This window comes from Microbacterium sp. K36, assembly GCF_004794355.1.
Classification (GTDB): domain Bacteria; phylum Actinomycetota; class Actinomycetes; order Actinomycetales; family Microbacteriaceae; genus Microbacterium; species Microbacterium paraoxydans_D.
The window spans coordinates 1-82,085 of record NZ_SSDN01000069.1 but is presented as its reverse complement, the minus strand read 5'-3'; the positions used below and the strand labels follow the sequence as shown (position 1 = coordinate 82,085).

General features: G+C 70.5%; 77 protein-coding genes and 1 tRNA gene. 25 read left to right on the top strand and 53 right to left on the bottom strand.

Annotated elements, in window-relative coordinates:
* From DW296_RS07900 to DW296_RS07850, 11 genes are all read right to left on the bottom strand, one after another.
* Positions 1-901, bottom strand: a 901-nt coding sequence (locus tag DW296_RS07900) for a hypothetical protein (protein ID WP_136051778.1), incomplete at its 3' end; no start/stop codon positions are given.
* Between the two features lie 116 nt (positions 902-1,017).
* Entirely contained in the window at positions 1,018-1,818 is an 801-nt protein-coding gene (locus DW296_RS07895) for an enoyl-CoA hydratase/isomerase family protein (RefSeq protein ID WP_136051777.1), read from the bottom strand.
* A gap of 45 nt (positions 1,819-1,863) precedes the next feature.
* Positions 1,864-2,355, bottom strand: a complete 492-nt coding sequence (locus DW296_RS07890; RefSeq protein ID WP_136051776.1) for an FBP domain-containing protein — start codon at positions 2,353-2,355, stop codon at positions 1,864-1,866.
* Between the two features lie 72 nt (positions 2,356-2,427).
* Positions 2,428-2,512 (bottom strand) — tRNA-Tyr (locus tag DW296_RS07885).
* 86 nt (positions 2,513-2,598) lie between these two features.
* On the bottom strand, positions 2,599-3,528 hold the full coding sequence (locus DW296_RS07880) for a PfkB family carbohydrate kinase (RefSeq protein WP_136051775.1): 930 nt from the start codon (positions 3,526-3,528) through the stop codon (positions 2,599-2,601).
* Between the two features lie 182 nt (positions 3,529-3,710).
* Positions 3,711-7,586 (bottom strand): DNA-directed RNA polymerase subunit beta', encoded by a 3,876-nt coding sequence (gene rpoC, locus DW296_RS07875; protein WP_136051774.1) that lies wholly within the window; start codon positions 7,584-7,586, stop codon positions 3,711-3,713.
* 89 nt (positions 7,587-7,675) lie between these two features.
* A complete protein-coding gene (rpoB, locus tag DW296_RS07870; RefSeq protein WP_136051773.1) occupies positions 7,676-11,179 on the bottom strand; it encodes a DNA-directed RNA polymerase subunit beta in 3,504 nt (1,167 codons plus the stop codon).
* A gap of 286 nt (positions 11,180-11,465) precedes the next feature.
* On the bottom strand, positions 11,466-13,250 hold the full coding sequence (locus tag DW296_RS07865; protein ID WP_136051772.1) for an ABC transporter ATP-binding protein: 1,785 nt from the start codon (positions 13,248-13,250) through the stop codon (positions 11,466-11,468).
* The gene (locus tag DW296_RS07860; protein ID WP_071327550.1) at positions 13,247-14,212 is read right to left on the bottom strand and encodes an ABC transporter permease; all 966 of its coding nucleotides are present in this window, start codon (positions 14,210-14,212) and stop codon (positions 13,247-13,249) included. Before DW296_RS07860 ends, DW296_RS07865 begins: the two co-directional genes overlap by 4 nt.
* Before the next feature lie 34 nt (positions 14,213-14,246).
* Positions 14,247-15,251 (bottom strand): ABC transporter permease, encoded by a 1,005-nt coding sequence (locus DW296_RS07855; protein ID WP_136051771.1) that lies wholly within the window; start codon positions 15,249-15,251, stop codon positions 14,247-14,249.
* 83 nt (positions 15,252-15,334) lie between these two features.
* Positions 15,335-17,008, bottom strand: coding sequence for an ABC transporter substrate-binding protein (locus DW296_RS07850; protein ID WP_071327551.1), 1,674 nt, complete (start codon positions 17,006-17,008; stop codon positions 15,335-15,337).
* Positions 17,009-17,175: 167 nt separating this feature from the next.
* Here DW296_RS07850 and DW296_RS07845 point away from each other — a divergent pair, with 167 nt between their 5' ends.
* Entirely contained in the window at positions 17,176-18,096 is a 921-nt protein-coding gene (locus DW296_RS07845) for a sugar kinase (RefSeq protein ID WP_136051770.1), read from the top strand.
* Between the two features lie 12 nt (positions 18,097-18,108).
* Here the strand turns inward: DW296_RS07845 and DW296_RS07840 are convergent, their stop codons facing one another.
* From DW296_RS07840 to DW296_RS07820, 5 genes are read right to left on the bottom strand one after another with little or no spacing between them, the layout of a single operon-like run.
* Positions 18,109-18,984: a MurR/RpiR family transcriptional regulator gene (locus tag DW296_RS07840; RefSeq protein ID WP_136051769.1), complete on the bottom strand. Its 876-nt coding sequence runs from the start codon at positions 18,982-18,984 to the stop codon at positions 18,109-18,111.
* A gap of 14 nt (positions 18,985-18,998) precedes the next feature.
* Positions 18,999-20,507, bottom strand: a complete 1,509-nt coding sequence (locus tag DW296_RS07835) for a glycoside hydrolase family 3 protein (protein WP_136051768.1) — start codon at positions 20,505-20,507, stop codon at positions 18,999-19,001.
* Positions 20,504-21,337, bottom strand: a complete 834-nt coding sequence (locus DW296_RS07830; RefSeq protein WP_025104419.1) for a carbohydrate ABC transporter permease — start codon at positions 21,335-21,337, stop codon at positions 20,504-20,506. Before DW296_RS07830 ends, DW296_RS07835 begins: the two co-directional genes overlap by 4 nt.
* The gene (locus DW296_RS07825) at positions 21,334-22,308 is read right to left on the bottom strand and encodes a carbohydrate ABC transporter permease (protein WP_025104420.1); all 975 of its coding nucleotides are present in this window, start codon (positions 22,306-22,308) and stop codon (positions 21,334-21,336) included. The genes DW296_RS07830 and DW296_RS07825 overlap by 4 nt, the downstream gene beginning before the upstream one ends.
* A 15-nt stretch (positions 22,309-22,323) precedes the next feature.
* Positions 22,324-23,613, bottom strand: coding sequence for a sugar ABC transporter substrate-binding protein (locus DW296_RS07820; protein WP_025104421.1), 1,290 nt, complete (start codon positions 23,611-23,613; stop codon positions 22,324-22,326).
* Positions 23,614-23,760: 147 nt separating this feature from the next.
* Here DW296_RS07820 and DW296_RS07815 point away from each other — a divergent pair, with 147 nt between their 5' ends.
* The 4 genes from DW296_RS07815 (at position 23,761) to DW296_RS07800 (ending at position 27,057) form a co-directional block, all read left to right on the top strand.
* Positions 23,761-25,026, top strand: coding sequence for an LCP family protein (locus tag DW296_RS07815; protein WP_136051767.1), 1,266 nt, complete (start codon positions 23,761-23,763; stop codon positions 25,024-25,026).
* Positions 25,027-25,055: 29 nt separating this feature from the next.
* The gene (locus DW296_RS07810) at positions 25,056-25,916 is read left to right on the top strand and encodes a spermidine synthase (RefSeq protein WP_136051766.1); all 861 of its coding nucleotides are present in this window, start codon (positions 25,056-25,058) and stop codon (positions 25,914-25,916) included.
* 81 nt (positions 25,917-25,997) lie between these two features.
* Positions 25,998-26,525: a hypothetical protein gene (locus DW296_RS07805; RefSeq protein ID WP_136051765.1), complete on the top strand. Its 528-nt coding sequence runs from the start codon at positions 25,998-26,000 to the stop codon at positions 26,523-26,525.
* 43 nt (positions 26,526-26,568) lie between these two features.
* The gene (locus DW296_RS07800; RefSeq protein WP_060922339.1) at positions 26,569-27,057 is read left to right on the top strand and encodes a SprT-like domain-containing protein; all 489 of its coding nucleotides are present in this window, start codon (positions 26,569-26,571) and stop codon (positions 27,055-27,057) included.
* 31 nt (positions 27,058-27,088) lie between these two features.
* Here the strand turns inward: DW296_RS07800 and DW296_RS07795 are convergent, their stop codons facing one another.
* The 11 genes from DW296_RS07795 to DW296_RS07745 all read right to left on the bottom strand — a co-directional run bounded on the left by DW296_RS07795 (position 27,089) and on the right by DW296_RS07745 (position 36,881).
* A complete protein-coding gene (locus DW296_RS07795; RefSeq protein ID WP_136051764.1) occupies positions 27,089-27,625 on the bottom strand; it encodes a DUF3054 domain-containing protein in 537 nt (178 codons plus the stop codon).
* 26 nt (positions 27,626-27,651) lie between these two features.
* Positions 27,652-28,311 carry a 2-phosphosulfolactate phosphatase gene (locus DW296_RS07790; protein WP_136051763.1) on the bottom strand — a complete coding sequence of 220 codons (660 nt, stop codon included), beginning with the start codon at positions 28,309-28,311 and terminating at the stop codon, positions 27,652-27,654.
* A gap of 18 nt (positions 28,312-28,329) precedes the next feature.
* Entirely contained in the window at positions 28,330-29,790 is a 1,461-nt protein-coding gene (locus DW296_RS07785) for an ABC transporter permease (protein WP_136051762.1), read from the bottom strand.
* A complete protein-coding gene (locus DW296_RS07780; protein ID WP_136051761.1) occupies positions 29,787-30,548 on the bottom strand; it encodes an ABC transporter ATP-binding protein in 762 nt (253 codons plus the stop codon). The genes DW296_RS07785 and DW296_RS07780 overlap by 4 nt, the downstream gene beginning before the upstream one ends.
* A 168-nt stretch (positions 30,549-30,716) precedes the next feature.
* Positions 30,717-31,352, bottom strand: a complete 636-nt coding sequence (locus tag DW296_RS07775; protein ID WP_025104430.1) for a response regulator — start codon at positions 31,350-31,352, stop codon at positions 30,717-30,719.
* A complete protein-coding gene (locus tag DW296_RS07770) occupies positions 31,349-32,530 on the bottom strand; it encodes a sensor histidine kinase (RefSeq protein WP_136051760.1) in 1,182 nt (393 codons plus the stop codon). Before DW296_RS07770 ends, DW296_RS07775 begins: the two co-directional genes overlap by 4 nt.
* Before the next feature lie 54 nt (positions 32,531-32,584).
* Positions 32,585-33,376: a class I SAM-dependent methyltransferase gene (locus tag DW296_RS07765; RefSeq protein WP_136051759.1), complete on the bottom strand. Its 792-nt coding sequence runs from the start codon at positions 33,374-33,376 to the stop codon at positions 32,585-32,587.
* Positions 33,377-33,481: 105 nt separating this feature from the next.
* A complete protein-coding gene (locus DW296_RS07760) occupies positions 33,482-34,633 on the bottom strand; it encodes an AMP-binding protein (RefSeq protein ID WP_136051758.1) in 1,152 nt (383 codons plus the stop codon).
* A gap of 25 nt (positions 34,634-34,658) precedes the next feature.
* Positions 34,659-35,579: a 1,4-dihydroxy-2-naphthoyl-CoA synthase gene (locus tag DW296_RS07755; protein WP_102208055.1), complete on the bottom strand. Its 921-nt coding sequence runs from the start codon at positions 35,577-35,579 to the stop codon at positions 34,659-34,661.
* A gap of 5 nt (positions 35,580-35,584) precedes the next feature.
* The gene (locus DW296_RS07750) at positions 35,585-36,547 is read right to left on the bottom strand and encodes a permease prefix domain 1-containing protein (RefSeq protein ID WP_136051757.1); all 963 of its coding nucleotides are present in this window, start codon (positions 36,545-36,547) and stop codon (positions 35,585-35,587) included.
* Position 36,548: 1 nt separating this feature from the next.
* Entirely contained in the window at positions 36,549-36,881 is a 333-nt protein-coding gene (locus DW296_RS07745) for a PadR family transcriptional regulator (RefSeq protein ID WP_136051756.1), read from the bottom strand.
* 90 nt (positions 36,882-36,971) lie between these two features.
* Here DW296_RS07745 and DW296_RS07740 point away from each other — a divergent pair, with 90 nt between their 5' ends.
* Complete coding sequence (locus DW296_RS07740) at positions 36,972-37,958, top strand: o-succinylbenzoate synthase (RefSeq protein WP_136051755.1); 987 nt, start codon at positions 36,972-36,974, stop codon at positions 37,956-37,958.
* Here DW296_RS07740 and DW296_RS07735 read toward each other — a convergent pair.
* Positions 37,955-38,581 carry a TetR/AcrR family transcriptional regulator gene (locus DW296_RS07735; RefSeq protein ID WP_136051754.1) on the bottom strand — a complete coding sequence of 209 codons (627 nt, stop codon included), beginning with the start codon at positions 38,579-38,581 and terminating at the stop codon, positions 37,955-37,957. The genes DW296_RS07740 and DW296_RS07735 overlap by 4 nt on opposite strands.
* A 129-nt stretch (positions 38,582-38,710) precedes the next feature.
* On the opposite strand from DW296_RS07735, the gene DW296_RS07730 reads away from it, so the two are divergent.
* From DW296_RS07730 to DW296_RS07720, 3 genes are all read left to right on the top strand, one after another.
* Positions 38,711-41,497, top strand: a complete 2,787-nt coding sequence (locus DW296_RS07730) for an MMPL family transporter (RefSeq protein ID WP_136051753.1) — start codon at positions 38,711-38,713, stop codon at positions 41,495-41,497.
* A complete protein-coding gene (locus tag DW296_RS07725) occupies positions 41,494-43,461 on the top strand; it encodes a YhgE/Pip domain-containing protein (protein WP_136051752.1) in 1,968 nt (655 codons plus the stop codon). Before DW296_RS07730 ends, DW296_RS07725 begins: the two co-directional genes overlap by 4 nt.
* 124 nt (positions 43,462-43,585) lie before the next feature.
* Complete coding sequence (locus tag DW296_RS07720; protein WP_240743033.1) at positions 43,586-44,176, top strand: 2'-5' RNA ligase family protein; 591 nt, start codon at positions 43,586-43,588, stop codon at positions 44,174-44,176.
* An 18-nt stretch (positions 44,177-44,194) separates the two neighbouring features.
* Here the strand turns inward: DW296_RS07720 and ccsB are convergent, their stop codons facing one another.
* The 5 genes from ccsB to DW296_RS07695 are packed head-to-tail and all read right to left on the bottom strand — an operon-like array spanning position 44,195 to position 48,877.
* On the bottom strand, positions 44,195-45,175 hold the full coding sequence (gene ccsB / locus DW296_RS07715) for a c-type cytochrome biogenesis protein CcsB (protein WP_025104442.1): 981 nt from the start codon (positions 45,173-45,175) through the stop codon (positions 44,195-44,197).
* Between the two features lie 9 nt (positions 45,176-45,184).
* The gene (resB, locus tag DW296_RS07710) at positions 45,185-46,966 is read right to left on the bottom strand and encodes a cytochrome c biogenesis protein ResB (RefSeq protein ID WP_136051751.1); all 1,782 of its coding nucleotides are present in this window, start codon (positions 46,964-46,966) and stop codon (positions 45,185-45,187) included.
* A 16-nt stretch (positions 46,967-46,982) separates the two neighbouring features.
* A complete protein-coding gene (locus tag DW296_RS07705) occupies positions 46,983-47,750 on the bottom strand; it encodes a cytochrome c biogenesis CcdA family protein (RefSeq protein WP_136051750.1) in 768 nt (255 codons plus the stop codon).
* Positions 47,751-47,766: 16 nt separating this feature from the next.
* Entirely contained in the window at positions 47,767-48,417 is a 651-nt protein-coding gene (locus DW296_RS07700; RefSeq protein ID WP_136051749.1) for a TlpA family protein disulfide reductase, read from the bottom strand.
* A 55-nt stretch (positions 48,418-48,472) separates the two neighbouring features.
* Positions 48,473-48,877 (bottom strand): MerR family transcriptional regulator, encoded by a 405-nt coding sequence (locus tag DW296_RS07695; RefSeq protein ID WP_060921714.1) that lies wholly within the window; start codon positions 48,875-48,877, stop codon positions 48,473-48,475.
* Positions 48,878-48,932: 55 nt separating this feature from the next.
* Here DW296_RS07695 and DW296_RS07690 point away from each other — a divergent pair, with 55 nt between their 5' ends.
* Complete coding sequence (locus DW296_RS07690; RefSeq protein WP_136051748.1) at positions 48,933-49,826, top strand: NAD(P)/FAD-dependent oxidoreductase; 894 nt, start codon at positions 48,933-48,935, stop codon at positions 49,824-49,826.
* 66 nt (positions 49,827-49,892) lie between these two features.
* Here DW296_RS07690 and DW296_RS07685 read toward each other — a convergent pair whose 3' ends face one another.
* Together DW296_RS07685 and DW296_RS07680 are read right to left on the bottom strand one after the other, a co-directional pair.
* Positions 49,893-50,534 carry a histidine phosphatase family protein gene (locus tag DW296_RS07685; protein ID WP_136051747.1) on the bottom strand — a complete coding sequence of 214 codons (642 nt, stop codon included), beginning with the start codon at positions 50,532-50,534 and terminating at the stop codon, positions 49,893-49,895.
* A 1-nt stretch (position 50,535) separates the two neighbouring features.
* A complete protein-coding gene (locus DW296_RS07680; RefSeq protein WP_136051746.1) occupies positions 50,536-50,925 on the bottom strand; it encodes a DUF5684 domain-containing protein in 390 nt (129 codons plus the stop codon).
* Positions 50,926-51,057: 132 nt separating this feature from the next.
* On the opposite strand from DW296_RS07680, the gene aspS reads away from it, so the two are divergent.
* A complete protein-coding gene (aspS, locus tag DW296_RS07675) occupies positions 51,058-52,836 on the top strand; it encodes an aspartate--tRNA ligase (protein ID WP_136051745.1) in 1,779 nt (592 codons plus the stop codon).
* A gap of 97 nt (positions 52,837-52,933) precedes the next feature.
* On the opposite strand, the gene DW296_RS07670 is transcribed toward aspS, so the two are convergent.
* On the bottom strand, positions 52,934-53,707 hold the full coding sequence (locus tag DW296_RS07670) for a sulfite exporter TauE/SafE family protein (RefSeq protein WP_136051782.1): 774 nt from the start codon (positions 53,705-53,707) through the stop codon (positions 52,934-52,936).
* Between the two features lie 105 nt (positions 53,708-53,812).
* Here DW296_RS07670 and DW296_RS07665 point away from each other — a divergent pair, with 105 nt between their 5' ends.
* The 5 genes from DW296_RS07665 (at position 53,813) to DW296_RS07645 (ending at position 58,414) form a co-directional block, all read left to right on the top strand.
* On the top strand, positions 53,813-54,328 hold the full coding sequence (locus DW296_RS07665; protein ID WP_136051744.1) for a GNAT family N-acetyltransferase: 516 nt from the start codon (positions 53,813-53,815) through the stop codon (positions 54,326-54,328).
* A gap of 135 nt (positions 54,329-54,463) precedes the next feature.
* Positions 54,464-55,603, top strand: a complete 1,140-nt coding sequence (locus DW296_RS07660; protein WP_136051743.1) for an ABC transporter substrate-binding protein — start codon at positions 54,464-54,466, stop codon at positions 55,601-55,603.
* Positions 55,600-56,538: an ABC transporter permease gene (locus DW296_RS07655; RefSeq protein ID WP_446724133.1), complete on the top strand. Its 939-nt coding sequence runs from the start codon at positions 55,600-55,602 to the stop codon at positions 56,536-56,538. Before DW296_RS07660 ends, DW296_RS07655 begins: the two co-directional genes overlap by 4 nt.
* A complete protein-coding gene (locus DW296_RS07650; protein ID WP_136051742.1) occupies positions 56,535-57,326 on the top strand; it encodes an ABC transporter permease in 792 nt (263 codons plus the stop codon). Before DW296_RS07655 ends, DW296_RS07650 begins: the two co-directional genes overlap by 4 nt.
* On the top strand, positions 57,323-58,414 hold the full coding sequence (locus DW296_RS07645) for an ABC transporter ATP-binding protein (RefSeq protein ID WP_136051741.1): 1,092 nt from the start codon (positions 57,323-57,325) through the stop codon (positions 58,412-58,414). Before DW296_RS07650 ends, DW296_RS07645 begins: the two co-directional genes overlap by 4 nt.
* Before the next feature lie 107 nt (positions 58,415-58,521).
* Here DW296_RS07645 and DW296_RS07640 read toward each other — a convergent pair whose 3' ends face one another.
* From DW296_RS07640 to DW296_RS07595, 10 genes are all read right to left on the bottom strand, one after another.
* Positions 58,522-59,277: an amino acid ABC transporter ATP-binding protein gene (locus DW296_RS07640; protein WP_025104457.1), complete on the bottom strand. Its 756-nt coding sequence runs from the start codon at positions 59,275-59,277 to the stop codon at positions 58,522-58,524.
* Positions 59,274-60,071 (bottom strand): amino acid ABC transporter permease, encoded by a 798-nt coding sequence (locus tag DW296_RS07635; protein WP_136051740.1) that lies wholly within the window; start codon positions 60,069-60,071, stop codon positions 59,274-59,276. Before DW296_RS07635 ends, DW296_RS07640 begins: the two co-directional genes overlap by 4 nt.
* 35 nt (positions 60,072-60,106) lie before the next feature.
* Positions 60,107-60,919, bottom strand: coding sequence for a basic amino acid ABC transporter substrate-binding protein (locus tag DW296_RS07630; protein WP_136051739.1), 813 nt, complete (start codon positions 60,917-60,919; stop codon positions 60,107-60,109).
* Between the two features lie 143 nt (positions 60,920-61,062).
* Positions 61,063-61,365: a Dabb family protein gene (locus DW296_RS07625; protein ID WP_025104460.1), complete on the bottom strand. Its 303-nt coding sequence runs from the start codon at positions 61,363-61,365 to the stop codon at positions 61,063-61,065.
* Positions 61,362-61,658 (bottom strand): glutaredoxin family protein, encoded by a 297-nt coding sequence (locus DW296_RS07620; protein WP_025104461.1) that lies wholly within the window; start codon positions 61,656-61,658, stop codon positions 61,362-61,364. The genes DW296_RS07625 and DW296_RS07620 overlap by 4 nt, the downstream gene beginning before the upstream one ends.
* Complete coding sequence (locus DW296_RS07615; protein WP_025104462.1) at positions 61,655-61,957, bottom strand: rhodanese-like domain-containing protein; 303 nt, start codon at positions 61,955-61,957, stop codon at positions 61,655-61,657. Before DW296_RS07615 ends, DW296_RS07620 begins: the two co-directional genes overlap by 4 nt.
* A gap of 79 nt (positions 61,958-62,036) precedes the next feature.
* Positions 62,037-62,135 carry a 30S ribosomal protein bS22 gene (locus DW296_RS07610; protein ID WP_003792170.1) on the bottom strand — a complete coding sequence of 33 codons (99 nt, stop codon included), beginning with the start codon at positions 62,133-62,135 and terminating at the stop codon, positions 62,037-62,039.
* Between the two features lie 113 nt (positions 62,136-62,248).
* Positions 62,249-62,440 carry a helix-turn-helix domain-containing protein gene (locus tag DW296_RS07605; protein WP_025104463.1) on the bottom strand — a complete coding sequence of 64 codons (192 nt, stop codon included), beginning with the start codon at positions 62,438-62,440 and terminating at the stop codon, positions 62,249-62,251.
* 75 nt (positions 62,441-62,515) lie between these two features.
* Complete coding sequence (locus DW296_RS07600) at positions 62,516-63,319, bottom strand: cyclase family protein (RefSeq protein WP_136051738.1); 804 nt, start codon at positions 63,317-63,319, stop codon at positions 62,516-62,518.
* A gap of 26 nt (positions 63,320-63,345) precedes the next feature.
* Positions 63,346-64,278, bottom strand: a complete 933-nt coding sequence (locus tag DW296_RS07595; RefSeq protein WP_136051737.1) for a TetR/AcrR family transcriptional regulator — start codon at positions 64,276-64,278, stop codon at positions 63,346-63,348.
* A 102-nt stretch (positions 64,279-64,380) separates the two neighbouring features.
* Between DW296_RS07595 and DW296_RS07590 the strand changes: the two genes are divergently transcribed.
* Entirely contained in the window at positions 64,381-65,283 is a 903-nt protein-coding gene (locus DW296_RS07590) for an ATP-binding cassette domain-containing protein (protein WP_205807898.1), read from the top strand.
* Positions 65,280-66,107, top strand: a complete 828-nt coding sequence (locus DW296_RS07585; protein WP_136051736.1) for an ABC transporter permease — start codon at positions 65,280-65,282, stop codon at positions 66,105-66,107. Before DW296_RS07590 ends, DW296_RS07585 begins: the two co-directional genes overlap by 4 nt.
* 182 nt (positions 66,108-66,289) lie before the next feature.
* On the opposite strand, the gene DW296_RS07580 is transcribed toward DW296_RS07585, so the two are convergent.
* Positions 66,290-66,706 (bottom strand): ArsR/SmtB family transcription factor, encoded by a 417-nt coding sequence (locus DW296_RS07580; protein ID WP_060921700.1) that lies wholly within the window; start codon positions 66,704-66,706, stop codon positions 66,290-66,292.
* Positions 66,707-66,810: 104 nt separating this feature from the next.
* On the opposite strand from DW296_RS07580, the gene DW296_RS07575 reads away from it, so the two are divergent.
* From DW296_RS07575 to DW296_RS07560, 4 genes are read left to right on the top strand one after another with little or no spacing between them, the layout of a single operon-like run.
* The gene (locus DW296_RS07575; RefSeq protein WP_025104469.1) at positions 66,811-68,241 is read left to right on the top strand and encodes a TrkH family potassium uptake protein; all 1,431 of its coding nucleotides are present in this window, start codon (positions 66,811-66,813) and stop codon (positions 68,239-68,241) included.
* On the top strand, positions 68,234-68,905 hold the full coding sequence (locus DW296_RS07570; protein WP_025104470.1) for a potassium channel family protein: 672 nt from the start codon (positions 68,234-68,236) through the stop codon (positions 68,903-68,905). The genes DW296_RS07575 and DW296_RS07570 overlap by 8 nt, the downstream gene beginning before the upstream one ends.
* A gap of 58 nt (positions 68,906-68,963) precedes the next feature.
* Positions 68,964-69,740, top strand: a complete 777-nt coding sequence (locus tag DW296_RS07565) for an ABC transporter ATP-binding protein (RefSeq protein ID WP_136051735.1) — start codon at positions 68,964-68,966, stop codon at positions 69,738-69,740.
* Positions 69,722-71,314 (top strand): hypothetical protein, encoded by a 1,593-nt coding sequence (locus tag DW296_RS07560; protein WP_136051734.1) that lies wholly within the window; start codon positions 69,722-69,724, stop codon positions 71,312-71,314. Before DW296_RS07565 ends, DW296_RS07560 begins: the two co-directional genes overlap by 19 nt.
* A 123-nt stretch (positions 71,315-71,437) precedes the next feature.
* On the opposite strand, the gene proC is transcribed toward DW296_RS07560, so the two are convergent.
* Positions 71,438-72,277: a pyrroline-5-carboxylate reductase gene (gene proC, locus DW296_RS07555; protein ID WP_136051733.1), complete on the bottom strand. Its 840-nt coding sequence runs from the start codon at positions 72,275-72,277 to the stop codon at positions 71,438-71,440.
* Between the two features lie 59 nt (positions 72,278-72,336).
* On the opposite strand from proC, the gene DW296_RS07550 reads away from it, so the two are divergent.
* Positions 72,337-73,308 carry a cation diffusion facilitator family transporter gene (locus DW296_RS07550; protein ID WP_136051732.1) on the top strand — a complete coding sequence of 324 codons (972 nt, stop codon included), beginning with the start codon at positions 72,337-72,339 and terminating at the stop codon, positions 73,306-73,308.
* Positions 73,309-73,312: 4 nt separating this feature from the next.
* Here DW296_RS07550 and DW296_RS07545 read toward each other — a convergent pair whose 3' ends face one another.
* Positions 73,313-73,768: a nucleoside deaminase gene (locus tag DW296_RS07545; RefSeq protein WP_136051731.1), complete on the bottom strand. Its 456-nt coding sequence runs from the start codon at positions 73,766-73,768 to the stop codon at positions 73,313-73,315.
* Between the two features lie 81 nt (positions 73,769-73,849).
* Between DW296_RS07545 and upp the strand changes: the two genes are divergently transcribed.
* Positions 73,850-74,482 (top strand): uracil phosphoribosyltransferase, encoded by a 633-nt coding sequence (gene upp, locus DW296_RS07540; protein ID WP_025104476.1) that lies wholly within the window; start codon positions 73,850-73,852, stop codon positions 74,480-74,482.
* Positions 74,483-74,506: 24 nt separating this feature from the next.
* On the opposite strand, the gene DW296_RS07535 is transcribed toward upp, so the two are convergent.
* From DW296_RS07535 to nadE, 3 genes are all read right to left on the bottom strand, one after another.
* Complete coding sequence (locus tag DW296_RS07535) at positions 74,507-75,310, bottom strand: GNAT family N-acetyltransferase (RefSeq protein ID WP_240743032.1); 804 nt, start codon at positions 75,308-75,310, stop codon at positions 74,507-74,509.
* Positions 75,307-78,789 (bottom strand): TM0106 family RecB-like putative nuclease, encoded by a 3,483-nt coding sequence (locus tag DW296_RS07530; protein WP_136051730.1) that lies wholly within the window; start codon positions 78,787-78,789, stop codon positions 75,307-75,309. Before DW296_RS07530 ends, DW296_RS07535 begins: the two co-directional genes overlap by 4 nt.
* An 86-nt stretch (positions 78,790-78,875) precedes the next feature.
* Positions 78,876-79,694 (bottom strand): ammonia-dependent NAD(+) synthetase, encoded by an 819-nt coding sequence (gene nadE / locus DW296_RS07525; RefSeq protein WP_136051729.1) that lies wholly within the window; start codon positions 79,692-79,694, stop codon positions 78,876-78,878.
* 108 nt (positions 79,695-79,802) lie between these two features.
* Here nadE and DW296_RS07520 point away from each other — a divergent pair, with 108 nt between their 5' ends.
* The gene (locus DW296_RS07520; protein ID WP_085603862.1) at positions 79,803-80,360 is read left to right on the top strand and encodes a phosphorylase family protein; all 558 of its coding nucleotides are present in this window, start codon (positions 79,803-79,805) and stop codon (positions 80,358-80,360) included.
* Between the two features lies 1 nt (position 80,361).
* Here the strand turns inward: DW296_RS07520 and DW296_RS07515 are convergent.
* Positions 80,362-82,085: SbcC/MukB-like Walker B domain-containing protein (locus tag DW296_RS07515; RefSeq protein ID WP_275092111.1), on the bottom strand; the 1,724-nt coding region annotated here is incomplete at its 5' end.

The following is an 82,085-nucleotide window of genomic DNA, read 5'->3' as shown; positions in this document are numbered from 1 at the left end:
GCTGGTCGGGCACGGGCGGCACGGGTCCCGGAGCGGGAGGTGCCGCGAAGTCAGGGAGGGCCGGAGCCGTCGGTGCGAGGGGCGGCGTCGCCACAGGGAACGCCGCGGCGGGCGCCTGGCCGAGCGCCTGTGGAGCCGCCGAGGGGTACCCCGTGTAATAGGCGTTCCAGTCCGGGCTCCCGTCCGGGAGGACAGGGAGCGGCGTGATCCCGTCGGCGTAGGTCGGCCAAGAAGGCGCGGAGACGACAGGCCGGGCGACAGGAGCCTTCTTCGGCGCGAACAGGGCGTTCAGCAGCGGGATGAGCGTGGTGCCGACGGCGACGAGGATCGTGAGAGCGACGACGATGCGCCAGTACAGCTCGGTGTAGTCGAAGGTGTTCGGGAACGCGAGGAAGAACACCAGCAGGGCGACGAGGGCGCCGAGGAAGACGATCGTCACGATGTGGATCACCTTCGTGAAGGTCGTGACATGGCGCTGCGCCGCACGGGTGAACAGCCGCACATGGAGCAGTGCGAGCTGCAGGATCCCGATCACGAGCAGCAGCTGGAAGAAGCGCTCGGCGCCGAAGTAGAGCCCGTCTTCCGGGAGCCAGATCTTCACGAGGCCGACGAGGAGCGCGATGACCCAGGTGACCATGCTCGCGAGCTGGAGCCAGTCCGGCCGGTTCGGCGCGAGGCCCGCCTCGAGGATGGCGATCCCGGCGAAGGCGGCGAGCAGGAGGATCGTGAGGAAGGCGCGACCGATGAGGCCGTTCTGATCACCGACCAGGACCCACACGACGCAGACCAGAGCCGCGGCGATGAGGGCGCCGATCGCGACCCACAGCGAGCCCCTGATGAGCAGCGACATGTTCTTCTTGTCGCCCTGCGGCTGCAGCCGGGCGGTGTCCGGATGGGACATGGGGATCCTCTCGTCGAGCGGCGATGCCTTCATCCTGCCACGCGCGGGGTCGCTTGTTCCGGCTTCCCTCGAGCGGGAAGGAAATCAGGGACCGACCGCGCTCTGGGGAGGAAGGGTCAACCGGCCTTCTTCGCGGAGGCCGCCGCGAAGGCCGCGACCCGCGCCTGTGCGTCCGGGGTCTCCAGAGCGGCGCCGATGGACCGCGCCTCCTCGCTCAGCTGCTCGGCGAAGGTGCGCTCCGGCTGCGACCGCACCAGCCGCTTGGCCTGCCCGTACGCGTCGGCGGCGCCGGCGAGCCAGAACCGCGCGATCTCCTCGGCCCGCGCACGGACCCGGTCGGCTTCCGTCCTGCCATCCTCGCCCTCCACGACCTCGGCCACCAGCCCCCAGTCGAGGGCCTCCGCGGCCGTGAGCAGCCGGTCCTGCAGCACGAGCTGGAGGGCACGGCGCTGGCCCACGGCCCGCGCGAGCTGGGCCGATACGGAGAGGTCGGGCGTGAGGCCGATGTTCGCGTACAGGCTCCCGAGCTGCGACCGCGAGCCCACCACCGCGTAGTCCGTGGCGAGCAGGATGCCGAGTCCGCCGCCGGCCGTCGTCCCGTGCGCCGCGGCGACCACGGGCACGCTCGACTCCGTGAGCGCGCGGATCCCGGTGTTGATGACCTCCGCCAGCGCGGCGATCTCCGCCCCGGACGACCCCATGGTCGTCGCCATGTCGATCACGTCGCCGCCCGCGCAGAACGCCGGTCCCGCCGCGTCGATGAGGATGGCCTGCACGTCGTCGCGCGACGTCGCCTCGACGGTCGCATCCCGCCAGGCGTACGCCAGGTCGGCGTTGAAGGCGTTGAGGCGGGTCGGACGGTTGAGCGTCAACCGCGCCATCCCCTCGTCGACGGCGAACAGGATGGCATCACTCATGGCTTCTCCTTCGAGCACAGGCGGATGGCTCCAGGCTAGTCGCGCTCAGGAGCCGTCCCAGACGCGCGCCACGAACCGTTCCATCCGTCGCCGGGTGCCGTCGAGCCGGAAGTCGACCTGCCCCGCCGCCCGGATCTCGTTCGGTGCGAGCGGATGCGCCAGGCGCACGTTCTCGTGGCAGGACAGATCGGCGCAGATGTAGGTGCCGACCGAGTCGCCGCGCTCCCCCGCCGCTCCCGTGCGCCGGGCGGCGAACAGCGCCACCTGGTTGCCCGGCTGCATCGTGTGGCAGATGTTGCACATGCCGGAGCGCCCGCGCCCTGGTTCCGACGCCCGCAGCACCACGCCGACCACCCGCCCCTCGTGCGGCATGAGGACGTAGCCGCGCTTGCCGGCACTCGGGTCACGCCAGGCGAAGAAGTCGAGGTAGTCCCAGTCCACGAGGAGGAAGTCGTGCGGCATCTCCATGACGCGCAGCTCGTCGGTGTCCGCGTTCACGAACGAGGCCCGGACGTCGGCTTCGGTGAGAGGTCGCATCGCACCAGTCTAGGAACTCGACGCGGAGGTGAGGCCGGGAACGGGAGAAGCCCCCGCGAGCGGGGGCTTCCGTGGTGGCGAGTGAGGGATTCGAACCCCCGAAGTCGAAGACGGCTGATTTACAGTCAGATCCCTTTGGCCACTTGGGTAACTCGCCAGAGCGCACCCGTCCGACTTGAACAGCCAACCGGGGGCACGAAGAACAATCATACCTGCCGGATGCGGGCGTGAGAAATCGAGGCGTCAGCTTCCGTACACGCCGCGGTCAGCGGCGGCCAGCGACTCCGGTGTGCGCAGCAGCCCGCCCTCGGCGCGGCAGGTCGCAGCGGCCACGTCCATCGCGCGCGTGAGCAGGGCCGACCATCCCTCGGCCGCCTTCGGGGCACCGTCCACCAGTCCGGCGGCGACGGCGGCCAGAGTCGCGTCTCCCGCTCCCACGGTATCGACCACGCGACCCGGCAGCGCCGAGATGGGGGCCGAAGCCGATCCGGCGTCCGACTCGAGCACGGCGCCGTCCGCTCCGGCCGTCGCGAGCACCGCCGTCACGCCAAGGCTCCGGAGCCGCGCCCGCAGGGCGTCGAGGTCGCCGTCGTAGAGCACGGCGGCATCGTCGGCGCCGACCTTCACCAGGTCCGCCCGCGCGGCCAGCCGCTCGAAGCCGCGGACGAACTCCTCGCGGTCCGACAGCATTCCGGTGCGCGGGTTCGGGTCGATCGCCAGCCGTGCGCCCTCCACCGCGGCGGCGAGGGCGTCGACTTCGGCCGGGACATCGAAGGGGAAGCAGCTCACCGCGACGATGTCCGCACCGGCGATGGCAGCCCGCGCCTCGTCCGAGTACCGGACGGTCCGCTCCTGGGCCGCGCGATTGAAGGCGTAGCTCGGCTCGCCGTTCGCGGCCCGGGTCACGACCGCCCGCGACGACCCGTGGGGCGCCGCGCTCGCGATCAGCCGCACGCCGTGATCGGCCAGGTACTCGCGGATGTGCGCCCCTGCGACGTCCTCTCCCACCATCGCGATGAGGGTCGTGGGGATGCCGAGCCGGCGCAGCCCGACCGCCACGTTCAGCGCTGCCCCGCCGACGAACTCACGGACGCCGCTGTCATCCCGGATCTCGTCGATCAGGGCGTCTCCGATGACGACGGCCGCGCCGCCGGGGGAAGTCTCAGTGGTCACTCGCCGACCCTACCGCGCCCGCCCCGGTCATAGCTTCGGAGATGACACCCGACACCCCGATGGATGAGGCCCACCGGCGGCGTGCCGCGCCGGATCTCCGAAGCTGTGCACACCCCGACCGCGCCGAGGGACGACGAAGGCCCCGGGGAGAACCCCGGGGCCTTCGCTCACTCACTCACACCTCAGTTGTAGGTACCGGGGGTGATGTCGTCCGTCGAGAACGCGTCGAAGTCGACGTAGCCGAAGTCGCCGTCCGCGTACGCGCCGTCGGATGCGAAGATCCGGTTCGGGTAGCGCTCGCTCTTGGCTTCCTCGGTGGCCTCGACCGTGACGTCGCGGTACTTCGAGAGACCGGTTCCGGCGGGGATGAGCTTTCCGATGATGACGTTCTCCTTGAGACCGACCAGCGGGTCGCGCTTGCCCTCCATGGCGGCCTGCGTGAGCACGCGGGTCGTCTCCTGGAAGGACGCAGCGGACAGCCACGACTCGGTCGCGAGCGACGCCTTCGTGATACCCATCAGCTCCGGGCGACCGGACGCGGGGCGCTTGCCCTCGGCCACGGCCTCGCGGTTGATCTGCTGGTAGCGCTTCAGATCGACCATCTCACCCGGCAGCAGGGTCGTGTCGGCGTGGTCGACGACGGTGACCTTGCGGAGCATCTGGCGGACGATGACCTCGATGTGCTTGTCGTGGATCGGCACACCCTGCGAGCGGTAGACGCCCTGGACACCGCCGACGAGGTACTTCTGCACCTCGCGGGCACCCATGACGCGCATGACCTCCTTGGGGTCGAGCGTGCCGACCTGCAGGGGCTGACCGACCGAGACGTGCTGGCCGTCCTCGACGAGGAGGGTGGCACGCTTCAGCACCGGGTAGACGACGGGCTCGTCGCCGTTGTCGGGCGTGAGGATGACCTTCTTGGCCTTCTCGGTCTCGTCGATCGTGATGCGGCCGTCGGCCTCCGCGATCGGCGATGCGCCCTTGGGGGTACGCGCCTCGAACAGCTCCTGCACGCGGGGCAGACCCTGCGTGATGTCATCCGCCGACGCCGAACCACCGGTGTGGAAGGTACGCATCGTCAGCTGGGTACCGGGCTCACCGATCGACTGGGCCGCGATGATGCCGACGGCCTCGCCGATGTCGACGGTCTTGCCGGTCGCGAGCGAACGGCCGTAGCACTGCGCGCACACACCGACGGCGGAGTCGCAGGTCAGGACCGAGCGGACCTTGATGGTCTCGACGCCCGCGGCGACCAGCTTGTCGATGAGCACGTCGCCCACGTCGTCGCCGGCCGCGGCCAGGACCTCGCCCGAGGCGTTGACCACGTCGGAGGCCAGCGTGCGGGCGAACACCGAGTTCTCGACGTTCGCGTCGCGCACCAGCTCACCCTGCGAGTTCGGAGCGGCGATCGGGAGCTCGAGGCCCTTCGACGTGCCGCAGTCCTCTTCGCGGATGATGACGTCCTGCGAGACGTCCACCAGACGACGGGTCAGGTAACCCGAGTCGGCGGTACGCAGAGCGGTGTCGGCCAGACCCTTACGGGTACCGTGCGTCGCGATGAAGTACTCCGCCACCGACAGACCCTCGCGGTACGAGGAGATGATCGGACGCGGGATGATCTCACCCTTGGGGTTGTTCACCAGACCACGCATACCGGCGATGTTCCGGATCTGCAGCCAGTTACCACGGGCGCCGGAGGACACCATGCGGTTGATGGTGTTGTCCTCCGGGAAGTGCGCCTTCATCGCGGCCTGCACCTCGTCGGTCGCCTCGGTCCAGATCTTGATGAGCTCCTGACGACGCTCGGCGTCGGTCGTGAGGCCCTTCTCGTACTGGGACTGGACCTTCGCGGCCTGCTTCTCGTAGCCCGCGACGATCTCCGCCTTGTTCGGCGGGGTGAGGATGTCGCTCAGCGCGACGGTCACACCCGAACGGGTCGCCCAGTAGAAACCGGCATCCTTGATGCGGTCCAGCGTGGCGGCCGTCTCGACCTTGGGGTACTCCTCGGCCAGCTTGTTGACGATCTGCGACAGCTTGCCCTTGTCGGCCTGCTCGCGGACGAACGGGTAGCCCTTCGGCAGCGCGTCGTTGAAGATCGCCTGACCCAGCGAAGCGTCGACCAGGCCGTGCTTCTCGTAGCCCTCGGGAGCCTCGCCCTCGAGGAAGGCCAGACCCGGGATGCGGATGCGGACCTTCGCCTGCAGGTCGAGCGTGCCCTCGTCGTACGCGAGCTGCGCCTCGCCGACGGAGCCGAACGCACGGCCCTCGCCCTTGGCGCCGGCCTTGACCGTCGTGAGGTGATGCAGACCGATGATCATGTCCTGCGAGGGCAGGGTCACCGGACGGCCGTCCGACGGCTTCAGGATGTTGTTCGACGCGAGCATGAGCACGCGGGCCTCGGCCTGAGCCTCGACCGACAGCGGCAGGTGGACAGCCATCTGGTCACCGTCGAAGTCGGCGTTGAACGCCGCGCAGACGAGCGGGTGCAGCTGGATGGCCTTGCCCTCGACGAGCTGCGGCTCGAACGCCTGGATGCCGAGACGGTGCAGGGTGGGTGCACGGTTCAGCAGCACCGGACGCTCGCGGATGATCTCCTCGAGCACGTCCCAGACCTCGGGACGGGTGCGCTCGACGGCACGCTTCGCGGCCTTGATGTTCTGCGAGTGACCGAGGTCGATCAGACGCTTGATGACGAACGGCTTGAAGAGCTCGAGCGCCATCTGCTTGGGCAGACCGCACTGGTGCAGCTTGAGCTGCGGGCCGACGACGATGACCGAACGGCCCGAGTAGTCGACGCGCTTGCCGAGCAGGTTCTGGCGGAAGCGACCCTGCTTTCCCTTGAGCATGTCGCTCAGGGACTTCAGGGCACGGTTGCCGGTACCCGTGACGGGGCGACCGCGGCGGCCGTTGTCGAACAGAGCGTCGACGGCCTCCTGCAGCATCCGCTTCTCGTTGTTGACGATGATCTCGGGGGCACCGAGGTCGATCAGGCGACGGAGACGGTTGTTGCGGTTGATCACGCGGCGGTACAGGTCGTTCAGGTCGGAGGTCGCGAAGCGGCCACCGTCGAGCTGGACCATCGGACGCAGCTCCGGCGGGATCACCGGGACGACGTCGAGCACCATCGCGGCCGGGCTCATGCCGGTCTCGAGGAACGAGTTGACGACCTTGAGGCGCTTGATCGCACGGATCTTGCGCTGGCCCTTGCCCTCCGAGATCTGCAGGTGCAGGCTCTCGGCCTCGGCGGCCAGGTCGAACGCGGCCAGGCGACGCTGGATCGCCTCGGCACCCATGTAGGCCTCGAAGTACTGGCCGAAGCGGTCCTGCAGCTCGTGGAAGACGTCGTCCTCCGGGCGCAGGGCACCGACCTCGAGCGTGCGGAAGTCCTCCCACACGCGCTCCAGCTTCAGGATCGCCTCGTCGGCACCCTTGCGGATGAGCGACATCTCCTTCTCGGCGGCGTCCTTGACCTTCTTCTTGGCGTCGGCCTTGGCACCCTCGGCCTCGAGGGCCGCGAGCTCCTCCTCCAGCTTCGCCAGGCGCTCCGCGATCTTGGAGTCGCGGCGGTCGCCGAGCGTCTTCAGCTCGAGACGGATGTTGTTCTCCTGGGTGCCCAGGTCGCGGTGGCGAGCGTCCTCGTCGACCGAGATGACCATGTACGCGGCGAAGTAGATGACCTTCTCGAGGTCCTTCGGCGCCATGTCCAGCAGGTAGCCGAGGCGCGAGGGCACGCCCTTGAAGTACCAGATGTGGGTGACGGGAGCGGCGAGCTCGATGTGACCCATGCGCTCGCGACGGACGGAGCTCTTGGTGACCTCCACGCCGCAGCGCTCGCAGACGATGCCCTTGAAGCGGACACGCTTGTACTTGCCGCAGGCGCACTCCCAGTCGCGGGACGGGCCGAAGATCTGCTCTCCGAAGAGACCGTCCTTCTCCGGCTTGAGGGTGCGGTAGTTGATGGTTTCGGGCTTCTTGACCTCGCCATAGGACCACGCGCGGATGTGGTCTGCGGTCGCCAGGCCGATGCGAAGCTCATCGAAGGTTGTGGACTCGAGCACTAGTTCTCCTGTGTCGGAAATTCTTTTTGAGAAGTCTGGGCTTCGACAGGCTCAGCCACCCAGAGATGGGTCCTGAGCCTGTCGAAGGATTAGATCTCGTCGATCGAGGCGGCCTCGAAGCGGCTGGAGATGTTGATACCGAGTTCCTCTGCGGCGCGGAACGCCTCGTCGTCGGTGTCGCGGAGGTTGACCAGCGTGCCGTCGGCCGAGAGGACCTCGACGTTCAGGCAGAGCGACTGCATCTCCTTCATGAGCACCTTGAACGACTCCGGGATGCCCGGCTCCTGGATGTTCTCGCCCTTGACGATCGCCTCGTACACCTTGACGCGGCCGAGGATGTCGTCGGACTTGATCGTGAGGAGCTCCTGGAGGGCGTACGCCGCACCGTAGGCCTCGAGGGCCCACACCTCCATCTCACCGAAGCGCTGTCCACCGAACTGCGCCTTACCACCGAGCGGCTGCTGGGTGATCATCGAGTACGGACCGGTGGAGCGGGCGTGGATCTTGTCGTCGACCAGGTGGTGGAGCTTCAGGATGTACATGTAGCCCACGGAGATCGGCGCCGGGAACGGCTCACCGGAGCGGCCGTCGAACAGCTGCGTCTTCCCGCTCGAGTCGATCAGACGGACGCCGTCGCGCGTCGGGAGCGTCGAGTCGAGGAGACCGGAGATCTCCTCCTCACTCGCACCGTCGAACACCGGGGTCGCGACCTTCGTGCCGGGAGCGGCCTCGAACGCCTCCTGCGGGAGCTTCCCAGCCCACTCCGGAGTGCCCTCGACCTTCCAGCCCTGCTTGGCGATCCACCCGAGGTGGGTCTCCAGCACCTGACCGAAGTTCATTCGTCCAGGGATGCCGAGCGGGTTCAGCACGATGTCGACCGGCGTGCCGTCCGAGAGGAACGGCATGTCCTCGATGGGGAGGATCTTCGCGATGACACCCTTGTTGCCGTGGCGGCCGGCGAGCTTGTCACCCTCGGTGATCTTGCGCTTCTGGGCGATGTAGACCACGACGCGGCGGTTCACGCCCGAGCCGAGCTCGTCGTCGCCGTCCTCGGCGTTGAACTCCTTGACCGCGATGATCGTGCCCTGCTCGCCGTGTGGCACCTTCAGGGACGTGTCGCGGACCTCGCGGCTCTTCTCGTTGAAGATCGCGCGGAGCAGGCGCTCCTCGGCCGACAGCTCGGTCTCGCCCTTCGGCGTGACCTTGCCGACGAGGATGTCGCCGGGGCGGACCTCGGCGCCGATGCGGATGATGCCGCGCTCGTCGAGGTCCTTCAGGAGCTCCGGGCTGACGTTGGGGAGGTCACGGGTGATCTCCTCCTTGCCGAGCTTGGTGTCGCGGGCGTCGACCTCGTACTCCTCGATGTGGATCGAGGAGAGGGTGTCGTCCTTCACCAGGTCCTGGCTCAGGATGATGGCGTCCTCGAAGTTGTAGCCCTCCCACGTCATGAACGCGACGAGGAGGTTCTTCCCGAGGGCCAGCTCACCGTTCTCGGTGGCGGGGCCATCGGCGATGACCTCTCCGACCTCGACGCGCTCACCGGCGTTGACGACGACCTTCTGGTTGTAGGAGGTGCCCTGGTTCGAGCGGTCGAACTTGCGCAGGTGGTACTCCTGCGTCCCGCCCTCGTCGAGCATGACCACGACGCGGTCCGCGGAAACCTCGGAGACGACGCCGGCCTTCTCGGCGGTGATCACGTCACCGGCGTCGATGGCGGTGTAGCCCTCCATACCGGTTCCGACGAGCGGCGAGTCGCTGCGCAGCAGCGGCACGGCCTGACGCTGCATGTTGGCGCCCATGAGCGCGCGCTGCGCGTCGTCGTGCTCGAGGAAGGGCACGAGCGAGGTGGCGACCGACACCATCTGGCGCGGCGAGACGTCGATGTAGCCGATCTCCTCCGGGAGGAAGAGGTCGACCTCACCGCTGCCGCCCTTGGGGCGCGCGAGCACGTGGCTCTCGCGGAAGCGACCCTTCGCATCGAGCGGCGCGTTGGCCTGCGCGATGTTGTAGTCGACCTCCTCGGAGGCGGTCAGGTAGTCGATCTGGTCGGTCACGACACCGTCGACGACCTTGCGGTACGGGGTCTCGATGAAGCCGAACGAGTTGATGCGCGCGAAGGTCGCGAGCGCACCGATCAGACCGATGTTCGGGCCTTCCGGGGTCTCGATCGGGCACATGCGGCCGTAGTGCGAGGGGTGGACGTCACGGACCTCGACGCCGGCACGGTCACGGCTCAGACCACCGGGGCCCAGGGCCGACAGACGACGCTTGTTGGTCAGACCCGCGAGCGGGTTGTTCTGGTCCATGAACTGCGACAGCTGCGAGGTTCCGAAGAACTCCTTGATCGCGGCGACGACGGGGCGCACGTTGATCAGGGTCTGCGGCGTGATGGCCTCGATGTCCTGCGTGGTCATGCGCTCGCGGACGACGCGCTCCATGCGGGACAGACCCGTGCGGACCTGGTTCTGGATCAGCTCGCCGACCGCGCGGATGCGACGGTTGCCGAAGTTGTCGATGTCGTCGGTCGCGAGACGGATCTCGGTCTTCTTGCCGCCGCGGATGCCCTCGAAGGTCTCCTCGGTGCCCGCGTGCAGACGCACGAGGTACTTGATCGTGGCGACGATGTCCTGCACCGTCAGCACCGACTCCGTCAGCGGGGTGTCGAGACCCAGCTTGTGGTTGATCTTGTACCGGCCGACCTTGGCGAGGTCGTAGCGCTTCGGGTTGAAGTAGAAGTTGTCGAGCAGCGCGCGGGCGGCCTCGGCGGCCACCTGCTCGCCCGGACGCAGCTTGCGGTAGATGTCGCGCAGCGCGTCTTCCTTGGTGACGATCGTGTCCTTCGCGAGCGTCTCCTCGATGGAGGTGTAGCCGGCGAACTCCGCGAGGATCTCCTCGCTGGTCATGCCCAGCGCCTTGAGGAAGACCGTGACCGACTGCTTGCGCTTGCGGTCGACGCGGACGCCGACCTGGTCGCGCTTGTCGATCTCGAACTCGAGCCAGGCACCACGGCTCGGGATGACGCGCGCCGAGACGATGTCCTTGTCACTCGTCTTGTCGGGGGTCTTGTCGAAGTAGACACCCGGCGAGCGCACGAGCTGCGAGACGACGACGCGCTCGGAGCCGTTGATGATGAACGTGCCCTTGTCGGTCTGCAGCGGGAAGTCGCCCATGAAGACCGTCTGGGTCTTGATCTCACCCGTGAGGTGGTTCATGAACTCGGCCTCGACGTAGAGCGGGGCCGCGTACGTCTTGCCACGCTCCTTGCACTCCTCGATGGAGTACTTCTCGGGCTCGAGGTACGGGTTCGTGAACGACAGCTGCATCGTCTCGCCGAGGTCCTCGATCGGGGAGATCTCCTCGAAGATCTCGCCCAGACCGCTGTTCTCGTTCACGTCGGTGCGACCGGCGGCCTTGGCCTCGGCCACGCGCGCCTTCCAGGCGTCGTTGCCGACCAGCCAACCGAAGGACTCGGTCTGCAGGGCGAGAAGGTCCGGGACCGTCAGCGTGTCGGAGATCTTGGCGAACGAGAGACGGGAAGCTCCGCGTCCGTTCTTGGTGGTGGTGGATGTGGATGCGTTGGGAGCAGCAGCCAAGGGAATAACCTCCGTGAGCCCCGCAGGGCTTCTCGATTCCTTTGTCGTCAGGTGGAGTGCGCTCAGAAGCTCACGAGATGCCGACCACCATATGAGGGCAGGGAGAAGCGAGCGCAACTACCAACTATAGACGCGATCTCGCGACATGGCAAGCGCAATCCTTGACCAATCTTCGATGCTGCGGTAATGGGACCGCCGAGACCCCGCTTCCGCGCCGAAACCCCGCCCTCGCCGAGGAGGCAGGGCGGGGTTTCGACGCGAAACCGGGGTCTCGGGTCAGGGACGGTCAGGAGGCGATGTTGAGCTCGTTGCCGGGGATCGAGGAGAGGAGGCGGCGCGTGTAGGGGTCACGGGGGTTCGTGAAGATCTCCTCCGACGACGCGGCCTCCACGAGCTTCCCGTCCTTCATCACGCACACGTAGTCGCTGATGAGCCGCACCACCGCGAGGTCGTGCGAGATGAACAGGTAGCTCAGCCCGTACTCGCGCTGCAGGTCGCCCAGCAGCCGCAGGATCTGGTCCTGCACGAGCACGTCGAGCGCCGACACGGGCTCGTCGCACACGATGAGGTCCGGCGACAGGGCCAGCGCCCGCGCGATCGCGACACGCTGCCGCTGACCGCCCGAGAGCTCGGACGGGTAGCGACGCAGCATGGACTGCGGCAGCGCCACATCGTCCAGGAGCTGCCGCACGCGCTTGCGCCGGTCCGCCCCGCTCCCCCGCTTGTAGAACTCCAGCGGCTCCGCGATCAGACGCTCGATCGTGAACATGGGGTTCAGGCTGGAGTACGGATCCTGGAAGATCGGCTGCACCCGCTGACGGAAGTCCTTCGTCTCCGCGCGGCTCAGCGTCGAGATGTCCTTGCCCTCGTAGCGGATGAGGCCGCTCGTGGGCTCGATCACCTTGAGCAGCATGCGCGCGGTCGTGGTCTTGCCCGATCCGGACTCCCCCACGATGGCGACGGTCTCCCCGCGCGGGATCGCGAGCGAGACGTCGTCGACGGCGACGAAGTCCTCGTGCTTGCCACGCACGGGGTACACCTTCGTGAGGTTCTCGATCTCGACGATGTTGCCCTTCGACGAGCTCAGGGACCCAGGGGCCGACGAGCTCAGGGACCCGGACTCCGACGAGCTCAGGGACCCGGACTCGCTGTGGGTCGCTGAGCCTGTCGAAGCGCCCGCCGAGCCTGTCGACGCGTCCCGCACGAAGGCCTCGGGGCGCAGCCGCGCCACCGCCACCGACGGCGCCGCCTTCACGAGCGACTGGGTGTACGGATGCTGCGGGTCCTCGAGGATCCGCCGCGCGGGGCCCTGCTCCACGACCTTGCCGCGGTGCATCACGATCACCCGCTCGGCCCGCTCGGCGGCGAGCCCGAGGTCGTGCGTGATGAGGAGCACGGCCGTGCCCAGCTCCCTCGTCATCTCCCCGATCTGGTCGAGGATGGTCTGCTGCACCGTCACGTCCAGGGCGCTGGTGGGCTCATCGGCGATGAGCAGCCGCGGCTTGCACGCCAGCCCGATGGCGATGAGCGCTCGCTGCCGCATGCCGCCGGAGAACTCGTGCGGGTACTGCTTGGCCCGACGCTCGGGATCCGGAAGACCGGCGGCGGTCAGCGCCTCGACGACCTTGGCCTGCACGTTCTGCCGGGTGGCGAGCCCGTGGGCGAGCAGCGTCTCGGCGACCTGGGTGCCGATCTTCGCGACCGGGTTGAGGTTGGACATGGGGTCCTGCGGCACGAGCCCGATGTCCCGTCCGCGGATCGATCGCAGCTCGCTCTCGGAGGCGCGGGAGATGTCCCGCCCGTCGAGCTTGATGCTGCCGGCGGCCACCTTCCCTCCGCCCGCGAGCAGCCCGATGATCGCCATCGCGGTGGTCGACTTGCCGGAACCGGACTCGCCGACGATCGCCACGGTCTCCCCCGGACGGATCTCGAGGTCGACGCCCTCGACGGCGTGCACGACGCCGTCCATGGTGGCGAAGTCCACCGCCAGGCCCTCGACCGACAGCAGGGGCTCGTCCGCCATGCCGTTCTCCTTCGCGGCGCGCACGGCGCCCTCGTCGCGGATGTTCATCGTGCCCTCGTCCTCGGGTCCATGGCCTCGCGCAGCGCCTCACCGAGCAGGGTGAAGCCGAGCGCGGTGACGGCGATGCAGATGCCGGGGAGGAACGCCAGCCACGGGGCGATCGCCAGCTCCGCCTGCGCGTACGTGAGCATGCGGCCCCACTCGGCCGTCGCGGGGCCGCCGCCGCCGAGGCCGAGGAACGACAGCGCCGCCGCATCGATCACGGCGGTCGCGAGGGTCAGGGTGCCCTGCACGATCACGGGCCCGATCGCGTTCGGGAGGACGTGCGACATCGTGATCCGGCCGCGGCCGAGACCGAGGGTCTGCGCCGAGAGCACGTAGTCGCTGGAGCGCTGCTGGAGCATGGACGCCCGCAGCAGGCGCGCGAAGATCGGCACCTGGGAGGCCCCGATGGCGATCATCACGGCGTACGGCGTCTGTCCGAGGATCGCGGCGATCGACACGGCCAGCAGGAGGTTCGGCACCGAGAGGATGATGTCGACGACGCGCATGATGACCGTGTCGACCCAGCCGCCGAACGTGCCGGCGAGGAGTCCGAGGATCATGCCGCCGACGAGGCCCATCGCGGTGGAGACGACGCCGATCAGCAGCGACGCCTGCGCGCCCCAGATGAGCTTCGACAGCACGTCGCCGCCGAACCGGTCCAGACCGAGCGGGAACTGCGGCAGCTCCCCCGGGCCGGGGATGTGCGTGGGCGTGATCTCCTTCGCCCCCGGAAGCGCGGTCTCGGGGTACGGAGCGAGGACCGGCGCGAGCACCGCGACGAGCAGGAAGAGGAGCACGATGACCGCGCCGATCCACGCCGTCGGATTGTGCCGGAGCCGACGGAAGACGTCGCGCCAGAAGCCGCCGCCGCCGTCCTTGAGGTCGGCCTGGGCGATCGCGACGGTGTCGATACTCCCGCCGCTCTCGGCGGACGGCCCCTGTGCGGGTGGGAGGGCGATGCTCATGCGAGCGCCTCCTTTCGGATGAGGGAGGAGGACATCACTGCACCCTCACTCTCGGGTCGATGAAGCTGTACGACACGTCCACGGCCAGGTTGATGAGGGCGTAGGCGATCGCGATGAAGATGATGAACCCCTGCAGCACCGGGAAGTCGCGCGTGAAGATGGCCCGCGCGAGGAACGACCCGATACCGGGGAAGGCGAAGACCGTCTCGGTGAGCACCGCCCCGGAGATGAGCAGTCCGGTCTGCAGGCCGATCGTCGTGATGACCGGCAGCATGGCGTTCCGGAGGATGAACCGGCTGCGCAGCGTCGCCGACCCCACGCCCTTCGCCCGCCCCGTGCGCACGTAGTCGGCGTTCTGCACCTCCAGCACGCTCGCCCTGGTGATGCGGACGATGATCGCGAGCGGGATGGTGCCGAGCGCGAGCGCCGGAAGGATCAGATGGAGGATCGCATCCCACGCGGCGTCGAACTCCCCCGTGATGATGCCGTCCCAGACATAGAAGCCGGTGGGATGGGTGGCATCGATCCGGGGATCCTGCCGGCCGTCCGAGGGCAGCCACCCCAGCTGCACGGCGAAGACGTACTTGAGGATGAAGGCCAGGAAGAAGACCGGGATCGTGATGCCGATGAGGCTCAGCACGACCGACGCGTGATCGGTGAACCTGCCGTGGCGACGGGCCGCCCAGTATCCGAGCGGGATGCCGACGCCGATCGCGAAGATGAGCGCCGCGACGCTCAGCTCGATCGTCGCGGGGAATCGGCGGAGGAACTCCTCCGTGACCGGCCGGTTGGTCTGGATGGACGTGCCGAAGTCGCCTTGCAGCAGCCGGGTGACCCAGATGAAGTACTGCTCGATGAGGGGCTTGTTGAAGCCGTAGAGCTCGTTGACCCTGGCGATGGCCTCCGGGGTGGCCTTCTCGCCGAGGAGGGCGACCGCGGGGCCGCCGGGGAGGGCCCTGACCCAGGCGAACAGCAGGATGCTGAGCCCGAACAGGGTGGGGATGAGGAACAGCAGTCGCCTGCCGATGGTGCGCAGCACAGAGTTCTCCGTCGATCAGAAGGTACGCCGTGCCCCGGTCCCGCGAGAGCGGAACCGGGGCTCGGCATATCAAATGGTCAGGCCTACTTCGTGAGGACGATGTCCGTGAAGACCTCGTCGTTCACCGGGCTGGCGGGGTAGCTCTCGACGCGCGGGTCGAAGGCGAGCGTCGGCGCGGGGTGCGCGAGCGGGACGCCGGGGATGAACTCCGCGACCATCTCGTTGATGTCCTCGTAGAGCGCCGTCTGGTCGTCGAGGTTGGAGACCCCGCGCGCCTCGGTCAGCGCCTGGAACAGCTCCGGGTTGTCGAAGCCCCACTCGGAGCTCTTCTGGCCGAAGAACACGCCGACGAAGTTGTCGGTGTCGTTGTAGTCGCCGGTCCAGCCGAGCAGGTGGATGCCGTGGTCGGAAGTGCCGGTGGTGCGGTCGAGGTACTCGACCCACTCCTCGGAGACCGGGGTGGTCTCCACGCCGACCTCGGAGAGCTGCGACGACAGGACGGTGTAGATCTGCTCGGGGTCCGGCATGTACGGACGCGAGACGTTGACCGGGTAGTTGAAGTCCAGCGCCAGCGGGTTCGCCTCGTCGTAGCCGGCCTCCGCGAGCAGCTCCTTGGCCTTCTCCGGGTCGTAGTCGTAGGTCGTGACCTCGTCGTTGTAGCCGTTGACCACCGGCGGGACGAACTGCGTCGCCTTCTCGGTGCCCTCGGGGAGGACCTGGCTGATCAGGGCGTCCTTGTCGATCGCGTAGGACAGCGCCTCACGCACCTTCGGGTCCTGCAGCTCCGGGATCGCCTGGTTGAAGGCGAGGTAGAGGATCGTGAACGGGGGACGCGACACCATGGTGAAGTCGTCCTCCTCCAGCGCCTTCGTGTCGGCGGGGCCCACGAGGTCGTAGCCGTCGATGGAACCCGACTCGAGCGCCTGGCGACGCGCCGTCGGGTCGTCGATGGTGCGGAAGATGATCTCGTCGATCTGGCCGGCCTCGCCCCAGTAGTCGTCGTAGGCCTTGAGCGTGACCTGCTCGCCCGGCGCCCACTCCTCGAACTGGTAGGGGCCCGTGCCGACCGGGTGGCCCATGGCGTACTCGGACAGCTGCGGCGCCTCGGCGGTGCCGCCGACCTCGTCCGCGCCGAACTCCTGCATCGCCGAGGGGCTCTGCATGCCGAAGGCCGGGAGCGACAGCGAGGCGATGAAGCCGGCGAACGGCTTATTCAGCTCGATCGTGACGGAGTTCTCGCCGTCGGGCGTGCAGGACTTGTAGACCGCATCCTCGGGGTTGGAGGCGTAGCCCTTGAAGAGCTTGTTGTAGTAGTAGCCGAAGGCCTCGGAGGCGGCGAGACCGGTCCAGTTGTACCAGCGGTCGAAGTTGGCGCAGACTGCCTCGGCGTTGAACGGGGTGCCGTCCTGGAAGGTCACGCCCTCCTTCAGCGCGAAGGTGTGGGACATGCCGTCCTCCGACGACTCCCACGACTCCGCCAGCAGCGGCGCCGGGTCGGCCGTGCCGGGCTCCGTGCCCACCAGACCCTCGAAGATCTGGCGCGAGACGCGGAAGGTCTCGCCGTCCTGCGCGAACGCCGGGTCGAGGCTCGCGGGATCGGACGAGGCGGCGAAGACGAACGTGCCGTCGACATCACCGGAACCCTCCGAACCGTTGTCCCCGCGCTCGCTGGCGACACATCCGGCGAGAGCGAGAGCGGCGATGGTCGCTCCGGTGATGACGGCGATTCCTCGCCGAGGCATGGCTGACTGGTGCATGGGTGTATGACCTTCCCTGTCGGGCGCTTCCTTGCGCGTCTCCGGGCATCGTCGCCGCGGAGACGGTGATTCCTCGAAGGTACCCAGCGGCCAGGCGGATGCCAAGAGTCCGATGTTGCGATCCGGTATCGACGCGGTGCCGCCCGTGATCCGGTAATGTCCAGAACGTGCCGGACACCACTCCCCGCGTCGTGTGCCTGGGCGAGGGCCTGGTCGCCCTCGTCGCCGCCACCGCCGGACCGCTCGAGACCTGCCGCACGTTCCACCGCTCCCTCGCCGGCGCCGAGTGGAACACCGCGATCGCGCTGGCCTCCGCGGGCATCCGCACCGCGGTCGTGTCCCGCGTCGGCGACGACGGCTTCGGACGCTTCCTCACCGCCGAGCTCCGTGCGCACGGCGTGGACGATCGGGCCGTCGAGGTCGACCCGGTCGCACCGACGGGGATCTACGTCAAGGAGCTCTCCCCGCGGGCGGACGGCGCCGTGGAGGGGACGATGCACTACTACCGTGCCGGGTCGGCCGCGGCGGCGCTGTCGCCGGCGTCACTGGAGTCGCCCGTGGCTGTGGACCTGCTCGCCGCGGCGGCCCTCGTGCACACCTCCGGCATCACGCCGGCACTCTCGCCCTCCGCACGCGCCGCCCAGGAGGCCCTGGTCGCGGCGCCGCGACCCGGCCGTCTCGTCAGCTTCGATCTGAACTGGCGCCCCGCGCTGTGGCGGGGCCGGGAGGACGAGGGACGCGCCGTCCTCAGCGATCTCGCCCACCGAGCCGACGTCCTGTTCTGCACCCGCCCCGACGCCGAGGCCGTGTTCGGCACGAGCGCACCGGACGAGCTGCGCACGATGTTCCCCGAGCCGCGGTACCTGGTCGTGACCGACCCCGCCGGCGCCGTGGCGTTCGACGGCGCGGACCGGGTGGGCAGCGAGGCTCTCGATGCACCGGTCGTGGAGACGATCGGCGCGGGCGACGCGTTCGCCGCCGGATTCCTCGCCGGCGTCCTCACCGGCCTGACGCTGCACGGGAGCCTGGCCCGCGCCCACCGCATCGCGACGCGCGCGATCGCCAGCACGCGCGACCACGTCGACTGATCCGGCGGCGGATCAGTCCGCGTGGCGGCCGTGACGCGGCGGCACCGCGTCGTGCGTGCGCTGCAACGACACTGCGACGTGCTCGCCCCGGTGCTGCACGATGCGCACGAACAGCACATCGATGAGCGCGAGCTGCGCGATCCGGCTCGACATGGCGGCCATCCGGAACGGCGACTCCTGGGCCTGGCTGAGGAGCACGACGTCGGCGAGGGCCGCGAGCGGGGAGTCCGCCGCGCTCGTCACAGCCACCGCGAGCGCCCCCGTGGCCCGGGCGACCTCCAGGGCGCGGACGGTCTCGGCCGTCTCGCCTCCGTGCGAGAAGGCGATCGCCACGTCCGCAGAGGAGCGCAGCGACGCCGCGGTGATCGCGAGATGCGGATCGGCCGAGTGGGTCACCGAGCAGCCGATCCGGGAGAGCTTGAGCTGGAGATCCTGCGCCGTCAGCGACGACGCCGCCTGCCCGAACAGGTCGATGTGCCGGGCGACGACCACCGCCCGCGCCACCCGGTCGAGGGAGTCCGCATCGAGGGCCCGAGCGGTCTTCTCGATCGCGTCGATCTCCTGCGCCGCGAGCTTCGCGGCGATCGCCGCCGGTCCGTCGTCCCGGTCGATCGCCGTGGAGTCGAGTCCGAACCGGGCCTGCTGCGCCTGGGCCAGGGTGACCGCCCGCGCGACGGCGACCCTCAGCTCCCGGTAGCCGCTGTAGCCGAGCGACTGCGCGAAGCGCGCGACGGTCGACAGCGAGGTCTGGCAGAGCTGCGCGAGGTCGTTAATCGCGAGGTCCACCACGAGGGTGGGGTCTCCGAGGATCCTCTCGGCGACGCGTCCCTCCGCCGCGCTGAGCTTGGGGAGGGAGCGCCGCACCACGGCCAGAACGTCGTCGTCCATGCGCTGATCCCGTCTCAACCGGCGGCGGTCGTCCTCTGTCGCGGCCGGAACCGGCCGAGGAGCGCGTCCCGCGCGGTCTGTGCACCGAGCCGGCTGGCGGCACCGACCTCGACGGTGGGCAGCGGCAGCGGCTCCTGTGCGGGAAGGCCGACGTTCACGACGACCGCACCCGGGTCCCGGAGCGCGGTCCGCTCGATCAGTGCGCGCTGCGCCGGCTCCGTATCCGGCCGGTCCACGAGGACGACTGTCGTGCCGGTCGCCGCGGCGACCTCGTCGATCACGGCATCCTGCTCGGCCACGGTCCGTGCGGCCACGTCGAGCCGCACCCGGATGCCGTCTCCCGCGAGCGCCTCCGCGACGTACGCGGCGGCGCTGTCCACCGCGAGCGTCGAGCGACGTCGGGCATCGATCACCGCCAGGGCCTCCGCGGCCTCGGGGACGTCGCCGGCGAGCGACACGGACCGACGGACGATCTCGGCGGCGTCGAACGCGGTGTCCTCCTCGTCCGGGGTCGCGCTCGCGCGCAACCGGGCGGCGAGGGTCGACACCCGTGCGGCGGCCTCCTCGACGCGCTCCCGGGAGAGCGAGCCGTCGCGTAGCGCGGCGACGATCCCGTCGCGGGCGGCGAGGAAGTCCCGGCGGTCCTGGTCGGGAAGGGCGGCCTCGCCGGGGTTGGTCGGGTTGCCGATGCACAGCAGGTCGGCACCGGCGGCGAGCGCGAGGGCGGCGCCCCCGCCGAGTCCGACGGTCTCGCGGATCGCGGCCATGTCCAGCGCGTCGGTGATGATGACGCCCCGGAAGCCCCACTCGCGCAGCATGCCGAGCACGCGCGGGTTGAGGGTGGCCGGCTGCGCGCCCCACGCGGGCACGACGATGTGCGCGGTCATGATCGCGTCCACCCCCGCCTCGACGGCGGCGCGGAACGGCTCGAGGTGCACGCGCTCGTACTCGGCCACGTCGAGGGCGATCTCGGGCAGGGCGTGGTGGGAGTCGAGGTGGGTGTCGCCGTGGCCGGGGAAGTGCTTGACGCACGCGGCCACCCCGCCGTCCTGGATGCCGTCGACCGTGGCGACGACGTGGCGGGTCACCAGCGCCTCCTCGGATCCGAACGAACGCACCCCGATCACGGGGTTGCGGGGATCGGTGTTGACGTCGGCCACCGGACCGAGCACCACGTTCGCGCCGACCGCGCGCACGCGGCGGGCGAGCTCCGCCCCGGTCCGCTCCGACGCGACGACGTCGTCGAGCGCGCCGAGCTGCGCGGCGCCGGGCAGGGTGGAGCCGCTCCCGGACTCCAGGCGCGTGACGCTGCCGCCCTCCTCGTCCACACCGATCAGGGCGTCCGGGTTCGCGTCCAGGATCTGCGCGCTCAGCGCGGGCAGTCCCTCGCCGACGTTCTGGCCGAAGTACACGACGCCGGCCAGGCCGTCGCGCAGCTCCTCCACGAGCCAGGCGGGGGCCGTGGTGCCGAGGAATCCGGGCCAGAGCACGCCGTTCGCGAGACGCTCGAGCTCGTCGGTCATCCCTTCACCGCCCCCGCGACCATGCCGGCGGAGAGCCGGCGCTGCACGATGACGAAGAAGATCATGACGGGCACGGTGATGATCGTCGAGGCGGCCATGATGCTGCCCCAGTCATTGGAGTACAGGCCGAAGAACGACTTGAGGCCGATCGAGACCGTGTACTGGTCGGTCTGCGCGCCGAGGATCGTCATGGCGAAGATGAACTCGTTCCACGCCGTGATGAAGCTGAAGATGCTCGTCGCGACGAGACCGGGCATCACGAGCGGCAGCAGGATCGAGCGGAACATCCGCCACCAGCTCGCGCCGTCGATGTAGGCGGCCTCCTCGAGCTCGACGGGGACGGCCGCGACGAAGCCGCGCAGCATCCAGATGCCGAACGCGAGCGACAGCGCCACGTAGACGACCATCAGGCCGATGATGCTGTTGAGCAGACCGAGGCTCTTCACCTGGAGGAACAGCGGGATGACCAGCGCCTCGAGCGGCACCATCTGCACCACGAGGATCATCATCAGCACCGTGGTGCGGAACTTGAACCGGAAGCGCGCGACGGCGACCGCCGCGAGCAGGCAGACGATGGCGCTGACGAGCACCGTGACGAGGGCCACGATCGCCGAGTTGCGCAGGTACGTGCCGAAGCCGCCCTCCGTGAGCACGAAGGCGAAGTTGTCCCACGTGAACTCCTGCGGGAGGAGCGACTGCCCGCCGCTGGACGCCTTGGCGTCGAACGCGCTGGAGACCATCCAGTAGACGGGGAACAGGGTGAAGACGAGGACGGCGGCGACGCCGATGCCGAGTCCGATACGTGACCGGAGCCTGGGGCGGGGGTTCACAGCTCGTCCTCCTTCATGAGGGAGCGGATGTAGACGATCGTGATGCCGATCAGGACGAGGGTCAGCAGCACCGCGAGCGCGGCGCCGAACCCGTAGCGGTTCTGACCGAACGACTCCACGTACGACCACACGCCGAGGTTGAGCACCTGACGGTTGCCGCCACTGCCGCCGGGCATGAGGTAGACCTGCGCGAAGACCTTGAAGTCCCAGATCGTCGACAGGATGATGACGACGGAGAAGACGGGCTTCAGCGTCGGGAAGATGATCTTCCAGAAGCGGCGCCACGCGCCGGCTCCGTCCAGCGCCGCCGCCTCGAGCATCTCCTTCGAGACGCCCAGGAGCCCGGCGAGCACGGTGATGGCCACGAACGGGAAGCCGTGGTGGACGACGTTCAGCAGCACGATCGCGTAGAACGACCACTGGTTGGTGAACCAGTTGACCTGGCCGTCGATGAGGCCGAGGTCCTGCAGGACGCTGTTGAAGATGCCGCGGTCGGCATCGAAGATGAAGGTCCAGACGTACGTGCCGGTCACGGCGGGCATCGCCCACGCGACCATGATGCAGCTGGAGACGATGGTGCGCCACACGGTTCCCAGGCGCGCCAGCAGCAGCGCGACGAGGGTTCCGAGTGCGACGGTGGTGAACACCGCGACGGCCGCGAAGCCGACCGTGTTGGGGAGCACCACCGTCCACAGGGTCGGATTGGTGAGCGCCTCGGCGTAGTTGGCCAGCCCGATCCAGTTGCTCTCACCGGTGTTGATCTCGCGCAGACCATAGTCCTGCAGCGAGTAGAGGAACACCTGCACGAGCGGCCAGAGCATGAGCCCCGCGAGGATGATCAGCCCGGGGGCGAGGAGGAGCCAGGGGCGGGCCGTGACGATCGAGAGACCCCGACGCTTCCGGCCGCCGGCCACGGAGGCGGAGGAGGGCTCCGCCTTCGTGGCCGGCAGTGGCGCTTGCACCATCGACATGGAAGGAATGGTTCCTTACTGGTTGAGCAGTTCGGTCATCTCGGCGGCGGCGTCCTTCGTCGCGGTCGCGACGTCCTTCTGCCCGCTGAGGATGGCCTGGATCATGGCGTTGGTGGTCTTCTTCGCCTGCACGGCGCCGAAGTTCGGCGTGACCGGGACGGACGCGCCGCCGTCGACCATCTGCTCGGCGAACGGAGCGACGAGCGGGTCGGTCGAGGCGAGAGCCTCCTCCATCGCGGACTGGACGCCCGGGAAGTAGCCGGTCTCGTCGGACCACTGCTCGGCGAACTCACCGGTGGTCATGAGCTTGACGAACTCCCACGCGAGGTCGGCGTTCTTCGTGGTGTTGAACACCGACAGGTGCGAGCCGCCGAGCACGGAGGGCGCGATGCCGCCGTCCTGGCCGGGGATCACGGCCGCGCCGATCTTGCCCTCGAGCTCGGGGTTGGCCTCGATGAGGGCGTTCGGCGTCCAGGAGCCGGAGAGCATCATCGCGACGTTGCCCTGCGTGAAGGCGTCCCGGAGGTCGGTCTCCTTCCACGTGGTCGCACCGGCCGACGAGAAGCCGTGCTCGGTGGCCAGGCCCGTGTAGAACTCGATGCCGGCCTGCGACTCGGCGCTGTCGAGCTCGCTGGTCCAGGTGTCGCCGTCCTTCGTGGCGATCTCGCCGCCGGCGCCCCAGACCCAGGGGTAGACCTGGAACTCGGCGTCACCCGCGACGGGGAAGGGCAGCATGTCGGGCTTCGCGGCCTTGATGGCCTCACCCGCGGCGACGATGTCGTCCCAGGTCTTCGGAGCCTCGAGACCGAGCTCCTCGAAGACGTCGGTGCGGTAGACGATGGAGCGGACACCGGCGTACCACGGCATGCCGTAGAGCTCGTCCTCGTAGGTGCCGGCGACGGCGAGGCCCTCGACGAGGTCGTCACGCAGGCCGTCCTCGGCGTCGACGTACTCGTCGAGCGGGAGGAGCGCGCCGGCGTCGGCGAACTCCGCGGTCCAGGTGGTCCCGGTCTCGGCGATGTCCGGGGTGGTGCCGCCGGCGATGGAGGTGACGAAGCGGTCGTGGGCGTCGGCCCACTGGATCTCCTCGATGGTGACCTTCGCGCCGGTCTCCTCCTCGAAGGCGTCCGAGACCTTGTCGTAGAACGCGGTCGCGTCGGGGTTGGTCCCCTTCATGATCCAGACCGTCAGCTCCTGGCCCTCGCCATTGGTCGAGCCGTTGTCGCCGCTGCCGCCGGCGCAGCCGGCCAGAGCGATCGTGGCAGCGGCGCCGAGCGCCACCGCCGGAAGAATGCGCTTGTGCATGGGGGGATCTCCTCTTTGAAAGTCCAGGTGTGCATCGGGTGCGTACCGGGGATAGGAAAAAGTATTCACGACTAACTAATTCCCTGCAAGTTCCTCCCAGAATCGTCACACCGCCGTAACATCAGGCCTCCGCGGTAGGCTCCCCGCATGCCCCGCCGAGGATCAGACGCCGACCGCCGCCCCCTTCCCCGGCACGCACCGCCGTCGACGCGCAGCCGGACCTCCCGGGTCCTGCGGGGCCTCGGGATCGGGCTCGCCGTCGTCCTCGTCTCGACCGTGGCGGTCGCGGGATTCCTCGTCTGGGATGTCTTCAACCGCGTGGGCGACGGGGCCGTCACCCTGGAGGGCGCCCCGCAGGTCGACCCGCCCACGCTCGGCGCGTATCCCGACGACAAGGCCTTCAGCATCCTCATCGTGGGGACGGACGAGTGCGGCCCGAAGGCGACGGCACTCTTCGACGAGCGCTGCGCCGAAGCCGACGGCCGGAGCCGCAACGACGTCAACCTCCTCGTGCACGTCTCGGCGGCGCCCCGGAACGTGACGGTCGTCTCCCTCCCCCGCGACCTAGGCGTCCCCGTTCCCGAGTGCACCCGCGAGGACGGCTCCGTCGCGTCCGCGATGGAGAAGGCATCGATGAACGCGCTGTTCGAGCACGCCGGGCTCTCCTGCATCGCGAAGACCGTGAGCGATATGGGCGACATCCCGGTGGAGTTCGCCGCCAAGATCAGCTTCGACGGCGTCATGGCCGTCACGGACGCGATCGGCGGCGTCGAGGTGTGCATCGCCGGCGACGGCATCCGCGATCGCCACACGGGCATCGACTGGCCGGCGGGCATGCGGACGGTCTCGGGCGTGGAGGCGCTCCAGTTCATCCGCACCCGGCACGGCGTGGGGGATGAGAGCGACCTCGCGCGCATCTCCAACCAGCAGCAGTACATGTCGCGGCTGGCCAGGAAGGTGCTCAGCGAGGACACTCTGACCGACATCCCCAAGGTGCTTCGACTGACGAACGCCATCGCCGACAACATCGATCCCAGCGACGAGCTCGCCGACCCGCTGCGCCTGGCCCAGCTCGCACTCGCCCTCAAAGATGTGAACTTCAGCGACTTCGTGTTCGTGCAGTACCCGAACGTCGTCGACCCGTTCGACGACGACAAGGTCGTGCCGGACGAGGAGGCCGCGGCAGCCCTGTGGGACGCGGTGCGCGCCGGCCGCCCCCTGGAGCTCACCGGCGACGTGACGACGCATCGCGGCGTGGAGCTGGTCACCCCCGCGCCCACGGCGCCGGAGACGCCGGAGACGGAATCCACTCCCGAGGCGAGCGCGACGCCGGACGCGCGCGCGACGCTCCCACCGGAGGTGTCGGGTCAGACCCTCGAGCAGGAGACCTGCGCGGTGGGCAACCAGCGCTGACACTGGTCCACGCGGCTAGGCTCGACGGCATGGGACGGACGCGATCACGGGACGCCGAGCACCCGCAGGCCCGCCTCGACCACGGCGGCCTCGCTCGCATCGTCCCGTCGGAGTTCACGAGCGGCTACGAGCTCGTCGTGGACGACACCCCGCAGTCGCACGTCGATCTCGACGACCCCACGCACCTGCACTTCGAGTACATCGTGCGGATGGGGGCGGTGATCGATCAGCTCCGCGACGGTCCGCTCACCGCGGTGCACCTCGGGGCCGGTGCCCTCACCATCCCCCGGTACATCGACGCGACCCGCCCCGGATCCCGGCAGCAGGTCATCGAGCTGGAGGCCCCGCTGGTGCAGCTCGTCCGTGAGCACCTCCCCCTGCCGAAGGGGGCGGCGATCCGCCTGCGGATCGGCGATGCGAGGGAGGGGGTCCGGAAGCTCCCGGGGGCGCTGGTCGGCACGTGCGACCTCGTCGTCTCGGATGTGTACTCGGGCGCGCAGACGCCCGCCCACCTCACGAGCGTGGAGTTCTACCGGGAGCTCGCCGCGCTGCTCGCCCCCGGCGGCGTCCTGCTCGTCAACGTCGCCGACGGTCCCGGTCTCGCGTTCGCCCGTCGACAGGCCGCGACCATCGCCGAGGTGCTCCCGGAGATCGGGATCCTCGCCGACACCCAGGTGCTCAAGGGCCGCCGCTTCGGCAACCTGGTGGTGGCGGCCTCCGCCGCCCCACTCCCGACGGAGTGGCTGCCCCGGATGCTCGCCGCGGGTCCGCATCCCGCGAAGATCGCCCAGGGGGACGAGGCCCGCGCCTTCCTCCAGGGCGCCCGGATCGTCACGGACGCCGACGCCGTCGCGTCCCCGCGACCCGATGCCTCGCTGTTCCTGCGCTGACGTGGCGCGCCGCCCCGAGGACCGCGGAAGCGGCAGGCAGACTGGACGGGGACAGGTGCGGGGACGCGCGGAAGGAGAGCAATGAGTTTGATCCGGGGATACGACCAGGAGAGCCTCCGCGAACGGGTCGATCTCGACGAGTGCGCCGCTCGCCTGGCCGAGATCGAGGAGCAGCGCAGCCTGCCCGCCCTGCTCGAGCGGGTCTGGCTGCTGAAGGTGCTGGGACGCCTCGACGACGCCCTCGCGCTCGCCGACGAAGCCGTGCGGCAGGCCCGGATGGCCGGCACCCGCAAGGACGTGCTCCGCGCCCGCGTGCTGCACGCGACGATCCTGCAGTATCGGGGCGCGCACGCCGCGGCCGAGCAGGAGCTGGCGACCTGCGCCGCGGAGGCGGAGGGGCAGCGCTGGCTGTCGATCGCCGCGTTCGCCTATCAGCACCACGGCAAGAACGCCTACGACGCCGAGGACTTCGAGACCGCACGGGAGAGCTTCAAGCAGTCGCTCTTCCTGCGGCGCGAGTCCGGCGCGGAGGACCGGGAGCTGGAGACCGTGCTCCTCGCCATCGAGGCCGTGGAGCGTCGTCGTCCGGCGCAGCTCGTCGCCGGCTGAGCCGATGCGCCCGAGTGTCCGCGGCATGCCTTAGCCTGAGCGCATGGCGGAACTTGACCGCGTGCGCGTCTGGGGCGAGGCACTGATCCGGTTGCATCTCGACGACAGCTGGTCGTTCGACTTCGACCATGCCAAGCGTCGCGCCGGCCAGTGCGACTACACGCGCAAGCGCATCACCGTATCGCGGTATCTCGCCGCCCGCTTCGAGGACGACGAGATCCATCAGGTGCTCCTGCACGAGGTGGCCCACGCCCTCGCCGGGCACCAGGCCGCCCACGGCCCCACCTGGAAGCGCGTGGCCCGCGACCTGGGCTATGTCGGCGGCACGACGCACCGCGGGGAGACCGCCGTCGAGCTCGCTCCGTGGGTGGGCCGCTGCCCTGCCGGTCACGTCACGTATCGACACCGCCGACCGAGTCGGGCCACGTCCTGCGCCCGGTGCTCCCGCACGTTCGATGCCCAGCATCTCTTCGCCTGGACGCGCCGCGAGATCACGACAGACGCCCGTCTCGCCGCGCAGGCCCCACGCTGAGGGCCGAGGGAGCGGGGTCGCCGCTCTCGCTTCAGACGGAGGAGCCGCCGGAGTGCGGCCGTTCCTCGGACCCGGAGGCGTCCTCCTCGGCAGGCGCGGTGTCCTCCGCGTCCGCGTCAGCGTCCGTCGGAGCAGGCTCTGCGGCTGCGTCCCGGTCCGCCGCGGAGTCGACAGGACCGGGGCGTCCTGTCTCGGTCTCGGTCTCGCGATGGCTGCGGCGTCGACGGACGAGCGCGGCGAGACCACGCCAGCCGAGCAGGAACACACCGAGCACGAGCGTCGCCACGATGATGAAGGGCACCTCCGCGGTGTCTCCGCTGAGCAGCCGCAGCAGCACGCCGCCGACGACCGTCACCGCCCAGACGACCGCACCCCAGGACAGCGACCACGGCCGACGCGGCCGCCCAGGGAGCAGCAGCGCGGCGGCGTGTCCCAGCAGCAGGGCCACGAGGAAGGGCCAGGCCGTGAGGAGGAACCCTGCCGGGTCCTCCTGGTGGGAGGCGCGGCCGATGGCGGCGAAGACGAGGACGAGGACGGCGTCGACGAGCAGAGCGGGGAGGAACCTCATTCCTCGACCCTACGCGGGTCGCGTGCTCACTCGAAGCGCGTGAACCGTCCGTCGCGCAGAACGGGGACGGCGTCCACCGCGTCCAGGACGGCGGCGTCCGCGGTGCTGGTCGGCACCAGTCCGGCGGCCCGCATCCGCTCGGTCGCCGAGACCCCGGCCTGCAGCTCGCGCCCGGAGCCCGTCGCGCCGATCAGGTGCTTCAGTGCACGACGCAACGCGCGGAACCCCTCCGCAGCCACGGCGGCGTCCGGGGCGGTGTGGTCGATGCCGAGATCGGTGAGCGCCGCCGCGATCGCTCCGGCCCCGAGCTGATCCTCCACGGCGACGCGCAGCTCCCCCGCGGCGTCGACCTCGCCGGCCGGGATCAGCGCCACCGAGGTGCGACCCTGGCGGCGTTCCTGCTCCACCTGCACGGCTCTGGCCACGGCACCGGCGTTGCGGATCGCGCCCAGCAGGACCGTGGCCCCGGTCGGGACGGCGGCTGCCACCGCCGCCCCGTTCCGCGACCATTCGAGGGCCCCGTCCAGTTCGACCTCCGCTCCCGCGGCCACCGCATCGGCGACCGTCGAGGAGAACCGGAGGACGTCGATCACCACGACGACGTCGGCCGGGGCGAGGCGGGCGAGCCCGGACACCCCCCAGTCGAGTCGGACCTGGTACGGGGACTGATCGAACGGCGACGGCATCCGTCCAGCCTAGAGCCGTCAGTCGGCGGCGAGCGCCTCGACAGGGGCCACCCTGGTCGCCAGCCGGGTCGGCGTCGCGGCGGCCACGAGCGTGAGCAGCGCGGTCGCGGCGACGATGATCACCACGGGAAGCCACGGCACCTGCGGGGCGACCAGCCCGGCGGGCGTGAACTCCGGAAGCACGGGCACGGAGCCGAGCAGCGACTGGGCCGCGATCCACCCGTACAGCACCCCGAGCACGAGACCGGTGAGGGTCGCCGCCACCGTGATGTGCGTCGCCTCCAGCAGCACCATGCGGCGCACCTGCCGGTTGGACAGACCGATCGAGCGCAGCAGTCCGAGCTCTCGGCGCCGCTGCACGACGCCGATGGTCAGGAGGTTGACGAGGCCGACGGCCGCGATCACGGCCGAGACGGCGACGAGCACCATCATGATGGCCGCGAAGGCGTCGTACGGCGCGAAGAACTCGGCCGGGATCTCCTCGGTCGTCTGGCTCGTCATGAGACGCTTCGACGACTCCAGCGCCACCGCGAACATCGTCACCAGCGTCACACCCATGACGACGCCGATGGCCATCCGCGACGACCGCTCCGGGTACCGCAGGGCGTTCTCGGCCGCGAGACGGGCTGTCGCGCTCGACCCGAACAGGCGCCCCACGAGCCGGAGCACCGGCGGCATGAACAGCACCGACCCCAGGGCGAGCCCGGTGAAGGAGAGGATGCCGCCGAAGAACGCGACCACGACACCGAGCGGCGTGACGAGTCCGAGGACGACGCCGCCGGCGAGCAGAGCCGCGCCGGAGATCAGCAGGACCCAGGCCCCGACATGGCGGCCCTTCCGCCCGGAGACCTCGTCACGGGTGCGCTCGACGGCACCGCCCAGAGCCTGCAGCGGCGTCACCGCGAGCACGCGACGCGAACCCACCCAGGCGGCCGCCCAGGTGGTGAGCGCGACGCCGACCGCCGGGAGGGCGAGAGCGGGCTGGGCGAGTGAGAAGGACGACGGCGAGGTGGCGACGAGCTGTCCGCCGAGCTGGACCGCCGCCGCGGAGAGGAGGAGTCCGGCGAGAAGGCCGAGCCCCGCGCCGAGGAGCCCGACGACGAGCCCCTGCCGACCGACCTCCGCCCGCTGCGCACGAGCCGTCGCCCCGATGAGACGCATCAGCGCGATCTGCCGGGTGCGGCCCGCGATGATCGTCGAGAACGTGTTCGCCGTGACGATCGCGGCCACGTACATCGCGACGGCGGTGAGCAGCACCGACAGGATCGCGACGACGACCGCGAGCGTGCCGCTGTCGCCGATGAACGGATCGGCCTGAAGCACAGCACCAATGTAGGCCGTGATCTCGACGAGAAAGACCCCGAACGCGGACGAGAGCGCGGCGACGAGGACGCTCGCGCCCATGCCGCGGTCGCGGAGCCAGGCCAGCCGGGGTCCGGTCGTCCGCGTCTCCGGGACGACCGTGGCGAGCGCGGTCATGCCGACACCTCCGCGGCGAGCATGTAGGCCGAGATCTGCTCCGCGGTCTGCCGCGGGTGATCCGCGACGATCCGGCCGTCGCCGAGGTAGAGCACCCGGTCGGCGTGGCTCGCCGCGATCGCGTCATGCGTGACCATCGCGATGGACTGGCCGTGCTCCCGGCTGGCGGACGCGAGCAGGCGCAGCACCTCCCGTCCGGTCTGGGAGTCGAGGTTGCCCGTGGGCTCGTCCGCGAACACGAGGTCGGGGGCGGTGGCGAGCGCCCTGGCGATGGCGACGCGCTGCTGCTGCCCTCCCGAGAGCTGATGCGGCCGGTGACCGAGGCGTTTGCCGAGGCCGAGCGTCTCGATGAGGCCGTCGATCCGTGCGCGCTCGATGGCGCTGGGGCGGCGGCCGTCGAGCTCGAACGGCAGCAGGATGTTGCCGAGGGCATCGAGCGTGGGGACGAGGTTGAACGCCTGGAAGATGAACCCGACGCGGCGGCGGCGCAGGATGGTCAGGTCGAGGTCGCCGAGGCCTGTGATCTCGGTGTCGCCGATCCACGCCCGTCCCTCGGTCGGGCTGTCGAGGCCGGCCATGATGTGCATGAGGGTGGATTTGCCGGATCCGGACGGACCCATGATGGCGGTGAACTGTCCGCGGCGGATGCCGACGCTCACGTCGTCGAGCGCGCGGACGGTCCCCTCGCCCGAACCGTAGGTCTTCTTCAGGTGCTGGACGCGGGCGGCGAGCCCGAGGTCGGTGGTCGTGATCTCCATGACGACGACGCTATTTCCGCACTCCCGCTCGTCGCGTCGCCCGCCGGGAGCATCCCGCTACATCGGGAGGATGATCCCGCGTCCTCCCGACCCACCCCTTTGCGTTCCTCCCACCCCTCTACGGACCGCCGCAAGGGGCCGGGTCGAACGGAAGGGGGTGGGTCGGCGTCAGGCGAGGCCGTGTTCGAACGCGAACACGACGAGCTGTACGCGGTCGCGGAGGGCGAGCTTCGTGAGGATGCGGCTGATGTGGGTCTTCACCGTGGCCTCGCTGAGGAACTCCCGCGCGGCGATCTCGGCGTTCGAGAGTCCCCGGGCGGCGAGCGCGAAGATCTCCCGCTCCCGCTCCGTCAACTCGGCGTACTGCGGCGGCACGGGCTTCGGAGCCTCGGCGAAGTGCTCGAACAGCTCGCGGGTCGCCGAGGCCGCGATCACGCTCGACCCCGCGTGCACGGTCCGGATCGCGGCGAGCAGGAACTCCGGATCGGCGTCCTTGAGGAGGAAGCCGCTCGCCCCCTGCCGGATCGCCCGCGCCGCCGCCTCGTCGAGGTCGAACGTGGTGAGCATGACGATGCGCGGGGGTTCCGGGCGGGACAGGATCTCCGCCGTCGCGGTCAGCCCGTCCATCACCGGCATCCGGATGTCCATGAGCACCACGTCCGGCCGGGTCGCGGCGACCACGTCGAGAGCCTCGCGCCCGTTGCCCGCCTCCCCCACGACCTCGAGGTCCGGCTGGGAGGCCACGAGCATGCGGATCCCGGCCCGGAACAGCGCCTGGTCGTCCACCAGCACGACTCTGATCACTGCGGGGCTCCGATCGGAAGGCTGCTCTGGACGACGAACTGCGCACCACGGCGCTCGGCTTGCAGACTACCGCCCACGAGCTGCGCCCGCTCGCGCATGCCGATGAGCCCGTGACCTCCGGGGGTCCCCGGCGTCGACTCGGGCGAGACGGTGTTGCGCACCTCGATGTCGACGCGATCCGGGAGCCACGCGAGATGCACGTCCACCGCGCCGTCGCCGTGGCGGATCGCGTTCGTCAGCGCCTCCTGAAGGATCCGGTAGACCGCGAGCTGGATGGCCCCCGGCGGCTCCCCCGGAGGCATGGGGTCGACCGTGACCCGCGGCTCGATGCCGGCCTGGCGCACCTGGGCGAACAGCGTCTCGAGATCGGCGAGGGTCGGCTGCGGACCGTCGCCCTGCCGATGACGGAGCTGGGTGAGGAGCATCCGCACGTCGCTCAGTGCTCCGCGGGCGGTCTGCGCGATCGTGCCGAGGGCCTCCGTCGCGATCTCCGGCTTCACGGCCGCGGCATAGCGGGCGCCGTCGGCCTGGGCGATGACGACCGCGAGTGAGTGGGCCACGACGTCATGCATGTCCCGCGCGATGCGCACCCGCTCCTGCTCCTCGGCGGCCAGGGCCTCGGCCTGCAGCTGCGCCGAACGCGTGCGCCGGTTGCGCAGCACGACCCGCCAGAGGAGGCCGCACACCCACGCGAACCCCAGCGCCATGATGGAGGCCGCGACGAGCAGAGTGCCGCCGGTCACGAGCTCCCATCCGCTGCCGGAGCCGAACATGACGCCCCCGACGACGACCATGTACAGCGCGGCGACGATGCCACCCACGATCACCGATCCGAAACCCCACCAGAGCACGCGGCGGGTGCCCCACGCGGAGGTCGCGTACAGCACGAGGAGGATCGCGAAGTCGGTCGGCAGCGGCCCGAACCCGGCGAGCATCTGCACGATGGCTCCGGCCCAGGCGGCGGCGAGCGCGAGACCGGGGGCAAGACGTCCGATCGCCACACCGCCGAACAGGAACACCGACGACGCGACGAGGCCGATCGCACTGCCCGCCGACGAGGCCTCCATCCCGGGCTGCGGGGCGTAGAAGACGATCCCGAGCGGCGTGAGGAGCGCGAACAGCAGCACCGCCCCGACGATGTCGAGGACGAGGCCGGTACGGGACAGCGGACGGATCACTCCCCCACGCTACGCGAGCGGCTCGGGGCCGGCATCCGTCGCGGGATGTATCCGTCAGGCGCGGGCGAGGATCTCCCCGTGCGGCACGAGGAACCAGCCGTCGCCGTCGCCGGCCCAGCGCTTCCAGGCGTCGCTGATCTCCTGCAGGTCGGCCGCAGAGGCCATCTCCTGGTCCACGAGCTGCCGGGCGAGCGCCGACTCCAGGATGCGATCGGCCCACATCCCGCCCCACCAGGCGCGCTCGGACGGCGTCGCGTAGCACCAGGTGGACGCCGTCGCCGTGACGTCCGCGAAGCCCGCCGCCCGCGCCCAGGCCAGGAGGCGGCGGCCGGCATCCGGCTCTCCGCCGTTCGCCCGGGCGGCGTCGCGGTAGAGCGCGAGCCAGCGGTCGAGCTCCGGGAGCACCGGGAACCACAGGAAGCCCGCGTAGTCGGCGTCGCGGGCGGCGATGAGTCCGCCGGGCTTCGCGACCCGGCGCATCTCCCGCAACGCCTGCACCGGATCGGCGACGTGCTGCAGCACCTGGTGCGCGTGCACCACGTCGAAGGAGTCGTCGGCGAAGCTCAGCGCGTGCACGTCCTCGACGGAGAAGGCGATGTTCGCGACTCCCTGCGCGGCGGCGAGGTCGCGGGAGAGGGACAACGCGGCGTCGTCGATCTCGGTCGCCGTGACGTGCGCGACCACTCCCGCGAAGTCCACCGTGATCGATCCGGGTCCCGCCCCCACGTCGAGGAGCCGGGTCTCGGCGGTGAGGTGCGGTCGCAGGTACGCCGCCGAGTTCGCGATGTCCCGCACACTGTGCGAGCGGAGGACGGATTCGTGGTGTCCATGCGTGTACGAGGCCATGCGCTCAGTCTGGCACTCGCGTCGACCCACCCCTTTCCGTGTGTCCCGGCCCCTTCCGGACGCCCGCAAAGGGCCGGGGCGGCGCGAAAGGGGTGGGTCGACGGGCTAGAGGGACGACACCATGCGGCGGATCGCCTCGCGGTCGGGTTTGCCGGAGGAGAGGACGTCGAGCTCGTCCACCAGGATCAGGCGGGACGGACGCGCATGGGCGCCAATCTCCCGGGCCACCGTCTCCCTGGCCTGGTCGAGCTGTTCGGACTCGCTGCGCCGCAGGGCCTCCCCGCGCGCCGCGACGATGACCGAGGCCTCTCCCCAGCGCTCGTCGTCGACGCCCACGACCACGGCCTGATGCAGCCCGGGCACGGCGCGCACGATCCGCTCCACCCGGTCGAGCGAGATGTTGATGCCGCCCGACACGATCACATTGTCCGCGCGACCGTGCACGCGCACGACGCCGTCCTCGATGAGCCCGAGGTCGCCGGTGCGGTACCAGCGGATGCCGTGCTCGTCCCTGACGAAGGTGCGTGCGGTCAGCGCCGGGTCGCCCAGGTACCCGTCCGCGAGCATGGGGCCGGCGATCCGCAGCTCGCCGTCCACCGCGCGGACGTTCACGGTGTCGAGCGGGGCGCCGTCGTACACGCAGCCGCCGCTGGTCTCCGTCGAGCCGTAGGTCCGCACCAGACGCACGCCGAGGTCGGCCGCCCGCTCCCGCAACGGCTCCGGGAGCGCCTGGCCGCCGACGAGGATCGCCTCATACGCCTGCAGCGCTGCGAGCACCCCCGGCTCGCCTGTCGCGTCCAGGAGCGTCGCGATCTGCGCCGGGACGAGGGAGGTGTAGAGCGCGGGGACGACGCCGGCGGTCGTCGCGTGCAGCATGCTCCGCGAGGCCTCGGCGAACGCGCGTGGCGTGAACCGTCCCTCGATCCGGGTCGGCGCCGTGCCCGCGAGGATCGACCGCACCATCACCTGCAGCCCCGCGACGTAGCCGGCCGGCAGGGCGAGCAGCCAGCGACCGCTGCCGATCCGGGCGGCGGTGGCCTCCGCACTCGCCCGCAGGGCCTCGCCGCTCAGCGCCACCCGCTTCGGGACGCCGCTGGATCCGGAGGTCGCGATCACTGCGGCGATGCCGTCGTCCACCTCCGCCGGAGCGTCGGCGAGCATGCCGAAGCCGAGGGCCGGTCCCTCGCCGAGCGCCCGGAGCAGCGCCTCCCGCAGGAGCCCGGTGTCTTCGGCGTCGGTCGGGATCAGCGCGGTCACGGTCGGCTCCGTCTCTCGTGCGGACTCAGTAGTGCCAGGGGAACGAGGACCAGTCGGGGGCGCGCTTCTCGAGGAACGAATCCCGCCCCTCCACGGCCTCGTCCGTGCCGTAGGCGAGACGGGTGGCCTCGCCCGCGAACACCTGCTGCCCCACGAGCCCGTCGTCGACCGCGTTGAAGGCGAACTTCAGCATCCGGATCGCCGTGGGCGACTTCGTCAGCACGGTGCGCGCCATCTTCAGCGCCTCGCGCTCGAGCTCGGCGTGCGGCACCACGCGGTTCACGGCGCCCGCCTCGTAGGCCCGCTGCGCCGAGTACTCCTCGGCGAGGAAGAACACCTCGCGCGCGAACTTCTGTCCCGTCTGCCGCGCCATGTAGGCGGAGCCGTATCCCGCGTCGAAGCTGCCGACGTCGGCGTCCGTCTGCTTGAAGCGCGCGTGCTCGGCCGACGCGATGGTCAGGTCGCAGACCACGTGCAGGGAGTGCCCGCCGCCGGCCGCCCATCCGGGGACCACGGCGATGACGACCTTCGGCATGAACCGGATGAGCCGCTGCACCTCGAGGATGTGCAGCCGCCCGACGGCCGCCGCGGACGCTCCGCTGACGACGGCGGTCTCCGCGTCCGAGTATTTGTACCCGTCCCGGCCGCGGATGCGCTGATCACCGCCGGAGCAGAACGCCCACCCGCCGTCCTTCGGGCTCGGTCCGTTGCCGGTCAGCAGCACTGCGCCGATACGCGCGTCCTGCCGCGCGATGTCGAGCGCACGGTAGAGCTCGTCGACCGTGTGCGGGCGGAAGGCGTTGCGCACCTCCGGCCGGTGGAAGGCGATGCGGGCGACCCCGCCGTCACGGCTCACGTGCGCCGTGATGTCGGTGTAGTGCTCGGCGCCGGGCGCCAGCTCCCACTCGGCGGGATCGAACAGGTCGGAGACGAAGGCATCGGTCACGGTCTTCAGCCTATTCCCCGGGCACGCGCCGTCTTCATCCACCCGTCGACGATGTCCCAGGCCGGGAAGGCCACGAGGCAGACGCCGGTGATCACCGTGAGCACGCGCATCGTGTCGGCATCCACCCCGTTGTCCGTGAACACGAACTCCAGGAAGGCCGGGTTGAGGAGCTCGCCCTGCAGGAGCAGGGTGAGGGCCCACACGGCGAAGGCGACGGCGAGGACGGTGTTCACGACGGCCGCGGCGACGGTCCACCGCCGACGCGCGTACACGGCGACGGCCAGGACGGCCTCCGCGATCATGAGCGCAAGGAGGATGCCGATACCCACCGGCCAGAGGGCGGGCGCCAGGATCGGGATCGGGTCGCCGCCGGTCGGGAAGAATCCGAGCGTCGCATCCCACACGATCGCGCCGATGCCGACGAGGAGGAAGACGAGCGAGGCGATCACGTCGGCGCGGGCGGCCCCGTGCTCCGTGGGCTCGGGGAGCTGATCGACGTCCCACCGCACGCCGGTGTCAGCGCCGGTGCGCTCCAGCACGACGAAGACGAGCGTGACCCAGAAGCACAAGTGCACGATCACCGACAGGGTGACCGAGACGACCGCGCCGATGACCTCCCCGGGGCCGCCGCCGCTGATGAGCTGCCCGATCGCGACCCCGACCGCGGCGAACGGCGGCACGATGAACAGGAGCAGCTTCAGCAGCCGCCACCAGGTGAGGTAGTACCGGGGGCCGATGAGGTGCAGCGGGCGGTCGGCGTATCCGGCGGCGAGGATGCCCGGGTCGCCGAGGTCGGTGAGGACGGCGCGCTCCGCCTCCTCCGGGCTCTCGCCCTGTTCCCGCCGCGCGTCGACGGCGTCGGCGATGGCGGCTTCGAGTTCGGCACGGACCTCGCCCTGCGCCTCCGGCGCGAGGCTGCGGATCGTGGCGCTGATGTAGCGCTCGGTGAGCGTGCTCGTGGGGGTCATGTCAGTTCTCCTCGGGGGTGAGGGAGGCGATCGCGGCGGTCAGCGCGCGCCACTCGTCGGTGAGGGTGTCGGCGAGCCGGGTCCCGGCTTCCGAGGTGCGGTAGAACTTGCGAGGCCGGGCCTCGTCGGTGTTCCACTCGCTCGTGAGGTACTCCTGCTTCTCCAGACGACGGAGCAGCGGGTAGAGCGTGTTCGCATCGGTGGCGAAGCCCCGACTCTCGAGCTGCTCGAGCAGCGCATACCCGTACTCCGGCGTACGCAGCAGCTGCAGGCAGGCGAGCACCACGGTGCCGCGGCGCAGTTCCTGCAGATGCGTGTCGAGCGTCTCGTTCATGCCGATCACATTAGTGTGTGTCACACACCATTGTCAACGGCACATATGCGCGCGACATCCTGTCGAGGGGTCGTGGCGCACAATGGGGTCATGATCCCCGCCGTCACGGAGCTCCTCGATTCCGCCCGCGTCGTCGCCCTGCCGATGCAGACCCGCTTCCGCGGCGTCGACACCCGCGAGGCCCTGCTGTTCGAAGGACCGGAGGGCTGGGCCGAGTTCTCCCCGTTCGTCGAGTACGACGACGCCGAGGCCGCGACCTGGCTGGCGGCCGCGATCGACTACGCGTACGCCCCCCAGCCCGCACCGCTGCGTGACCGCGTCGGCGTCAACGCCACCGTGCCCGCCGTCGGCGCCCCCCGCGTGCCCGAGATCCTCGCACGTTTCGCCGGCTGCCGGACCGCGAAGGTCAAGGTCGCGGAGCCCGGCCAGGCACTGGCGGACGACGTCGCCCGGGTCAAGGCCGTCCGCGAGGCGTTGGGGCCGGAGGGCCGCATCCGGGTCGACGCGAACGGCCTGTGGAACGTGGACGAGGCCGAGCACGCGGTGCACGCCCTCGCCCCGTTCGACCTGGAGTACGTCGAGCAGCCGTGCGCGTCGGTGCCGGAACTCGTCGAGCTGCGCCGGCGCATCGCCTACATGGGCATCCCGGTCGCGGCAGACGAGAGCATCCGGAAGTCCGGCGACCCCCTCGCCGTCGCGCGCGCGGGCGCGGCGGACATCGTCGTCATCAAGGCGCAGCCCCTGGGCGGCCTGACCCACGCCCTGCAGATCGTCACCGCGGCCGGCCTGCCCGCGGTCGTCTCCAGCGCGCTGGACACCGCGATCGGGCTCTCCCAGGGGGCCGCCCTGGCCGCCGCCCTCCCGGCCCTCGACTACGACTGCGGTCTGGGCACGGCCTCCCTGTTCCAGGACGACGTCGCCGACCTCCGCCCCGTGGACGGAGCGATCCCGGTGGGACGTCTGTCCCCCGACCCGGCAGCGCTCACCCGGCTCGCCGCCGCGGACGAACGCCGGGAGTGGTGGCTGGCCCGGCTGGCCCGCTGCCACCACGAGCTGCTCGCAGCCCGCAGCGCCTAGGACTCGACGAGGAGTTCCACGAGCCGCCCGAGCTCCTCGCCGCCGGAGTGCCGCAGGGCCGCGTCATCACGACCGGCCATGGCACCGCGGACGGTCATGCCCTCCCAGAGGATCATGAGCATGCGCGCCGCATCGGTGGCCGGCAGCCGCAGGCGCAGCGTCCCCGCCGCCTCCACGATGTCCTCCACGATGCGCGCGATGCTCGCCACCATCTCGCGCTCCTGGGCGAGGTAGGCCTCGCCGAACTGCGGATCGCGCAGGGCGCGGATGCGGATCTCGCTCATCAGCATCACGCCCAGGCGGTCGTCGCTGCCGAGCTCCATGATCTGCTGGACGAGATCCTTCGGGTCGCAGTCGTCGGCGAGCTCCCCGTTCGCCCGCATCTGCTCCACGCGGGTCCGCACGGCTGCCACCCTCGCGTCGGCGACACCGGCCGCGAGGGTCAGGAACAGCTCGTCCTTCGAGTCGAAGTTCGAGTAGAACGCCCCGCGCGTGAAGCCGGCGCGCTCGCAGACCGCCTCGACCGAAGCACCGTCCAGGCCGGCCTCGGCGAACACCTGCGCGGCGGCCTCCAGCAGACGCGCCTTCGTGTTCTCCCGGCTGCGGGTGGCGGGTGACGACATCGGAACCTCCTGGCCTTCCCTCTCGACGGTTCACACCCGGTGCACAGACTCCGGATGGCGGATGACCTTACGATACATCTATGTATCGGATACACCTGTGTATCCACCCGGCACCCCACGGAGATTCGCGTGTCCACACTCCTCTCGTCCCTCGGACGCTGGTCCTTCCGCCACCCGTGGCGCGTCCTCGTGTCCTGGCTCCTCGCCCTCGGCATCGCCGGAGCCGGAGCCGTGGTCCTCGGTGCCGGCACCGACAACACGTTCTCCATCCCCGGGACCGAATCCCAGGCCGGCCTCGAGCAGCTCTCCCGCTCCTTCCCCCAGGTGAGCGGCACGAACGCGCAGTTCATCGTCGTGGCCGCCGACGGCGACGAGATCACCGATGACGCGTACCGTGAGCCGATCGAGGACGCCGTGTCGGAGCTCGGCGACCTCGACGAGGTCCTCGCCGCCACCTCGCCCTACGACGAGATGGTCAACGGGATGATCAACGACGACAACACGGCGGCCATCGTGCGCCTGCAGTTCGACGGCGAGTCCACCGACGTCTCCGAGGAGACGAAGGACGCCCTGCGCTCCACCGTCGACGAGCTCGCGGCAGAGCTCCCCGACGGTGCGCAGGCCTCTCTCGGCGGCGACCTCTTCGCGATCTCGATCCCCGGCGTCACGCTCACCGAGGCGGTGGGCCTGCTCATCGCGCTCCTCGTGCTCATCGTCACCTTCCGGTCGTTCGTCGTCGCCGGACTCCCCCTGCTCACCGCGATCCTCGGCGTCGGCATTTCCATGGCCGGGATCTTCACGGCGACGGCCTTCGCGACCGTCTCCTCCACCACGCCGCTGCTCGCCCTGATGCTCGGACTCGCGGTCGGGATCGACTACGCGCTCTTCATCGTCGCGCGCCACCAGGACCAGGTCCGGGACGGCGTTGAACCTGAGGAGTCGGCCGCCCGCGCGGTCGGCACGGCCGGATCGGCGGTCGTCTTCGCCGGCGTCACCGTGCTCATCGCGCTGATCGGCCTCGGCTTCGCGGGCATCCCGTTCCTCACCACCATGGGCGTCGCGGCGTCCGTGGCCGTCGCGGTCGCCGTGGCGATCGCGGTGACCCTGACCCCCGCCCTGCTCGGATTCCTCAAGGGGCGCGTGGCCGGACGACCGAAGCGCGCGAAGACCCCGAAGAAGGCGGCCGCGAAGGACGCCGCCACGAAGCCCCGCGGCAGCCGTCGGTGGGTGGAGGGCGTGACGAAGCACCCCGTCCTCGTCTCCCTCGCGGTCGTCCTCGGCCTCGGCATCGTCGCCGTCCCCGCCCTCAGTCTCGACCTCGCCCTGCCCAACGCCGGCGTCCTGCCGAAGGACTCCGAGGCGCGACAGAACTACGACCTCGTCGGCGAGCAGTTCGGTCCCGGCTTCAACGGCCCCCTCATCCTCACCGGCACCATCGTCACCTCCACCGATCCGCTCGGTCTCATGGAAGACCTCGGAGACGCGGTGGCCGAGGTTCCCGGCGTGAAGGAGGTCGCCCTCGCGACGCCGAACGAGACCGCCGACACCGGCATCGTCCAGATCATCCCGGAGACGGCTCCCGACGACCCCGCGACGGCCGACCTCGTGCGCGAGCTCCGCAGCCACCACGACGAGTGGCTGGACGAGTTCGGCATCGACCTCAAGGTCACCGGCTTCACCGCCGTCGGCATCGACATCTCGGATCAGCTCGGGGCGGCTCTGCTGCCCTTCGGGATCTTCGTGATCGGCCTCTCGCTGATCCTCCTCACCATCGTGTTCCGCTCTCTCTGGGTGCCGATCACCGCCGCAGCCGGTTACCTGCTGTCGATCGTCGCCGCCTTCGGCGTCGTCGGGGCGGTCTTCGAGTGGGGCTGGTTCGCCGACCTCCTGCACGTCGCGAAGGTCGGCCCGATCATCAGCTTCATGCCGATCATCCTCATGGGCGTGCTCTTCGGCCTGGCGATGGACTACCAGGTGTTCCTCGTGTCGCGGATGCGCGAGGACTTCGTGCACGATCCCGACCTCCGCCCGGGCGCGGGATCGGTGAACCGCGCCACCCGGCGGGCCGCAGCTCTGCGCGCCGTACGAAGCGGGTTCACCGGGTCGGCGAAGGTGGTCACGGCGGCCGGCCTCATCATGTTCGCGGTGTTCGTCGCCTTCGTGCCGGAGGGCGATTCGTCCCTCAAGCCCATCGCCCTCGGACTCGCCGCCGGCATCGCCTTCGACGCCTTCCTCGTGCGCATGACGCTGATCCCGGCGCTCATGGCGATCCTCGGCGAGCGCGCCTGGGAGATCCCGTCCTGGCTGGAGCGGATCCTCCCCCGCGTGGACATCGAGGGCGAGGCGGTGGAACGCGAACGGCACCTCGAGGCGTGGCCGGGCGACGGGTCGCTCGTCGCCGCGGACGACCTGGAGCTCGGCGCGGGACTCCCCGCGGCGCAGGGCTTGTCCCTGCGGCTCGCGCCCGGCGCAGCCCTCATCGCGAGTGGCGCGGACGCCGGGACGCTGCGCGCCCTCGCTCTCACCGTCGGCGCCCGCATCGCCCCGGCCGACGGACGCCTCCGCGTCGCCGGGCATCTGCTCCCCGGTCGTGCGGCCTGGGTCCGTTCCCACGTCGGCTGCGTGCTCGCGGGAGACGACGCCCCGGTGCTCGCCGACCTCCGCGAAGCCCTCCGCGGTCGTTCCGAGCTCGTGGTGATCGACGGCGCGGACCGGCTCCGCGGCGGCGAGCGCGACCAGGTCGCCGCGATGCTGCGCGATGCGAGGGCGCGCCGAGAGCTCGCCGTCTTCGCCACGGCCGCCGACCCCGACGCGGCCCGTTCCCTCCTCGCGGACGCCGGATGGCCGTCCGCCGACGTACTCGACACGCGCGCGCCCCGCCCGAGCGCCGCAGAAACGACCGAGGTGCCCGCATGACCCTCCCCCTCGAGCGCGCCCGCTCGCGCACGCCCATCACCTGGCTCACGATCCTCGGCGTCCTGCTGCTGCCCGCCGCGATCGGCGGCATCCTCATGGCGGCGCTCTACAACCCGACCGAACGTCTCGACTCCATGACCGCGGCGATCGTGAACCTCGACGAACCCGTCGAGATCGACGGCCAGACCGCGCCTCTCGGGCGACAGCTCGCGTCCGGGCTCGTCGAGGGTTCGGAGGATCTCGACTCGAACCTCACGTGGGTCATCTCCAACGAGGAGGACGCCGCCGACGGGCTCGCCGACGGCACCTACCAGGCGGTCATCACGATCCCCGAGGACTTCTCGGCCGCGGCGACCTCCGCGGGTCAGGCGGTCGCGGACGGCGGCGGGGACGCGGAACAGGCGACGATCCAGGTGACGACGCCCGACGACGGCCTCGTGGCCGACGACCTCATCACCGGGCAGATCGCCGACGTGGCGGCCTCGACGCTCGGCACCACGCTGTCCCAGGCCACGACCGAGAACATCCTCGTCGGCTTCACTACCATCGGCGACCAGATCGGCGACGCGGCGGACGGGGCCCTGGAGCTCGCGCAGGGCGCCCGTGACGCGGCGACCGGCGCCGAGGCCCTCCCGGAGGGTGCGACGCAGCTCGCCGCGGGTGCCGGAGAGCTGGGCACCGGGGCCTCGACCCTCGCGTCCGGCCTCGACACGATCGCGGGACAGACCCGGCAGGCGGCGACCGGCGCCGGGACCATCGGGGCGGGACTCACCTCCGGCGCGACCGAGCTCCAGGGCCGGGTCGCGGGCGTCCAGCAGCTCACGGGCGGCGTCCAGTCGGCAGCCGCGGCCGCAGGATCCGCTGCGGGCGAGTCCGCCGCGGTGGCACAGGGTCTCGGGACGATGGCGGCCACCGCGTGCGCCGCCGATCCGAGCTCGGCGGAGTGTGAGCAGCTCTCCGCGCTCGCGGAGCAGGCGGTGGCGGCTGCGACCTCGGCGGGGACCGCCTCCGGCATCCTTAACGACAAGCAGGTGGCCACGGGTGTGGCCGCGCTTCCCGGATCCTTCTCCACCCTGGCCACTCAGCTCGGCGAGGCGGGTGCCGGGGCGACCGAGCTCGCCGGCGGGCTCAACCGCCTCGCGAGCGAGGGCGTGGATCAGTCCGCGGCGGGAGCGCGGGCGCTGTCGACCGGCGCGACGCAGCTCGCCGACGGCGCGACCCAGCTCGCCGACGGCAGCACGGAGCTCGCCACCGGTCTCGAGACCCTCGCCACCGGCACCGGCGATCTCGCGGGCGGACTGCGCACCGCGGCGGACTCCCTCCCGTCCTTCACCGACGAGGAGTCGACGTCGCTGGCATCGGTGATCGCCGACCCCGTGGCGACCGACTCCTCGATGGGCTCGCTCTTCGGCCCCACCGCGATCCCGCTGCTCACCGCGGTGGTGCTGTGGTTCGGCGGTCTCGCGTCCTTCCTCGTCCTCCGCGCCCACACAGCGCGCACGCTCACCTCGCGGCGCTCCTCCGCCTCCCTCACCCTCCGCGCGTTCTGGCCGGCCGCGGCGATCGGCGCGGCACAGGGTCTGCTCGTCTCGCTGATCGTGCAGATCGTGGCCGACTACGACGTCGCGGAGTGGTGGGCGTTCGCGGGAACCGCCGTCCTCGCCGGGGTGGTGTTCGCCACGGTGAACCAGGCCCTCGTGGCGGTGTTCGGCGGCATCGGACGCTGGATCGCCGCACTGATCGGTGTCATCGCCGTGGCGACGGGACTCATCTCGACCGTGCCTGACTGGCTCGCGAGCATCGGGGCCGCCCTCCCGACCGCACCGGCCTTCGCCGGACTCGTAGAGGCGAGCGGGGCCGCCGTCGCCGCCCTCGTCGTCTGGGGCGTGCTCTCGCTCGTCGCCACGACGGTGGTCGTCGCGGTCCGCCGCACGACCACGGCCCGCGCCGTCGTCACCGCCTGACCCCCGGGCACAGCTGCGGAGATCACGCACGACACGCCGCCGGCCCTCCCCTGCCGGCGGCGTGTCGGGTCCGATCTCCGAAACAGTGCCCGGACGCGACGACGGTACCCCGTACCCTCGTGCCATGCGCCGCCCGTTCATGGACACTCCGGACCAGCTCGCGAGCCTCGAAGGACAGCAGTATCTCGTGCTCCGGCCGACCGGGGCCGTCGCCGCGGAATACCGGGCCATCCAGGAGGCCGCGCTCGGTCGTCTGGACACGCCGCTCCGGCATCCGCACACGGAGCACGTGACGCTTCGCGGCTTCTTCGAGCCGGAGCGCCGGGAGGAGCTGCGGGCCGTGATCCGCGCCTGGGCCACGGAACAGGGTCCTCTCGAACTCACCGCCGACGCCGTGGACGACTTCCCCGCGCCGTGGCAGATCGTGATCCTGCGCCTCGCGCGCACGCCCGCGCTCGTGCACGCGTACGCCTCGCTGACGGAGGTGCTCCAGCCGACGGACTTCCGTCGCCTCGATGAGCTCTCCGTCGAGGACTGGACCTTCCACCTCTCGGTGCTCTACGGCAAGACGCTGGATCCCGAGACCTGGCAGCAGCTCGCCGCCACCGAGGTCCGTCCGCTCCTCCCCGCGCCGACGGAGGTCGTCACCGAGGTCGAGTTCGTCTGGTACGAGGGCGGCGTCGAGCACGCCGAGGTCATCCCCCTCGGCGGCTGACGCTCCGTCTTACTGGGATCAGCTCAGGCCGGAGTAGGCGTGCAGGCCCTTGAAGAAGACGTTGACGATGGTGAAGTTGAAGATCACCGCGGTGAAGCCGACGATCGAGAGCCAGGCCGAGGGATTGCCGCGCCAGCCACGCGTCGCCCTGGCGTGGATGTACCCGGCGTAGAGCACCCAGATCACGAAGGTCCAGGTCTCCTTCACGTCGAAGCCCCAGAAGCGGCTCCACGCGTAGTACGCCCAGATGGACCCGGCGATGAGCGTGAAGGTCCAGAGGATGAAGCCGATGATCGTGAACAGGTACGCCAGGCTCTCCAGGCGCTCCGCCGGCGGGAAGGTGCGCAGGAAGCCGGGGCCGGTCTTCGCCGCGCCCTCGCCGAGCAGCCGCTCGCGTCGCGCCTGCATGAGCTGGATCACCGAGAGCGCGAAGGCGAGGGCGAAGAACGCCGTCGCGAGCGAGGCCACGAACACGTGGATGATGAGCCACACGCTCTTCAGCGGGTCCATCAGCGGGGAGACCTCGACGTAGAAGTTGGTCGCGCCGAGACCCAGGAGGACGACCACGAGGCCCGTGATGAAGGTGCCGAGGAAGCGCAGGTCGAGGCGGGTGAGCACTGCCAGGTAGACGGCGATGATGAGCAGCGTTCCGACCATGCCGAACTCGTACAGGTTCGCCCACGGCACCCGACCGGCCGCGATGCCACGCGTCACAGCGGCCGCGAGGTGGAACACGAAGCCCAGCACCGTGAGCGAGGTGCCGATGCGCGCCATGACGAAGCGCTGCGGCTTCGGGGCTCCGGGCGCATCGACGGGTGCGGACGCCGAGACGCCACCGGAACGACCGGCGGCCACGAGCTCGCCCTCGCGGACGGTGTGGGCGTCGGCCGTCGCCTGCGAGCGGCGCGCGAGATCGAAGGCGTAGGCCACGAAGGCCGCCGCGTAGATCGCGATCGCCGTCCACAGCAGGACGGGCGAGATCACGGTGAGCTCGAGCATGGTGTCAGTCTACTTTCCGGGTGCCGGGGCCGCAGGGTCCGCGGCGGCGTCCGCGGCATCCTCGTCGGCGTCTTCAGGGGTGCGGGCGATCGTGCCTCCCGCGGCGTCGAGCAGCCGGGCGTGGCCGGCACGGAGGTCGTCCACGGCGCGGGCGAGCGTGGGGTCTTCCCCTCGGGCCAGGGCCGCGTACTCGAGGTCGACGGCGCCGTCCGCCGCGGTGGCCTTCACCCACACGCGCCGCCGCGGCACGAACAGGGCGAGCATGAGGCCGCCGAGGGCCAGCAGCGCGAACCCGAGCACGAACACCCCGGACTCGTCGCGGTGGATCTGCAGCGAGGCGAAGCGCTTGACGGACTCCGAGGAGTCGGTGGCGCCCTCCGGCGACTCGTCGTCGAAGGTCACCGAGCCCAGGCCATTCGGCAGCTGCGCGGTCTCCCCCGGGGACAGCTCGATCGACTCGACGTCGGTGCTGCGTCCGGTGAGCTTGGTCATGTCGGAGGTGTCGAGCACGTAGACCGAGCGCGGCACGCCGTCGTTGATCCCGAGGTCGCCCGTGTACACGTCGAGCGTGAGCGTCGGGTTGGTGAGGTCGGGGTAGGCGGAGAAGAAGGCGCCCGTGTCGAGCACGCCGGTGGTCGGGTAGAAGAAGCCGACGAGGCCCACCTGCTCGGCCAGGCCGTCCGGCACCTTGAGCACGCCGAGCGAGGTCATGTTGTTGTCCTGCGGGAGGAACGGCGTGCTGTTGTGGAACACCACGTTGCCCTCGGGGTCGCGCACAGTGACCGTCGGGGCGTACCCGTTGCCGAGCAGGAACACGTCGTCGTCGGCTACGCCCAGCGGCTCGTTGACCTTGACGGCGCCCTCGCGCTCCTCGCCGTTCTCCTGGATGGTCATGTTCGCGGAGAAGTTCCCGGCCTGGCCGGAGCCAGGCTCGCCGAACGGCTGATACGTGACGTCGAAGGAGTCCAGCCGCATCGAGTACGGCGCGAAGGAGTCGTCGGCCACGAAGCGCCCGCGGTTCATGGAGTCGTAGTCGAGCAGCGTGTTGGCGAAGGTCTCCCCCTCGACGAGCACGCGCTGGCCGGTGTAGGCGAAGCCGCCGCCGACGCCGATCGTCACGAGCACGCCGACGAGGGCGAGGTGGAAGAGCAGGTTGCCCGTCTCCCGCCAGTAGCCGCGCTCGGCCGACACCGAGTACGTGCGACCGCGGTCGTAGCGCTCCACGCGGTAGCCGAGCGCCTTGAGCTGCTTCGTGGCGACATCGATCGAGGCGGCGGCCTCCGCAGCGGCGTCCCCCGTGCGCGTGCCGGAGTCGGCGACGGTGTCGCGGGTGACGGCGCGGTAGTCCTCCAGGCGTCGCAGCCGCGCGGGCGTGCGCGGCGGGCGGGCCTGCAGCGCCTTGGCGTGGTGCTTGATGCGCGGGATGACGCAGCCGACCAGCGAGGTGAACAGCAGCAGGTAGATCGCCGAGAACCAGGGCGACAGGTACACGTCGAAGAGCTTGAGCGCGTCGAGAACCGGGAACAGATCGGGGTTGTCGCGCTCCCACTGCGTCACGCCGTTCGGGTCGGCCATCCGCTGCGGGAAGATCGATCCGGGGATGGCCGCGATCGCCAGCACGAGAAGCAGGACGAGCGCCGTGCGCATCGAGGTGAGCTGACGCCACCCCCATCGGAGCCAGCCGACGAACCCGAGCCGCGGCTGGGTGATCGTGTCGTCGCCGTCGACGTGGTCGGACGGGCGGAGCGGATCGCTGGAGTCGGTGGTCACGGCACCCTTGTTCTTCGTCATGGTCGTCTCGGAGCGGTCAGAGCGGGAGGATGACACTGCCGATCACCGCCGTCAGCCGCGACATGATGTCGGTCCACAGGCCGGTGACCATCAGCACGCCGAGCAGGATCAGCAGCACGCCGCCGAGGATGTTCACGACCCGGATGTGGCGGCGCAGGAACCCGATAGCCTTGGTCGCCCAGCCGAAGCCGAGGGCGACGAGCAGGAACGGGATGCCGAGGCCCAGGGAGTACGCGAGGCCGAGGAAGCCCGCGCGCACGGGGTCGCCGGCGTTGAAGGAGAGCGCGAGGATGGCCGCCAGCGTGGGGCCCATGCAGGGAGCCCAGCCGATGCCGAGCGCGACGCCGAGGAGCGGGGCCCCGACCATCCCGGCCTTCGAGTCGACGTGGAAGCGGAGCTCCTTCTGCGCGAACCCGAAGAGCCCGAGGAAGACCAGGCCCATCGCGATGATGACGACGCCGAGGATGCGGGTGATGAGGTCGCCCCACTGGAGCAGGAACACGCCGGCAGTGCCGCCGAGCACCGTGTAAAGGATGAAGACCACGGTGAAGCCGAGGATGAACAGCAGCACGCCGAGGACGAGGCGGCTGCGCGTCGCCGTCTGGGTGGTGCCGTCGCCGGTCGTCGAGGTGCCCCTCGGCGTCACGGCTCCGCCGAGGAAGCCGAGGTAGCCAGGAACGAGCGGGAGCACGCACGGCGAGAGGAACGAGACGAGTCCGGCGAGCATCGCCACCGGGACCGCGATCCAGAGGGCTCCGGATCCGATGATCGCGTCGGGGTTCACGACGACCTCGCGGACATCAGGAGTCCTCCGCCAGCGCGTCCTTGACGAGCGTGGAGAGCACGGAGGTGCCGTCGATCGGCCCGATGATCTTCGCGGCGACGCGGCCCTGCTTGTCGAGCACGAGCGTGGTGGGGGTGGCCGAGATCGGCACGACCTTGGCGAAGGCGAGCTTGGCCTGAGCCGTGTCGACGTCGATGAGGCTCGGGTACGTGATCCCGAACTCGTCGGCGAACGCGACAGCCGTGTCGGCCTGGTCGCGCGTGTTGATGCCGATGAACTGCACGTCCGCGTCCTGGTGCTCCTGCCAGACGGCCTCCAGGTCGGGGGCCTCGACGCGGCACGGGGCGCAGCCGGCGTACCAGAAGTTGACGACCGCGACCTTCCCGGCGATGTCGGCGCTGTGGAAGTCCTCGCCGTGCTCCGTGACCCCGGCGAACTCGACCGGCTCCCCGCGCTCGGCGACGGGGATCTCGACGATCGCGCCGTCGGCGGCGACGTAGCCGGTGTTCTCGCCGTTCAGGAACGACTCGCTCACGGCGTCGGGAGCGCAGGCGCTCAGACCGACGGCGAGCACCGCAGCGAGCGCGGCTCCGCCCAGGCGGCCGAGGGGCCGAAGACGGGAGGGGCGGCCGTTGCGGATCGGGTGAATCCTGGAAGCGCGGGACACGTCTCCGAGTTTACGCAGAGCTTCCTATGCATCGGCCGGGTACCCCCGGGGGGAGTCAGAAGCGCGCGAGCACGTCGTCCACCCCGGCGCGGAACCGCGGACAGGTCGCGATGTCGTGCGCCCGGCACCCCATGGCGTGCTCCGTCATCTCCCGCGATCGCCGCATCTCCTCCATCCGCCGGTCGAGGTCGTCGAGATGTTGCTGCAGCACCTGATGCCGCCCGGCGCTGCCGTCGTCGAGGAGCACGGCGATCTGGTCGAGGCTCATCCCGGCGGCCTTGCTGCGCTGGATGACGGCGATGCGCACGACCTCGTCCTCGCCGTACCGACGCCGGCCCGCCGGGTCGCGGGGCGGCCGGAGCAGTCCGACGGTCTCCCAGTGCCGCAGCACGTTCGTCGGCAGGTCGAACCGCGCGGCGACCTCGCCGACGGACCACGGGTGCGGGTCGCTTGACTTCATGTTGACATGAAGTCACAGACTGGTGCCGAACGCAAGACGCGAGAAGGGAACCCCCATGTACGACGCGATCGTGATCGGTGCCGGTCCGGCCGGACTCCAGGCGGCGCTGACCCTCGGACGGATGCACCGGCCCGTGCTCCTGCTGGACTCCGGCGAGTACCGCAATGGCACCGTGCGGCACATGCACAACATGATCGGCGCCGACGGGAAGGCCCCGGCGGACCTCCGCGCCCAAGCCCGCACGGAGCTCGCGGCCTATGCGGACGTCGAGGTGCGCGACGTCGCGGCGCACCGGATCTCGGGCGACGCGGAGACGGGCTTCACGGTGAGCCTCGCCGACGGGTCGGTGGCCGACGCCCGACGGGTGATCCTGGCGACCGGCGTCGCGGACGACCTCCCGCCCGTGCCGGGTCTCGCCGAGCTCTGGGGCGTCCGGGTCTTCAGCTGCCCGTTCTGCGACGGACACGAGCACGCCGGGAAGCCGCTCGCGATCCTCGGGGCGGCTCCCCGGGCGGCCCATCTGATCGGGTTGCTCGGCCGTATCGTCGGCGAGATCACGGTGGTCCCGGTGGGAGAGCCGTTCGCCGCGGAGGACCGTACCGCGCTGGAGGAGCTCGGGGTGCGGGTGGCCTCCGCTCCGGTCGAGGCTGTCGCCGCAGACGGAGACGGGGTGCGCGTGCGCAGCGCCGAGGGCGACCTCGACGTCGCGGGGGTGTTCGTGGCCTCCGGCACGATGCGGCACCGGGCGCCCTTCGCCGCGGACCTCGGGCTGCGGCTCCTGGAGTCGGGGTCCATCGAGATCGACGAGTTCGGGAGGACGTCGCTTCCGGGGGTCTTCGCCGCGGGCGACCTCGCCCATCGCGCGACCCTCCCCGGCCCGATGGCCTCGGTCCTCCTCGCCGCCGCCGCGGGACAGCTCGCCGCGGTGGGGGTGCTCCAGTCCCTCTGACTTCGAATCGCCCGATTGGTCCCATTTCCGGGGCTGATGGGGCCATTCAGGCGATTCGAACGGGGGTCAGACGGCCCCGACGTCGACAGCACCGCCGGTCGCGGCGGGCTCGGCGTACGAGACCTCGCGCCAGACGTCTCCGACGCGCGCGAACGAGGTCACGCTCGACAGGGCGCAACGCCGGGTCCGCGGGTCGTGCTGCAGCGGCAGGCCGGCGACCCGGAGGTGCGTGATCCAGATCGGCGCCTGATGCGACACCATCACGATGTCCCCCGCGGTCGGGATCTCGGCCGCGGCCGTCCAGGCCTCGTCCATCACCCCGAGCATGCGCTCCGCGATCGACGCGTACGGCTCCCCCCAGCTCGGCAGCGACGGCTGACGCAGGTGCCACCAGTTCATCGGATTCATGAGCGACCGCCGCATCCGGGTGCCCTCGAACACGTTCGTCGGCTCGATCAGACGGACGTCCGTCTCGGGCTCGAGGTCGAACACCTCCGCGAACGGGGCGGCCGACTCCTGCGCACGCTCTAGCGGTGACGCGAACAGGGCGGTTACCGGATCGCCGAGCCCCGCCACGTGCTCCGCCGCCGCCTGAGCCATCTCCTCCCCCGCGGTGCTGAGGTGGTAGTCGGGCAGCCGTCCGTAGAGCACGCGGGACGGGTTGTGCACCTCACCGTGGCGAACGAGGTGCAGAAGTGATGCCGCCACGTCAGACCTCGCGGTAGCGGGAGTCGCCGAACCCGAGGATCAGATAGCCGATGTAAGGGAACAGGAACAGCAGGAAGAAGGAGAACACCCCGCCCTTGCCGAAGCGCGCGCCGAGCTTGAACGCGACGATGACCCCGAGGATGAAGTTCGCGATCGGCACGAGGTAGAGCAGGGCGAACCAGCCCGATATCCCGGCGATCTTCACGAGGAACACGACGTTCACGATCGGGATGATCGCGAGGATGCCGGGGTACCCCGCCTTCGTGAAGACCTTCCACAGTCCGACCACGACGAGGATGTAGAAGATGAGGGCGATGAGTCCGGTCGTGCCGGAGAAGATCGCGCCGAACAGGTCGGGAAGGCCGTTGCCGTCCGAGATGGAGAGGTTCATGGGGGTCCGCCTTTCGTCGTGGCGATCCTACTGAGGTGCCGCTGCTCCGCGCTGGCGACCCGGCCGGGAAGGGCCGGGACGCCCGCGTAGACTGGGCGGGTTCATCTTTCCCCGGATCAGGAGGAATCCTCCGTGCTGCGCACCCACTCCGCAGGCTCCCTGCGCGCCGAGAACATCGGTCAGACCGTCACCCTCACCGGGTGGGTCGATCGTCGTCGTGACCACGGAGGCGTCGCGTTCATCGATCTGCGGGACGCGTCCGGCATCGCCCAGGTCGTCATCCGCGACGAGGAGATCGCCCACCCGCTGCGCAACGAGTTCGTCCTCAAGGTCACCGGCGAGGTGTCGCGACGCCCCGAGGGCAACGCGAACCCGAACCTCCCCTCCGGCGAGATCGAGGTCATCGCGGCCGACGTCGAGGTGCTGAACGAGTCGGCGCCGCTGCCGTTCCAGGTCTCGACCGCTCTGGCCGACACCGAGACCGTCGGCGAGGAGGCCCGCCTGAAGTACCGCTACCTCGACCTCCGCCGCCCGGCCGCCGCCTCCGCGCTGCGCCTGCGGTCCGACGTCTACAAGGCGATCCGCGACGTGCTGCACACCGAGGACTTCACCGAGGTCGAGACCCCGACCCTCACCCGTTCCACGCCGGAGGGCGCCCGCGACTTCGTCGTCCCCGCCCGTCTGCACCCGGGCAGCTGGTACGCCCTGCCGCAGTCCCCGCAGCTCTTCAAGCAGCTGCTCATGGTCGGCGGTGTGGAGAAGTACTTCCAGATCGCCCGCTGCTACCGCGACGAGGACTTCCGCGCCGACCGTCAGCCCGAGTTCACGCAGCTCGACATCGAGATGAGCTTCGTCGACCAGGAGGACGTGATCGCCCTCATGGAGTCGCTCATCGTGGCGATGTGGAAGACGATCGGCGTCGAGGTGCAGACCCCGCTGCCGCGGATGACGTACGCCGACGCCATGGCGAAGTACGGCTCCGACAAGCCCGACCTCCGCTTCGGACTCGAGCTCGTCGAGGCGACGGACTACTTCAAGGACACCCCGTTCCGCGTGTTCCAGGCCGAGTACGTCGGCGCGGTGCGCATGCCCGGCGGCGCGAGCCAGCCGCGCAAGCAGCTCGACGCGTGGCAGGACTGGGCCAAGCAGCGCGGCGCGCGCGGTCTCGCCTACGTGCTGTTCAACGAGGACGGCACCCTCGGCGGCCCCGCCGCGAAGAACCTGTCCGAAGCCGAGCAGGCGGGCCTGGCGGAGTTCGTCGGCGCCGAGCCGGGCGACTGCGTGTTCTTCGCCGCCGGTGCCGCCAAGGAGAGCCGGGCGCTGCTCGGCGCCGCGCGGGTCGAGATCGGCCGTCGCCTCGGCTACCTGAACCCGGACGAGTTCGCCTTCACCTGGGTCGTCGACGCCCCCATGTTCGAGCCCGCCGCCGACGCGGTGGCCTCTGGTGACGTCGCGGTGGGTGCTGGTGCCTGGACGGCCGTGCACCACGCGTTCACGGGCCCGAAGCCCGAGTTCGAGGACACGTTCGACACCGACCCCGGATCGGCCCTCGCCTACGCGTACGACATCGTGTGCAACGGCTCGGAGCTCGGCGGCGGGTCCATCCGCATCCACCGCGAGGACATCCAGAAGCGGGTCTTCGAGGTCATGGGCATCAGCGACGAGGTGGCGCAGGAGCAGTTCGGCTTCCTCCTCGACGCGTTCAAGTTCGGCGCTCCCCCGCACGGCGGCATCGCGCTCGGCATGGACCGCGTGCTCCAGCACCTGACGAAGACCGAGTCGATCCGCGACGTCATCGCCTTCCCGAAGTCCGGCAACGGCTTCGATCCCCTCACCTCCGCTCCCGCGCCGATCACCCCCGAGCAGCGCGCCGAGGCCGGTGTGGACTTCACCCCCGAGGACGAGGCCTGACCCGCCGAGACCCCGTCTTGCCGCCGAGACCCCGGGACCCTGCCGCCGGCAGCCCGGGGTCTCGTCGCGTACCCGGGGTCTCGGCGAAGAAGGGGAACTAGGCGAAGTGGGGGGCGAGGTTCTCGTTCCACACGTCGACGCCGAGCTTCGCGATGAGAGCCACCACCACGACGAGGAACACCACGCGGATGAACGTCGTGCCGCGGGAGATGGCCATCCGCGAACCCAGGTAGCTGCCGCCGACGTTCGCGACCGCGAGGATGCCCCCGAGCAGCCACAGCACCGAGCCGTGCGGGATGAAGAGGAGCAGCGCCCCCGCGTTCGTCGCGAGATTCACGATCTTCGCCTTCGCGCTCGCCTGCAGGAAGTCGTAGCCCAGCAGCGCGACGAGGGTGATCACGAGGAACGTGCCGGTCCCCGGACCGATCATCCCGTCGTAGAACCCGATGCCGAGCCCGGCCAGCCCGGCCATGATGTGGTGCTTGTGTCCGTGGAAGCGCAGCTGCGTCGCCGCCCCGAGCTGCGGACGGAGCGCCGTGAACAGGGCCACCGCCAGCAGCGCGATCACGATGATGGGCTTGAAGGCGGCCGGGGGCAGCACCGTGGCGACCGCCGCGCCCCCGAACGAGCCGATCAACGCGATCACCGCCATCGGCAGGGCCGTACGGAGGTCGGGCTTGGCCCGGCGGTAGTAGGTGATGCTGCTCGTCGCGGTCCCGAACACGGAGGCGAGCTTGTTCGTCGCGAGCGCCTGGACCGGGGCGATGCCGGGGATGAGGAGCAGGGCCGGGAGCTGCAGCAGCCCTCCGCCGCCGACGACCGCGTCGATCCACCCGGCGCTGAACGCCGCCACGATGATGAGGATCAGCATCCCCCAGGTGAGCTGCTCGAGTCCGAGGAGGCTGCCGATATCCACTCCGCCATGATTCCAGACCCGCGGGCGCCGTCCCGCATCCAGCGCTGGCAGACTGGGCTCATGCTCGCCGCTCTCCCGCTTCCGCATCCGTTCGCGTCGAGGAGCGGGGACGCCGTGCTCCGGAGGGCGATCGACGCCGACGCCGACGCCGTCATCGCGCTGCTCGCCGACGACCCGATCAGCGCCGCCCGCGGCGACGTGGCCTCCGACGAGGACCGCCCGGCGTACGAGCGCGGCCTCCGCGAGATCCTGGCCGACCCCTCGAACGACCTCCTCGTGGTCGAGCTCGACGGCGCGGTGGTCGGCACCCTCCAGCTGACCTCGATCCCCGGCATGGCACGCCGCGGCGCCCGGCGGCTGCTCGTCGAGGCGGTCCGGGTCCGCAGCGACCTCCGGTCCGCGGGCATCGGCTCCGCGGTCATGCGCTGGGTCGGCGACACGGCGGCGCCCGCCCTCGGTGCAGCCATGGTGCAGCTCACCTCCGACGCCGCCCGCACCGACGCCCACCGGTTCTACGAGCGCCTCGGCTACGTGGGCTCGCACCGCGGCTTCAAGTACACCGTCCCGCAGCGCTGAGTCCGCGGCGCATCGCCGCGCCACCCGCCCGACACCGACCGTTCACCGGAGCCGCTCCCCGCGGCTACCTCCCACTCGTAGTGTCCTCTCGCAACCCGACACCGGCGCACAGCGCCGGACACCGAGAGGACACTCATGGCACGCTCCATCCGCCGCGCACGCATCGGCGCCGGCATCGCCCTGGCCACCACGGCCGTCATCGCTCTGACCTCCTGCGCCTCCGCGACCGACGCCCCGGCCGCCGGCGACGACGCCGTGGACGCGGCGAGCGCGACCTCCGTCGAGGACTTCGGCTCGTTCGCCGACCTGGAGGCGGCCGCGAAGGAGGAGGGTCAGCTCAACGTCATCGCCCTCCCCCGCGACTGGGCGAACTACGGCGAGATCCTCGACCTGTTCGCGGAGAAGTACCCCGAGATCACCATCAACGAGGCCTCGCCCGACGTCTCCAGCGCCGAGGAGATCCAGGCGGCCGAGACGAACAAGGGCCTCGACACCGCTCCCGACGTCTTCGACCTCGGCCTGACCGTCGCCCTGCAGAACACCGACGCCTTCGCCCCGTACAAGGTCCAGACCTGGGACGACATCCCCGACGAGCTGAAGGAGCCCACCGGCCTCTTCGTCGGCGACTACGGCGGCTACATGTCGATCGGCTACGACTCCTCCGCCTTCGAGGCGCCGGCCGAGCTGTCCGACCTCCTCTCCGCCGACTACAAGGGCGCCGTCGCCATCAACGGCGACCCGACGCAGGCTGGAGCGGCCTTCGCCGCCGTCGGCCTCGCGACCGTGCAGTCGGACGGCACGCTGGACGACTTCCAGCCGGGGATCGACTTCTTCGCCGACCTGCAGAAGGCCGGGAACCTCCTCAAGGTCGACGTCACGACCGCGACCGTCGCCAGCGGCGAGACCCCCGTCGTCTTCGACTGGGACTACCTGAACGCGGCGCACACGGCCGACAACCCGGACTGGAAGGTCGAGGTCTTCGACGGCACCGGCTACGCGGGCTACTACAACCAGGCCATCAACGTCGACGCCCCGAACCCGGCGGCCGCGCGTCTGTGGCAGGAGTTCCTCTACAGCGACGAGGTGCAGAACCTCTGGCTGAAGGGCGGCGCCCGTCCGGTGCGCATGGAGGCGATGACCGAGGCGGGCACGATCGACGAGAAGCTCGCGGCCGCTCTCCCCGAGGCCCCGGAGGAGACCGTCGTGCCGACCGAGGAGCAGTCCGAGAACGCCGGCACCCTGCTCGGCGAGAAGTGGGCAGCGGCGGTCCAGTGACCTCCGTCGTCGCACCGGGGGTGGATGCTGCGGCGTCCGCCCCCGCCACCGCCGCCGGGCCCGCGTCGCACCCGCGGGCCCGGCGGTCGGCGCCGTCCGTCGCGTGGCTGGGGCTCGTACCGTTCGCCGCCTACGTGCTGCTCTTCCTCGCCGTGCCGACCGTGCTCGCTATCGGCTCCGGGTTCTTCGACGGCGACGGCGCCTTCACCTGGACGAACGTCGCCGCCCTCGGCGACCCGGTGGTGCTGACGACCTTCGCGAACTCGGCGGGGCTGTCGCTGCTCACCGCGGCGGTCGGCGCCCTCGTCGGCGCCGTCGTCTCCTACGCTCTGCTCGGCATGAACCCGGACGGCGTCGTGCGGCGTTCCGTGGACGCGGCCGCCGGGGTCCTCGCGCAGTTCGGCGGCGTCATGCTCGCCTTCGCCTTCATCGCCACGATCGGCATCCAGGGCGTGGTCACGGTCTTCCTCCGCGACATCTTCGGCGTCGACATCTTCGCCGAGGGCACGTGGCTGTACGAGCTGCCCGGCCTCATCCTCCCGTACATCTACTTCCAGGTGCCGCTCATGGTCATCACCTTCCTCCCCGCCCTCGCCGCCCTGAAGCCGCAGTGGGTCGAGGCGAACCTCACCCTCGGGGGCAGCAGGGCGAGCTTCTGGCTGCGGATCGGCCTCCCGGTGCTGGCTCCGTCGTTCCTCGCCAGCCTGCTGCTGCTCTTCGCGAACGCGTTCTCCTCGTACGCCACGGCCGCGGCGCTCGCGAGTCAGGGCTCGCAGATCGTCCCGTTGCAGATCCGCACCGCGCTCACGAGCGAGACCCTGCTCGGCCGGGAGAACCTCGCCGGCGCTCTCGCCCTCGGCATGATCGTCGTGGTCGGGGTCGTGATGGCGCTGTACTCCCTCATCCAACGACGTGCCGCGCGGTGGCAGGCATGAACGGCCTCGCCCCGTCCCGCGCGACCCGTGCGGTGATCGGCATCGTCGTCGGGGCGTTCTTCGCGGTGCCCCTCGTGTCGACGTTCCTCTTCACGCTGCGCGGCACGGACGGGCTCTCCTTCGCGCACTGGACCGCCCTCTTCGACCCCGCGGCGTCGGCGGCCCTGAAGCCCCTCTGGACGGGTCTCGGGAACTCGCTGGTCCTCGCGGTCGTGACCGTGGCGATCGTGCTGTTCCTCCTGGCCCCCACGATGATCCTCGTGAACCTGCGCTTCCCACGGCTCAGGGCGGCCTTCGAGTTCGTCGCGCTCCTGCCGATCTCGATCCCCGCGATCGTGCTCGTCGTGGGGCTCGCGCCGATCTACCTGCAGATCGGTCGGACCGTAGGCACCGGCACCTGGACCCTCGCCTTCGCCTACGGCGTCACCGTCCTCCCCTTCGCCTTCCGCTCGATCCAGGCCTCGATCAATGCCGCCGATCTGCGCACGCTGTCCGAAGCGGCGCGCTCGCTCGGGGCGGGCTGGCCGACGGTCGTGCTCCGCGTGCTCGCGCCGAACCTCCGCCAGGGGCTACTCGCCGCCTCGCTGATCTCCATCGCGGTGGTGCTCGGGGAGTTCACGATCGCGTCCCTCCTCAACCGGCAGGTCTTCCAGACGGCGATGGTCGTGGTGCAGAAGCAGGACCCGTATGCGCCCGCGATCTTCACGCTGCTCGCCCTGTCGTTCGTCTTCCTCCTGCTCCTGCTCATCGGCCGCGTCGCCCGCGGTCCGCGAAAGGCCCGCTCATGACCCTCGATCACGCGCTCCCGCGCACCAAGGACAACCTGCTGCTCGCCCAGGCCGGCGACGGCACGCGGGTCGAGCTCCACGGCATCGTCAAGAGCTACGGCGGCACGAGGGTGCTGCACGGCGTCGACCTCGACATCGCTCCCGGGGAGTTCGTCTCGCTGCTCGGCCCCTCCGGCTGCGGCAAGACGACGCTGCTCCGCGTGCTCGCGGGGCTGGAGGGCGCCGACGAGGGAACCGTCCTCCTCGGCGGCGGGGACGTCTCGCGCGTGCCGACGAACCGGCGCGACATCGGGATGGTGTTCCAGTCGTACTCGCTCTTCCCGCACCTCCGCGTCGTCGACAACACGGCCTTCGGGCTCCGTCGTCGGGGTGTCGGCACGACCGAGGCGGCGCGACGTGCCCTCGACGCGCTCGCGCTCGTGGGCCTCGCCGACCTCGCCGACCGGTTCCCGCATCAGCTCTCCGGCGGACAGCAGCAGCGGGTCGCCCTGGCTCGCGCCCTCGTCACGGAACCCCGGGTGCTGCTGCTCGACGAGCCCCTGTCGGCGCTCGACGCCAAGGTGCGCGTGCAGCTCCGCGACGAGATCCGGCGCATCCAGCTGCGGCTCGGCATCACGACCGTCTTCGTCACGCACGATCAGGAGGAGGCGCTCGCGGTGTCGGACCGGATCGCGGTCATGAACGCCGGTCGCATCGAGCAGATCGGCTCCCCGGAAGAGCTCTACACGACTCCCGCGACCGCCGAGGTCGCCGCGTTCGTGGGTCTCTCCAGCGTCGTGTCCGGCGTCGCGGACGGCGAGCACGTCGTCGTGTGGGGGCAGCGTCTCCCGTTGCAGACCCCCGCCGACGGCCCCGTCGACGTGTACCTCCGTCCGGAGAACGTCCGCTTCACCTCCGCGGAGGATGCCGCAACCGATGCCCTCGTGGAGGAGAGCACGTTCCTCGGCAGCATGCGGCGGACCCTCGTGCGCACCGAGTCGGGCGAGCTCGTCCGCGTGCAGCACGATCCCACCGTGCACCCGTCGTTCGGCGAACGCGTCCGCATCGCGGTGACCCCTGTCCCGGTGGTCGCGCGCCCCCGCGGCTGACCGAGACCCCGGGTTCACGTCGAGACCCCCGGCTGCAGACGTCTGCAGCCGGGGGTCTCGGCGAATGCCCGGGGTCTCGGCGACACCGGGGCGGGAGAGTGAGAGAACTACAGGACGCGGGAGAGGAAGTCCTTCGTGCGCTGGTGCTGCGGATTCGCGAGCACCTCGCGCGGATCGCCCTCCTCGACGATGTGTCCGCCGTCCATGAAGATCAGCCGCGAACCGACCTCGCGCGCGAAGCCCATCTCATGCGTGACGACGAGCATCGTCATGCCCTCGTCGGCCAGCGACCGCATGACCTGCAGCACCTCGCCGACGAGCTCCGGGTCGAGGGCCGATGTGGGCTCGTCGAACAGCATCATGTCGGGGTTCATGCACAAGGCCCGGGCGATCGCCACGCGCTGCTGCTGCCCGCCCGAGAGGTGCCCGGGGTACGCGTCGGCCTTCTCCGCGAGGCCGACGCGCTCGAGCATGGCGCGGGCGACCTTGTCGGCCTCGGCCTTCGAGCGCTTCTTCACCCGCTGCTGCGCGATCGTGAGGTTGCCCAGCACGCTGAGGTGCGGGAAGAGGTTGAAGCTCTGGAACACCATCCCGATACGGGTGCGCACGCGGTCGATGTCGATGTCGGGATCGGTGATGTCGATGCCCTCGATGAGCACCTTGCCGCCCGTGGGCTCCTCCAACAGGTTCACCGAGCGGAGCAGCGTCGACTTCCCGGAACCGGACGGGCCGATCACGCAGACGACCTCGCCCGCCAGAACCGTCAGATCGATGCCCTTGAGCACCTCGTTGTCGCCGAAGCTCTTGTGCAGGTCCTGGATCGCGATCGCCGGGGCCTGTACGTCGATCAGGTCGGTGCTCATCGTGTCCTCGCCATCCGACGCTCCAGCCACGCGCTGAAGCGCGTGAGCGGGATCGTCACGATCAGGTAGAGGATCGCCGCCATGATGAGCGGCGTTCCGTTGGCGTTCTGCGTACTGGCGTCACGGGCGAAGGTCGTGAGCTCCTTCGACCAGACGAACGTGCCGACGACGAACAGCAGCGACGTGTCCTTCAGCAGCAGCACGAACTCGTTCGTCAGCGGCGGGATGATGATACGGAAGCCCTGCGGCACGACGATCCAGAACGTCGTCTTCATGGGCGACATGCCGAGCGATCGCGCCGCCTCGGTCTGTCCCTTCGGCACGGCCTGGAGCCCCGCGCGGATGGTCTCAGCCATGTACGCCGACGCCACGAGCACGAGACCGATCAGGCCGAGCACCACGGGACCGCCGAGTTCCTGCGCCCGCACACCGAGAGCGATGGGCACGATGAAGCCGATGGCGAAGATCGTGAGCAGGGCGGGGAGTCCGCGGAACAGCTCGATCCAGACCGTCGCGATCCACCGGAACGGACCGATCTCCGACAGCTTCATCAGCGCGAGGATGACGCCGAGGAGAAGGCCCCCCGCGAACGCCACCGCCGTGAACCACAGCGTGTTGACGAGCGCGGTCGTGATGATCCCCGGCAGCATCTTGGCTGCGACCTCGGGGTTGAAGAAGAGCTGCCCGAGCCGGGACCAGTCGGTGCTGAACGCGACCCAGACGGCGATCGCGATCAGCACCGCATAGACGGTGTACCGGTAGAGCTTCTGCTTGGTGGTGCGCCTCAACGCCATTGTCAAGGTCCTCCCGACCTCCGTGTTCCCCCGGCTCAGTTCGCCGTGAAGTACTGGTCGTAGATCTTCTGGTACTCGCCGTTGTCCCTCAGGTCCTGGAGCGCGCCGTTCACGGCGTCGAGGAGCTCGTCCTTCTCGCCCTTCGCGAACGCGAAGCCGTAGGACTCGTCGGTCTCGTAGGTCTCCACGATCTCGTAGGCGGAGTCGGCCTTCTCGTGCTCGAGGTTGACGGGCTGGTCCTGGAGGATCGCGTCGATCTGCCCCGCCTGGATCGCCGGCCACAGCTCGCCGTCCGAGGGGTACTGCACGAGCTGCGCGCCCTTCGCGTTCTCGGTCGCGTACGCCTCGCCGGTGGTGCCCTGCTGCACGCCGACGTTCTTGCCGTCGAGGTCGTCGATGGACTCGATGCCCGAGTCGGTGCGCACGAGCAGCGACTGCAGCGAGTCGTAGTACGGGTCGGAGAAGTCGATGTTGGCCTTGCGCTCGTCGGTGATCGTCATGGCCGAGGCGCCGACGTCGCAGGTGCCGGCGGCGAGGGTCGTTCCCGACTGCAGCGCATCGAAGCCGACGTCCTGCACGGACAGCTTGAGGTCGAGCTGCTCGGCGATCGCGCCGAGGAGGTCGATGTCGAAGCCGGTGTACTCGCCGTCGTCGCCCTCGAACTCGAACGGCGGGTAGGGGATGTCGGAGCAGACGGTGAGCGTGCCCGCCTCGACGAGGCCGTACTCGTCGCCGGCGGCGGGCTCGCCGCCGCTGCCCGCGTCGGAGGAGCCGGTGGCGCATCCGGCGAGCGCGAGGGTGGCGGTGGCCGCGATCGCGAGGCCGGCGAAGAGGTTACGACGGGACATGTCGGCTCCTGGGAGTCGGGGGGCGGGTGAGCCCACGGACGGGTAGGAGTTCATCTAAACATGCGGCTCGTCGCGTGACCAATGACATCCCCTCGCGCCGCATTACGTTTGTGTTTCGGTGCCGCGGGGACGACGCTCGACGCTCAGAGCTCCGCGTCGACCGCCACACGGCCGGAGACGACCGAGCGGATGTACCCGGCGACCTCCTCGTGCGCAGGGTGCACCTGGTACTGCTCGAGGTCGGCGACGGAGTCGAAGTCCGCGACCAGCGTCACATCCCAGTTCGCGTCCGGGTAGACGTCGTTCGCACCGGCCCAGATGCTGCGCAGCTGCGGCACGACGCCGTCGAGGGCGTTGAGGCGGCGGGCGACCTCGGCCGCCTGGGCCTGCCGCTCCCCCGCGTCCTCCGCGGCGAGCTTCCAGGTCACGACATGGCGGATGGTCATCGCAGCTCCTTCTGGTCGGCGCGGGCCTCCGCGTCGACGGCTTCTTCCAGCGCCTCGCGCAGCCGGTCGGGGGACACGCGCCAGTGCGCATGCAGTCGTCCGTCGATGAGGACGACGGGGATCTTCTCCCACCACTGCTCGTACAGGGCGGGGTCGTCCTGGATCGACGCCTCGACGATCTGGATGCGCTCCGCGGCGGCGTCCGGCAGTTCGGCGACGACCGCGTCGACAACCTCGGAGGCCACGGCGCACAGATGGCAGTCGGGCTTGCCGATGAGGGTCAGCGTCGTCACGACGACGGGACCTCCACCTCGCGTCCCTGGGCGATCCACTCGCCGGTGCCGCCCTCCACGTTGGTCGCGTCGTACCCGCGGGCCTCGAGCGCCTCGACCACGCGGGCCGAGCGGCCGCCGGCCTGGCAGATCACGTCGAACGACTCGGCGGGAAGCTCGTCCAGGCGGTTGCCGATCTCGGACATCGGGATGTTCACGGCGCCGGGGACGTGGCCGGCCTGGAACTCGTGCACCTCCCGGACATCGATGAGGGGCGTGCCGGAGCGCTCGGCGAGTTCGGCGACGGTGATCGACTTCATGACATCCTCTCGGCGGTGCGGAACGGCGCGCAGAGACACAAAGCGCCCGTCCGAAGACAGGCGCTCGGTGTCTGGCCGCTTACTTCTTGTTGCGGCGCTGGTGGCGAGTCTTGCGAAGCAGCTTGCGGTGCTTCTTCTTCGCCATGCGCTTGCGGCGCTTCTTGATGACAGAACCCACGGAAACCTCACTAAGTCAGGGGCTGGGTGTCGCCGGAATCGGACACCCGGGTACGAGCACGAAAAATGCCTCGGATCATCCTAGCAAACTCAGGAGGTGCCCCGTGCCCTCCGTCAGCCGGCGTCGGCGATGGGGCGCTGCAGAGCCTCCGCGACGGCGGACTCCGGCACGCGGTAGCTCCGTCCGAATCGGATGGCGGGGAGGTCGCCGGCGTGCACGAGCCGGTACACGGTCATCTTGGACACGCGCATGAGCTCGGCGACTTCGGCCACCGTCAGGAATCGGACGTCTGGAACCTCGGGCATCCCACGTACCCCTTTCTCGATGAGCACACTCTATGGGGTCGCTGGGACGCGTGTAAACCCGCGTGGCTGTTGTGATCAGTGGGAAATCGGCACGGTCGCGAACGCCCGGACCGGGAACGTCCCCAACCCGCGGATCGCCGGAGGGGCCGCGGTGAACCGCGCCCCGTGCGCGGGGAGGCGATCAAGGACGGTGAGGTGCTCGACGACGTGCACGCCCGCCGCGAGGAGGATGCTGTGCACCGGCCGCTCCCCGCCGCTCGCCGTGTCGTCGATGTCGGGAGCGTCGATGCCGACGAGACGCACCCCGGCGTCCGCGAGGAAGCGCGCCGCGTCCTCGGCGAGGAAGGGCGAGCCGGCGCCGTAGGCGGGCGTGCCGAACAGCCGGCTCCCGCCGGTGTCCAGGAGCACCGCGCTGTCGCGGAGCTCACGATCCGCGAGCGTCGCCGCCTTGATACCGCGCCGTTCCGACGTCCACGCGTCGCGGAGGTGGAAGACCTCGGCGGGCAGGCCCACGAGGGTGTCGAGGTCGAGCGAGGCCGGGGTGAGGTGCGGGGTGATGGTCGGCGCGGGCAGCCCGGAGGCGGTGACCATGCCCTTCGCGATCGGGTGGCTGAGGTCGACGACCCGTTCGGCGCGGTCTCCAGGAGCCGGAGCCGCGATGCCGCGACTGCCCCGGTGCGGCTCGGCGACGATCCGCAGGTCACGGAGCTCGACCTCGCCCACGAGCGCCAGGCCGAGGTGCGACACGAGCAGCCTGGAGATCTCCTCCGCCGTCATGTCCTTCCGCGGCAGGTCGAGTCGGAACCCCTGTCCCTGCAGTCCGCCGCCATTGGCGAAGGTGATCGCGAAGTCGAGGTGCGCGCGGTACTCGTCCGTCATGGGCCCATCCTCCCGGACCGGAGGACTCAGGCGGATCTCTTCGCCTTGGCGATCCGCTCGCGCGCATCCCGTAGGGCCTGCCGCTCGACCTTGCGCGCGGCGCGAAGGGCCTTCTCCGCCTCACGGCTGGCCTTCTGCGCCTCTTTGAGCCGCTTGTCTCCAGCGAGCTCGGCGACGTCGAGATCGACCCACTCCTCCGCGACGATGTGCCGCTCCCCACGTTCGAGGCCCGCCATGTACGCGGCGACGCCGTCGAGGGTGCGTTCCACCGCGAAGCGGAACGGGTCGGCCGACGAAAGGAAGACGCCGTCTTCGATGGCCCGCCGCAGGGCGGGGAACTCGTCAGCGGTGATGACCCGGTCGAACAGCGAGGCCTCGCGGGCCGCGACCTCGTCCGGACTCAGACCGGACGACCGCGCCTGCTCGGTGTATCCGGCCTGCACGATCCCGCACCAGCGGGCATGGCCGGTGACGGCGAGTGCGACGGCGATCCGCTCCTCTGCCGTGAGCGGGGTGCCATCGAGGGTGGCGAGGCCGGCATCCAGCCAGGCGGAGCTGTTCGGTGTGATCGGCGAGCCCGAGATCGGCAGCGAGAGCATCCAGGGATGCCGCAGATACACGAGGATCTGCGCCTCGTACAAGGCGAGCAGCCGCTCGCGCCACCCCTCGACCTCGAGATGGCTCTCCGGCGGCAGCCCCGTCGCCTCCTCCTGCATGAGGAGCAGAAGGTCGTCCTTGGCAGAGACGTACCGATAGAGCGACATGGGCGTGAATCCCAGACGCGCGGCGACCGCGGCCATCGAGACGGCACCGAGCCCCTCGGCGTCGGCGAGGGCGACCGCCGCCTCCACGATCTTCTCGACGCTCATCTCCCGCTTCGGACCGCGCTGCGGATCGGCCGCGACACCCCAGGCAAGCGCGATCCCGCGCGGCAGCTCGGGCGGCTCCTTCTCGGTCATGGCTTTCATCCTACTTCTGTTTATTGCTTAAACAGTGTGTTACGGTCATACACAATTGCGTTGCTCCTACACAGTTTTGGGGATACACAGAAAGGAATCCTGATGGACAGAGCCATCGACGTCCACGACCTGCACAAGGCTTTCGGCGCGAAGACCGTCATTCGTGATCTCGACTTCACCGTCGCCCGTGGCGAGGTGTTCGCTCTGCTCGGGCCGAACGGCGCCGGCAAGACGACGACGATCAACATCCTCACCACCCTCACGGCGGCGGATCGCGGCACGGCGCGCGTCGCCGGCTGGGATGTGCGGACACACCCGCGGGAGGTGCAGCGACGGATCAGCCTCACCGGTCAGTCGGCCGCCGTTGACGACGCCCTCAGCGCGACCGAGAACGTGGTGATGTTCGCCCGTCTGTCCGGGCTCGGTCGTGCCGGCGCCCGGCGTCGCGCCGCGGATCTCATCGATCGCTTCGATCTCGGCGAGGCCGCTGGCCGCGCCGTCCGCACCTACTCCGGCGGCATGCGCCGGCGTCTCGATCTCGCCCTCAGCTTCGTCGTGACCCCGGAGGTCCTCTTCCTCGACGAGCCGACGACAGGGCTCGACACCCGCAGTCGGCGCGACCTCTGGGACATCATCCGCGTCCTCGCGGACGGCGGCACCACGGTGTTCCTCACGACGCAGTACCTCGAGGAGGCGGATCAGCTCGCCGACCGCATCGCCGTGCTCCACGACGGTCGCATCGCGGCGCTGGGAACGGCCACGGCGCTGAAGGCCCGGGTGGGCGGCGACACGGTGGAGCTCCGCGACGACCGCGGGGAGCTTCAGCGGGAGATCCCGACCGACGGCTCGGTGAGCGATCTCCGTCGAGCGCTCGACCTCCTGGACGAGGACGGCGGCGCCGGCACCGTCCAGCTCCGTCGCCCCACCCTGGACGACGTCTTCCTCGCCGTCACCGCCCCCGACGCCGCGACCGCAGGCGCCGCGCCCCGGAAGGAGCTCGCATGAACATCGCCCACGCCACTGTGCCCAGAACCTCCGGGCCCGCGGCCGCCCCCGCCCCGCGGCCACCCCTCCGCGGCCTCACCGCCGAGACCGTCCTCGTCGGGCGCAGCCTCCGCCACTCCCTCCGGGACGGCGAGTCCCTCCTCATGGCGATCCTGCTCCCGGTCATGCTGATGTTGATGTTCACGTGGGTGTTCGGCGGGGCCATCGATCCCTCCGGCGCCTACGTCGACTACGTGGTCCCCGGCATCATCCTGACGTGCGCCGGTTTCGGCGCCTCCTCCACCGCCGTGTACGTCGCGAACGACATGCGCACGGGGATCATCGACCGGTTCCGCACCATGCCCCTGCGCGCCGGCGCCGTGCTCACCGGGCATGTCGTCGCCAGTGTGCTCCGCAACCTCGTGGCGACCGCCGTCGTCATCGGCGTCGGCGTACTCGTCGGGTTCCGCCCATCGGCCACTCCGCTCGAGTGGGTCGCCCTGGCCGGCATGATCGCGCTCTACATCCTCGCGATCACCTATCTGTTCGCCGCGATCGGGCTCGCTGCCGGCAGCCCCGAAGCAGCGAACGGCTACGGCTTCGTCCTGCTGTTCCTGCCGTACCTCTCCAGTGCCTTCGTCCCCGTCGCGAGCATGCCCGACTGGCTCCAGCCGATCGCCGCCCACCAGCCGATCACGCCCATCGTGGAGACCATCCGCGCTCTCCTGATGGACACCCCGATGCAGGCGGAGGCGTGGTGGGCGATCGGCTGGTGCGTGGCGATCCTCGTCGTGGCGGCGCTGTGGGGCGCGTGGCTGTTTCGACGAAAGGCCGGACGACGATGAGCCGACGTCCAGCCCGCGCATAGCCCGCATTGCCCGATCGCTCAGACAGCCCTGCCAGGGTCGGTGCAGGACCCGTGCCGGCACCTGCCGAGTCCGCGCGGATCTGGGGTCCGCACACCGCCCCCGACGGCATCCCCCCCCCTGCCGTCGGGGGCGGTTCCCGTCCGAGCGGGGGCGCGGGATCAGGCGCCGAGGCGCTTCAGTGCGTTCGTGACGACGTGCTTGGCGGACGCAGCCGCACGCCCGACGACCTCGGCCGCGTGCGCAGCGCTGTCGGGGATCGGGGCGCCGGGGTACGCGATGTCCGGGGCGGCATCGCCGAACGCGTCGACGAGGAACGGGACCAGCCAGTCGTCGACGGCCTCCAGCGGCGCGACGGACAGGCTGTAGAAGCGGCGCTGACCGTCTTCGCGGACGGTCACGAGCTCGGCGTCGCGGAGCACTTTGAGGTGCTTCGAGACGGTGGGCTGACTGATGCCGAGGTCGGCCACGATCTGGCTCACGCTCGTGCCGGATTCGCCTTCGGACGTGCGTCGGAGCAGGAGCTGGAGGATGTCGCGCCTCGTACCGTCTGCGATCACGTCGAAGATGTCCGTCATGTGATCAGGGTAGTGCGCCCCGGCACGGAGTACCATGACGAAGGCTCGGCGAGAGGCGCCGTGCTGCGGCCGTGGAGCGGACGGCGCGGAAGAAGGGGGCAGCGATGTCGGGCATCGTTTCGGCGTCGTCTCCTCGCACCGGTCTCCCCGGAGCCGCCGGCCGGGTGAAGCACCTCATCACCTCGTCGCCTTCCCGGTTCGCCATCGCCGTCTTCGCACTCCTGATCCTCGTGTTCACGGTGCTGTTCTCGCTGCCGATCGCGTCCGCCAGCGGCACGGTGACACCGCTCAGCGATGCCCTCTTCACCGCCGTCTCCACGATCTGCGTGACGGGCCTCGCGACCGTCGACATGGCCAACCACTGGTCGCCCTTCGGACACGTCGTCGTGTTCATCGGCGTCAACATCGGCGCCCTCGGCGTGCTGACCCTCGCTTCCCTCATGGGGATGCTCATCTCGAAGCGCCTCGGGCTGCGCGCGAAGCTCATGGCGGCGGGCGACACGAACCCGCTCCGCGCGCACGGCGGCGTGGTCAACGAGAGCCAGACCGTGCGCCTCGGCGAGGTGGGCCAGCTGCTCACCACGGTCGCCCTCTCCGCCCTCTTCATCGAAGCGGCCCTCGCCGCCCTCCTCTACCCGGCGCTGGTGATGGCGGGGGTCGACCCGATCGCCGCGCTCTGGGAGGCCCCGTACTTCTCGGCGATGGCGTTCACCAACACCGGCTTCGCCCCGAACGACGGCGGAGTGGCCGTGTTCGCCGACGACTACCTCGTGCTGTCGCTGCTCATGGTCGGCGTGTTCCTCGGGAGCATCGGCTTCCCGGTGATCTACACGCTCGCGAAGCACGTCTGGCACGTCAAGCGGTGGTCGCTGCACTCGAAGCTGACCATCGTCACCACGGTGCTGCTGTTCATCCTGGGCGCGGCCGCCTTCCTCATCCTCGAGTACGACAACCCCAAGACCTTCGGCTCCATGGACGCGGCGGACACGACCTTCCAGGCGTTCTTCCTCTCCGCGATGACCCGCTCCGGCGGCTTCAATGTCATCGAGATGGACGACCTCAACGGCTCGTCGCTGCTCGCCGCCAGCATGCTCATGTTCGTCGGCGGCGGGTCGGCGTCGACGGCGGGCGGCATCAAGGTGACGACCCTCGCGGTCCTCGCGATCGCCGTCTGGTCCGAGGCGAAGGGCCGCCAGTCCGTCGAGGCGTTCGGCCGCCGCATCCCCAGCGACGTGCAGCGGGTCGCCCTCAGCGTCGTCGCCTGGGGCGCCACCATCGTCGCTCTGTCGACCATCGTGATCGCGCAGATCACCAAGGCCGACATCAGCCACGTGCTTTTCGACGTCATCTCCGCGTTCGGCACAGTCGGACTCTCAACGGGCCTCACCGGGGAGCTTCCGGATTCCGCCTCGTACGTCATGGCCGCGACGATCTTCATGGGCCGCGTTGGTACAGTGACTCTCGCTGCGGCAGTCGCCGCGACATCGCGCACGCAGTACTACTCACTGCCCGTGGAAAGGCCGATCGTTGGTTGAAGTCCTTCGGGGGGACGCTCCCGTCCTCGTCATCGGTCTCGGCCGCTTCGGCGCTGCGTGCGCCGGCGAGCTCGACCGCCTCGACCGCGAGGTGCTCGCGATCGACGACAACCTCGAGCTCGTGCAGAAGTGGTCGGACCGCGTCACGCACACCGTGCAGGCCGACGCCCGCAACATCGACGCCCTCCGCCAGATCGGCGCCCAGGACTTCCAGGTCGCGGTCGTCGCCGTCGGCTCCTCGATCGAGGCGTCCGTGCTCATCACGGCCAACCTCGTCGACCTCAAGGTGCCGCAGATCTGGGCGAAGGCGGTCTCCCAGTCGCACGGCAAGATCCTGGCCCGCGTCGGCGCCAACCACGTCATCTACCCCGAGCGCGAGGCCGGCGAGCGCGTGGCCCACCTCGTGAGCGGGCGCATGCTCGACTTCATCCGCTTCGACGACGACTTCGTCCTGGCCAAGATGTACCCGCCGAAGTTCATCCGCGGCGTCGGCCTGAACGAGTCCGGTGTGCGCTCGAAGTACAAGGTCACCGTCGTCGGCGTGAAGAGCCCGGGCAAGCCGTTCCGCTACGCGGAGGCCAACACGATCGTGACCAACCACGACCTCATCATCGTCTCCGGGACCAACAGCGACATCGAGCGCTTCGCCGCCCTCGACCGCTGAGCCGGGTCCTCCCCGCGGCGGATGCGCCGGCCGCGGCAGGCGTGGTGGGATGGGGGGCATGAGCGATCACGCCCCCGCACCGCCCGTCCTCGCCCTCCGCGGGCTCCGCAAGCAGTTCGGCCAGAAGGTCGCCGTCGACGCGCTGTCGCTGGACGTCCCCGCGGGGTCGATGCTGGGGCTGCTCGGCCCGAACGGCGCGGGCAAGACGACGACGCTCGCGATGACCACCGGGCTCCTGCGCCCGGACGCCGGGACGGCCTGGGTGCTCGGCGCCGACGTCTGGCAGGACCCTGCCGCCGCGAAGGCGCGGATGGGCGTGCTCCCCGACGGCATCCGGATGCTCGACCGGCTCAGCGGCGCCGAGCTGCTGCGCTACACCGGCCTGCTGCGCGGCATGCCGGAGGCGGAGGTCGTCTCCCGCTCCCGCGAGCTCATCGACGCCCTCGGCCTGACGGAAGCGGGCGACACCCTCGTCGTCGACTACTCGGCCGGCATGAAGAAGAAGATCGGCCTGGCCTGCGCCCTCATCCACGCGCCCCGGCTGCTGATCCTCGATGAGCCCCTCGAGGCCGTCGACCCGGTCTCCGGGCAGACGATCCGGCAGATCCTGCGCTCCTTCGTGGACGGCGGCGGCACGGTCGTCCTCTCCAGCCACGTCATGGAGCTCGTCGAGTCGCTGTGCGACCGCGTCGCCATCGTGGCCGAGGGGCGTCTGCTCGCCCACGGCGCCCTCGACGAGGTGCGGGCCGGACTCACGCTGCAGGAGCGCTTCCTCAGCCTCGTCGGCGCGCACGACCTCGGAACGGAGACCCTCGCGTGGTTGCGCTCCTCGTAGGTCTGCGGCTGCGACAGCTCGGGCATCAGCTCTCCCGCAACCCCTGGATGATCGTGACCCTCGTGATCGTGGGTCTCATCGCGCTGAGCATGCTGGGACTGCTGACCGTGGGTCTGATCGCGCTGCGCGTGGGCGCTCCGGACGCCGCCGTGACCGCGATGGTGCTCACCGGCGCCATCATCGTGCTCGGGTGGTGGATCGGGTCGATCCTCGTCAGTGCGGACGACTCGCTGGCACCTGAGCGCTTCGCCCTGCTCCCGGTGACCGCCCGTTCTCTCCTCCCCGGACTGGTCGTGGCGGGGACGACGACGATCGGCGGCATCGGCACCGCCCTGGCCCTGCTGCTGATGCTCGTGGGATGGTCGGTCAGCGTTCCGGCCCTCCTGGTCGCGGTGCTCATGGTCCCCGTCGCGCTCGCGACCTGCGTGCTGGGCGCTCGCGTCGTCAGCGGACTGCTCGCGGGATGGCTTGCCCGCCGGCGGACGCGCGACCTCGTCCTCACCCTCGGCGTGGTCCTGCTCGCCTCGTCCGGCCTCCTCCTCAACATCGGGCTGCAGGCACTGTCGACCGTGCGCGACGTCGGTGGCGCCTTCACCGCGGTCGCCGAGATCGCCTCGTGGACGCCGGTCGCCGCCGTGTTCGGAGTCCCGGCCGCCGTGTCACAGGGCGACGTCGTCACCGCCGTCCTGCGGCTGTTCGTCGCCGCCGCCACCCTCGCGGTCTTCTGGGTCGCCGCGCGCCGGATGCTCGCTGCGCGCCTCGTCGCTCCCCTGCAGTCGAGCGGGGGCGGACGCGTGCGCTCGGGAGGCGTGCTCGACCGCCTGCTGCCCGCGGGACCCGTCGGCGCCATCGCGGGACGGACCCTCCGCTACTTCCGCCGCGACCCGCGTCAGGTCGTCAACATCGTGATGCTCCTGCTGCTCCCCGCGATCTTCCTCGGGCTCGCGCTCATGAACGGACTGCAGCAGGACAGTACCGGCTTCGCGCCCGCGATCACCCTCATCCCGGCGATCAACGCCCTGCTCGCCGGGAGCATCGTGCAGATGGCGATCGCGTATGACAACGACGCCGTCGCCCTGCACATCCTCACCGGGGTGAGCGGGACCGCCGATCGGGTCGGACGGCTGCTCGGGTTCGCGCTGGTGGCGGTGCCGATCACGGTTCTCCTGTGCGTGGCGACCTGTCTGCTGGCCGGGCGTCCGGATCTACTTCCGGGCAGCCTGGGCGCTGCTCTCGGACTCATGGCGGTGTCGGCCGGCGCGGGCTCCTGGGTGGGGGCGTTCCTGCCGGGGCGAGCTCCGGCACCCGAGGCCAACCCGTTCGGACGCGGTTCTTCGGGCGGCGCACAGTCCTTCCTCGCGATGCTCATCATGTCGCCGATCACCCTGCTGCTCGGCGGCCCCGCCCTCGGCTTCGCGATCGCGTCGATCTGGATCCCGCCCCTGGGCTGGGCGAGCCTCGCGGCCGCCGTCGTCCTCGGTGGTGTCGCGCTGTGGGGCGGCACGGTGCTCGGCGGTCGCGTCCTGCAACGGCGCTGGCCGGAGGTGCTCGCCGAGGTCGCCAGCGAGGCCTAGCCGCCCGGCACCTCGCCGCAACAGGCACTCGCGGGCGTTCAGGCTCCAGGGGTGTTGGCTGCCTGGACTCGCGTGGTCGCCTGTTCTCGCGGGGTGGAAGCGCGCGAGAACAGGCAGGTGGGATCAGGCGCCGGCGGCGAGCTCCTTCGCGCGAGCGAGAGCGGCGGCAGCAGCAGTGGCGAAGGTGTCGGACAGGTGGGCGTCCTGGAGCACGGCGACCGCGCGCTCCGTCGTCCCCTTCGGGCTCGTCACCCGGCGGCGCAGCTCGGCGGGGTCCTCCCCCGTCGAGTCCAGCAGAGCGGTCGCACCGATGAAGGTCTGCTCGGCCAGCAGACGGGCGTCCGCGTCGGCGAAGCCCATCTCCCGCGCGGCCGCGGTGAACTCCTCGATGAGGAGGAAGACGTAGGCGGGACCGGAGCCCGAGATCGTCGAGAGCGCATCGATCTGCGACTCGGGGACCTCCACCACCGCCCCCACCGTCTCGAACAGACGACGCACGAGCGCGAGGTCGTCGGGAGTCGCCGCGGCGCCGGCCGCGAGACCGGTGACCCCCTTGCGGATCGTCGACGGGGTGTTCGGCATGGAGCGGATGACGCGGGCCTCCGAGCCGAGGACATCCGCGAAGGTCTGCAGCGTGACTCCCGCGGCGAGGCTCACCACGACGGTCTCCGGGCTGAGGTGCGGCGCGATCTCGCGCAGGAGATCGGGGACCATCGCCGGCTTCACCCCGACCAGGACCACCCGCGCGCCGGCCACGGCGTCGGCATTGCCCTCCGGCCGCTCGGACAGCGCGATGCTGGTGACTCCGTCGAGACCCGCGAACACCTCCGCCTTCTCCGGCGTGCGGTTCGTGGCAGTGATCCCTCCGTCCACAGGGACCCCCGAGGCGAGCACGCCCCGGAGGATCGCTCCCCCCATGGATCCGGCACCGAGGAACGCGAGGGACGGGAGCGCATCAGCCATGTCGTCATCCTACGGCGGGCGCTCCTGTGACGGCCGGGTTGCCGTCCTAGACTCGTCGCATGAGTGCATCCGGAGGCAGCAAGGCCATCGTCGCGGCGTTCCTGGCGAACCTGGGCATCGCTCTCGCGAAGTTCCTCGCGTGGGCCCTCTCCGGCTCGGCCTCGATGCTCGCCGAGGCGATCCACTCCGTCGCCGACTCGGGGAACCAGCTCCTGCTGATGCTCGGCGGGCGCAAGGCGAAGCGTCACGCTGACCGCTCGCACCCGTTCGGCTACGGCCGCGAACGCTACGTCTACGCATTCGTCGTGTCGATCATCCTCTTCTCCGTCGGCGGACTCTTCGCGATCTACGAGGGCGTGGAGAAGCTCACCCACCCGCATGAGATCGACCAGACCTGGTGGTGGCTCCCGCTCGTCGTGCTGTTCATCGCGATCGGCCTGGAGTCGTTCTCGCTGCGCACCGCCGTGCGCGAGAGCAACGTCGTCCGCGAGAAGGGCCAGTCCTGGTTCTCCTTCGTCCGGCGGTCCAAGGCGCCCGAGCTCCCCGTGGTCCTCCTGGAAGACGTCGGGGCCCTCACCGGACTCACCTTCGCCCTGCTCGGCGTCGGTCTCACGCTCCTCACCGGCAACCCCGTCTTCGACGCCCTCGGCACGGTGATGATCGGCGTCCTGCTCGTGCTCATCGCGATCGTGCTGGGGGTCGAGACCAAGAGCCTGCTCGTCGGCGAGGGTGCGACCCCCGCCGACCACGACCGCATCGTGGACGCGATCAACGACGGTCCGGAGATCGAGAAGATCATCCACATGAAAACCCTCTACCTGGGGCCGGACGAGCTGATGGTCGCCGCGAAGATCGCGCTCAGCGCCGACAAGCCGCTGCGCGAGGTCGCGGACGACATCGACGAGATCGAGGCCCGCATCCGCGCCGCCGTGCCGGTCGCCCGGGTGGTCTACATCGAGCCGGACGTCTACCGTCCCGCGATCGATCCGGAACCCTCGACGGACGTCTTCGTCCTCAAGTCCTCGGACTGAGCGCTCAGCGACGGTCCTCGAAGAAGGCGCGGAGCAGGGCGATGGACGCGTGCTCGTCCACGCCGCCGATCACCTCGGCACGGTAGGGCAGGCGGCGGTCGCGCAACACGTCGTACATCGAGCCGGCCGCTCCCGCCTTGTCGTCCCACGCGCCGAAGACCACGCGGCCGATGCGTGCCTGGAGGATCGCGCCGGCGCACATCACGCAGGGCTCGAGGGTGACGACGAGCGTGCAGCCGTCGAGGTTCCATGAACCGCGGGCCGACGCCGCGGCGCGGATCGCCTCGATCTCGGCGTGCCCGGTCGGGTCGTGCGTGGCCTCGCGGGTGTTCCGCCCTTCGGCCACGACACGGCCTTCCGCGTCCAGCACGACGGCACCGACGGGGATCTCCGCGGCGGTCGCGGCCTCGGCGGCGAGCTCGAGCGCACGCTGCATCGCGAGGCGGTCGGCGGCGGTCATGCCCCGAGCCTACGGCAGTGCGAGGCGGCCGCCACGGCACCCGATGTCGTGCGCGGACGCGGCGCGCATTAGCCTGTATCCATGCGTGTTCACGTCGCCGACCACCCTCTCATCACCCACAAGCTCTCGGTGCTGCGCGACGCGCGCACCCCGTCGCCGGTCTTCCGCCAGCTGACCGAAGAGCTCGTGACGCTCCTCGCGTACGAGGCGACCCGGAATGTGAAGGTCACTCCCATCGAGATCACGACGCCGGTCACCACGACCACGGGCGTGAAGATCTCCGAGCCGCGGCCCATCGTCGTCCCCATCCTGCGCGCCGGTCTCGGCATGCTCGAAGGCCTCGTCAAGCTCCTCCCCACCGCGGAGGTCGGTTTCCTCGGCATGGTCCGCGACGAGGAGACCTTCGAGCCCACCACGTACGCCGAGCGGCTTCCGGACGATCTCTCCGACCGCCAGTGCTTCGCGATCGACCCGATGCTCGCGACGGGCGGCTCCCTCGCCGCGGCCATCCAGTTCCTGTTCGACCGCGGCGCGAAGGACGTCACCGCGATCTGCCTGCTGGGCACTCCGGAGGGCGTGGCCGCCATCGAGGCGATGGCCGGCGACCGGGATGTGACCCTCGTCCTCGGAGCGCTCGACGAGCGCCTCGACGAGAAGGGCTACATCGTGCCCGGCCTCGGCGATGCGGGCGACCGCCTCTACGGCACCGTCTGACCTCGCTCGCGCTCTCGACTCTCGTCAGAGGGTCAGGCGATAGCCGCGCTCCTCGCCGTAACGCGTGAAGCCGGCCCTCGCGAGGATCGGCGCCGATGTCGAGACGCGGCCCTTGACGAGCGCCGTTCCCGCACCGCGCGCGGTGCTCTGCCGCAGGCGCTCCGCGAGGACCGCTCGATACACGCCGCGACCCCGGTCGGCGTCGAGTGTCGCGGCGCCCCACAGCCGGGTGAACCCGTCGACGATCGTGCATCCGCCCGTGCTCACCGCGCGGCCGTCGATGCGGCCGAGCACCCGGAAACCCTCCCCCGCGGACAGGGATGCGGTGAGTTCGGCGAACTCGGCGTCCAGACCGTCCTCGTCCAGCGGCTGCTGCTCCCAGACGGGGACGTTGATCGCATCGACCTCGCGGAGCTGGTCCCTCGTGCGCACGACCTCGGCGGTGACCCCGGGCGGCACGTCGACCTCGGTTCCGATGGTCGGGCGCGCGAACACGGTGACGGTGTCGAAGTGCACCGCACCGCGGCGCTGGAGCTCGTCCTCGAGGTCCGGGTCGTCCGCGGGGTTGGTCCAGAACGTGAAGACGTTCTCGCCCCAGGCTCTGGTGCGTTCCAGTGCCGCGTCCAGCACCTCGGCGGCGGGCCGCGTCGACGTCACCTGGGAGCCGCGGACGCCGCCTCCGAACCGCTCCGGGTAGCGCACGAGCAGCAGATCGTCGCGGACGTCCTCGCTGCCGCGAGGGAACCACGCCCATGCGGCGGCGGCGCGCAGGATCTCATCGGCCGTCGGCGTCTCGACGGAAGCAGACCCGGGGACGGACGACATCATGATTCCTCCTCACCAGCGGCGCCCACCAGGCGGGCGAAGGCGCTGAGCCTCGCGACACCCTCGGGCGTGTACGGCAGATCGTCGAGCAGCGCCGGCGAGTGGATGAGGTAGGCCACGACCTGCGCGCGGGAAATCGCCACGTTGAGCCGGTTCTGCAGCAGCAGGAACTCCGGGCCCCGCGGGGCATCCCGACCGCTCGACGCGGCGAGCGTCGTGAGGGAGACGACCGCCTCCTTACCCTGGAAGTTGTCGACGGTCCCCACCGGGACCCCGCCGAAACCGGCCGCCGCGAGCGCATCGTGCACGAGCTGCCGCTGCGCGTTGTAGGGCGCGACCACGATGATGTCCTCCGGCGTCAGCGGGCGGACGGTGCCCTCGGCGTCGTTGTCGTGGAAGGTACGGCCGACGAGGTCACGGACGATACGCACCACCTCGGCGGCTTCCTCCGGCGACTGGGTCGCGTTGCCGCGGTGCCGCAGCGGCACCACATGCAGGCCCGGGTCGATGCCTTCGACCGCGCGTCGCTCCGTTCCGGGAGCGGAGGCGAGCTTGCCGGCGTAGGCGAGCTTCGACACCGGAGCCGCGACATACGGGTGCATGCGCCAGGAGCGGGCGAGGAAGTAGCCGTACTCAGGACGCACGACGGGATCGCCGTCCATCACCCAGCCGAGCGCAGAGGTGTCCACCGGCTCCGGATGGGCGCCCTGGCTGACCTGGGGCAGCTGCTGGGGGTCGCCGAGGAGCAGGAGCCGCTGCGCACCGGCGGCGACCGCGATGGTCGAGGCGAGCGAGAACTGTCCGGCCTCGTCGATCACGAGCAGGTCGAGCTCTCCCCTGGCCACCCGCTGGGTGTTGCTGAAATCCCACGCGGTGCCGCCCACGACCGCACCCTCGTTCTCGTGCTCGGCGAGGAAGGCGGCCATCCCGGTCTTCGGGATCACCGTGTAGCCGGGATCGGCGTCGGCATCCTTGGGGCACTTCGCCACCTGACCCGGGGCGACACCGTCGGCGACGACGCGCTCCAGCAGCGTCTCGATGATCGCGTGGGACTGCGCGACGACGCCGATGCGGAAGCCGTGCTCGTTGACGAGCCGGGCGATCACCTGGGAGCCGGTGTAGGTCTTCCCCGTGCCCGGGGGGCCCTGCACCGCGAGGTAGCTGCGGTCGAGGTCGAGGACTCCGCGGACGATCGCGTCGATCGTGTCATCCCCTGCGGCCGGAAGCGCGTTCCCCGACACCGTGCGCGGAGGCAGGCGGCGGAGGATGTCGGTGGCCGCGTCCTCGGGGAAGCCCGGGGCGGCCGCGTGCACCGCGTCGGCCCATTCATCGATCGCCTGCTGCAGCGACACCACCCGAGGCGGCGCGGCAGGGGTGAGGGCGACGGGGAGGTCGTCCCAGGTCTGTCCCTGCACGGCGGACTCGACCACGAGGTACCCGTCGTCCAGCACCTCGACGACCGTGACCCCGTGCGGCACATGCACGGCGCGGGACGGGACGTCGGTGTCGAACGGGGCGGGGACGTCGTAGAGCGCGAACGGCTGCGCACCAGGACCGAGCGTCGTGCCCGGGGACACCTCGCCGCGGATCTCCAGCTCCCGCGACAGGACTCTGCGGCCTTCGCCGATGCTCCAGTCGCGGCGCACCCGCGAGCGGGTCGCATCGACCTTCACCACATCGCGCGTGCCGTCCCACATGGTGACCGGCTCCCGCAGCCGCTGGAAGTGCGCGACCCAGAAGCTCTTCGCCTCGCGCGGGAAGTAGTCGATGGCGGCCGCCGCGATCCGGTGCACGAGCCCGTCGTCACCGGCCTCCACCGCACGCTCCGCGTCGCCGAGAAGAGCGAGCGAACGCGGGGACGGCTCGTAGATGACCTCGTCCGCATCGTCCGGCGGGGCCGGCGTGACGCCCTCCGCTCGGGCGATGTCGATGAGCCAGTTGCGCAGCCGGCGGGTCGAGACGCAGTCGTAGCGGTTGTAGTCGGCGAGGTCGGCGAGCACGGCGTCGGCCTCGGCCTGCGCGCCCGCTGCCGCGAGCTCCCGCGCGGCGACGTACTGCACGATGGAATCGTCGCCCTTCTGCACGTCGCTCGTGCGCACGTCCTCCCCCATGTAGAGGGGCTCGAGCTTCTTGATGGAGTAGGACCGCGAGCCGACCCGCACGGTGCGCAGCACCAGCGGGTACAGGTCGACGAACACGCCTTCGCGGAGCAGGCGGTCCACCTCGCCCTCGCGCACCCCGTGGCGGGCGGCCATCGCGACCAGGTGGGAGGTCTCGTAGGGGGCGTAGTGGTAGATGTGCATGCCGGGGTGCGCGGCGCGGCGCACCTTCACGAAGTCGAGGAAGGTCTCCAGCGCCCGCCGCTCCTCCGCGAACGAGTGCGCCCAGAGCGCGGTGTACTGGTCGGCGTTGTCGACCCAGCCGAACAGATAGTCGATGCCCCACTCCGCCTCGCCGTCGGGGGCGGGCTCGGTGTACAGCGGATCGCCCTCGAAGTCGAAGAAGATGTCGCCGTGGCTGGGCACCGGGAGGGTGTGGATCGCCGCGGCGTAGTGCACGTCGTATGTCGCCGCGCCCTCGGCATCCGCCCGCAGCTGCACCCGGGCCTGGGCGCGGAGGTTCTTGAAGGTGTCGACGTTCATGCCCTCGGGGGCCTGCGTCGCCGCGGCCAGGTCGTCGATCGTGAGGATCCCGGCGGCGCGGAGACGGGCCCGCTGCACCGGACGCATGCGTGCGACCATGAGGAGGTCCCGGTGGGCCAGCACCTGCTCCTCGCAGGTGGCGCAGCGCCCGCAGGCGACCACGCGCAGGTCGCCGCGGTCGTCGCCCCACGCGAGGGGCGCTCCTGCGGCGCCCTCAGCCACGGCGCGGTCCGCGATGAGAGCGCGCAGCCGCGACCGACGCACACGGAACAGCGGAAGGAGGTCGTCGACGGCGTGCGTGCTGACGCTGTTGTCCCCGTGGATGAGGTCGACCTCGTCCGCTCGCGGGATGCCGAGCCGGTCGAGCTGATCGACATATGCCGCGAGCTGCATGAGGGCGGTCACCCGGGCCTTGCGGGCGAGCTTGGAGTCCTGCACGCGCCAGCGCCCGTCCGCATCGCGGCGGAGGAAGTCGGCGAACCCGACGAACTCGTCGGTGGCGAAGGCCGCCTGGAAGACGACCAGCGCGTCGGACCGCAGAGCGCTCAGCGTCTCGTCGACGGCGGCCGCGAGGGCCTCAGGATCGCTCGAGGAGACCTTGGCGATCCGGTGCACCCGTTCGTCGCCGAGCTCCCGGATGTAGCGGTCGAGCACGTTCTGCTCGTGCACGTCTCCCAGCTGGGCGGCGCGGAGGAGCGTCGCGTCCTCCGGCTCCTCGACGGCGGGGACCCGACCCAGTTTCGCGTCGATCGCCCGCGACCATGCGAACTCGCACTCGGCGGCCGCCTTGAGGTCGCTCGCGCTCCAGATGACCCGCTGCGCCTCTGTGTCGATCCGCACGATTCTCCCGTTCTGTCGGCTGCTTCGACACTATCCGCGGCATCCGACACGGCGAAAAGCGGGCGGTCCCGCACCGGGGGAACCGGTCAGCGCCACCAGGTGTCGTCGGGGGTCACCGGGAGATGACGCTTGTGCTGGGTCGCGAGGTACCGCGCCTCGATGCGCCCGGCGACCTCGGGGTCGACCTCCCGGCCCTCGAGGAAGTCGTCGATCTGCTCGTACGTCAGCCCCAGCTCGTCCTCGTCCGTGCGCCCCGGCTGGTCGTCGAGGAGGTCGGCGGTGGGGACCTTGAAGGCTAGGCGCTCCGGAGCGTCCAGGAACTGGAGCAGGGCCCGCCCCTGTCGCTTCGTGAGACCGGCAAGCGGGAGGACGTCAGCGGCCCCGTCGCCGAACTTCGTGTAGAACCCCGTGACGGCCTCGGCGGCGTGGTCGGTGCCGATGACGATCAGCCCCTCATGCCCGGCGAGCGCGTACTGCGTGACCATGCGGAGGCGCGCCTTGATGTTGCCGCGGTTGAAGTCGGAGATGTCGCTGGAGACGGCGGACTCGATGTCCTTCTCGACGCCCTCGACGCCGTTCTGGATGTTCACCTCGATCGAGGAGTCCGGCGCGATGAAGTCCAGCGCGGCCTGGGCGTCGTCGGCGTCGTGCTGCACGCGATAGGGCAGACGCACGGCCAGGAAGCTCGCTTCCCCACCCTCGGCACGCACGCGCTCCACTGCGAGCTGGGCGAGGCGCCCCGCGAGCGTCGAGTCCTGTCCGCCGGAGATGCCGAGGACGAAGCCCTTCGCGCCGGTCGTGCGCAGGTAGTCCGCGAGGAAGCCGACGCGACGCTCCACCTCCGCTTCGGGATCGATGTCGGGCCGGGCGCCCAGGTCTTCCGCGATCTGCTTCTGCAACGACACGTGGTCCTCCGCTCATCGGTTCGGCTCCAGTATCCCCCCTCCGGGTTTCGTGCGGGTCACGCCACCGCGCGGACGAGGTATCCAGCGGCGACCTGACAGACTGAGACGGTGAAGCTCCTCGTCGCCGCCCTCGAGTCCGAACTGTCCGCCTTCCCCGAGGAGCTCGACGGCTTCGACCGGCTCGTCACCGGCCCGGGGAAGCTGCCGGCGACGTACGCGCTGACCCGTGCCCTGGACGCCAAGGACTACGACGAGGTCGTCGTCGTCGGCACCGCGGGTTCCATCGAGAAGGGACGTGCGTACGCGGTGCACGAGATCGCCACCGCCGTCCAGCACGACGTGATCGACCTCGACGGCGTCGTCGGACGGCACGTCTCGCTTCCGCCGCAGGTGACCACGGGTCGCGAGGGCGTCGTGATCGCGACGGGTGACCACTTCGTGAACGACGCCGAGGTCACCGCCGTGATCCGGCCGATGGGTGCGGCGCTGGTGGACATGGAGACCTACGCCTACATCTGGGTGGCGGGGCAGTTCGGCGTGCCGATCCGCGCGTTCCGCGCCGTCTCCGATCAGGCGGAGGACGGTGCCCTGGCCGACTTCCGCGAGGCCATCGCCCGGTGCAGCATCGAGCTGCGCGAGGTGATCCGCGCCGAGTACGGGGTCTGACTCAGCGCGTCTCGATGACGCTCGGTCCGTTCGGCAGCGCACGGACCGTGAGCTGCGCGGGGATCTGCTCCTGCATGGCCTCGACGTGGCTGATGACGCCGACCGTGCGGCCGCCCTGTCGCAGCTCGTCGAGCGTGCGCATCGCGACGTCGAGCGTGTCGCCGTCGAGGGAACCGAAACCCTCGTCGATGAAGAGCGTGTCCAGGCGGATGCCTCCGGCGCGGGCCGTCACCACCTCGGCCAGGCCGAGGGCGAGCGCGAGGGAGGTGAGGAAGGTCTCGCCGCCCGAGAGGGACTGCGGCGGACGGGTCTGCCCGGTGAAGGCGTCGGCGACCACGATGCCCAGCCCGGAGGCGGCACCGCGCGCAGCCAGCGCATCGGAGTGCTGCAGCCGGTAGCGTCCTTCCGACATGTCGTGGAGCCGGCGGTTCGCGGCGTCGACGATCTCCTCGAGCTCCGCCGCCAGCACGAAGGTCTCCAACGTCATCTTGCGGGTGTTCGCCCCTCGTCCTGCGATCGTGTCCGCGAGAGCCTGGAGCACCTCGAACTCCGCGGCATCCTCCGCCGTGCGGGCATGCTCGTCCTTCGCGGCGTCGATGAGGCCGGCCAGCCGCACCGCATCGCCCGCCGCCCTGGTGGCCTCGTCGACGGCGGCGGACCATGCCGCCCTGGCCTCGCGTGCGGCCTGCTCGACCGGCGCGAGGTCGATGGGCTCCTCCGGCAGCGTTCGCAGCTCGAGGTCGAAGAGGAGGGCGCGCTCCTTCTCCCGCTGCACGGCGTGCGTCGTCACCCGCTCGTCCAGCTCCGTCTGCACCGCCAGCGGACGTAGCGCCGCGGCGGCGGCCTCGACGTCGGAGAACTCAGAGGCGTCGAGGGCGGCATCCCTCTCGGCAGCCGCCTCCGCCGCCGCCTGCTGCCTCCGCGCCCGTTCGGCTTCGGCGTCGAGGAGGCGGCGTGCGACGGCGAGGTGGGCGTGGGCCTCCGCCATGCGCTCAGCCACCGACGCGTAGCTCCCTCGCGCCTCGTCGATCGCCGTACGGGCGGCCTCGTCGCGCTGGACGACCAGGGCGAGCTGCTCGCGGGCTTCGGCGAGGGCCGCCTCGTCCTGGACGCGCCGCTCCTCGAGCGCGCTCTGCTGGGCACCGAGCTCGACGAGCTCGCCGTCGCGCAGCCGCGCGGCCTCGGCCGCGGCGAGCGCCTCCTTCTCAGCGGCCACGGCGGCATCGAGCCCGGCCTTCGCCGTCTCGACGTCTCGTCCGTCCGCGCGCGCCAGGGCCGCAGCGAGTTCGACCTGCAGCGACGTGCAGGTCGAGCTCGCCTGCTGCTCGCGGCGCGCCGCCTCGTCCCTCCGGGTCTCCGCAGCCGCGATGTCCTCCACGGAGACCGCCGCGCTGTGGTCTGCCGGCGCCGGATGCTCCCGCGCCCCGCACACCGGGCACGGGTGATCCTCGATCAGAGCGGACGCCAGCTCCCCGGCCATGCCGTCGATCCGGCGCTGGCGCAGATCGGCCAGAGCCGATTGCGCGGCGGCCTGCGCGGACGTCGTCTCGGCGAGGACCCGGTCGGCCGCGGCGCACTCCTGCTGCAGACGTGCCGCCTCTTCCGCCGCTTCCCGGCGGAGCTCGGCAGCGACGCGCGCGCTCTCCATGGCGGGGAGCCGGTCGCCGAGCCGACGGGCGTCATCCCGCTCCGCGGTGACGGCGGCGATCCGTCCGGGCAGCGCCG

Coding starts and splice junctions, on each gene's coding strand:
- DW296_RS07895 (WP_136051777.1), bottom strand. CDS start 1,818: ATGAGTGATGCCATCCTGTTCGCCGTCGACGAGGGGATGGCGCGGTTG.
- DW296_RS07890 (WP_136051776.1), bottom strand. CDS start 2,355: ATGCGACCTCTCACCGAAGCCGACGTCCGGGCCTCGTTCGTGAACGCG.
- DW296_RS07865 (WP_136051772.1), bottom strand. CDS start 13,250: ATGAACATCCGCGACGAGGGCGCCGTGCGCGCCGCGAAGGAGAACGGC.
- DW296_RS07860 (WP_071327550.1), bottom strand. CDS start 14,212: ATGAGCATCGCCCTCCCACCCGCACAGGGGCCGTCCGCCGAGAGCGGC.
- DW296_RS07850 (WP_071327551.1), bottom strand. CDS start 17,008: ATGCACCAGTCAGCCATGCCTCGGCGAGGAATCGCCGTCATCACCGGA.
- DW296_RS07840 (WP_136051769.1), bottom strand. CDS start 18,984: ATGGACGACGACGTTCTGGCCGTGGTGCGGCGCTCCCTCCCCAAGCTC.
- DW296_RS07835 (WP_136051768.1), bottom strand. CDS start 20,507: ATGACCGACGAGCTCGAGCGTCTCGCGAACGGCGTGCTCTGGCCCGGA.
- DW296_RS07825 (WP_025104420.1), bottom strand. CDS start 22,308: ATGTCGATGGTGCAAGCGCCACTGCCGGCCACGAAGGCGGAGCCCTCC.
- DW296_RS07820 (WP_025104421.1), bottom strand. CDS start 23,613: ATGCACAAGCGCATTCTTCCGGCGGTGGCGCTCGGCGCCGCTGCCACG.
- DW296_RS07815 (WP_136051767.1), top strand. CDS start 23,761: ATGCCCCGCCGAGGATCAGACGCCGACCGCCGCCCCCTTCCCCGGCAC.
- DW296_RS07810 (WP_136051766.1), top strand. CDS start 25,056: ATGGGACGGACGCGATCACGGGACGCCGAGCACCCGCAGGCCCGCCTC.
- DW296_RS07805 (WP_136051765.1), top strand. CDS start 25,998: ATGAGTTTGATCCGGGGATACGACCAGGAGAGCCTCCGCGAACGGGTC.
- DW296_RS07800 (WP_060922339.1), top strand. CDS start 26,569: ATGGCGGAACTTGACCGCGTGCGCGTCTGGGGCGAGGCACTGATCCGG.
- DW296_RS07795 (WP_136051764.1), bottom strand. CDS start 27,625: ATGAGGTTCCTCCCCGCTCTGCTCGTCGACGCCGTCCTCGTCCTCGTC.
- DW296_RS07790 (WP_136051763.1), bottom strand. CDS start 28,311: ATGCCGTCGCCGTTCGATCAGTCCCCGTACCAGGTCCGACTCGACTGG.
- DW296_RS07785 (WP_136051762.1), bottom strand. CDS start 29,790: ATGACCGCGCTCGCCACGGTCGTCCCGGAGACGCGGACGACCGGACCC.
- DW296_RS07780 (WP_136051761.1), bottom strand. CDS start 30,548: ATGGAGATCACGACCACCGACCTCGGGCTCGCCGCCCGCGTCCAGCAC.
- DW296_RS07765 (WP_136051759.1), bottom strand. CDS start 33,376: ATGGCCTCGTACACGCATGGACACCACGAATCCGTCCTCCGCTCGCAC.
- DW296_RS07750 (WP_136051757.1), bottom strand. CDS start 36,547: ATGACCCCCACGAGCACGCTCACCGAGCGCTACATCAGCGCCACGATC.
- DW296_RS07745 (WP_136051756.1), bottom strand. CDS start 36,881: ATGAACGAGACGCTCGACACGCATCTGCAGGAACTGCGCCGCGGCACC.
- DW296_RS07740 (WP_136051755.1), top strand. CDS start 36,972: ATGATCCCCGCCGTCACGGAGCTCCTCGATTCCGCCCGCGTCGTCGCC.
- DW296_RS07735 (WP_136051754.1), bottom strand. CDS start 38,581: ATGTCGTCACCCGCCACCCGCAGCCGGGAGAACACGAAGGCGCGTCTG.
- DW296_RS07725 (WP_136051752.1), top strand. CDS start 41,494: ATGACCCTCCCCCTCGAGCGCGCCCGCTCGCGCACGCCCATCACCTGG.
- DW296_RS07720 (WP_240743033.1), top strand. CDS start 43,586: ATGCGCCGCCCGTTCATGGACACTCCGGACCAGCTCGCGAGCCTCGAA.
- ccsB (WP_025104442.1), bottom strand. CDS start 45,175: ATGCTCGAGCTCACCGTGATCTCGCCCGTCCTGCTGTGGACGGCGATC.
- resB (WP_136051751.1), bottom strand. CDS start 46,966: ATGACGAAGAACAAGGGTGCCGTGACCACCGACTCCAGCGATCCGCTC.
- DW296_RS07695 (WP_060921714.1), bottom strand. CDS start 48,877: ATGAAGTCAAGCGACCCGCACCCGTGGTCCGTCGGCGAGGTCGCCGCG.
- DW296_RS07690 (WP_136051748.1), top strand. CDS start 48,933: ATGTACGACGCGATCGTGATCGGTGCCGGTCCGGCCGGACTCCAGGCG.
- DW296_RS07680 (WP_136051746.1), bottom strand. CDS start 50,925: ATGAACCTCTCCATCTCGGACGGCAACGGCCTTCCCGACCTGTTCGGC.
- DW296_RS07670 (WP_136051782.1), bottom strand. CDS start 53,707: ATGCTGATCCTCATCATCGTGGCGGCGTTCAGCGCCGGGTGGATCGAC.
- DW296_RS07665 (WP_136051744.1), top strand. CDS start 53,813: ATGCTCGCCGCTCTCCCGCTTCCGCATCCGTTCGCGTCGAGGAGCGGG.
- DW296_RS07660 (WP_136051743.1), top strand. CDS start 54,464: ATGGCACGCTCCATCCGCCGCGCACGCATCGGCGCCGGCATCGCCCTG.
- DW296_RS07650 (WP_136051742.1), top strand. CDS start 56,535: ATGAACGGCCTCGCCCCGTCCCGCGCGACCCGTGCGGTGATCGGCATC.
- DW296_RS07645 (WP_136051741.1), top strand. CDS start 57,323: ATGACCCTCGATCACGCGCTCCCGCGCACCAAGGACAACCTGCTGCTC.
- DW296_RS07640 (WP_025104457.1), bottom strand. CDS start 59,277: ATGAGCACCGACCTGATCGACGTACAGGCCCCGGCGATCGCGATCCAG.
- DW296_RS07635 (WP_136051740.1), bottom strand. CDS start 60,071: ATGGCGTTGAGGCGCACCACCAAGCAGAAGCTCTACCGGTACACCGTC.
- DW296_RS07630 (WP_136051739.1), bottom strand. CDS start 60,919: ATGTCCCGTCGTAACCTCTTCGCCGGCCTCGCGATCGCGGCCACCGCC.
- DW296_RS07625 (WP_025104460.1), bottom strand. CDS start 61,365: ATGACCATCCGCCATGTCGTGACCTGGAAGCTCGCCGCGGAGGACGCG.
- DW296_RS07615 (WP_025104462.1), bottom strand. CDS start 61,957: ATGAAGTCGATCACCGTCGCCGAACTCGCCGAGCGCTCCGGCACGCCC.
- DW296_RS07605 (WP_025104463.1), bottom strand. CDS start 62,440: ATGCCCGAGGTTCCAGACGTCCGATTCCTGACGGTGGCCGAAGTCGCC.
- DW296_RS07600 (WP_136051738.1), bottom strand. CDS start 63,319: ATGACGGACGAGTACCGCGCGCACCTCGACTTCGCGATCACCTTCGCC.
- DW296_RS07595 (WP_136051737.1), bottom strand. CDS start 64,278: ATGACCGAGAAGGAGCCGCCCGAGCTGCCGCGCGGGATCGCGCTTGCC.
- DW296_RS07590 (WP_205807898.1), top strand. CDS start 64,381: ATGGACAGAGCCATCGACGTCCACGACCTGCACAAGGCTTTCGGCGCG.
- DW296_RS07585 (WP_136051736.1), top strand. CDS start 65,280: ATGAACATCGCCCACGCCACTGTGCCCAGAACCTCCGGGCCCGCGGCC.
- DW296_RS07580 (WP_060921700.1), bottom strand. CDS start 66,706: ATGACGGACATCTTCGACGTGATCGCAGACGGTACGAGGCGCGACATC.
- DW296_RS07575 (WP_025104469.1), top strand. CDS start 66,811: ATGTCGGGCATCGTTTCGGCGTCGTCTCCTCGCACCGGTCTCCCCGGA.
- DW296_RS07565 (WP_136051735.1), top strand. CDS start 68,964: ATGAGCGATCACGCCCCCGCACCGCCCGTCCTCGCCCTCCGCGGGCTC.
- proC (WP_136051733.1), bottom strand. CDS start 72,277: ATGGCTGATGCGCTCCCGTCCCTCGCGTTCCTCGGTGCCGGATCCATG.
- DW296_RS07550 (WP_136051732.1), top strand. CDS start 72,337: ATGAGTGCATCCGGAGGCAGCAAGGCCATCGTCGCGGCGTTCCTGGCG.
- DW296_RS07545 (WP_136051731.1), bottom strand. CDS start 73,768: ATGACCGCCGCCGACCGCCTCGCGATGCAGCGTGCGCTCGAGCTCGCC.
- upp (WP_025104476.1), top strand. CDS start 73,850: ATGCGTGTTCACGTCGCCGACCACCCTCTCATCACCCACAAGCTCTCG.
- DW296_RS07535 (WP_240743032.1), bottom strand. CDS start 75,310: ATGATGTCGTCCGTCCCCGGGTCTGCTTCCGTCGAGACGCCGACGGCC.